At 62.9% G+C, this 115343-nt stretch carries 94 protein-coding genes and 1 tRNA gene (2 of these 95 only partly in view); 46 read left to right on the top strand and 49 right to left on the bottom strand.

Annotation, left to right across the window (positions count from 1 at the left end; translation table 11 throughout):
* From ACVIGB_RS37455 to ACVIGB_RS37445, 3 genes are all read right to left on the bottom strand, one after another.
* On the bottom strand, positions 1-429 hold the start of the coding sequence (locus ACVIGB_RS37455) for an adenylate/guanylate cyclase domain-containing protein (protein WP_456718906.1). The gene continues 1338 nt to the left of window position 1, outside the view; the window shows 429 of its 1767 coding nt (coding positions 1-429); its start codon is at positions 427-429; its stop codon lies off the left edge, out of view.
* A 132-nt stretch (positions 430-561) separates the two neighbouring features.
* Entirely contained in the window at positions 562-834 is a 273-nt protein-coding gene (locus ACVIGB_RS37450) for a DUF2312 domain-containing protein (protein ID WP_029085502.1), read from the bottom strand.
* 174 nt (positions 835-1008) lie between these two features.
* Positions 1009-1311: a DUF1244 domain-containing protein gene (locus ACVIGB_RS37445; protein WP_029085501.1), complete on the bottom strand. Its 303-nt coding sequence runs from the start codon at positions 1309-1311 to the stop codon at positions 1009-1011.
* A gap of 197 nt (positions 1312-1508) precedes the next feature.
* Between ACVIGB_RS37445 and ACVIGB_RS37440 the strand changes: the two genes are divergently transcribed.
* Together ACVIGB_RS37440 and pyk are read left to right on the top strand one after the other, a co-directional pair.
* Positions 1509-2117, top strand: a complete 609-nt coding sequence (locus ACVIGB_RS37440) for a DUF1036 domain-containing protein (RefSeq protein WP_092123478.1) — start codon at positions 1509-1511, stop codon at positions 2115-2117.
* The gene (gene pyk / locus ACVIGB_RS37435) at positions 2114-3550 is read left to right on the top strand and encodes a pyruvate kinase (protein WP_092123476.1); all 1437 of its coding nucleotides are present in this window, start codon (positions 2114-2116) and stop codon (positions 3548-3550) included. The genes ACVIGB_RS37440 and pyk overlap by 4 nt, the downstream gene beginning before the upstream one ends.
* A gap of 108 nt (positions 3551-3658) precedes the next feature.
* Here the strand turns inward: pyk and ACVIGB_RS37430 are convergent, their stop codons facing one another.
* Entirely contained in the window at positions 3659-4096 is a 438-nt protein-coding gene (locus ACVIGB_RS37430) for an OsmC family protein (RefSeq protein WP_456749274.1), read from the bottom strand.
* An 82-nt stretch (positions 4097-4178) separates the two neighbouring features.
* Positions 4179-4853, bottom strand: a complete 675-nt coding sequence (locus ACVIGB_RS37425) for a TetR/AcrR family transcriptional regulator (RefSeq protein WP_092123472.1) — start codon at positions 4851-4853, stop codon at positions 4179-4181.
* 411 nt (positions 4854-5264) lie between these two features.
* On the opposite strand from ACVIGB_RS37425, the gene ACVIGB_RS37420 reads away from it, so the two are divergent.
* Entirely contained in the window at positions 5265-6764 is a 1500-nt protein-coding gene (locus ACVIGB_RS37420) for a hypothetical protein (protein ID WP_456718908.1), read from the top strand.
* A 368-nt stretch (positions 6765-7132) separates the two neighbouring features.
* Here the strand turns inward: ACVIGB_RS37420 and ACVIGB_RS37415 are convergent, their stop codons facing one another.
* The 14 genes from ACVIGB_RS37415 to ACVIGB_RS37350 all read right to left on the bottom strand — a co-directional run bounded on the left by ACVIGB_RS37415 (position 7133) and on the right by ACVIGB_RS37350 (position 23109).
* Positions 7133-7546, bottom strand: a complete 414-nt coding sequence (locus tag ACVIGB_RS37415) for a DUF3052 domain-containing protein (protein ID WP_456718909.1) — start codon at positions 7544-7546, stop codon at positions 7133-7135.
* 12 nt (positions 7547-7558) lie between these two features.
* A complete protein-coding gene (gene ftsH / locus ACVIGB_RS37410) occupies positions 7559-9481 on the bottom strand; it encodes an ATP-dependent zinc metalloprotease FtsH (protein WP_092123466.1) in 1923 nt (640 codons plus the stop codon).
* A 259-nt stretch (positions 9482-9740) separates the two neighbouring features.
* Complete coding sequence (gene tilS / locus ACVIGB_RS37405; RefSeq protein ID WP_456718910.1) at positions 9741-10778, bottom strand: tRNA lysidine(34) synthetase TilS; 1038 nt, start codon at positions 10776-10778, stop codon at positions 9741-9743.
* Between the two features lie 48 nt (positions 10779-10826).
* Positions 10827-11855 (bottom strand): tol-pal system protein YbgF, encoded by a 1029-nt coding sequence (ybgF, locus tag ACVIGB_RS37400; protein WP_456718911.1) that lies wholly within the window; start codon positions 11853-11855, stop codon positions 10827-10829.
* Between the two features lie 248 nt (positions 11856-12103).
* Positions 12104-12598, bottom strand: coding sequence for a peptidoglycan-associated lipoprotein Pal (gene pal, locus ACVIGB_RS37395; RefSeq protein WP_092123460.1), 495 nt, complete (start codon positions 12596-12598; stop codon positions 12104-12106).
* A 270-nt stretch (positions 12599-12868) separates the two neighbouring features.
* Entirely contained in the window at positions 12869-13603 is a 735-nt protein-coding gene (locus tag ACVIGB_RS37390; RefSeq protein ID WP_092123458.1) for an N-acyl amino acid synthase FeeM domain-containing protein, read from the bottom strand.
* Between the two features lie 168 nt (positions 13604-13771).
* A complete protein-coding gene (locus ACVIGB_RS37385; RefSeq protein ID WP_456718912.1) occupies positions 13772-16096 on the bottom strand; it encodes a putative bifunctional diguanylate cyclase/phosphodiesterase in 2325 nt (774 codons plus the stop codon).
* Positions 16097-16280: 184 nt separating this feature from the next.
* Positions 16281-17573, bottom strand: coding sequence for a Tol-Pal system beta propeller repeat protein TolB (gene tolB, locus ACVIGB_RS37380; RefSeq protein ID WP_420831871.1), 1293 nt, complete (start codon positions 17571-17573; stop codon positions 16281-16283).
* A 103-nt stretch (positions 17574-17676) separates the two neighbouring features.
* Positions 17677-18609, bottom strand: coding sequence for a cell envelope integrity protein TolA (locus ACVIGB_RS37375; RefSeq protein WP_092123452.1), 933 nt, complete (start codon positions 18607-18609; stop codon positions 17677-17679).
* 34 nt (positions 18610-18643) lie between these two features.
* Positions 18644-19111 (bottom strand): biopolymer transporter ExbD, encoded by a 468-nt coding sequence (locus tag ACVIGB_RS37370; protein WP_092123450.1) that lies wholly within the window; start codon positions 19109-19111, stop codon positions 18644-18646.
* A gap of 95 nt (positions 19112-19206) precedes the next feature.
* The gene (tolQ, locus tag ACVIGB_RS37365) at positions 19207-19920 is read right to left on the bottom strand and encodes a protein TolQ (RefSeq protein ID WP_016846954.1); all 714 of its coding nucleotides are present in this window, start codon (positions 19918-19920) and stop codon (positions 19207-19209) included.
* A gap of 476 nt (positions 19921-20396) precedes the next feature.
* Positions 20397-21338, bottom strand: coding sequence for an IS481 family transposase (locus tag ACVIGB_RS37360; RefSeq protein WP_456718913.1), 942 nt, complete (start codon positions 21336-21338; stop codon positions 20397-20399).
* 542 nt (positions 21339-21880) lie between these two features.
* Positions 21881-22267, bottom strand: a complete 387-nt coding sequence (crcB, locus tag ACVIGB_RS37355; protein ID WP_456718914.1) for a fluoride efflux transporter CrcB — start codon at positions 22265-22267, stop codon at positions 21881-21883.
* A gap of 242 nt (positions 22268-22509) precedes the next feature.
* The gene (locus ACVIGB_RS37350; protein WP_050404466.1) at positions 22510-23109 is read right to left on the bottom strand and encodes a superoxide dismutase; all 600 of its coding nucleotides are present in this window, start codon (positions 23107-23109) and stop codon (positions 22510-22512) included.
* 141 nt (positions 23110-23250) lie between these two features.
* On the opposite strand from ACVIGB_RS37350, the gene ACVIGB_RS37345 reads away from it, so the two are divergent.
* From ACVIGB_RS37345 to ACVIGB_RS37335, 3 genes are all read left to right on the top strand, one after another.
* On the top strand, positions 23251-23781 hold the full coding sequence (locus tag ACVIGB_RS37345; RefSeq protein WP_456718915.1) for a GNAT family N-acetyltransferase: 531 nt from the start codon (positions 23251-23253) through the stop codon (positions 23779-23781).
* A gap of 136 nt (positions 23782-23917) precedes the next feature.
* Positions 23918-25303, top strand: coding sequence for an MATE family efflux transporter (locus tag ACVIGB_RS37340; RefSeq protein ID WP_456718916.1), 1386 nt, complete (start codon positions 23918-23920; stop codon positions 25301-25303).
* A gap of 195 nt (positions 25304-25498) precedes the next feature.
* The gene (locus ACVIGB_RS37335) at positions 25499-25942 is read left to right on the top strand and encodes a DUF2147 domain-containing protein (RefSeq protein ID WP_212318070.1); all 444 of its coding nucleotides are present in this window, start codon (positions 25499-25501) and stop codon (positions 25940-25942) included.
* Positions 25943-26121: 179 nt separating this feature from the next.
* Here the strand turns inward: ACVIGB_RS37335 and ACVIGB_RS37330 are convergent, their stop codons facing one another.
* From ACVIGB_RS37330 to ACVIGB_RS37310, 5 genes are all read right to left on the bottom strand, one after another.
* Positions 26122-27273 carry a DUF3095 domain-containing protein gene (locus tag ACVIGB_RS37330; RefSeq protein WP_456718917.1) on the bottom strand — a complete coding sequence of 384 codons (1152 nt, stop codon included), beginning with the start codon at positions 27271-27273 and terminating at the stop codon, positions 26122-26124.
* 333 nt (positions 27274-27606) lie between these two features.
* A complete protein-coding gene (gene zigA, locus ACVIGB_RS37325; RefSeq protein WP_456718918.1) occupies positions 27607-28812 on the bottom strand; it encodes a zinc metallochaperone GTPase ZigA in 1206 nt (401 codons plus the stop codon).
* 244 nt (positions 28813-29056) lie between these two features.
* Positions 29057-30919 (bottom strand): molecular chaperone HtpG, encoded by a 1863-nt coding sequence (htpG, locus tag ACVIGB_RS37320; protein WP_456718919.1) that lies wholly within the window; start codon positions 30917-30919, stop codon positions 29057-29059.
* Between the two features lie 86 nt (positions 30920-31005).
* Complete coding sequence (locus ACVIGB_RS37315) at positions 31006-31812, bottom strand: MBL fold metallo-hydrolase (RefSeq protein ID WP_456718920.1); 807 nt, start codon at positions 31810-31812, stop codon at positions 31006-31008.
* 60 nt (positions 31813-31872) lie between these two features.
* On the bottom strand, positions 31873-32853 hold the full coding sequence (locus tag ACVIGB_RS37310; protein WP_456718921.1) for an AraC family transcriptional regulator: 981 nt from the start codon (positions 32851-32853) through the stop codon (positions 31873-31875).
* 69 nt (positions 32854-32922) lie between these two features.
* Here ACVIGB_RS37310 and ACVIGB_RS37305 point away from each other — a divergent pair, with 69 nt between their 5' ends.
* Positions 32923-33600 carry a sigma factor-like helix-turn-helix DNA-binding protein gene (locus ACVIGB_RS37305; RefSeq protein WP_456718922.1) on the top strand — a complete coding sequence of 226 codons (678 nt, stop codon included), beginning with the start codon at positions 32923-32925 and terminating at the stop codon, positions 33598-33600.
* Here the strand turns inward: ACVIGB_RS37305 and ACVIGB_RS37300 are convergent.
* Positions 33579-34679 carry an asparaginase gene (locus tag ACVIGB_RS37300; protein WP_092123431.1) on the bottom strand — a complete coding sequence of 367 codons (1101 nt, stop codon included), beginning with the start codon at positions 34677-34679 and terminating at the stop codon, positions 33579-33581. The genes ACVIGB_RS37305 and ACVIGB_RS37300 overlap by 22 nt on opposite strands.
* A gap of 226 nt (positions 34680-34905) precedes the next feature.
* Between ACVIGB_RS37300 and ACVIGB_RS37295 the strand changes: the two genes are divergently transcribed.
* The 4 genes from ACVIGB_RS37295 (at position 34906) to ACVIGB_RS37280 (ending at position 38921) form a co-directional block, all read left to right on the top strand.
* Positions 34906-36078 (top strand): acyl-CoA dehydrogenase family protein, encoded by a 1173-nt coding sequence (locus tag ACVIGB_RS37295; protein WP_092126657.1) that lies wholly within the window; start codon positions 34906-34908, stop codon positions 36076-36078.
* An 85-nt stretch (positions 36079-36163) separates the two neighbouring features.
* Positions 36164-36778, top strand: coding sequence for a TetR/AcrR family transcriptional regulator (locus ACVIGB_RS37290; protein ID WP_092123429.1), 615 nt, complete (start codon positions 36164-36166; stop codon positions 36776-36778).
* Positions 36779-36966: 188 nt separating this feature from the next.
* A complete protein-coding gene (locus ACVIGB_RS37285; RefSeq protein WP_456718923.1) occupies positions 36967-38136 on the top strand; it encodes an OpgC domain-containing protein in 1170 nt (389 codons plus the stop codon).
* 74 nt (positions 38137-38210) lie between these two features.
* A complete protein-coding gene (locus ACVIGB_RS37280) occupies positions 38211-38921 on the top strand; it encodes an alanyl-tRNA editing protein (protein WP_456718924.1) in 711 nt (236 codons plus the stop codon).
* A 39-nt stretch (positions 38922-38960) separates the two neighbouring features.
* Here ACVIGB_RS37280 and ACVIGB_RS37275 read toward each other — a convergent pair whose 3' ends face one another.
* Together ACVIGB_RS37275 and ACVIGB_RS37270 are read right to left on the bottom strand one after the other, a co-directional pair.
* Positions 38961-39521 carry a hypothetical protein gene (locus ACVIGB_RS37275; RefSeq protein ID WP_456718925.1) on the bottom strand — a complete coding sequence of 187 codons (561 nt, stop codon included), beginning with the start codon at positions 39519-39521 and terminating at the stop codon, positions 38961-38963.
* Positions 39522-39523: 2 nt separating this feature from the next.
* Positions 39524-40741, bottom strand: a complete 1218-nt coding sequence (locus ACVIGB_RS37270) for a hypothetical protein (RefSeq protein WP_456718926.1) — start codon at positions 40739-40741, stop codon at positions 39524-39526.
* 46 nt (positions 40742-40787) lie between these two features.
* Between ACVIGB_RS37270 and ACVIGB_RS37265 the strand changes: the two genes are divergently transcribed.
* Both ACVIGB_RS37265 and ACVIGB_RS37260 read left to right on the top strand, forming a co-directional pair.
* Complete coding sequence (locus tag ACVIGB_RS37265; RefSeq protein ID WP_456718927.1) at positions 40788-40940, top strand: hypothetical protein; 153 nt, start codon at positions 40788-40790, stop codon at positions 40938-40940.
* 445 nt (positions 40941-41385) lie between these two features.
* Complete coding sequence (locus ACVIGB_RS37260) at positions 41386-42903, top strand: helicase HerA domain-containing protein (protein ID WP_456718928.1); 1518 nt, start codon at positions 41386-41388, stop codon at positions 42901-42903.
* Between the two features lie 162 nt (positions 42904-43065).
* Here ACVIGB_RS37260 and ACVIGB_RS37255 read toward each other — a convergent pair whose 3' ends face one another.
* Both ACVIGB_RS37255 and ACVIGB_RS37250 read right to left on the bottom strand, forming a co-directional pair.
* The gene (locus ACVIGB_RS37255) at positions 43066-50070 is read right to left on the bottom strand and encodes a hypothetical protein (RefSeq protein WP_456718929.1); all 7005 of its coding nucleotides are present in this window, start codon (positions 50068-50070) and stop codon (positions 43066-43068) included.
* Between the two features lie 44 nt (positions 50071-50114).
* Entirely contained in the window at positions 50115-51425 is a 1311-nt protein-coding gene (locus ACVIGB_RS37250; RefSeq protein WP_456718930.1) for an autotransporter strand-loop-strand O-heptosyltransferase, read from the bottom strand.
* 148 nt (positions 51426-51573) lie between these two features.
* Between ACVIGB_RS37250 and ACVIGB_RS37245 the strand changes: the two genes are divergently transcribed.
* The gene (locus ACVIGB_RS37245) at positions 51574-52377 is read left to right on the top strand and encodes an FkbM family methyltransferase (protein ID WP_456718931.1); all 804 of its coding nucleotides are present in this window, start codon (positions 51574-51576) and stop codon (positions 52375-52377) included.
* A 21-nt stretch (positions 52378-52398) separates the two neighbouring features.
* Here the strand turns inward: ACVIGB_RS37245 and ACVIGB_RS37240 are convergent, their stop codons facing one another.
* Both ACVIGB_RS37240 and ACVIGB_RS37235 read right to left on the bottom strand, forming a co-directional pair.
* Positions 52399-53793: an HlyD family type I secretion periplasmic adaptor subunit gene (locus tag ACVIGB_RS37240; RefSeq protein ID WP_456718932.1), complete on the bottom strand. Its 1395-nt coding sequence runs from the start codon at positions 53791-53793 to the stop codon at positions 52399-52401.
* Position 53794: 1 nt separating this feature from the next.
* Positions 53795-55936 carry a type I secretion system permease/ATPase gene (locus tag ACVIGB_RS37235; RefSeq protein WP_092123413.1) on the bottom strand — a complete coding sequence of 714 codons (2142 nt, stop codon included), beginning with the start codon at positions 55934-55936 and terminating at the stop codon, positions 53795-53797.
* Between the two features lie 612 nt (positions 55937-56548).
* On the opposite strand from ACVIGB_RS37235, the gene ACVIGB_RS37230 reads away from it, so the two are divergent.
* From ACVIGB_RS37230 to ACVIGB_RS37220, 3 genes are all read left to right on the top strand, one after another.
* A complete protein-coding gene (locus tag ACVIGB_RS37230; protein WP_456718933.1) occupies positions 56549-59527 on the top strand; it encodes a hypothetical protein in 2979 nt (992 codons plus the stop codon).
* Positions 59528-59650: 123 nt separating this feature from the next.
* Entirely contained in the window at positions 59651-60778 is a 1128-nt protein-coding gene (locus tag ACVIGB_RS37225) for a hypothetical protein (RefSeq protein ID WP_456718934.1), read from the top strand.
* Positions 60775-60978 (top strand): transglutaminase-like cysteine peptidase, encoded by a 204-nt coding sequence (locus tag ACVIGB_RS37220; RefSeq protein ID WP_456718935.1) that lies wholly within the window; start codon positions 60775-60777, stop codon positions 60976-60978. Before ACVIGB_RS37225 ends, ACVIGB_RS37220 begins: the two co-directional genes overlap by 4 nt.
* Positions 60979-61002: 24 nt before the next feature.
* Here ACVIGB_RS37220 and ACVIGB_RS37215 read toward each other — a convergent pair whose 3' ends face one another.
* A complete protein-coding gene (locus tag ACVIGB_RS37215; RefSeq protein ID WP_456718936.1) occupies positions 61003-61740 on the bottom strand; it encodes a metallophosphoesterase family protein in 738 nt (245 codons plus the stop codon).
* 706 nt (positions 61741-62446) lie between these two features.
* Here ACVIGB_RS37215 and ACVIGB_RS37210 point away from each other — a divergent pair.
* Entirely contained in the window at positions 62447-63841 is a 1395-nt protein-coding gene (locus tag ACVIGB_RS37210; protein WP_456718937.1) for an exopolysaccharide biosynthesis polyprenyl glycosylphosphotransferase, read from the top strand.
* Between the two features lie 89 nt (positions 63842-63930).
* Here ACVIGB_RS37210 and ACVIGB_RS37205 read toward each other — a convergent pair whose 3' ends face one another.
* Both ACVIGB_RS37205 and ACVIGB_RS37200 read right to left on the bottom strand, forming a co-directional pair.
* On the bottom strand, positions 63931-64197 hold the full coding sequence (locus ACVIGB_RS37205; protein ID WP_456718938.1) for a hypothetical protein: 267 nt from the start codon (positions 64195-64197) through the stop codon (positions 63931-63933).
* Between the two features lie 56 nt (positions 64198-64253).
* Positions 64254-64664: a hypothetical protein gene (locus tag ACVIGB_RS37200; protein WP_143046816.1), complete on the bottom strand. Its 411-nt coding sequence runs from the start codon at positions 64662-64664 to the stop codon at positions 64254-64256.
* 83 nt (positions 64665-64747) lie between these two features.
* Here ACVIGB_RS37200 and ACVIGB_RS37195 point away from each other — a divergent pair, with 83 nt between their 5' ends.
* The 7 genes from ACVIGB_RS37195 (at position 64748) to ACVIGB_RS37165 (ending at position 72923) form a co-directional block, all read left to right on the top strand.
* On the top strand, positions 64748-66817 hold the full coding sequence (locus tag ACVIGB_RS37195) for a right-handed parallel beta-helix repeat-containing protein (protein ID WP_456749273.1): 2070 nt from the start codon (positions 64748-64750) through the stop codon (positions 66815-66817).
* A complete protein-coding gene (locus ACVIGB_RS37190; RefSeq protein ID WP_456718941.1) occupies positions 66814-67950 on the top strand; it encodes a glycosyltransferase family 4 protein in 1137 nt (378 codons plus the stop codon). The genes ACVIGB_RS37195 and ACVIGB_RS37190 overlap by 4 nt, the downstream gene beginning before the upstream one ends.
* Before the next feature lie 39 nt (positions 67951-67989).
* Positions 67990-68727, top strand: a complete 738-nt coding sequence (locus tag ACVIGB_RS37185; RefSeq protein WP_456718942.1) for an FkbM family methyltransferase — start codon at positions 67990-67992, stop codon at positions 68725-68727.
* Positions 68724-70064: an O-antigen ligase family protein gene (locus tag ACVIGB_RS37180; RefSeq protein ID WP_456718943.1), complete on the top strand. Its 1341-nt coding sequence runs from the start codon at positions 68724-68726 to the stop codon at positions 70062-70064. Before ACVIGB_RS37185 ends, ACVIGB_RS37180 begins: the two co-directional genes overlap by 4 nt.
* A 33-nt stretch (positions 70065-70097) precedes the next feature.
* The gene (locus ACVIGB_RS37175) at positions 70098-70850 is read left to right on the top strand and encodes a class I SAM-dependent methyltransferase (RefSeq protein WP_456718944.1); all 753 of its coding nucleotides are present in this window, start codon (positions 70098-70100) and stop codon (positions 70848-70850) included.
* A gap of 72 nt (positions 70851-70922) precedes the next feature.
* Positions 70923-71594: an acyltransferase gene (locus ACVIGB_RS37170; protein WP_456718945.1), complete on the top strand. Its 672-nt coding sequence runs from the start codon at positions 70923-70925 to the stop codon at positions 71592-71594.
* 36 nt (positions 71595-71630) lie between these two features.
* A complete protein-coding gene (locus tag ACVIGB_RS37165; RefSeq protein ID WP_456718946.1) occupies positions 71631-72923 on the top strand; it encodes a lipopolysaccharide biosynthesis protein in 1293 nt (430 codons plus the stop codon).
* Between the two features lie 116 nt (positions 72924-73039).
* On the opposite strand, the gene ACVIGB_RS37160 is transcribed toward ACVIGB_RS37165, so the two are convergent.
* The 7 genes from ACVIGB_RS37160 to ACVIGB_RS37130 form a co-directional block, all read right to left on the bottom strand.
* Positions 73040-73798, bottom strand: coding sequence for a hypothetical protein (locus tag ACVIGB_RS37160; protein WP_456718947.1), 759 nt, complete (start codon positions 73796-73798; stop codon positions 73040-73042).
* A gap of 4 nt (positions 73799-73802) precedes the next feature.
* Positions 73803-75989: a polysaccharide biosynthesis tyrosine autokinase gene (locus tag ACVIGB_RS37155; RefSeq protein ID WP_456749272.1), complete on the bottom strand. Its 2187-nt coding sequence runs from the start codon at positions 75987-75989 to the stop codon at positions 73803-73805.
* 163 nt (positions 75990-76152) lie between these two features.
* The gene (locus ACVIGB_RS37150) at positions 76153-76782 is read right to left on the bottom strand and encodes a hypothetical protein (RefSeq protein WP_092123381.1); all 630 of its coding nucleotides are present in this window, start codon (positions 76780-76782) and stop codon (positions 76153-76155) included.
* A 60-nt stretch (positions 76783-76842) separates the two neighbouring features.
* Positions 76843-78297 carry an O-antigen ligase family protein gene (locus tag ACVIGB_RS37145; RefSeq protein WP_456718949.1) on the bottom strand — a complete coding sequence of 485 codons (1455 nt, stop codon included), beginning with the start codon at positions 78295-78297 and terminating at the stop codon, positions 76843-76845.
* A gap of 35 nt (positions 78298-78332) precedes the next feature.
* Positions 78333-79529: a polysaccharide biosynthesis/export family protein gene (locus ACVIGB_RS37140; protein ID WP_456718950.1), complete on the bottom strand. Its 1197-nt coding sequence runs from the start codon at positions 79527-79529 to the stop codon at positions 78333-78335.
* A 536-nt stretch (positions 79530-80065) separates the two neighbouring features.
* Entirely contained in the window at positions 80066-81802 is a 1737-nt protein-coding gene (locus tag ACVIGB_RS37135) for a hypothetical protein (RefSeq protein ID WP_456749271.1), read from the bottom strand.
* A gap of 207 nt (positions 81803-82009) precedes the next feature.
* Complete coding sequence (locus ACVIGB_RS37130; RefSeq protein ID WP_456718952.1) at positions 82010-84949, bottom strand: Ig-like domain-containing protein; 2940 nt, start codon at positions 84947-84949, stop codon at positions 82010-82012.
* Between the two features lie 976 nt (positions 84950-85925).
* Between ACVIGB_RS37130 and ACVIGB_RS37125 the strand changes: the two genes are divergently transcribed.
* Positions 85926-86900: a GDP-L-fucose synthase family protein gene (locus ACVIGB_RS37125; RefSeq protein ID WP_456718953.1), complete on the top strand. Its 975-nt coding sequence runs from the start codon at positions 85926-85928 to the stop codon at positions 86898-86900.
* Positions 86901-86965: 65 nt separating this feature from the next.
* Positions 86966-88276: a WcaI family glycosyltransferase gene (locus tag ACVIGB_RS37120; protein ID WP_456718954.1), complete on the top strand. Its 1311-nt coding sequence runs from the start codon at positions 86966-86968 to the stop codon at positions 88274-88276.
* An 89-nt stretch (positions 88277-88365) separates the two neighbouring features.
* On the opposite strand, the gene gmd is transcribed toward ACVIGB_RS37120, so the two are convergent.
* Positions 88366-89457, bottom strand: coding sequence for a GDP-mannose 4,6-dehydratase (gmd, locus tag ACVIGB_RS37115; RefSeq protein WP_456718955.1), 1092 nt, complete (start codon positions 89455-89457; stop codon positions 88366-88368).
* 314 nt (positions 89458-89771) lie between these two features.
* Here gmd and ACVIGB_RS37110 point away from each other — a divergent pair, with 314 nt between their 5' ends.
* Complete coding sequence (locus ACVIGB_RS37110; protein ID WP_456718956.1) at positions 89772-90038, top strand: hypothetical protein; 267 nt, start codon at positions 89772-89774, stop codon at positions 90036-90038.
* Between the two features lie 444 nt (positions 90039-90482).
* Here the strand turns inward: ACVIGB_RS37110 and ACVIGB_RS37105 are convergent.
* Positions 90483-90559 (bottom strand) — tRNA-Met (locus tag ACVIGB_RS37105).
* A gap of 315 nt (positions 90560-90874) precedes the next feature.
* Here ACVIGB_RS37105 and ACVIGB_RS37100 point away from each other — a divergent pair.
* Complete coding sequence (locus tag ACVIGB_RS37100) at positions 90875-92308, top strand: coniferyl aldehyde dehydrogenase (protein WP_456718957.1); 1434 nt, start codon at positions 90875-90877, stop codon at positions 92306-92308.
* Positions 92309-92440: 132 nt separating this feature from the next.
* Positions 92441-94048 carry a GMC family oxidoreductase gene (locus ACVIGB_RS37095; RefSeq protein ID WP_456718958.1) on the top strand — a complete coding sequence of 536 codons (1608 nt, stop codon included), beginning with the start codon at positions 92441-92443 and terminating at the stop codon, positions 94046-94048.
* A gap of 490 nt (positions 94049-94538) precedes the next feature.
* Here the strand turns inward: ACVIGB_RS37095 and ACVIGB_RS37090 are convergent, their stop codons facing one another.
* Positions 94539-95513, bottom strand: a complete 975-nt coding sequence (locus ACVIGB_RS37090) for an AraC-like ligand-binding domain-containing protein (RefSeq protein ID WP_456718959.1) — start codon at positions 95511-95513, stop codon at positions 94539-94541.
* A 590-nt stretch (positions 95514-96103) separates the two neighbouring features.
* On the opposite strand from ACVIGB_RS37090, the gene ACVIGB_RS37085 reads away from it, so the two are divergent.
* Entirely contained in the window at positions 96104-96679 is a 576-nt protein-coding gene (locus ACVIGB_RS37085; protein ID WP_456718960.1) for a TetR-like C-terminal domain-containing protein, read from the top strand.
* 34 nt (positions 96680-96713) lie between these two features.
* On the opposite strand, the gene ACVIGB_RS37080 is transcribed toward ACVIGB_RS37085, so the two are convergent.
* On the bottom strand, positions 96714-97475 hold the full coding sequence (locus ACVIGB_RS37080) for an SDR family NAD(P)-dependent oxidoreductase (protein ID WP_456718961.1): 762 nt from the start codon (positions 97473-97475) through the stop codon (positions 96714-96716).
* A gap of 109 nt (positions 97476-97584) precedes the next feature.
* On the opposite strand from ACVIGB_RS37080, the gene ACVIGB_RS37075 reads away from it, so the two are divergent.
* From ACVIGB_RS37075 to ACVIGB_RS37040, 8 genes are all read left to right on the top strand, one after another.
* The gene (locus ACVIGB_RS37075) at positions 97585-98100 is read left to right on the top strand and encodes a CvpA family protein (RefSeq protein WP_456718962.1); all 516 of its coding nucleotides are present in this window, start codon (positions 97585-97587) and stop codon (positions 98098-98100) included.
* Between the two features lie 136 nt (positions 98101-98236).
* Positions 98237-99019 (top strand): SDR family oxidoreductase, encoded by a 783-nt coding sequence (locus ACVIGB_RS37070; protein ID WP_456718963.1) that lies wholly within the window; start codon positions 98237-98239, stop codon positions 99017-99019.
* A 166-nt stretch (positions 99020-99185) separates the two neighbouring features.
* Positions 99186-100175: an NADPH:quinone reductase gene (locus ACVIGB_RS37065; RefSeq protein ID WP_456718964.1), complete on the top strand. Its 990-nt coding sequence runs from the start codon at positions 99186-99188 to the stop codon at positions 100173-100175.
* 127 nt (positions 100176-100302) lie between these two features.
* A complete protein-coding gene (locus tag ACVIGB_RS37060; protein WP_456718965.1) occupies positions 100303-101151 on the top strand; it encodes an MBL fold metallo-hydrolase in 849 nt (282 codons plus the stop codon).
* A 140-nt stretch (positions 101152-101291) separates the two neighbouring features.
* Positions 101292-102134: a fumarylacetoacetate hydrolase family protein gene (locus ACVIGB_RS37055; protein ID WP_229169797.1), complete on the top strand. Its 843-nt coding sequence runs from the start codon at positions 101292-101294 to the stop codon at positions 102132-102134.
* Between the two features lie 146 nt (positions 102135-102280).
* A complete protein-coding gene (locus ACVIGB_RS37050; protein WP_456718966.1) occupies positions 102281-102895 on the top strand; it encodes a glutathione S-transferase family protein in 615 nt (204 codons plus the stop codon).
* A 34-nt stretch (positions 102896-102929) separates the two neighbouring features.
* Positions 102930-103103, top strand: a complete 174-nt coding sequence (locus ACVIGB_RS37045) for a hypothetical protein (RefSeq protein WP_171947533.1) — start codon at positions 102930-102932, stop codon at positions 103101-103103.
* Positions 103104-103122: 19 nt separating this feature from the next.
* On the top strand, positions 103123-103992 hold the full coding sequence (locus ACVIGB_RS37040) for an MBL fold metallo-hydrolase (RefSeq protein ID WP_456718967.1): 870 nt from the start codon (positions 103123-103125) through the stop codon (positions 103990-103992).
* Between the two features lie 171 nt (positions 103993-104163).
* Here the strand turns inward: ACVIGB_RS37040 and ACVIGB_RS37035 are convergent, their stop codons facing one another.
* Positions 104164-104706 carry a methylated-DNA--[protein]-cysteine S-methyltransferase gene (locus tag ACVIGB_RS37035; RefSeq protein WP_223974113.1) on the bottom strand — a complete coding sequence of 181 codons (543 nt, stop codon included), beginning with the start codon at positions 104704-104706 and terminating at the stop codon, positions 104164-104166.
* Positions 104707-104860: 154 nt separating this feature from the next.
* On the opposite strand from ACVIGB_RS37035, the gene ACVIGB_RS37030 reads away from it, so the two are divergent.
* Complete coding sequence (locus ACVIGB_RS37030) at positions 104861-105670, top strand: alpha/beta fold hydrolase (protein ID WP_456718968.1); 810 nt, start codon at positions 104861-104863, stop codon at positions 105668-105670.
* A gap of 188 nt (positions 105671-105858) precedes the next feature.
* Here ACVIGB_RS37030 and ACVIGB_RS37025 read toward each other — a convergent pair whose 3' ends face one another.
* Positions 105859-106314, bottom strand: coding sequence for a carboxymuconolactone decarboxylase family protein (locus ACVIGB_RS37025; protein ID WP_456724983.1), 456 nt, complete (start codon positions 106312-106314; stop codon positions 105859-105861).
* A gap of 110 nt (positions 106315-106424) precedes the next feature.
* Between ACVIGB_RS37025 and ACVIGB_RS37020 the strand changes: the two genes are divergently transcribed.
* From ACVIGB_RS37020 to ACVIGB_RS37000, 5 genes are all read left to right on the top strand, one after another.
* Positions 106425-107291, top strand: a complete 867-nt coding sequence (locus ACVIGB_RS37020; RefSeq protein ID WP_456718969.1) for a sigma-70 family RNA polymerase sigma factor — start codon at positions 106425-106427, stop codon at positions 107289-107291.
* A gap of 64 nt (positions 107292-107355) precedes the next feature.
* Positions 107356-108612: a M20/M25/M40 family metallo-hydrolase gene (locus ACVIGB_RS37015; RefSeq protein WP_456718970.1), complete on the top strand. Its 1257-nt coding sequence runs from the start codon at positions 107356-107358 to the stop codon at positions 108610-108612.
* A 413-nt stretch (positions 108613-109025) separates the two neighbouring features.
* Positions 109026-109700, top strand: coding sequence for a GntR family transcriptional regulator (locus ACVIGB_RS37010; RefSeq protein WP_456718971.1), 675 nt, complete (start codon positions 109026-109028; stop codon positions 109698-109700).
* 55 nt (positions 109701-109755) lie between these two features.
* Positions 109756-110556 carry a phytanoyl-CoA dioxygenase family protein gene (locus ACVIGB_RS37005; protein WP_456718972.1) on the top strand — a complete coding sequence of 267 codons (801 nt, stop codon included), beginning with the start codon at positions 109756-109758 and terminating at the stop codon, positions 110554-110556.
* Positions 110557-110665: 109 nt separating this feature from the next.
* Positions 110666-111973 (top strand): NAD(P)H-dependent oxidoreductase, encoded by a 1308-nt coding sequence (locus ACVIGB_RS37000; RefSeq protein ID WP_456718973.1) that lies wholly within the window; start codon positions 110666-110668, stop codon positions 111971-111973.
* A gap of 211 nt (positions 111974-112184) precedes the next feature.
* Here the strand turns inward: ACVIGB_RS37000 and ACVIGB_RS36995 are convergent, their stop codons facing one another.
* On the bottom strand, positions 112185-113270 hold the full coding sequence (locus ACVIGB_RS36995) for an NAD-dependent epimerase/dehydratase family protein (protein WP_456718974.1): 1086 nt from the start codon (positions 113268-113270) through the stop codon (positions 112185-112187).
* 294 nt (positions 113271-113564) lie between these two features.
* On the opposite strand from ACVIGB_RS36995, the gene ACVIGB_RS36990 reads away from it, so the two are divergent.
* On the top strand, positions 113565-114653 hold the full coding sequence (locus ACVIGB_RS36990; RefSeq protein ID WP_456718975.1) for a TRAP transporter substrate-binding protein: 1089 nt from the start codon (positions 113565-113567) through the stop codon (positions 114651-114653).
* 217 nt (positions 114654-114870) lie between these two features.
* On the opposite strand, the gene ACVIGB_RS36985 is transcribed toward ACVIGB_RS36990, so the two are convergent.
* Positions 114871-115343, bottom strand: the 3' portion of a protein-coding gene (locus tag ACVIGB_RS36985) for a hypothetical protein (protein WP_456718976.1). It continues 154 nt past the right edge of the window; the window shows 473 of its 627 coding nt (coding positions 155-627); the start codon falls outside the window, past its right edge; its stop codon occupies positions 114871-114873.

Genomic DNA, 115343 nt, shown 5'->3' with positions numbered 1-115343 from the left:
ATCGCGGACCGCGCCCGACACGCAGATGCCGCCGGGCTCGGCCAGCACCTCCAGGCGGGACGCGACATTGACGCCGTCGCCGAAGATGTCGGCGCCGTCGACGATCACATCGCCGAGATTGATGCCGATGCGAAACTGCATCCACCGCGCCGGCGCGACGTCGGAGTTGCGTTTGGCCATCCGGCGCTGGACCTCGGCCGCGCACAGCACCGCATCGACGACGCTGTGAAACTCGACCAGCAGGCCGTCGCCGGTGGTCTTGATGATGCGGCCGCGATTCTTGCTGATGGCCGGATCGATCAGCTCGATCCGATGGGTCTTGAGGCGCGCAAGGGTGCCCGTCTCGTCAGCCTCCATCAGGCGGCTAAAGCCGACCATGTCGGCGGCGAGGACCGCAGCGAGCCGACGCTCTGGTCCTGGCACGTCCATCTGAACGCTCTGCCCGGTTACCTCACCGGCAGTGTAGCAAATCCCGGGATTTCACCCAAGCCTCGCCGAGAGGATTGGGCGAGTTACCCCGGGCGGGCGCCTTGGCGACGCCAGACCGGCCCGCCTGCCGCCTCAGAGCATCCCGAGCGCCTGCATATAGGTCTCCAGGATGGTTTCCTGCTCCTGGCGCTCGTTGGCATCCTGCTTGCGCAGGCGCACGATGGTGCGCAGCGCCTTGACGTCGAAGCCGTTGCCCTTGGCCTCGGCATAGACGTCGCGGATATCGTCCGAGATGGTCTTCTTTTCCTCTTCCAGCCGCTCAATGCGCTCGATGATGGATTTGAGCTGGTCCTTGGCAAATCGCGTTGCGGGTTCATCCTGAACGGCGGCAGACGTGGTGGCCATCGCGTACTCCTGAAATGGCAATGAAATGTCGCGCGAATACGCGCCACGCGCACCGCTTGTTGCGGGCGACCCTCGATTTTGGAGCACGTCCCGTCAAGGAAACATCGCGCTCATCCACAGCGCGCCCACAGGAGATGCTGATGGCCACGGAACTGGCGTCACATCAATCGGGAATTAGTGCCCGCTTTGGGCCTTCTTCATCGCCGCGAGCTGCTCCGGCGTCGCGCTGCCCTGATGCTTCGCCTTCCACTCCTCATAGGGCATGCCGTAGACCGCCTCGCGGCTCTCGTCCTTGCTCACCGCAAGGCCCTTGGCGTCGGCCTCTTCCTTCATCCAGTTGGACAGGCAATTGCGGCAGAAGCCGGCAAGGTTCATCAGGTCGATGTTCTGCACATCGGTCCGGTTGCGCAGATGATCGACGAGGCGCCGGAACACCGCGGCCTCAAGTTCTGTTCTGGTTTTGTCGTCAATGCTCATGATCGTGATCCCGGTGTGATGTGCTCACCATATTGATATCAGGTGGGAATTGTCACAGATTTTGCCATATCGACGCGCAATACGGGCCTGTTCGGCCACACTGGTCACGGTCCCGCAGCGTGGGGGACGGGCGCCCGCCCGTTGACAGTGCCTGCCCGGCACGCGAAATCGACAATGATTTGATATAGCTTCGCCGCATGAGCCCAACAGATTCTCTCGCCTCAGCTCCCCGCACCATCCGCCTGATCCTGGCCGGCATCCTGCCGGTGCTGGCGCTGGTCGCGGCATGCCTGTGGACGAGCCCGGCGGCCGCCGATTTCCGGCTGTGCAACAACACCTCGAGCCGGGTCGGGATCGCGCTCGGCTACAAGGACGCCGAGGGCTGGACCACAGAAGGCTGGTGGAATGTGTCGTCGCGGACCTGCGAGACCCTGCTGCGCGGCAATCTTGTGGCGCGCTACTACTACATCTACGCTCTCGACTACGATCGCGGCGGCGAATGGTCCGGCCAGGCCTTCATGTGCTCGCGCGACAAGGAATTCACCATCAAGGGCACCGAGAATTGCCTGGCGCGGGGTTTTGACCGCACCGGCTTCTTCGAGGTCGACACCGGCGAGCAGCGTGCATGGACCGTCCAGTTGACCGAAGCCAACGAACAACAGCCGCAGAAAGTACCGGGAATGCCGGGCGGCGTGGCCCCGGGAAGCCCCGGGGCGATGCCGGGCCTGCCCAACCCGCCGCCGGGCGCAGCGCCTCCGGGCGCGTCGGGTCTGCCGCCAGCCGCACCACCCGGAAACAAACAATGAGACGACTGCGCCGAATCAAGATCCTTGCAACGCTCGGCCCGGCCTCCTCAGACAGCGCGATGATCCGCAAGCTGTTCGAGGCGGGTGCCGACGTGTTCCGCATCAACATGAGCCATACCCCGCATGACAAGATGCGGGAGCTGGTCAAGACCATCCGCAATGTCGAATCGAGCTACGGCCGGCCGATCGGCATCCTGGTCGACCTGCAAGGGCCGAAGCTGCGGGTCGGCGCCTTCGCGGAAGGGTCGACCCAGCTCAAGAACGGCCAGAGCTTCATTCTGGATTCCGACAAGACGCCGGGCGACAACAGCCGCGTCCAGCTTCCGCATCCGGAGATCCTCGCCGCGCTCCGCCCCGGCCACGCGCTGTTGCTCGACGACGGCAAGGTGCGGCTGATCGCCGAGGAAACCTCGCCCGACCGCGCGGTCACGCGCGTCGTGATCGGCGGCAAGATGTCGGACCGCAAGGGCGTCAGCCTGCCCGACACCGACCTGCCGGTCTCCGCGATGACCCCGAAGGACCGCGCCGATCTGGAAGCCGCGCTGCCGGAAGGGATCGACTGGGTTGCGCTGTCCTTCGTGCAGCGTGCCGAGGACGTGATCGAAGCCAAGAAGATGATCCGCGGCCGTGCCGCGGTGATGGCCAAGATCGAGAAACCGCAGGCGATCGACCGCCTCGGCGACATCATCGAGGTGGCGGATGCGCTGATGGTGGCGCGCGGCGATCTCGGCGTCGAGCTGCCGCTGGAGCGGGTGCCTAGCCTGCAGAAGCAGATGATCCGGATGGCGCGGCGCGCCGGCAGGCCGGTGGTGGTCGCAACCCAAATGCTGGAATCGATGATCCAGGCACCGGTGCCGACGCGCGCCGAGGTCTCCGACGTCGCCACCGCCGTCTACGAAGGCGCCGACGCCATCATGCTGTCGGCGGAATCCGCCGCCGGCAAATTCCCGGTCGAAGCGGTCTCGACCATGAACCGCATCGGCGAGGAGGTGGAGCGCGATCCGACCTATCGCAGCATGATCAACGCACAGCGCGTCGATCCCGAGGCGACGGTGGGCGATGCCATTGCCGACGCCGCGCGGCAGATCGCCGAGACGCTCGATCTGTCGGCGATCATCTGCTGGACCTCGTCTGGCTCGACCGCGATCCGCGTGGCGCGCGAGCGGCCCAAGGTGCCGGTGGTCGCGATCACGCCGAACCTCGTCACCGGACGCAAGCTGTCGGTGGTGTGGGGCGTGCATTGCGTGGTCGCCGAGGACGCCCACGATCTCGACGACATGGTTGAACGCGCCGGCTCGATCGCATTCCGGGACGGTTTTGCCAAGGCCGGCCAGCGCGTCATCATCGTCGCCGGCGTGCCGCTCCGCGCGCCCGGCACCACCAACATGCTGCGCATCGCCTCGGTCGGACCGAACGGCGACGCGCAGCTGTAGATTCTCGTTTTGACGAGTTTTCTTCGCGCGAACCGGCGCCCATTTCGCTCGAAAACGCTCTAACCCGCCGCGCCGGGCTACGCATCAGCGTGGCCCCAAGGCTGCGCTTCAGACCGTCAGCCCTGCAAACGCCGCGTCGAGCGTGATCTTGGTGTTGAGCAGCTTCGACACCGGACATCCGGCCTTGGCCTTGCCCGCCAATTCCTGGAACGTTGCGTTATCGGCGCCCGGGATCTTCGCCGATAGCATCAGGTGCACGGCGGTGATGGCAAAGCCGTCGGCGACCTTCTCCAGGGTCACGTCGGCCTTGGTCTCCATGTGCTCGGCCGTGAGCTTGGCCTCGCCCAGGATCAACGACAGCGCCATCGTGAAGCAGGCGGCATGCGCCGCGCCGATCAGTTCTTCGGGGTTCGAGCCGGGCTTGCCCTCGAAGCGGCTGGCGAAGCCATAGGGGTAATCCGAGAGCGCGCCGCTCTTGGTCGAGATCGCGCCTTTGCCGTCCTTGATGCCACCCTGCCATTTGGCCGAACCATGAGTCGTCGTCATGCGTTGCTCCGTGAGATTGGTTGAACCCAGCCTCAACCTACAACGCCAATGCGACGGAAGTGTTCGCCGCGCAGCCGCGATCTCAGGCCCCGACCAGCGCCTTTGCCGGGGTCGTCGCCTGCACCACAAGACCACGGGCGCGCGCGTCCATCACGCCGACCGCGCGGAGCGCGAGCAGCGTCACGGTCTGCACCGCATCGCGCAGCTTGATCGGATCGTCGAGATTGGCCGGCGCCAGCGGGCCGACCAGCGCTTCGTGCAGCGCGCCGAGCAAGGCGGTGGCGGCCAGTCCCGTGTCCTGCGCCGGCAGATGTCCGGCGCGCACGGCGGCATCGATGCGCATGGCAAGCTCGCCGGAAATATCGCGGCGGCTGGCGAGGCGCGAGGCGGTGACGTCAACATCGACCGGCTCGGCCAGGATGCCCCAGGCCAGCTTGCGCTGCGACAGCACGTGGACCGCAATCGTCGTCACCGCGGCGGCCAGCGCCGATGACGGTCCGGGCGCGGCCTCTGCGGCGCGCCGGATCGCGGACAATTCGTCACGCGAGACTTCGGTGATCAATTCCGAGATCAGCTCGGCCTTCGACGGGAAATAGCGGTAGACGGTACCGGCCGCGACATTGGCCCGCACCGCGACGGGTGCGATCTGGACCGCCGCCATGCCGCCCGCCGCCGCCGCGTCGCGCGCAGCCGACAGGATGGCGCTGCGCCGGGCAGCCAGCCGTTTCACGACCTGATGAGTTCGCCGGTAGACCATGGCGTTCCGCCCCCCACCGTGTGCCCTGGCCGGCGCCCACCGGCAGAACACACGCGTCTTCAATGTTTTGAACGATTGATCCCGCAATCGTTTGAAGAAGTGAACAACTATTCAGACTGAATGACAAGCTGGAATTGTAAGGATTTTGCGACGGCCGCACGCCACCTCCGATCGAACTGGTGGCCGCTTCGGCCGACGGAAGCGCCAGGTGCCAACAGCACCCAGGTCCGGATCGGGCTTCCGATGGTAAATCGCGCACCAAGATGATTGCTCGAAATCGAGACATCCGATCTCGCGCGGACCCACCACATAGCGGTCGCATTTACCCGAATTTATCGGAAGCCGTGGTCGAGTGCGCCCAACGCCACGTGTGGCGTTGCCTCGATGTCCCCGGCCGAACCAAGAAAGCGCATGTCACTCTCCATCACCAGCAGCGTGGGCAGCCGTAGCGCGGTGCGAGGACTGCTGCCGCTGTGCGCCGCCGTGGGCGCCTATCTGTTCTATCTCTCTGCCGGTGAGATCCTGCTGCGCGATTCCGACACGGAGTGGCAGATCAAGGTCGGACAGTGGATCCTCGAACACGGCGCGATGCCGACATCAGACGTGTTCTCGTTCACCCGCTTCGGCGAGCCCTGGATCTCGAGCTCGTGGCTGTCGCAGGTGGCGTATGCCCTCGTGTACGGCGGCGATTGGGCCGGGCCGGTTATCCTGACGTCGATCGCAATCGGCGCGTCGGTCGCGATCTTCCTGCATCTGTTGAGCCCGTATTTCGATCCGGCGCGTGCACTCCTGATCGCGGCGCTGGCGCTGCTGCTGTCGACGATCCACTTCTTCGCGCGGCCGCATGTGCTGGCACTGCCGGTGCTGCTGGCGTTCATCGGCGGCCTGATGTCGGCCGCGGATCGCCGCACCCATCCGTCATGGTGGCTGCTGCCGCTGATGGCGTTGTGGGCCAATCTGCATGGCGGCTTCGTGCTCGGCCTGGCGCTGATCGGGCCGATCGGACTGGAGGCGGTGTGGAGCGCGGAGCCGAGCCGCCGCCGTCAACTCATCGTGCGATGGGGACTGTTCGGCGTCGCCGCGCTGGCCGCGAGCTGCGTGACGCCCTATGGCTGGAATAGCCTGCTGGGTGCGACCAAGATCCTCAGCCTCGGCAAGCTGCTGTCGATGATCGGCGAATGGCTGCCCGCGGATTTCAGCAAGCCCAGCTTCTTCGAAGCCACGCTGCTCGGCCTGATCGGCGTCATCTGCTATCGCGGGCTGACCCTGTCGGTGCCGCGGATCCTGTTGCTGCTCGGGCTGATCTGGATGGCGCTGAGCCATATCCGCAACATCGAGGTGTTCGCGTTCATCGCGCCGCTGGTGCTCGCCAAGCCGATATCAGAACAATGGGGAATGGCAGGCGTCCGCGCCGCCCGCTTCGAGGAAGGACGCGCCGTCCCCGTCGTCACGATCCTGGCTACTATCGCGATGGTGATCGGAGCGTGGGTGACGACGACGATGTTCGTCGCGCAGCACGAGTTCAAATTCCTGCCGGTGTTCTCGCCCGTTGCCGCGGTCGACGTCCTCCAGCAACACAAGGCGCAGCGCGTGTTCAGCACCGCGCCGTTCGGCGGCTACATGGTGAGCCGCGACATGAAGGTGTTCATCGACGGCCGCGCCGAGCTTTATGGCGAGCAATTCGTGCTCGACTATTACGCCGCGCTCGATGCCCGCGACGTCGGCCAGCTGCTGGACCTGCTCGACAAATACCGGATCGACGCCACGCTGCTGAGCTCGGACTCTCCGGCCGGAAACGCGCTGGACCACCTCAAGGGCTGGAAGAGGCTCTACAGGGACGACATCGCCGTCATCCATGTGCGGTCGGACGAGAAGGCCGGCGTGCCGGCGGCGGCTGAGGGCGCGAATTAGCCTGTGCCATTGCTTCGTCAAGAATCGCATGCCGCTTATCCCGTCATCCTGAGGTGCGAGCCTTGCGGTGCAATTGCGCCGCTGGGCGAGCCTCGAAGGATGCACGGCCCCGATCTCGCAGCCGGGCCGTTCATCCTTCGAGGCTCGCCGAAGTGGCTCGCACCTCAGGATGACGGGCCTACAGCGGAGCGCCGAGTTCAAGCGTCGTCGATCTCAGCCTTAATTCCCTGTCTGGAGCTCGCCGAAGCGATCCCAAGTCTTGCCGTTGAAGCGCACCAGCTGCATCTGGCCGACCGGCACATGGTCGGCCGGCGATGTGTTGACCTTGATGCGCCCCAACGGAGGCCAAGCCTGTTGCCGGGGCGATCTCAGCGCTTGCCGCGCTCTTTGACCGGAATCACGAATTTCAGACCCGACCACACCGCATCGACGGCGCAGACCTTGATGTCGACTAGGCCGGACGCGAGCCCGATCTCGCGCACCGCCCTGTCGTCAAGATCGGTCGCAACACCCGAGCTCTTCTTCGGCCACGACACCCAGATCATGCCGCGAGGTGCGATCGCCTCGCGGTAACGCTGCAGCTTGGCAGCGAGCCCCTTGGCCTCGGCCGCGAACAGATGCACGGCATCGAGCGGCGCCCGCACGGTCTTCGCGATCCGCAGATCGGCAGGCAGCCCGCCGACGATGTCGCCATAGGGAACGGACAATCCGTCGACAAAAATACAAAAGCCCGGCTTGAGGCCGAGCTTTTGCACAATCGGTTTGCCGGAAGTGCCGGCCATGGCAGGCGAGGCTTACGCCTGCGGCTGCGGCTCCATGCCGGTGTCCGGATCGGGACGCGGGCGGGGCTTGCCGGCCGGCGGCACGGCGGAGGCGCGCGGCGTCGACGGCTCCAGCACCGACTCGCGGTTGGGCTTCTTGCCCTTCAGCAGGTCGATGATCTCGTCGCCGGTCAGCGTCTCGAACTCGAGCAGGCCCTTGGCGAGCGCCTCGAGGTCTTGGCGCTTCTCGGTGAGGATCTTGGTCGCCTCGTTGTAGCCTTCCTCGACCAGACGCCGGATCTCGGAGTCGATCTTCTGGACCGTCGCCTCGGACGCATTCTGGGTGCGCGAGACCGACATGCCCAGGAACACCTCGTCCTGGTTCTCGCCATAGGACACGGTGCCGAGCTCTTCCGAGAGGCCCCAGCGCGTCACCATCATGCGGGCCAGGCGGGTTGCCTGCTCGATGTCGGAGGCGGCGCCCGAGGTCACCTTCTCGCGGCCGAAGATCAGCTCTTCCGCGACACGGCCACCCATCATGATGGCGAGGCGCGAGGTCATCTGCTCCAGCGACATCGACAGCTTGTCGCGCTCCGGCAGCTGCATCACCATGCCCAGCGCACGGCCGCGCGGAATGATGGTCGCCTTGTGGATCGGATCGGTCGCGACGACGTTGAGGCCAACGATGGCGTGGCCGCCCTCGTGATAGGCCGTCAGCAACTTCTCTTCCTCGGTCATGACGAGCGACTTGCGCTCGGCGCCCATCATCACCTTGTCCTTGGCCTCTTCGAACTCGGCCTGCGTCACCATCCGCTTGTTGCGGCGGGCGGCGGTCAGCGCAGCCTCGTTGACGAGGTTCATCAAGTCGGCGCCCGAGAAGCCCGGGGTGCCGCGCGCGATGGTCTTGAGGTTGATATCCGGCGCCAGCGGCACCTTGCGGACGTGAACCTTGAGGATCTGCTCGCGGCCGACGACGTCCGGATTCGGCACCACGACCTGACGGTCGAAGCGGCCCGGACGCAGCAGCGCGGGATCGAGCACGTCGGGACGGTTCGTCGCCGCGATCAGGATCACGCCTTCATTGGCCTCGAAGCCGTCCATCTCGACCAGCAACTGGTTCAGCGTCTGCTCGCGCTCGTCATTGCCGCCGCCGAGGCCGGCGCCGCGGTGACGGCCGACCGCGTCGATTTCGTCGATGAAGATGATGCAGGGCGCGTTCTTCTTGGCCTGCTCGAACATGTCGCGGACACGGCTCGCGCCGACGCCGACGAACATTTCAACGAAGTCAGAACCGGAGATCGTGAAGAACGGCACGTTGGCTTCACCCGCCACCGCGCGCGCGATCAGCGTCTTGCCGGTGCCGGGAGGGCCGACCAGCAGCACGCCGCGCGGAATGCGTCCGCCGAGCCGCTGGAACTTGCCGGGGTCGCGGAGGAATTCGACGATCTCCTGCAGATCCTGCTTGGCCTCGTCGACGCCCGCGACGTCCTCGAAGGTGACGCGGCCGTGCGCCTCGGTCAGCATCTTGGCGCGCGACTTGCCGAAGCCCATCGCCTTGCCGGCGCCGCCCTGCATCTGCCGCGACAGGAAGATCCAGACGCCGATCAGCGCGATGAACGGCAACCATGAGACGAGCAGCGAGACGAACCACGGCACGTTGTCGCCGGGCGCCTTCGCGGTGATCTGCACCTTGGCGTCATAGAGGCGCTTCACGAGCGACGGATCGCTCGGCGCGTAGGTCTGGAAGCTGGTGCCGTTGTTGAAGGTACCGTGAATCTCGGGCCCCTGAATCACGACGTCGCGGACATGGCCCTGATCGACTTCAGTGAGAAGCTGCGAGAACGAGATATCCGAGGACGACGAGCGCTGGCCAGGATTCTGGAAAAGCGTGAACAACGCCAGCAACAGCAGGACAATGATGACCCAGAGGGCGAAATTCCGCAGATTGGCGTTCATGGTCTTCCTTCGTGGTCGCGCGGATCGCGGCCTCTCTCTAATCCTTGGGCAGGCTCTGTGGGAATCCCCAGGGAATCCATCCCGTCGATGCCCTACAATCTAGGTGCCGCTGGGGTTGATGCCAAGGGAACCACGCACGACTATTTACCGCATCCTAGCCCGATTCCCGGTCAAAAAATGACGCGGAATCCGGTGTTTTTCCGGGGTGGTTAAGCCTCCTTGCCGGATTATGACAGCGGTTGAAACAATCGAACCCGGCTCAGCGGGAACGGGCCCGGCGAGGCGGCGCCGGGCTGATCCTGATACGGCCGGCGGCGACGCTGATGACCGCTCCGGCAAGCGTCTGTTTCAGCTTGGATTCGCGTTGTGCCGAGGGCCGACTGACTGCCTCATCGACCGCGGCGAGCAGGGTTTCGACCTTGCCGAGTTCGGCCGGCCCCTCATGTCCGGTGCGATCGATGGCGCGCTTGAGCAAGCGGAGGCGGATTTCGTCCGGCATCACCGCGAACAGTGCCGCGTCGAAGCCCGCATCGAGGTTATCCTCGCTTTTCATCGCAAGATAGCGCTCGGCGCCGTCGACGAGCACCTCCAGCGCGGCGTTGGCGCGCGCGATCCGCGCGGCGAGCCGTGCCAGGTTCCGCGCGTCGCCGCCCTCCTCCGCCAGCAGCGGCATCAGCGCGCGCAGCCGCGGTCGCGTGAAGGACGGATCGCGGTTGGTCGGATCGTCGGCAAACCCGATGCGCGCCTTCTTCAGCGTCGCGATCAACCGCGCCTTCGAGATATCGAGCAACGGTCGCGTCAGCATGATGCCGTCGCGCTCGGTCTCGCGCGCCATCGCCGAGAGACCCGCGACGCCACTGCCGCGCAGCATCCGCATCAACAGCGTCTCGGCCTGGTCGTCACGGGTGTGCGCGGTCACGATATGCGTCGCACCGTGCTTGCGCGCGGCTTGCGCGAGCAGGCCATAGCGCGCCTCACGCGCGGCTGCCGGCACGCCGGTGCTGGGCTTGGGCCCGCTCCAGCGCAAGGTGTGATGCGGCAGGTCGAGGCTTCGCGCCAGCCGCTTAACGTCGCGGGCCTCGCGGGCCGCTTCAGGACGCAGACCGTGATCGACGGTAACCGCCACCAGCCGCGGTCCCTGCGCCAGCGTGCGGCGCCAGCGCGCGGCCAGCCACATCAGCGCGACTGAATCGGGACCGCCCGACACCGCGAGCACGATCGCCGGCGCGCGCGCCAAGCCCGCGAACAGGCGCTTGGCGTCGCTTGCCGGGATGGCGGATTGGTCGTCGGGCATCATAGAACCAGCAGGTCGCGGCAAGGCCGGAGGCGGCCTCCCCCGGCTGGTTTAGCACTTCACGCGCTTCTGCTCGCGGTCAACCGCAGCCTTGACCCCGCCGGACGCGCGCGGGTACTTCCGCGAGATCTCGCCGAACGCGGCGCAGGCGGCTTCCTTTTCCTTCAGCGCCGCCAGCGACTGGCCGAGCCGCAGCAGCGCGTCGGGCGCCTTCGCGGACTTGTCGAATTTGGTGGTCACACCGAGGAAGGTTTCCGCAGCATCGCGATATTGCTGGCGCTGGAAATAGCTTTCGCCGAGCCAGTACTGCGAATCCGCCACCAGGGGATCGCTCGGATACTTGGTGGCGAAGTTCTTCATCGTCTCTTCGGCGAGCGCATAGTCCTTGCGCTGCATGTAGCCGATGCCGAGGTCGAACTCGTCCTTCGGCGTCGCCGACGGCGGCAATGTGGTCAGGGCCGCGCTCGCGCCGGGCGCCCGCTGCGGGCTCGTGTTGCCGAGATCGAGCGGCTCGCCCGCGCCGCGGCCGCCGGGCGCGCCGACCGCCGCGTCGTTCTGCATCGGCATCTGGCCGCCGCCACCGAGCACGCGCGGAGCGCCGGGGGCATTCGGATTCTGGGTCGGATCGAAGGCATCGCCGCGGCCACGGCGGCCGGGAGCCGCCGCCGCCGGCTCCTGCACGATCGGGGCGGGCGCTGCGATCTGCTGCTGGTCATAGCCGCCCTGCGGCTGCCGGCCGTATCCTTGCTGCGGCTGGCCCTGCGGCTGGGCGTAGCCCGGCTGCGCCTGCGGGTACCCCTGCTGCGCCGGCGGCACCGCCGCGACACCGGGCTGGGCCGCCGGAGGCTGTCCATTCGGGACAGGCGGCTGGCCGCCGAGCTGGCGCAGGCGCTCCTCGAGCTGGCGGTTGCGGTACTGCAGCTCCTCGTTCTGCCCGGTCAGTTGCCGCAGCTGGTTCTCCAGCCGCTCGATCCGCATCTCGGCATCGGAATCGTCGGATTGGGCAAACGCTGGTGCGGAAACGGCGAGCAGCGCCGCGATCGCCGCGGCGGAGGAAAGAAAATGAAGCCTGGATGACATTTTGCCCTGACGACGAGATCGACGTGAAAAGCGCGCGACTTTGAGGGACGGAGTACGCCAGAATTGTGACTTGCAGTTCAAATCTGGGACAGCGTCGCGGATACCGGTTTAGTACGGACGATGGAACAAGCAAGCGGCCAATTGCACGCAGCTTCGTTCATCTTGATGAAGCCGGGTCAGGCTTTCACGCGGCCAAAACAAAACCGGCGCCCGAAGGCGCCGGCTTGAAAAACCCATCCAGGATCGCGTCAGGAGCTGGCGTTCAGCACGGTGACGGCGCGGCGGTTCTGCGACCAGCAGGAGATGTCGTTACAGACCGCGACCGGGCGCTCCTTGCCGTAGGAGATGGTACGCATGCGGCTCGGATCGATGCCGCGCGAAGCGAGATAGGCGCGAACCGACTGGGCACGACGCGCACCGAGCGCGATGTTGTATTCGCGCGTGCCGCGCTCGTCGGCATGACCTTCGATGGTGAAGGAATAACGGTTGTAGGTCTGCAGCCACTGCGCCTGCTTGTCGAGGGTCGCTGTCGCCTGCGGGCTGAGATCGGTCTGATCGCTCTCAAAGAACACACGGTCGCCGACATTGACTACGAAATCCTGTTGGCTGCCCGGCGTCGCGGCGCCGCCGATCGCGCCATTGGCGTCCAGCGGGTTCTTGTTGGCACAGGCACCCATCGACAACGCCACCGCCAGAACCGCAGCCAGCTTCATACCCTGGAGGATACGCATCTGATGTTTCATTCCGGAGCCTCCACGCTCACGCTCTTCGTACTGTCCATTGGGTCTACAGGGCGATGGTTAAGCGAACGTTCCGTCAACCTTGACGAGACCTTGCTAGAGCCGATCAAATGCCAGGCAATGGCGAAAAGCGCCCCCGATGGTTAATGGGTGGCAAATGTGGCGCGATGGTGAAGGGAAGGCAAGGTTCGCTGGAACCGGCCGCTTTTGCAGGACAATTTGGCCCGCGCGCAACAGTCGATCGATGTCAGATTGATCAGAACGCCGGTTTGCTCAGGGATTCGGCACGATCGAGGCGCGCTCATACGGCCGGACGATACCGTCGGGCTGCAACTGGCCTTCCCGCTCAAACAACATCCGCCGCTCGAAGGCGCTCGAGCGCAGGAACGGATAGCGGGCGAGCACACGTTCCCGCACGGTCGGCAGATGCGACGCCATTAACCCGACCGGCTTCACTAGCCCCGGGTAGAGCCGCGGTTCCGACCAGGTCTCATGCAGGAACACACGCCGGTAGAACGCCATGTGCTCGGGCCGGACCGGCGCCAGGCCGTAATCGGCGTTGAAATGCACGCCCGCAGTCGAGCCGAGCCGCACCGTGACATAGGGCAGTTCCGGATTGTTCCGCGCCTTGTCGGGGTCCGCGACGAAGCGCGTCGAATCGATGAAGACCAGACCCTGATCGAGCTTCGGCAGCAGCACGTCGCCGAACACGTCGAGCGTCGGCGAGGAGCGCCACTCCGGTGTCGCCACGGTGATGCGGATCGAGCTGCAGAGCTCGCCTTGCAGATAGACGCCGAACACCCAGGCGTTCGGCGCATCGTCGAACTGATCGACGACGCGCTCGTCCGCCGAGGGCCGGATCGCGCCTTCGCGCAGATAGGCCCGGTAGCGAAGCCGGTAGATCTCGTCTTTCTGTTCGGGGGTCTGAGCGAGACGGTAGTCGACTTGATCCAGAGGGTCCGCAAGCCTTCCTGTCGCGGGCTTGATGGCTTCGGCCGCGGACCTCATATGGCACTCCCTGAAACACTCAACAACTTCAACGCGCGAGCCAAAAGATTAACAGCTTCTTAATTTTCGTCAAAGCAATCGCGGCAATACAGTTAACCTCTAACCGCAAGGGTGCATTTCGAGCGGTCGAAGGCTCCCACAACTATCGATTGAGGAAATTGCGCTAGCTCAAGCGATCGAGCGCGAGGGAACCACGTGCAGCTGGTCGTCGGCCCGACGGCCGTGCGAGGCGTTGAGCAGCTGGCGGATGCGCACCGCGGGAACCGGCCGGCTGAACAGGTATCCCTGTGCTTCGGTCACCGCGCCGTCGGCGCTGATCAGTTCGAGCTGCTCATTGGTCTCGATCCCCTCGACCACCACCGACATGCCGAGGTCCGCGGACAGCCGCGCCACGCCGCGCAGCAAGGTCAGCGGCCGATCGCTGTCGATGCCTTCGAGGAAGGAGCGGTCGATTTTGACCTTCTGCAGCGGGAAATTGTGCAAATAGCTGAGCGACGAGTAGCCGGTGCCGAAATCATCCAGCGAGATCCGCACGCCGAGCGAGCGCAGTTGCGACAGCACGTCGTGGGTCAGCTCAGTGTTGTGCAGCAGCGAGGATTCGGTGATCTCGATCTCGAGGCGCTGCGCCGGCAGACCGGAGACCTCGAGCGCGTAGCGGACCTCGCTCAGCACGTCGCGCTGATGGAACTGCTGCGGCGAGAAATTGACCGCGACGCTCACTGCCTCCGGCCACTTCATGCATTCCATGCAGGCCTTGCGCAGGATCCAGCGGCCGAGATCGACGATCAGGCCCATGTCCTCGGCGACCGGAATGATGTCGACTGGTGAGACCGTGCCGCGCGCCGGATGGTTCCAGCGCAGCAGCGCCTCGCAGGTCGAGACCTTGCCAGACTTCAGGTTGATCAGTGGCTGGTAGAACAGCTCGAATTCTTCGTTGGCGAGCGCCTTGCGCAGATCGAGCTCGAGGATGCGGCGGGCCTCGACAGTCTGGGCCATCTCGTCGCGGAAGAAGCAGAAGGTGCCGCGGCCGTCGGCCTTGGCACGGTAGAGCGCCATGTCGGCGTTCTTCAGCAGCGTGTCGGCGCCGACGCCGGGCGCAGTCATCGCGATGCCGACGCTGGCGCCGATCTCGACCAGATGGTTGTCGATCTTGTAGCGCTCGCTGAGGCGGTCGACGATGCGCCGCGCCAGCGCGGCGGCGTCCTCATGCGAATGGATGTTCTGCTGGAACACGACGAACTCGTCGCCGCCGAACCGGGCCACGAAATCCTCCGGACGCAGCATCTCGCGCAGCCGTTCGGCGACCGCGCAGAGCAGCTGGTCGCCGCAGGGATGGCCGAGCGTATCGTTGACCTGCTTGAACTGGTCGAGGTCGACGAACAGCAATGCGGAGCGATGGTCGCCGTGATGCATGGCGAGCAGCCGGCCGATCTCGTCGCGGAAATTGACGCGGTTGGGCAGCGCGGTCAGCTCGTCGTAGCGCGCGAGATGGCTGATCCTGGCCTCGGCGTCCTTGCGCTCGGTGATGTCCTCGACCAGCAAGACCGTGCCGCCGCCTGCCATCGGCTGGAACGTCCAGTCCAGCGAACGGTTCTGGGCCGGATCGGGGTCGCTGGTGACGATGTCGCCGCGCTGGGAGCTCTCGATCTCGTAGAGAATCTGTTGTGCGGCCGCGGCCGAGATCGCGCCGGACAGCACGCAGGCATTGCAGATGTCGGTCGCGCTGGCGCCGCGCTGCACGAAATCGTCGGACAGCTGCATCATCTCGATGAAGCGGTGGTTCATCACCGCAAGGCGTCCGTCGCCGCGAAACATGCACAGGCCGTGCGGCATGTTGTTCAGGGCGGTATCGAACTGGCCCGCCAGCGCCGCCTCGCGCTCCTTGGCGATCCAGGCGTTGACGTAGATGCGCTGCAGGCTGGAGGTGAGATGCCGGATGGCGCTGAAGAACACCAGGCTGAGCAGCGCAAGGGCGATGTGATAGGGACCGCCGACATACATCAGCGCCGCGATCAGGGGACCGATCGACATCAACAGATGCTGGTGGAAGATCTGCGGCCGGCCGAAGGTCCGCCCTACCCCCGCCGAGGTGTAGGCGACCACCGTGGTCACGCAAAGCATGTGCGCGGCGGCATCGCTGGTCGTGAGCAGCACGGCTGCGCCCCATAGGCCGAGCGTGATGCCGTAGGCGAGACTGCCGATCCGGTAGCGCTTTTCCCACGTCACGGACTCTTCGACGGTGAGACCGGAACTGCGCTGCTGATAGCGGTACATCTGCAGCGCGCGCGCCAGACCCACCACGATGAACAGCGGCACGCACAGCCAGGACAGCAGATTGCCGGTGACGAACGCAATCACGGCGCCCGCAATGGCGGGGCCGAAGGCGCCGAAGATCATGGGCGCGGGGTTCATGAACAGGGAATCGACCAGCGCCGCGGAGATCGTCGGCGACATCGACTGGTCCGGTTCTCCCGTCTGACTTGCAAACTGCATTGTGAGAGCGCGCGTCCTTTTCAGCTCGCACTCTTACTGATCGCAGGTGAAGTCTTTCTGAGGGAACATCGTTAGCGAGTCGTTGCCGCGATCTACTAGTAGCCGAAATTCGGCATAAGTTTCAGTGCGCTAGGTAAGAAGTGCCGACCGCCACGGGGTTCCCTGGAGCAACTCTGCGCGAGCCTCACGACAACAGCGGAGACCAGGCGGGGTCGGAGGCAAAACCGGGGGTCGGCACCCGCAGTTCGTTGCGCCCGGAAACGTCGATGGTGAACAGCGACGGACCGCTGTTGCCGCCGGGATCGCGGAAGAACATCACGACGCGTCCGTTCGGCGCAAAGGTCGGGCCTTCATTGTGGAAGCCCGACGTCAGGATGCGCTCGCCGGAGCCGTCCGGTTTCATGATGCCGATCGCGAACTGCCCACCACCCTGCTTGGTGAACGCGATGTAGTCGCCGCGCGGCGACCACACCGGCGTCGAATAGGTGCCGTCGCCGAACGAGATGCGCTGGGCCGCGCCGCCGGTTGCCGGCATCACGTAGATCTGCGGCTTGCCGCCGCGATCGGATTCGAAGCAGAGCCGCGTGCCGTCGGGCGCGTAGGACGGCGAGGTGTCGATCGCCGGCGTGTCGGTCAGCCGCGTCATCGACTTCGAGCGCAGATCCATCACGAACAGGTTGGAGTTGCCGCCCTGCTGCAGGCTCATGATGACGCGCTGGCCATCGGGCGAGAAGCGCGGCGAGAACGACATGCCCGGGAAGTTGCCGACGATCTCGCGCTGGCCGGTCTCGATGTTGAGCAGGTAGACGCGCGGGTCGCCCTGGCCGAACTCCATGTAGGTGATTTCCTGGGTCGACGGCGAGAAGCGCGGCGTCAGCACCAGGTCCGAGCCGCGGGTCAGATAGCGCACATTGGCGCCGTCCTGGTCCATCAGCGCCAGCCGCTTGACGCGGCGATCCGCAGCGCCACTCTCGTCGACGAACACGACGCGGGTATCGAAATAGCCCTTCTCGCCGGTCATGCGCTCGTAGATCTGGTCGGAGATGATGTGCGCGATGCGCCGCCAGTATTCGGCCGAGGTGTCGTACTGCTGGCCCGCGAGCTGCTGGCCGGTGTTGACGTCCCAGAGGCGGAATTCCGCCTTCACGCGCCCGTTGCCCTGGCGTGTCATGCGGCCGGTCACCAGCGCCTGCGCGTTGATGCTCTTCCAGTTGTTGAAGTTCGGCGCCGCGTCGATGTTGATCTGCTTCTCGAGATAGGCGGCCTGATCGATCGGCGCGAACAAGCCGCTCCGCTTCAGGTTGTTGGTGATCACCTGGGTGACGCCGACGCCGACTTCGGCGTCGCCGGGCGTGCCGGCGGCGAAATTCGGGATCGCGATCGGCACCGGCGCAAACTCGCCCTCGGTGATGGTGATCCGCTTCTGAGCGGATGCGGGGCCGGTGAGACCACTCAGCATCACGCCGGCGGACGCCATGCCGGACAGGACCTGCCGGCGGCTCGGACGAAACAGCGCTTCAGGCAATCGGGTCTTGTCAATCATCGCTCGAACTCATGCTCGTAAACAGTGGCGCGCATTCTCAGCTCTGCCTCTCGGTAAAGGCCGGCTCAAAGAACTGCCACTCCTCAAAGAAACCTGGAGGCAATCGATAGGGCTGGCACTCGATGATCGCGCGCAAGCCGCTCTCCTGATACACCCGAAGGTAGGGCGTCTTCGCCGTTCCCACCACGACCGGCATGCCTTCCAGCGTACCATCGCGCTTCAAATGGATTGAGAACACGGCCTCCGCCATCTGCGCCTCTATTCCACCGTAAGGCTTCTTCCAGCAGCGTTCGACCTGCTGCCGGAACATCGCGCCCCAGGTCGCGGAGTTGTCGGCGGCCTTGCCCTTCGCCGTGCCGAGCGCAGCGTTGGCGTTCAGTGCATCGCCGGTCGCCGCGGCGCGCGTCGGGTCCCGCTTGTCGAGCAGCGCTGCGATCTTGCTCTGGTCGAACACGCGATCCTTCGGCTTCTGCTCCGGCGGCGGCTTGGCGGCCTGCGCGACAGGCTTCGGCGGCGGCTTCTTCTCTTCCTTCTTGATTGCTTCGGCGATCGGATCGGGCTTCACCGGATCGGGTTTCTTCTCGACCGGCTTCGGCTCTTCCTTCGGCTTGTTCTCGACCTTCTTCGGCGGATCCGGCTTCTTGTCTTCCGGCTTCTCCACCTTCGGCGCCGGCTGCGGCGCGGTGTCGGTCACGACAGGCGGCTTCTTCTCTTCGACCTTGCCGACGGTGTCGTCGACCGGCTTGGCCTCGGCGACCTTGTCGACCAGCGGCTTGGGATTTTCCTTCTTGCCGTCCTTCTGGCCGGTCATGACATGGGAGAGCTGGTCGGCGGAGATCACGTCGACCGCGACCGACTCCTCTTCGGGCATCACGTACGCCCTGGTCGAAAACGACACGAGGCCCCACCCGATCACGAGGACGTGCAGGACAATCGATGCCGCCAGAGTCTTGTCGACCTTGACCTTCAAATCAGGCTTCCCCGTGCCTTGCCGCACATTGGCCCTATCCACCTTCCGGGATGATGACGATATTCGCCTTGAATCCCGCCGCCCGGACCTCCCCGAGCAATTTCATCATATCCGTGTAACAGACATCCTTGTCGCCACGGAGATAGACCACCTTTTCGGCATCCGACCGGGCGTCTCCGATCGCCTTGATCTTGGCCGGAAAGTCGGCGGCCGTGATCGGCGCGTCGCCGAGATAGAGCTCGACATTCGAGTTGCAGCCGCCGCCGGTGCGCTTCACCGACAACGTCAGCGGCGGCTGGTTCGACGAGATCGACTTGCCGCCGCTCGCGACCGGCAGGTCGATGTCGATGTTCGACGTCATCAGCGGCGCGGCGACCATGAAGATGATCAGCAGCACCAGCATCACGTCGACCATCGGCGTGACGTTGATCTCGGCCATGACCGGCTTGCGCCCGCGGCGGCGTCTGCCACTACCGCCGGACCCTGCCATGCTCATCGCCATGATCGTGCGCTCACAACAGTGACCATCATAAGTTCAGTTCTTTGTTTGAGCATGATCCTTTCGGAAAACCGGCCTCCACTTTTTCGGATCATGCTCTAGCCCCGCTCGTCGATCTGACGCGACAGGATGGCGGAGAACTCGTCGGCGAACCCCTCGAGGCGCGCGGCCTGCCGGTTCACCTCCGAGGTGAACTTATTGTAGAAAATAGTCGCCGGAATTGCGGCAATCAGGCCGATTGCGGTGGCAAACAGCGCTTCCGCGATACCGGGCGCCACCACCGCCAGGGAGGTGTTTTTCGAGGCCGCGATCGACTGGAAGCTCGACATGATGCCCCAGACGGTGCCGAACAGGCCGACAAAGGGGCCGGCCGAGCCGACGGTGGCGAGCACCAGCAGCCGCCGTTCCAGCCGCTCCACTTCCCGGGCGATCGAGACGTTCATGACCTTCTCGATCCGGGCCTGCAGGCCGGCAAAGGACCGGGACTGGCTCTCGAAGGAGCGCTTCCACTCCCGCATCGCCGCCACGAAACAGGCCGCCATCGACTGGGTCGGCTTGGCCGAAAGCGCCCGGTAGAGTTCCTCGATCGACTGGCCGGACCAGAACGCCTGCTCAAACTTGTCCATCGCCCGCTTGGTGCGGGCGTAGAGCAGGATCTTGTCGATCGCGATCGCCCAGACCCACACCGAGCAGGACAAAAGTCCCAACATCACGCATTTGACGACCCAATGAGCCTGCCAGAACAGCGCGATCAGCGACACATCGCTCGATGCCAGTGGCAGAGTTGACTGAGCCACGTCGGCGGGATTCATCGGCAATATCCTCTCAACGCAAGTGTCCCCATCAGGCGGGCCGCCAATCGGCACCGATTCCACGGCCGCATCAGGCGCGGCGAAACTGCGCGAAAGCCTCTTGCATCTATCGCATGGGGGGCCCGTCCAAAGCCGGGCCCTGCTTCCCCTGCCAACATGTCAAAACGAGGGCTTTTCACGCGGCATTCCGACCCTAACCAAACGCTAATCATGGTTAAGGCGAGGTTACCAAAGGGAAATTTGGAGGCGGGAAATGCCGCCGGCCGAGGCGGTTGGCGGGTTCCGCAGATGAATGGATTCGCCGGATGGTGGGGTGATGCCGCACGCCTCCTGCCCCGTCGTCCTGGCGAAGGCCAGGACCCATAACCACCGCAATCGGTGATGAAGCGGATCGTGGCCCCCGCGTCGTGCAACAATTGAGATTGGGGTAATGGGTCCTGGCTTTCGCCAGGACGACACCGAATGTGTGGTACGACCTACGTGTTTGGTCCCGTGTGATTGGCGAGGGCCTGCATTGGGGCCAGGTAGCCGAGGCATTTGAGGCGAGTTCGGTTGTAGTCGTGGACGAACTTGGCGATGAAGGCGTCCCGATCGGCATGGTCGATGAAGGTGCGCCTTGCACTGCCGCGCTTTTGTTCGCGGCCAATGGCTTCGGCGATACGGCGGTTGAAGCGTTCAACGAGACCGTTGGTCTGCGGGTGGTAGGGCTTGGTCAGGCGATGCTGGATGCCGCGCTGCTTGCAGACCTGATCAAAGGGGTGGTCGCCGGACGGTTTCCCGACCGGCTTGTTCTTCTTGTCGACAGCAAAGCGGTCGGTGAACTCGGCGCCGTTGTCGGTCAGGATGGTGTGAACCTCGTGCGAGAAGTCGGCCAGGAAGCGTTTGAGGAAGCCGGTCGCGGTGGCTCCGTCCCGCCTGGAATGGATCTCGACAAAGACGTAGCGGGTGGCGCGGTCGATGGCGACGAAAGCATAGCTGGTGCGGCGTTGCAGAGCCGGCAGATACTTCACGTCGATATGGATAAAGCCGATGCTGGCGGTCTCGAAGATACCGGGCTTGGGCTTGTCAGGCTTGGCAAGCCGGCTGATGCCATTGCGCTGCAGGCAGCGGTGAATGGCGCTGCGGGACAGCTTGGCATTGATGCATCGCTGCATCACCTCGACGATGTCGTCCAGCGGCAACTGCAGCGACGTCCGCAACTCGCAAACCGCTCGCTCTTCGACGGCCGACAGGCTGGTCGTGAGGTTGTTCGGCCGGTGCGAACGGTCTCCAACCGTGGTGCGGCCGCGCCAGCGGTAGATCGTGGTCTCGCTGACCCCCAGTTCAGCCGCCAACTGGGCAACCGACTTCTTGCTGCGCTGGATGTAGGCGCGCGTCTTTGGTGTCGTGGTGGCGTTCGCGTGCAGGTTCAGTTCCATGACACGAGGTGCTCCCTGACAAAGGCCACGCCTCGTTCTACACCGATTCCATCCAACCAATCAGCAGGGACCAAACACGAAAGCAGGGACCCATAACCACAGGGTTGTGTCGTTGAAGAGGGCTGTGGCCCCAGCGTCGCGCAACAATCACCTTCAGTGGTTATGGGGTCCCGGCCTCCGTGCGCAATTGCGCACTAGGCCGGGACGACACTGAGTTTGTTGCACCACTTGTTGAGTCAAACTTCCGCATTCTCGCGACATGATTGTCCGAGCTTTGCTGTTCGTTCCGCCCCTCGATCGGGTGAGACGGGCGAACCATACACTGAGTTTCATTTCTGATAAAGCGAAATATTCTTGCTGCGGGGGCTGCGCCGTCGGGCAACTCAGTGGCATGGGGCCCCTCTCCCCGTCATTCCGGGGCGTGCGAAGCACGAGCCCGGAATCCATCAGGCCGCATCACTGGTGGATGAATGGATTCCGGGTCATCGGGCGCGCGTTCGCGCGACCCGTTGGCGAGCCCCGGAATGACGACTGAGAGAGTCTCAGGTCAAATGCCTGACGATCGCAAGCCCGGCGAACAGACCCGCGATCGACAAGGCCACCGAGCCCGCGACATACAGCGCCGCAAGGCCGAGCTCGCCGCGCTCATAGAGCAGCGCGGTGTCGAGCGAGAAGGCGGAGAAGGTGGTGTAGCCGCCGAGGATGCCGGTCATCAGGAACAGCCGCCAGGGCTGCGAGGCCTCGCCCTTGAAGGCGAGATAGCCGGCGATCAGGCCCATCACGGTCGAGCCCGTGATGTTGATGATGAAGGTGCCGTAGGGAAACGCGGTGCCGATGCAGCGCGCGCAGGTGACATTGATCAGCTGCCGCAGCGTTGCGCCGAGGCCGCCGCCGAAGAAGACGAGGAGATAGCTTGCCGCGTTACCCACCAATGCCCCCGCTGGTGTGTCGAGAAGCTCACAATACGCGCCGCTCAAGAGCTCACCCTCCCCTGGAGGGGGGGTCGGTTCGCATGAAGCGAAGCGGAATGCGAAACGGGGTGGGGTGATCTCTCAACACGGACAGTGTCGCGCGTGGATAGACCGTCACCCACCCCGCCGCTCATTTCATTCGCGTCGACCCTCCCCCTCCAGGGGAGGGTAAGAGGGTCGAGCCGAATTGCGATCTGCGATCAGCCGGCCTTGCCGAACAGCTCGTCGACGTAATCCCAGTTGACGAGGCTGTCGACGAACGCCTTCAGATAGTCCGGACGGCGATTGCGGTAGTCGATGTAGTAGGAGTGCTCCCAGACGTCGACGCCGAGGATCGGCACCGCGCCATGGACCAGCGGGTTCTCGCCGTTCGGGGTCTTGGCGATCTCGAGCTTGCCGCCCTTGACCTGCAGCCAGGCCCAGCCGGAGCCGAACTGGCCAACGCCGGCGGCGGCGAAGTCGGTCTTGAACTTCTCGAAGCCGCCGAGATCCTCGTTGATCTTCTTCTCCAGCCGGCCGGGCAGCTTGCTGCCGCCGCCATTCGGCTTCATCCACTTCCAGAAGTGGATGTGGTTGTAGTGCTGACCGGCATTGTTGAAGACGGCCGCGTTCTTGCCGAACGAGGTCTTCACGATCTCCTCGAGGGACTTGCCTTCGAATTCGGTCCCCTTGATCGCGTTGTTGCCGTTCGTGACGTAGGCCTGGTGATGCTTGTCGTGGTGAAACTCCAGCGTTTCCTTGGACATGTAGGGCGCAAGGGCGTCGTGGGCGTAGGGCAGATCGGGTAGCGTGAAGGTCATGGGGTAATGTCCAACAGAGGGTGGGAGACTACACTTAACGGGTCCCCCTTATAGAAGGTTCCACGGCGGAGAAACACCGCATTTTCAGATCGTGTATGACAGATCGGCGCAGCCGAGGACCAAGACCAGGGACTTGAGACGATGAGCATCGAAATCGACATTCTCAACGGAGATGCGTCGTGGCGGCGCGCCGAGCCGCTGCTCCGGGCGGTTTGGAGCCCGGATATCATGGAGAACAAGCAGTGGGCGGACATCAAATGGGCTCACGCGGATTTGCGCGTGTTTCTCGATGCACCCGACGACAGCGGGCTCGCCTGCCACGTCGGTATCTATTTCCGGACCATCACCTGGAACGGCCACAAGGTGCATGTCGGCGGCATCGGCGGGGTTGCGACCCGCGAGGACTGCCGGCGGCGCGGCTATGCGTCACTCGCGTTAGATGCCGCCGTGCACACCATTCGTGCCAATGACGCGGTGAAATTTGCAATCTTATTCTGCGAGCCGCACAATTTCGCATTCTATCAGGCGCGCGGCTGGCATCCCTTCGCCGGCGAAGTCACTTGCGAACAGCCTTCCGGGCAGATCCGCTTCGAGGCGATGGCGCCGTTCGTCAACGACATCGTCCGCGCGCCGCGCCAGGGCAAGATCGACCTATGCGGCCTGCCGTGGTGACCCCTGCGCGAGCGCGGGTGGCGAGCACCAGCCCGAACACGTAACATGTCGATCATCATTTATTGATTGCGAGCCTGGTTTACTGGCGTCGAGTTGCAGTGCGCCCCTCTCCCGGTTGCGAAGTGAGCCGTGACGCATGACCATCGATGCCTCGATCGACGACATCAACCCGGCCGCGGCCACGCCTGCGGTACCGGTCGATCATTTGTTGACGGCGCCGATCCTGCCGACGCTGCTCAAGCTCGCGGTCCCCAACACCATAGCGATGTTCGGTTCGACGCTGGTCGCGGTCGCCGAGACGTCCTATATCGGCCGGCTCGGCACCGAGCCGCTGGCCGGCATCGCGCTGGTGTTTCCGTTCGCGATGCTGACGCAGATGATGTCGGCCGGCGCGATGGGCGGCGGCGTCTCGTCGGCGATCAGCCGCGCGCTCGGCGCCGGCGACCGCGACCGCGCCGCCGACCTGGCGCTGCATGCGGCGATCATCGGTGGGTGCGCCGGATTGTTCTTCACCGTGATGATGCTGGGCTTCGGTCAAAACTTCTATGCGCTGCTCGGCGGCCGCGGCGGCGTGCTCGAACAATCGATGCACTACTCGCAGGTGCTGTTCTCCGGCGCGATCTCGATCTGGCTGGTCAACACGCTTGCCTCCGTCGTGCGCGGCACCGGCGACATGCGCGTCCCCTCGATGACGCTGATCACCGTCTCGATGATCCAGATCGCGGTCGGCGGCGTGTTCGGCCTCGGGCTGTTCGGCATGCCGAGCCTCGGCATGCGTGGCGTCGCCGCGGGCCAGCTCACGGCGTTCACGTGTGGTGCGATCTTCCTCGCCTGGTATCTCGCCTCTGGCCGCAGCCGGCTCAAGCTCGACTTCGCCGCCTTCGGCTTCCAGCGCGCGATGTTCCTGGACATCCTCAAGGTCGGCGCGATCTCCTGCCTGTCGCCGCTGCAGAGCGTGCTGACGATCCTGATCTTCACCAAGATCCTCGCTAGCTTCGGCACCGAGACGCTGGCCGGATACGGCATGGGCTCGCGGCTGGAATTCCTGCTGATCCCGATCGCATTCGCGGTCGGCGTCGCCTCGGTGCCGATGGTCGGCATGGCTGTTGGTGCGGGACTGGTGACGCGGGCTCGCAAGGTGGCATGGACCGCCGGCACGGTCGCCGGACTTGTCGTCGGAGTGGTCGGCCTCGTGGTCGCACTCAAGCCGACGCTGTGGATTGCGCTGTTCACCACCGATCCCGGCGTGACTGCCGCGGCCTCGTCCTATTTCGCGCTAGCCGGCCCGGGATTCGGCTTCTTCGGCGTCGGCGTCTGCCTGTATTTTTCCTCGCAAGGCGCGGCCAAGGTCGGCGGGCCGGTGCTGGCCGGGACTATCCGCCTGCTGCTGGTCGGCATCGGCGGCTGGTGGCTCGCCACCGCGAGCGCCCCGGCGTGGACGCTGTTTGCGCTGGTCGGAGGTGCGATGGTGGCCTTCGGCCTCGCGACCATCGTGTCGATCAAGCTGACCCGCTGGGGCTAGACCCGGAGGGCCGGGGCTCGCGCTGCGCTTTCGGTCGCGACAAGACACCGCCACCCTTCCGAGCCTTGCCGGAGCATGGCGGCCTCGGAAAAAAGCTACAAAACTTTTCCGGATCGTACCCGCCTGATCGGGCGATTATTACATTGCAGAAATCTTTCGACTTGTTATGCAGGCCGACCTCTTGGGGAACACGTCATGGCCTGCAAATTCGGATTCGTGATCGCAATCATTGCGACGGCACTTGCTGTGCCTGCCGCGCATGCGCAGGGCGCGCCCGAGCCTTTCGGCGTCTGGCAGACCCAGGCCGGCGACGCCCGCGTCAAGGTCAGCAAATGCGGCGGCGGCATCTGCGGCGTGGTGGTGAGCCTGCGCGACCCGATCGATCCGATGACGGGCAAGCCGCAGGTCGACAACAAGAATCCCAATCCGTCGCTGGCCAACCGGCCGATCATCGGGCTGCCGCTGTTCTCCGGCATGCAGCCGGTTGCCGCGGGCAAATGGTCGGGCCAGATCTACAATGCCGACGATGGCGGCACCTATGCGAGCAGCGTCTCGGTCACCGGCGAGAGCACGCTGCGCGTCGAAGGCTGTGTCGGCGCCCTGTGCGGCGGCGAGACCTGGACGCGCGTGGGACGGTAATTCTTAGCCAAGTAGTAACCGCGGAGAAGCTGTGCCCCCTCTCCCGCTTGCGCGGGAGGGTTGGGGTGGGGGTTCTCCCCACGAGTCATATTGTGGAGAGAGCCCCCACCCGTCGCGCTCCGCGCGCCGACCTCCCCCGCAAGCGGGAGAGGTGCATCGCGCGTACGGCTGGAGCTGATTTACACCGCGCGCGTCTTCAGCACGGTGGCGGCCGAGGCGTAGCCGCCGCGGGCGCCGTCGATGAAGTGGACGTGGTCGGCGCGCATCACCGACGGCGTGAAGCAGGTCATCATCGCTGCATCCTGCTCGTGCAGGCCATAGCGCACGATGCCCTGCGCGGCGGCGGAGACCAGGCGCTGCTCGAGCTCGGCGGCAAGCTCCGGCGTGCAATCCAGGATCATGCGCAGGCCGTCGTCGAACTTGCGGAAGTCGGAGTTCTCGACCACCTGCTGCAAATAGAGTTTTGGCGCGAACGTGCCGACCTTGAGGCCGAGCCGAAACACGACAAACGCCCACAACGCAAAACCCAGCACCGCGGCGCGCCGCATCGCAAGCGGTCCGCCGAATCGCCTGGCGCGCGCTTCGTATTCGATGCCCTGCGGCGGAAAGCGCAGCGGCGGGCCGCCCGATGGCACCGGCCGTCCCGCATCGGGGCTTTTCTCGATCCGCACGACGAGGTCTTCGATCACCTTGCGGAAGGCGGCGGGATCGGCGTCGTTCGCCGGCAGCACCAGCACCGAGAGGATGACGCCACGCGCCGACGGCATCACCTCGAAGCGGCAGGACAGGCCGGACAGATCGGGCTGCGTGCCCTCAGGCGCCGGATCGAGCGCGAACTCGCCGCGCTTCATCGCGGCATCGGCAAACGCAAGACCGCCGCCGGAGAACATCGCATAGGACAGATTGGCCGATGGCCCGAAGCGCGCGACGCGCACGTCGACACCCGCGGCGCGGATCGCGGCGATCGGCACCAATGCCACCCGCAGCACCAGATCGAGATCATCGCGCACCCAGCGCGCGGTTGCGGCGAGTGCGTCGCGCGCTCTGTCGAGATCGGCTGGTGCGACCGCGAAGCTTGCGCCATCGCCACCGAACACGAACGGGAATTCGCGGCCATCCAGCGCGTTGGTGACGGCGGCAACCACCGCGGCACCGGCCATGTTGACCGCCTTGTAGCGCTGCGCCGCGATCGCCTTGGTCGACTCCACGATATCGGCGACGCCGACCGTCCAGTCATCGGGCAGCGGCGCATACAGCGCCGGATCCATCAGGCGCGCGAAGCCGCGAAATACCGGAATGCCGCCGTAGAAGATCTCGCTGCCGCCAGCCATCGCAACGCCGTGTTGTTTCCGCCTGTCACGAAACTCTCTAGCAGATACGGCGCGGGTTGGGACGGGGTTTTCCCTCGGAGCCCGCGCCCTCTGTCACCGTCACCCCCGCGCAACGGCTTCGCCGGTGTCGCTGGAGGAGCGCGCCTTGGCGCGCGTCTCGAAGGGTCGACGGCCACCAGCCGGGCCGTACATCCTTCGAGACGCGCTTCGCGCTCCTCAGGATGACGGAGCAGCGCAGCCCGGATGGAGCGCAGCGAAATCCGGGGACCTCGCGCGCGGCGGAAGACCCGGATTGCGCTGCGCTCCATCCGGGCTACGACGTTCCGCCAGTGATTACGCCGCCTCGCCCGTTCTCCTCCACGGCGGAAATGGATCACTCAGCCGTGCCCAGGCCTGCGGGTCCATGCCCGGCTTGCCCGCGACGAGGCAGGCATCAAGCCGGCGGCGGATGTCGTCCTCGTTCATGCCGGAGCCGATGAAGACCAGCTCCTGCCGGCGATCGCCATAGAGATCGTTCCAGCTCCGCTGCATCATCAGCCGCCAGTCCGGATGATCCGGCCAGCGCTCGCGCGGGATCGCGGCCCACCACGAGCCGAGGCCTTCGGTTCGCGCGATCGCGCCGGCCTGGCTCATCTCACCGCACCAGTCCGGCCGCGTCGCGATCCAGAAATGGCCCTTGGCGCGGATCACGCCCTGCCAGCTCTCGCGCAGGAAGCCGTGAAACCGCACCGGATCGAACGGCCGCCGCGCGCGATAGACGAAGCTTGTGATGCCGTATTCCTCGGTCTCCGGCACGTGCTCGGCAAAGCCGTAGAGCTCCTTGTGCCAGAGCGGATGCTGCTGCGCGCGTTCATGGTCGAAGCGGCCGGTGTCGAGCACGCGGTCGAACGGCACATTTGCAAAGTTCGCCTCGATGAGGTCGGCGTCGGGATTGAGCGCGCGCACGATAGTCACCGCGGCCGCGCGCTCGGCCGGCGTCGCGGCGTCGACCTTGTTCAGCACGACGACGTCGGCGAATTCGATCTGCTCGACCAGCAGATCGACCAAGGTGCGTTTGTCGCCGTCGCGCGCCTCGCCGCGCTGGCTGAGGAAATCGGTCGAGGCATAGTCCTTCAAGAGATTGGCGGCGTCGACCACCGTGACCATGGTGTCGAGGCGCGCGACGTCGGAGAGGCTCTGTCCATTTTCGTCGCGAAACTCGAAGGTCGCGGCGACCGGCAGCGGCTCGGAAATGCCGGTCGATTCGATCAGGAGATAATCGAAGCGGCCGCTCTCGGCGAGCGCGCGCACCTCCTTCAGCAGATCGTCGCGCAGGGTGCAGCAGATGCAGCCATTGCTCATCTCGACCAGTTTTTCGTCAGTCCGGGACAGGTTCGCACCGCCATCGCGGACGAGGTCGGCGTCGATGTTCACCTCGCTCATGTCGTTCACAATCACCGCAACTTTCAGGCCGTGGCGGTTGTTCAGCACGTGGTTCAGCAAAGTGGTCTTTCCAGCCCCGAGGAAGCCGGACAAGATGGTGACGGGGAGTTTTTGCATCGAGATCAAACAGTTGCTGGAGGGATGGGCCGCGGCGGGACATGGGCATTCGCTTGATGTTATGTTATAACATAACATCAAGCGACCGCAGGCTGTCAAGCGCCGGGGTGAGGCGCCGAACAGCCTTGCCACTCTCACAAATGCGTAGCCCGGATGGAGCGCAGCGCAATCCGGGGTCGCGCTATCCACCGATGGACCTGTCCCGGATTGCGCTTCGCTCCATCCGGGCTACGACTAGAGCCGCCTACTTCCCCAAGCCCCGCAGCACGAGCTGGTTCAGGCGGCTGGCGAAGGCGGCCGGATCGTCGGGCATCTCGCCGTCGAGGATCTGCGCCTGCTCGAACAGCAGGAGCGACAGGTCCTTCGCCTGCGCGGTGTCGGCCGCGAGTGCGGCGACCAGCGGATGACGCAAATTGATCTCGAGGATCGGCTTGGTGATCTCGCCGCGGTTCTGCTGGGCGAGCAGCCGCTCCAGCGCGCGGTCGCGCGCGTCGCCGCCGGCGACGAGGCACGACGCGCTCGCGGTCAGCCGCTGCGAGGCGCGGACATCGGAGACGCGCGCGCCGAGCGCGTCCTTGATTACGGCGATCGTGGTCGCGGCATCGGCAGCGGGCTCGTCCTTCTTGTCCTGCTTGTCGTCGACCAGCGGGATCAGGCCGAAATCGACGTCGCCCTGGCTCAGCGACTTCAGCGGCTTGCCGCCGAACTCGAGCGGCGCCGAGGTCCAGAACGCATCGACCGGATCGGTCAGCAGCAGCACCTCGATGCCGCGGGCGCGCGCCGATTCCAGCTTCGGGTTCGACTTCAGCCGCTCGACGCTGTCGCCGACCAGATAATAGATCTCGGTCTGGTTCGGCTTGAAGTCGTCGACAATCTGCTTCAGCGAGCGCTTCTCGCCCGACGTCGTGGTGAAGCGCGCCAGCGCCAGGAGCTTCTCGCGGCGCTCGAAGTCCTCCCACAGGCCTTCCTTGATGACCGGGCCGAACGCGTCCCAGATTTTTGTGAAGGTCTCCGGCTCCCTTTCGCCGAGCTGCTCCAGCTCGCCGATCACGCGGCTGGTGACGGCCTTGCGGATCTGCGCGAGCTGCGGATTGTTCTGTAGCATCTCGCGCGAGATGTTGAGTGGCAGATCCTCGCTGTCGATCACGCCGCGGATGAAGCGCAAGTACGCGGGCAGCAGCTCGGCGTCGTCGGCGATGAAGACGCGGCGAACATAGAGCTTGACCTTGCCCTTGCGCTCGACCTGGAACAGGTCGAACGGCTTCTGCGACGGCGCGAACAGCAGCACAGCATAGGACTGCCGGCCCTCGGCGCGGTAATGCAGCGTCATCGCCGGCTCGTCGAACGCGCCCGCGATCTGCTTGTAGGCCTGCGCGTAGTCTTCAGGCGTCAGCTCGGATTTCGAGCGCTGCCACAGCGCGCTCGCCGAGTTGATCTGGCGCGGCTCGCCCTCCTCCGGCACCAAGAGGATCGGAAACTGGATGTTGTCGGAATATTCGCGGACGATGCGCTCGATCTCGTAAGCCTCGAGATATTTGGCGGCGTCCTTCTTCAGATGCAGCACGATCTCGGTGCCGCGCGTGACGCGCTGGGCGGCCTCCTCGCTCGCCGGCGCGATCTCGAAACCGCTGCCGCCTTCAGACGACCACACCCAGACTTCGTCAGAGCCGGCGCGGCGGCTGGTGACGACGATCTTCTCGGCGACCATGAAGGCGGCATAGAAGCCGACGCCGAACTGGCCAATCAGATTGGCGCCGTCCTTGGCCTCGGTCAGCTTCGACAGGAACGATCTGGTGCCGGAGCGCGCGATGGTGCCGAGATTGTCGATCAGCTCCTGACGCTCCATGCCGATGCCGGTATCGACCACGGACAGCGTATCGGCCGCCTTGTTCGGGACGATCCGGATCTCCGGCGGCGTGCCGTCGGTGATCAGGCCGGGATTGGCGATCGCCTCATAGCGCAACTTGTCGCAGGCATCCGACGCGTTCGAGATCAGCTCGCGCAGGAAGATATCGGTCTCGGAATAGACCGAATGCACCATCAGGTGCAGCAATTCGGCAACCTCGGCCTGGAACGGCTGGGATTCGGCGGCGGCGGTTGTGGTCATGCGGAAACTCGGACAAACGGTAAGTGGCGGGAAAGCCCTGATATAGCGCGATCGCGCCGCCTGGCAAGACGAGCGGCCGGAACCCGTCAGTCCGAGATCGCCGCGATATAGCGCTCGACCGAACGGTCGAACGCCGCCTTGGCGCCGGTTGCGATGTTCTTGCCCCACCAGGCGCCGTAGATCCGATCATACGCCAGCGGCTCGACCGTGCGCGCGATGCGGCGGACCGCGGATGCGTTGAGCGGAATGTAGTTCGGGTAGGAATACATGAAGCTGACCGAACGCCGGTCCATCGCGACCATCGCGATATCGCCGGTCAAGAGCGCACCGCGGCCGTCCGCCCCCTTGCGCCAATGCAGCATGGTGGCGCCGGCGAAATGGCCGCCGCCGCGCACCAGGAGAATGTCGTCGGAGATGCGATGGCTGTCGCCTTGCCACGGCACGATCGACCGATAGGGCCGCGTCACCCATTGCGCGTCGTCGCCGTGCAGATAGACCGGTGCGTCGTCAAAGGCCGCGCTCCAGTCGACGACCGCGCCATAATAATGCGGGTGCGAGATCGCGATCGCCTTCAGCCCGCCGAGCGACCTGACATGCGCGATCGCCTCGGGCGTGGCGAGCGGCACGCAGTCCCACATCACGCAGCCGCCGCGGTCGGGCACCAAGAGCGCACGCTGCCCGATCGCAAAGAACGGCTCGAGCGCCAATCCAACCAGCCCGAGATCGTCCCGCCAGACCAGCCGATGCCGTTGCGCAAGCTCTTCGCGCGTCAACCACGCCTGCCCGTTCCAGTTCACATATTGCCGCTCGTCCTCGCAGATCGGGCAGGACGGTGGCGGCGCCGCGGTTTCGGGAAATTGCGCGCCGCATTGTTCGCATGTCCAGAGAGGCATTGAGACCACACGCGTTGGGGTGGAGCTGATCCCCTGATCTACGTCAGCAGCGCAACGCGTTCAATGCTGGCGCCCCAGTTCCATCTGCATCTCCGCTGGCGCTGCGCCGAACTTGCGGCGGAACGCGCGATGGAAATAGGACAGATCGTTGAAGCCGACCGTATAGGCGATGTCGCTGACCTTGCGGTCGGCGCCCTGCGCGTGCAGCAGCAGCCGGCGCGCCAGCAGCAGGCGCTGCTCCAGGACATATTCCGAGAATGTGGTCCCTTCAGCCGCGAACAGGCGTTGCGCCTGGCGCGTGCTCAGCGCATTCGCCCTTGCTATGGCCTCGATCGTGAGCCTGCCATTGTCGAGATTCTTCAGGACATCGGCCTTCATCAGATCGAGCCGCCCCTTCGCCACGCCGTCCCTTGCGGCGAGCTCCTTCTGCTCGGCACTGTTGCCGAGCACGAGGCCAACCAGATCGGCAAGATGGTGCGCCGCCGCCTGCTGGCCCGGCACATCCAGATCACCGGCAAGTTCGGTGCAGAGCGCCGAATAGCGTTCGATCATCGCGCTCAAGGCCGGCTCGCGCCCGAGCGGGCGCGCCAGTCGCGTCTCCACCATGGGGGTGACCTGGAGCAAAAGGCGCCGCGGAAACCGCGTTGTCGTAAAGCTGCCGGACTGGGTGAGATCGGCGGTACCGACGATGTTCATCTCGGTGAGGCACATCTGGCCGCGCTTGAGCTCGATCGTCGTGCTGCCCTGTGTGACTTGCACCGCGCCGCGCGTCGCGAAGATCAGGACGAGATCGTCGCAGCCGTCATCCAGAAGCGCGCGGGTGCGGGCGAAGCGGGCCGAGCCGCCGCGTGGCGTCGCGATCGCGACCGTATGCAGCAGCGTGAACTCGTTATGGCAATCGATGCGGTTGTTGTCGGTCGGTCCGACGTCGAGCCGACAGAAGCCGCGGCAGATGCCCTCGCGCCACGCCTCATAGGCCGGCCCTTTCGCCAGCCCGTGATGGAAGATCGAGAACCGGTTGGGCACCTGTGTCTCGGACATGATCCGTGCTCCGAAAGCGCGATCGATCGAAACGAGGCGACGAACGATCGCGTTCTTCCCGGCGTGCGCATGTCGTTCCTGTCCCTACGCTTGGCGCGACGGTCCACGACTCCGGCGGGGAGCCTGATACCACTCCGCCGATTGACGGTAAAGCTATTCACGAGATGCAACCCTATGATGCAAGGTGCGAAAGCCGGGAATAAAACGGCGCAGCAGTTTCGTGACGCCGCCCTGCCGTGGCTCGACGATGCCTATGCGTTCGCCCAGGTGCTGATGCGAACCGAGGCGGACGCCGAACAGGCGGTGCAGGACTGCTACCTGCGCGCACTGCGCCAGTTCGACGGCTTTCGCGGCACCGCCATCAGGCCTTGGCTGCTCGCGATCCTCAAAACCGTCTGCCAGGAAAAGCTTGGCGAGATGCTAGGCCGTCGCGGCTCGCCGACGGACGATGCCGGCAACAAGGAAACGTCCGGCCGGCGCGCCCCGCCGACGATTCGGCAACTCGTCGACGACCTGCCCGCGCCGCTCGGCGAGGTCATCGCACTGCGCGAAATGATCGATCTCTCCTACAAGGAGATCGCCGAGGTCGCCGGCGTTCCCGTCACCACCGTGATATCGCGCATCGCGGAAGCGCGCGACCTGCTGCTCGCGGCGCGGCGAGCAGCGCAAGCGTCGGCGGAACCGGCGGCGGCGAGACCCGCGGGCGGTGCGTCAAAACTGACGGTCTACCGCCCGAACGCCTGTTGAACCGCCGCGGAATCAGTCACGCCATTCGCGATCAAGAGCTCAAGCAGCACACGCGCCTTCTGCGGATTGAGATCGAGCGAGACCGCGAAGCCGAGCTTGTCGTCCTCGACTTCGACGTTGCGATTGACATAGCCCGAGCCAACCCGAGTGGAACGCACCACGACTACACCCTGCTTCGCCGCGGCCGCCAGCGCATCGATCGCGCCCTTTGATGAATTGCCGTCACCGACGCCGGCCAGCACGATGCCCTTGGCGCCGCGCTTGACCGCATCCTCGACCTCCGCGGCATCCATGTTGGCGTGCGAATAGATGATGTCGACCCGCGGCAAGGGCGGCGCGTCCGGCAGCTTCAGCTTGGCAGTTTTGACCGGTGCGGCCGGTTGCAGGAAGCGCAGCGAGCCCGTGTCGACGTAACCGACCGGACCGGCGTCGGGCGAACGGAACGTCTCGACGCTGGTGGTATTGGTCTTCTGCACCCAGCGTGCCGCATGAATGGTGTCGTTGAGCACCACGAGCACGCCGCGGCCGCGGGATTCCGGCGCCGATGCGACCCGCATCGCCTCGTAGAGATTGGCCGGGCCATCGGCCCCGATCGCGGTCGATGGCCGCATCGATCCGACCAACACGACCGGCATCTCGGTGTCCAGCACGTTTTGCAGGAAGAAGGCCGTCTCCTCCATCGTGTCCGTGCCATGCGTGATGACGACGCCGTCGACTTCCTTGTTGTCGATCGCCGCGCGGATGCGCTTGACGAGGTCGAACCAGACCTTGTCATTCATGTCCTGCGAGCCGATCGACGAGATCTGCTCGGCCGAGATCTGGGCGAGTTTGTCGATCCCTGGAATGGCGGCGATCAGGTTCGCCGCGCTGACCTTGCCCGAATCATAGGCATTGCCGGCGCGTGCATTGGCCTGGCCCGCGATGGTGCCGCCGGTGCCGAGCACAAGCACGCGGGCCAGCGCATCGCCGGCAGGCGATCGTTGTGCAATAGCCGGCGACGCAAGCCCGATCACGAGGGCTGCGGCAAGGCCGATGATGATGCGTACGGAACGAGCCGATCGAAGCGAGTGCAGCGTCATTTCTTCCCCCAGCGACAGATTGCCTACTCACAACTCGTGGTTTTATCGCGCAAGAAATGGACAAACTTGCGGCGGAAAGCATCGGGAACAGAATTCCGACCTTCCCGGCCGCTCTCACCCAGTACCCTGCTAACACCGCCTTGTTCGCCGGCGCTCCTGCAAAATGTTGACACCGCCGGAATGGTGGCGCACATTTTTCGAAGATTATTCGAAATATGGGCCCGCCATGCATTTCGATCTTCCCGACGATCTCCGCGTTCTGCAAGGCCGGGTGCGCGAATTCGTGCGCAGCGAGCTCAAGCCCCACGATGCCGCGATCGAGGTAACCGGCGAGGTGCCGGAGAGCGCCATGGCCGGCCTGCGCCGAATGGGATTGTTCGGCACCAACACGCCGAAACAATTCGGCGGGCTCGGCCTCTCGATGCTGGGCAGCTGCCTCGCGATCGAAGAGATCGCAAAGGCGCACACCGCCTTCTACTATCTGAGCGGGGTGAATGTTCATATCGGATCAAAGGCGATCGAGTTCTTTGCGCAGCCTCGGGTTCGCGACCGGTATCTGCCCGAGCTCGCCAGCGGCCGTATGATCGGCGCCTTCGCGCTGACCGAGCCGAACGCCGGATCGGATGCCGCCCGCATCCAGACCAGGGCGCGGCGGGACGGCGATCATTACGTGCTCGACGGCCGCAAGACCTACATCACCAACGCGCCGGTCGCCGGCATCTTCACGGTGTTCGCCACGCTCGACCCGTCGGCGGGCGCGAAGGGCATTGCGGCGTTTGTCGTGGACGTGAAGACGCCGGGCCTTTCCATCGGCCGTCTGGTCGAGATGGCCGCCGGCCGCGGCTCGGCGCATGCCGAGGTGATCTTCGAGGACTGCCGCGTTCCGCGCGAGAACCTGCTCGGCCAAGAGGGCGACGGATTTGCCATCGCGATGCGGTGCCTGGATGCCGGGCGCACGCATTGGGGCGCTTATTGCGTCGGCGCAGCGAGCCAGCTGCTGGACTACGCGCTCGATCATGTCTCGGAGCGCGAGACGTTCGGCCGCAAGCTGCGCGACCACCAAGGCATCGAATGGCAGATCGCCGACATGGCGAGCGCGCTGCATGCCGCGCGCCTGGTCGCTTATGAGGCGGCCTGGCGTTACGACCAGGGCGACGCCGCCGCCCGCACCGCCGCGGCGGCACTGTCCAAATATACCGGCGCCGACATGGTGCAGCGGGTGGCCGACATGACCATGCAGCTGTTCGGTGGTGCCGGTTATTCCAGGGATCTGCCGATCGAGCGCATCTGGCGGGAAACGCGGGTGGTCCGCATTCTGGATGGCACATCCGAGATCATGCGGCAGATCATCGCCCGCAACGCGTTCCGCAACCATCAACGGCGGAACGCGTCAATCTGACAACGGCCTCTTCCACTTTATGTTGCAATAGTTCTTGGTGATCCACTTCCGCTGTCTTACTGTTTTTGCGGGATGGGAGAAGGAAGTGGCTTCGGGGACGACGCTCAAGCTCAAGCAACAACGCAGCCGCGATCGGCGCGAACAGATCCTCTCGGCAGCGACCAAGCTGTTCGGCCAGCGGGGCATCGACGGCACCTCGCTCACCGAGATCGCTACCGTGGCGAAAGTACCGCTCTCCAGCATCTATGACTATTTCGAGGACAAGCGCGCGCTGGTGCTGGATGTGCCCGAGGGCAATTTCGAAGCGCTGTATCAGAAAACCGAGCCGCTGCTGGTGAAGGGCGGCGACCCCGTCGAGCAGCTTCGCATCATCTTCCTGACCAACTTCCAGTACATCAAGGACAACCCGAGCTGGGGCCGCGTGTTCTTCCTGGAGATATGGCCGAGCGTCCTTGCCGCCGAGCCGCGGGTCAAGAAGGCGGTCGACAAATATGCGCTGCGCTACGTGCAGCTGATCAAGCAGGCGATTCGCGCCGGCACCTATCGCCGCAATCTCGATCCCTACACCGCGATGTCGCTGATGATGGGCGGCATGTGCCACTTGACCGCGGTCTGGCTGCTCTATGGCCGCAAATACGATCTGGTGAAGAAGGGCAAGACGCTGTTCACCACGCTGCACAACGGGTTCGTTCAGCGCTAGCTGTGCCGGCGCGCGGCCTTGGCTTCGGCGGCCCGTACGATTTGATCCAAATTCGGCGTTGTCTGGCCGGTTGTCGAGACGATCCCTTTCCCGGAAAACCAATACACAACCGTCGAAATCCTGTTCTAGTATGATGCCATGGGCGACCCGCGGTTGGACTCGCGGGCACTGGGGATGGGAGCGAACCGATGGACGTCAAGGCTGTTCTGCCGCCGCGTGGCCGCGACTATCGCCTCGATCTGCTGCGCGGCTTCGCCAACTGGGCGATCTATCTCGATCACATCCCGAACAACGCCGCGAACTGGATCACGCAGAAGAATTTCGGCTTCAGCGACGCGGCCGATCTGTTCGTCTTCATCTCCGGCTACACCGCGTCCTTTGTCTATGCGCGCATGATGCTGGAGCGCGGGACCGTGATCGGCGCCACCCGGCTGATCAAGCGGGCCTGGCAGATCTATGTCGCGCATGTCCTGCTGTTCGTGATCTACATCGCCGAGATCGGCTATCTCTCCCAGCGCTATCACGATCCCAACCTGCAGAATGAATTCAACGTCGCGGGCTTCATGCAGAACCCGGCGGAGACGCTCTATCAGGGCCTAATCCTGGCGTTCAAGCCGGTCAACATGGACGTACTGCCGCTCTACATCGCGCTGATGCTGGTCTATCCGCTGGTGCTGTGGGCAATGCTGCGAAAGCTCAATCTGACGCTGGCGGCCTCGTTCCTGCTCTATCTCGCCGCACGGCATTTCGGCTGGAATCTGCCGGCCTATCCAGGCGGCTCATGGTACTTCAACCCGTTCTGCTGGCAGTTCCTGTTCGTGTTCGGCGGCTGGTTCGCGCTCGGCGGCGCCAGCGAATCGATCACGTTCATCCGCTCGCGCGCCTTCCTGTGGCTCGGCGGCGCCTATCTGTTGTTCGCGCTGGTCATGACGCTGGCGGGCCGTTTCCCGGAGCTGGGCCAGGCGATGCCGGCCTGGCTCTATGACGCCTTCAACCCGAACGACAAGACCAACCTCGCGCCCTATCGCGTGCTGCACTTCGTGGTGCTGGCCTTCTTCGTCACACGCTTCCTGCCGCGCGAATGGGCTGGATACGAATGGCCGATATTCCAGCCGATCATCAAATGCGGCCAGCAGTCGCTCGAGGTGTTCTGCTCGGGCGTGTTCCTTGCCGTGGTCGCGCATGTGGTGCTGGTCGAGGTCTCCGGCAGCCTCTGGATGCAGATCCTGGTCAGCGCGATCGGCATCGTGCTGATGACCGTGCTCGCCTATTACCGCTCCTGGTCGAAGAAGGTCGACAAGGCGCCGAAGCCGGCCGTGGCTGCGCAGGCGCTAGCGGCCGCGAAGCCGGCGGAATAGTCGGCCGGTGCGCAAAGTGTCTTCTTCACACGAACCAGTATCCGCTTCGCTCGAAAACGCTTTGGAGTGACCGGATGTCCCGCGCCTTTACTCACGACCATCCCGACATCCTGCAGCTCGAAGCCGACGTGCTCGACGCGCGGCCCGGAGCCATCCTGCTCGAACACTCGCCGTTCTTTCCGGGCGGCGGCGGACAGCTTGCCGACCGCGGGATTCTGAGATGGTCCGGCGGCGTGCTGCCGGTGACCGCCCTCGCGCGTGACGAACGCGGCCTCTGGCACATGGTCCCTGGCGACAGCCTGATCTCCGGCAAGGTCATGCTCGAAGTCGAGCCGGCATTTCGCGCGTTGATGTGCGAACTGCACACGCTCGCCCACGTCGTCAACGCGCTGGTCTATACGCAGTTCGGCGGCGCGCTTCTGACCGGAGCGCAACTGAATACCGACGGCAGCTTCCGGGTCGATTTCGGTCTGCCCGGCGCCGACAATGAACGACTGCGGGCGCTTGAGGCACCGCTGAACGACATCATCCGGCAGGACCTTCCGGTGAGTGCCGCCTTCATGGCGCATACCGAAGCAGAAGCCACACCCGGATTGTTTCGCAGCAAGGCCGTCGCTCCGCCGGTCGGGGCGGATGGCCTTGTCCGGATCGTCGAGATCCTCGGTCTCGACCGGCAGGCCTGCGGCGGCACCCATCTGGCGTCGACCGGGCAGGCCCGCCCTGCGCGCATTGTCAAGATCGACAACAAGGACCGCCAGAATCGCCGGATCAAGGTTGCGGTCTGACCGGCTCTCCCAAGCCGCGTGGCCGGAGCGCAGCGTGTCCTACCTTTGATAGATCTTGAGCGTTGTGATCATTTGCTTGAGTTCGGCGACATATTTGTCGGCATAGTCCTTGTGCACCGACAGAGTGACGAGGATACCGAGCTCTGACGTGTTGGTGGCGAGATAGTAGGTGTCGAAATTGGGTAGTTCCGAGCCGGAATGCAGCGCCTCGACCCATTCGTGCGAACCGATCGTCGTGCGTCCGACAGAGCGGACGTCGGACAGCTTGCCGGTCGCTTCGTCTCCGATCCTTTGCCGCTGCTTCAGGTGGTCCTCGTAGGCCTGCAGATTGTCCTGCGAATTGCGCTCCTTCATCGCGATGATCGCGATGGCCGCGTGGGGAGGCTTGCCGGGCGGCGAGCAGACAAATTCACTGTCGTCCTGTTCGCACCACCAGCCGCGCGCCAGCTCCATGTCAAACGCCGCGGCTCGGAACACATCTCGCGGCGGCGCGACCAGGATACGCGACGCTGAATATCCGGCACCGCCGAGCACAGCCGCGCTCACGACGAACGATGCCAGCGTTGCGGTCACAAGGCGCGCGCGGCCGGAGATGTCCACCCTCAATTCCCCTGCTGTTCGATCCAGCGCTTGAGATCGGCGGCGAGCCGCTTGAGGCCAGCCCCCGCATCGGAAGCTGCGATCGCGTCGACGCTGTTGAGGGCCCCCTGTTTGGCATCCGCGGCAGCGGCGGCATTTCCGCGCTTGCGCTCAATCAGGAGCGTGTGGGCCTGGGCGATAGCCACCTCATACGCGACGGATGCGTCGGCGGGCTTGCCGTCATCGGATGCGCCGGCACCGACAGCAAGCTTGAACTGCTCGGCCGCAGGATCCGGCCGATCAAGCGTGACATATTGCTGGCCCGCCAGCCGGAACAGGCGCACCCGCCATGCGATGACCTGATCATCTTCGGTGCGACCGTCGGACCTGCGGGCGTCGAGCAAGCGCTTCAGCGCGTCGGCCCCAGCGGAATAGCTGTCGGCCGCCTCCTGGTGGCGATTTGCGGCAGCGTGCAGGTCGCCGGTCTGGCCCTGCGCCTCGGCCTCGAACCGGACAATTTGCGCGCGCCCATCATGCTCCTTGCCGAGCCGCCGGGCGTCCTCGAGCAGATCGGCATATGCGTGGCTGGCGCCATCCGTATCTTTCTGCCGCATCAGGTACTCGGCATAGGCTTGTCGTGCCTGCAGGAGAGCCAATGCCGCATCAACGCGCGCACGGCTCTGATGACTCAGCGCCGCGCGTTCGATGGCGTCGCTGAATTCCTTGCGCGCCTCCTTGTCTTCATGCAGTGCCTCGCGGCGGGCTCCGCGCTCGAGCCGGCAGGTTACAACCCCGTTGATCGGGGGATCGTTCGTCGTCCCTTGATCCGCCTTGTCGAGCAGATCGCAACCGCGGCCAATGATGAGCCGGCGTGTCCGCGAAGTCGAAGCATCACCGGCGCTCAGATTGACCGCCTCCTCAACCATGCTGGATGCCGCGAACATGCTGTCGTCGTTGGCACGGATCGCCTTGTGCTGGTTGATCAAGGCGACCACGCTGAGACTGCCCACCGCGAGCAGCGTCCCAAGCGTCGCCCCCGCGACGGCACCCAACTGCGTCTGCTGCCGCTTCTCCTCTTCCTGCCGGAGCCGGGGCATCTCGTCGGGCGGGATGTTGAACAGGGGCGCGACGATCTTCAGCTTTTCCGCGCTCAGGCGGACGACCCGCGAAAAGCTCAGGAACCAGAATCGTCCCGCGCCTCTCAAATCGACGATCTCGATATTCGGGAACGTTTCCTTCAAGCCGCCGGGCAGCGTTCCGTCGAAATCGCCCGCGCCTCTGGCGACGATGACGTTGCCCGCACCGGGGCCGGTGGCGAAATCCCGGATCTCGCGCTCGATCCAGTCCTCGACACCTCCAGGCCGCCGCATCGCGTTCGGCGTCGCGACGACAATGAGGTATCGCGAGGACAGCAGCGCCGGCCTGATGCTCTGCTCGTAGAAGTCGCTGGTGCCCCGTTCATAGGCCGAATCGAGATAGACGCGCAGCTTCCGGCCATAGACGTCGCGCAGCGCGGCGGGAAGACGAAAGCCGACAAGCGCGCGTCTCAGCCACCGCGGCAACGGCAATCCCGTCGGACCGGCGGTAGGAAATGAATGCGTCATAATTGAACTCAGGCATCGAGTTCGACGGGCTGATTGAAACGAGGCGCGGGTCCGAACCGGCCGGATCGCGCATCTGAACCGAAATTGACGCGAAAAGAATCTTCACCGGATCGGCAAGCGAATTAAACACGTTGTAGTGGCTCGATCAACCATCGTCTCGCCAGGCGAGCATCGTCGCTGTCCAGGGTGCCGGTCGCGCCTGGGGATCGTGCCGCGGTTCGCTCGACGGGGCGCGATCGGCTTGTTAAGCCGCGTGCCGCAAGGACAATTTGAGTCGGGACATGACCGTAGCGATCGAGATGGGACAAACGACGGCCGGCGCTTCGGCGGCCATCGACCTCGAGGAGCTATTGGCCACGCGCCTCCTGGTGCAGGGCAATTCGGGTTCCGGCAAATCCCATCTGCTGCGCCGGCTGCTGGAACAGAGCGCGCCATGGGTGCAGCAGACCATCATCGATCCCGAGGGTGACTTCGTCACCCTGGCCGAGCGATTCGGCCACCTCGTCATCGATGCCGAGGACCATACCGAGCGCAGCCTGCAGGTCGCCGGCGAGCGCGTGCGCATCCATCGTGTCTCGACCGTGCTCAATCTCGAGGGGCTCGACGCCGAGAACCAGATGCGGCGCGCCGCGGCCTTCCTCGGCGGCATGTTCGAGGTCGCCCGCGACCACTGGTATCCGATGCTGGTGGTGGTGGACGAGGCGCAGCTGTTCGCGCCGGCGATCGCGGGCGAAGTTTCCGACGAGGCGCGCAAGCTCTCGCTCGGCGCGATGACCAACCTGATGTGCCGCGGCCGCAAGCGCGGGCTTGCCGGGATCATCGCGACCCAGCGGCTGGCCAAGCTCGCCAAGAATGTCGCCGCCGAAGCATCGAACTTCCTGATGGGCCGGACCTTCCTCGACATCGACATGGCGCGCGCCGCCGACCTGCTCGGCATGGAGCGGCGGCAGGCGGAGGCGTTCCGCGACCTGGAGCGCGGACAATTCATGGCGCTGGGACCCGCGCTCTCCCGCCGCCCACTGGGCTTGCGCATCGGTCCGACCGACACGCAACCTCGCAACGCGGCGCCGCGGCTGATGCCGCTGCCTGAAGCAGCGCTCGAAGACGCGCGCGCGATTATCCTGGCCGCGCCGCCACCTGAAACGGCGGCCAGGCCGCCGCGCCGGACACCGCCGCCCGACCTGCTCAGCCAGCTGATGGCCGCCAAGCAGCCGGCACCGGAGGCCGATCCCGAGGCTGCCGAACCGCCACTCAGCGCCGAGCAGTTGGCCGAACGGCGTGAGCGGCTGGATCGCATCCTGCGCGCCATCCTCGCCGAGCCCGACGCCGGCTTCCGCGCCATCGGCGTGCTCTATCAGGAGTTCGTGGTCCGCTGCCGCATCGAGGGTCTCGGTGCCGTCGTGCCGGAGCTGACCGATTTTCGTCGCATGCTGACGCGCGCCCGCGCCGGGCTCGGCACCGAGATGGCGGAGGACGACGCGTGGCAGGATGTCTCGCTGCGTGCCGCCGTCCTGCCCGAGGACATGCAGGGCGTCTTCATGATGATCGCCCGGGCCGCGAAGGAAGGCTGGCCTTGCCCGAGCGATGCAGCGATCGCGCGCGCCTATGGCACGCACTCGCTGCGCCGCGCGCGGCATCTTCTGACCTACATCGAGGAGCAGGGCCTGATCGTCTGCCAGCTTGACGGTGCCGGCCGGCGGATCGTGACACTCGTCGAGCTCGCCTGGGCCACGGCCGCGGCCGACCCGAATGCCGACGAGGCGCCGCCGGAAGCAGCGTGCAACAGCTCGTCGCTGTGATCAGTCGCTGGGCGACGAAGCGTTCGGTATTGCGCGGAATCCGGCAGGCGTCGCATGATACGAAAAGGCCCGCCGAGAGGCGGGCCTTTTTGTTTCTGCTGGTCGAGGGATCTGGTTGCGGTGGGCCCGCGACAGGCCCACACAGCCCCTCATCTTCAGGCCTCACGCATGCTGCGGCTGCGCAAGCTGGCTGACCTGCATCGCCGGCGGATCGACAACCAGGGTACCGCCATGGCCATCACTCGAGGTCGTGAAGGTCGAGGCCATGTAGTTGCCGAGCAGCGCAATACTCGCCGTGACGGTGCCGTCCGTCACCGTGAGCGTTCCGTGCGATGAGTCTCCGCTGAAGGTCGGCGTGTGAACGTTCGCGAAATTGATATTCGCGAAATCAATCGCGTCCGAACCGGTCATCCCGGCGACCGTTCCGCTAAAGCTCGCGGAATTGTCGAGCTTCAGCGTCCCCGTCGAGCCCTGGAACGCCACGGAGGCATTCGACGCCCCCGTCAATTCGAGGGTGCCGCTCGGGACGATGGTAGCGCTGCTCGGGCTCTCTCCCGTCACGTTGAACGACTGCCAGGCTCCCCACGCGGTGCCGTCATTCGCCCGGATCCAGAGTTGATCCGTACCCGAGCCGGCCTGATAGGTCACCTGGGCAAGCTGTGCCGCGGTGACGTCGATCTCGGTATTCGCAGGCTCGTTGACTCCGCCAACGTTCCAGCGGCCGTTGGTGTTGGAATCCCACAGCGCATATTTCGTGATGGCATCGCCGTCGGCGTCCGTCGCAGTGACGAGGTTCGCAGCAGCAAAGGTCTGCCCCGAGACCGTCACGACGTTGGAGACCGCGACCGTCGGCGCCTGGTTGGTTGCGGTGGCCGTGAAGGCCTTCCAGCTGCTCCACTCGCTGCCGTCATTGGCCCGCACGTAGAGCGTATCCGACGGCGAGCCGCCGGGGCCGAACACGTAGCTGACCTGCGACAGGTTCGCTGCCGCAACATCGATCTCGGCGTTGGCCGCCTGGGCGACGCCATTCACCACCCAGTGGCCGTTGCCGCCGGTGTCCCAGAACGCGTACTGCGTGATCGGATCGCTCTCGGCATCCGAGGTCGAGAACAGGGTCGAGGCCGCCACCGAATGGCCGTGAATGCCGCTGACGTTCGATGCCGTCACGACCGGAGCCGTGTCGGGACCCGGCGTTGCCGTGAATGCGGTCCAGGCGCCCCACTCGCTGCCGTCATTGGCCCGCACATAGAGCGTATCGGGCGTCGAGTTGCCGGGGCCGAACACGTAGCTCACCTGCGAGAGGTTCGCCGCGGCAACATCGATCTCGGCGTTGGCCGCCTGGGCGACACCATTCACCACCCAGTGGCCATTGCCGCCGGTGTCCCAGAACGCATACTGGGTGATCGGATCGCTCTCGGCATCCGAGGTCGAGAACAGGCTCGAGGCGAGAGTCGACGTCTCACCGTGGACCGCGGCCACGTTCGCCGCCGTCACAACCGGAGCCGTGTCGGGGCCCGGTGTTGCCGTGAATGCGGTCCAGGTGCTCCACTTCGATCCGTCGTTCGCCCGCACGTAGAGCGTGTCGGGCGTCGAGTTGCCGGGACCGAACACGTAGCTGACCTGCGACAGGTTCGCCGCGGACACATCGATCTCGGTGTTGGCCGCCTGGGCGACGCCATTCACCACCCAGTGACCGTTGCCGCCGGTGTCCCAGAACGCGTACTGCGTGATCGGATCGCTCTCGGCATCCGAGGTCGAGAACAGGCTGGAGGCGAGAATCGACGCCTCGCCGTGAACCGCGGCCACGTTCGCTGCCGTAACGACCGGAGCAGTATCGATCCCCGGTGTTGCCGTGAACGCTGCCCAGTTGCTCCACTTCGATCCGTCATTCGCCCGCACGTAGAGCGTATCGGGCGTCGAGCCGCCCGGTCCGAACACGTAGCTGACCTGCGAAAGATTCGCCGCGGCAACATCGATCTCGACGTTTGCCGCCTGGGCGACGCCATTCACCACCCAGTGGCCATTGCCGCCGGTGTCCCAGAACGCATACTGGGTCATCGGATCGCTCTCGGCATCCGAGGTCGAGAACAGGCTCGAGGCGAGCGCCGACGTCTGCCCATGGGCGGCCGTCACGTTCGCTGCCGTAACGACCGGGGCAGTATCGACCCCCGGCCCTGCCGTGAACGATGTCCAGGTACTCCACAGGCTGCCGTCGTTTGCCCGCACGAAAAGCGTATCAGGCGTCGAGCCGCCGGGACCGAACACGTAACTGACCTGCGACAGGTTCGCCGCGGCAACATCGATCTCGGTGTTGGCCGCCTGGGCGACACCATTCACCACCCAGTGGCCACTTCCGCCGGTGTCCCAGAACGCATACTGGGTCATCGGATCGCTCTCGGCATCCGAGGTCGAGAACAGGCTCGAGGCGAGAGCCGACGTCTGCCCATGGGCGGCCGTCACGTTCGCGGCCGTAACGACCGGAGCGGTATCGACCCCGGGTCCTGCCGTGAACGCTTTCCAGGCTCCCCACAGGCTGCCGTCATTCGCCCGCACGTAGAGCGTATCGGGCATCGAGCCGCCGGGCCCGAACACGTAGCTCACCTGCGACAGGTTCGCCGCGGCAACATCGATCTCGACATTGGCGGCCTGGGCGACACCATTCACCACCCAATGGCCATCTCCACCGGTGTCCCAGAACGCATACTGCGTGATCGGATCGCTCTCGGCATCCGAGGTCGAGAACAGGCTCGACGCAAGCGCCGACGTCTGCCCATGGGCGGCTGTCACGTTCGCGGCAGTAACGACCGGAGCGGTATCGATCCCCGGTGCTGCCGTGAACGACTTCCAGGCTCCCCACAGGCTGCCGTCATTGGCCCGCACGTAGAGCGTATCGGGCATCGAGCCGCCGGGCCCGAATACGTAGCTCACCTGCGACAGGTTCGCCGCCGGAACATCGATCTCGACATTGGCGGCCTGGGCGACACCATTCACCACCCAATGGCCATTGCCACCGGTGTCCCAGAACGCATACTGCGTGATCGGATCGCTCTCGGCATCCGAGGTCGAGAACAGGCTCGACGCAAGCGCCGACGTCTGCCCATGGGCGGCCGTCACGTTCGCGGCCGAAACAACCGGAGCGGTATCGATCCCTGGTGTTGCCGTGAACGACTGCCAAGCTCCCCACAACGTTCCGTCGTTCGCCTTGATGAACAGCGTATCAGGGGCTGATCCTGCCGGCCCGAACACGTAGCTCACCTGCGACAGCTGCGCCGCGGTAATATCGATCTCGGTGTTGGCGGCCTGGGCGACGCCATTCACCACCCAGTGGCCGCTTCCGCCGGTGTCCCAGAACGCGTACTGGGTCATCGTGTCGGGATCCGGATCGCTCACCGTGAACAGGCTGGATGCGGCAATCGACGTCTGGCCGTGCGCCGCAGTCACGTTGGCTGCGTTCACGGTCGGCGCAGTGTCGACAAACGACTTTGCCGTAAATTGGGTCCAGCCGCTCCAAACCGTGCCGTCATTGGCCCGAACGAAGAGGGTATCAGTCGAACCGCTTGGACCGAACACGTAGCTCACCTGCGACAGGTTCGCCGCCGCAACATCGATCTCGGCGTTGGTGGCCTGGACGACGCCGTTGAGGACCCAGTGCCCGTTACCTTGGGTGTCCCAGAACGCGTATTGGGTGATGGGATCGCCATCGGCGTCCGTGACCGAGAACAGGCTGGAAGCGAGCGCAGAGCTCTCGCCAAAGATCGCCGTTACATTGGGCGCTGACGTGACCGGTGCGATATCGGCACGCGTCGTGACCAGCGTGCCGCCGCCGGAATCCGTGCCGACGCTGAACCGCACGCCAGGCGTCTGATCAAGCTGCACATCGAACGAGGAAGCCCCCTCCGTGACATGCAGGACATTGCCCGGGAGCAAGGACGCCGACCCGCCGGATACGAAACTGAGGCCCGCGAGATCGATGCTGTCGCCCAGCACCAGCCCGCTGACGGTGGTGCCGGCCAAAGACGTGCCGTCGATCTTGAGCTGGCCGCCGGAACCGCTGAATGCGATGCCGCTCGCGAGGCTTCCCGCCTGCAATTCGACCACGCCGCCGGAGATCGTCACCGCCCCTGCGGAGCCGCCGGAAGATACAATCTCACTGCCACCAGCGAACACGAAGACGTTGCTCGTCGTCGTGCCTGCAAGATTGAGCGCGCCACCACTCGACACCGCAATGTCGTGCGCCGTGCCTCCGGAAGCAATGTTGAACACACCGCCACTGGAAACGGTCAGGTGATCCAGCGCGCCGCCCGAAAAGACGTTGACCGTGCCGCCGGAGACGGCCGTCCCGGAGCCCACGGCGCCGGTGACAACACCACCTGAGAAGACATTCTCAACACCACCGGCATAAACGCCCACGCGGCTGAGCACGGTGCCCGACACATTGAATATGCCACCGCTGGAGACGCCGACGAAAGCCGCCGAGCCGCCTACCAGAACGTTCAATACGCCGCCTGCGCTGACTCCGGTGCCCGAACTGACGGCGCCGGTGATCAGTCCACCGGACAGCACGTTCTCGACACCGCCGCTGTTGATGCTGACATTGCTCAGCACCGTACCCGCGACATTGAAGATGCCGCCGCTCGACACGCCGACAAAGGCGGCCGTGGCGCCGGCCGACAGGTTCAACGTACCGCCCGAAACTCCCGTCCCGGACCCGCTCGCTCCGGAGATCGATCCTCCGGACAACACGTTCTCGACGCCGCCGTTGTAGATACCCGTGTTGCTCAGCACCTTGCCGGCGACATTGAAGATGCCGCCGCTCGACACACCGACGTGCACAGCCGAACCACCGGCCAGGACGTTCACGATGCCGCCGGCGGAAATGATGGTCGCCGCACTCGATGCGCCGGAGATGAGCCCGCCGGACAGCACGTTCTCGGTACCGCCGCTTGAGACCAGCGTGTTGCTGATGATCGTACCTGCAACATTCAGGGTGCCGCTCGACACCGTAACGTCGTGGGCCGTGCCACCAGCCGAGACATTCAGAGTGCCGCTCGAAACTGTCAGATGATCCAGCGCACCACCCGAAAGGACGTTGACGGTGCCACCGGACACGCCCGTCCCGGAGCCCGGGACACCGGTGACGACACCACCTGCGAGAACATTCTCAACTCCGCCGTCATAGACGCCGACATTGCCGAGCACCGTGCCGGCCACGTTGAACGTCCCGCCACTCGACACACCGACGTGAACGGCCGAACCACCGGCAAGAAGGTTCAATGTGCCGAGCACTCCGGTCCCGGAGCTCGTGGCTCCGGAGATCAGTCCACCCGACAGCACGTTCTCGATACCGCCGCCCGAGACCAGCGTGTTGCTGGTGATCGTGCCTGCAACATTCATGGTGCCACCGCTCGACACCGTAATGTTATGCGCCGTACCGCCGGCGGAGACATTCAGCGTGCCGCTCGACACCGTCAGGTGATCCAGCGCACCGCCGCCAAATACGTTGACCGTACCGCCGGAGATGCCGGTCCCGGAACCTGTCACGCCGGTGACAACGCCACCCGAGAGAACATTCTCAACACCGCCGTCATAGACGCCGACATTGCTGAGCACGGTGCCGGCCACGTTGAACGTGCCGCCACTCGAAACACCGACGAACGCCGCCGAGCCGCCGGCCAAGACGTTCAGTACGCCGCCGGCGGAAACACCGGTACCTGAGCTGACCGCCCCCGAAATGAGACCGCCGGACAACACGTTCTCGACACCGCCGCTGCGGACGCCGCCCATGCTGAGGAACGTGCCGGCCACATTGAGGACGCCGCCGCTAGAAACAGCCACGAATGCAGCCGAGCCGCCGGCCAGAACATTGAGGGTGCCACCGGAAACGCCGGTGCCCGAGCTAATGGCGCCGGTAATCAGTCCGCCCGACAACACGGTCTCGACACCGCCCGCCAGGACGCCTGTATTGCTGGTGAGGGTGCCGCCCACGCTGAGCACGCCGCCGCTCGAAACAGTGATGTGGTCGGCGGTGGCGCCGGCTTCGACGATGACCCGCCCGGAATCGCCGACATTCGTCGCCGAGCCGCCGGCGAGAATGTCGAGCAGACCGCCGCCCGAAACTTGCACGCCCGACGCGAGGCCACCGGACGAAACGGTTTCAACGCCGCCGCTGAGCACGAATTGATTGGTGACGATGCCGCTGTCGTTCAGCGCACCGCCGGCATAGACGAACATCGCGGTCGCCGTGCCGCCCGTCTGCACGTTTACCGTGCCGCCGGAGATCGCGGTGCCAAAGCCTCCGGACACACCCTGGACCACGCCGCCCGACAGCACGTTCTCGACGCCGCCGCTGTACACACCGACAGAGCTCAGCACCGTACCGGCAACGTTGAAGACACCGCCGGCCGAGACGCCGACGTAGGACGCCGAGCCGCCGGCCGAGAGGTTCAACGTACCGCCCGAAACGCCGGTCCCGGCGCCGGACGCTCCGGAGATCGACCCGCCCGACAGGATGTTTTCGATACCGCCAGCGTAGATCGCGGTGTTGCTGAGCACACTACCGGCAACGTTGAACGTGCCGCCGCTCGAAACACCGACGAACGCCGCCGAGCCTCCGGCCGAAACGTTCAGTATGCCGCCGGCGGAAACGCCGGTCCCGGAGTTTGTTGCCCCCGAAATGAAACCGCCCGCCAGTACGTTTTCGACACCGCCGCTACGGACCCCGATCATGCTGAGCGTGGTGCCGGCTACGTTGAAGACGCCGCCGCTCGAAACCGACAGGTATGAAGCAGAGCCGCCGGCCAGAACATTGACGGTGCCGCCGGAAATGCCGGTGCCCGAGCCGACGGCTCCGGAGATGAACCCGCCGGCCTCGATGTTCTCGACGCCCCCGGTGAACACCGCGGTGAAACTGTTGACGGTCCCCGCCACGTTGAGCGTGCCGCCACTCGAGACGGCGAAGCGATCGCCCGCGCCGCCAGCGCCGACGACGGCACTGCCGCCGCTGGAAATCGTGGTCCCAACCGCGTAGCCGCCGGCATCGACCAGGAGCTGGCCGCCGGACAGCGTTGTCACGCTTGCGAAGCCCCCGCTGAGGACCTCGAGCGTATTGCCCCCCGTTTCGATCAGTCCTGAGCTGGTAATACCCGAGCCAACAGACGTCGTGGTCATGGCAGCGCGCCCCCCCCAAAAAAATGGTCAGTTCTTGAAATAGGCTAGAGCTTGAATCCAGGAATCTTCCTGATCACCGACTTCACATGGTCCACGGTGATCAGCCTTGTGCACTCGAACTGACGCGGCGTCCCTTTGTGGCGGGGGCACCAGAAAAAATCCTTGTGGTCGAATCGGACCGCCGGATCGTTCCAGCAGCTGTTGCAGGCGTGATAATTGATGACGCGGTAGGGCGTAGCAAATTCATTTGTCGGATGCGTGAAGCCCGCGATCATCACGACCGGAGTGCCGACCGCCCAGGCCAGCCAGGCAAGTCCGCTGGAAAGGCCGATGAAAAAGTCCGCATGGTTGAGTAGATTCGCCCGCTCCTGAATCGGGCGGTCACCGGTCCAGTCCTCTGCGCCGTTCGGAATGTGATTCCATACCAGCTCGTGGCCGTGCGTCGGCTTCTGATCGATGCAGATCACGCGATAGCCGGCCTGCTTGAGAAAGCTGGTCAGTTCGCGCCAGCCGTTGGGGTTGTTCCAGTACTTGCATTGCGTGGTGCTCTGCACCGCGATGCAAACATAAGGCTCGGGGATGGGCCTTTGATCATCTGCCAGCGAGATGCGCGGCGCCACCTCGGTCGGATCGACGCCGAGGATGTATCCGGCAGTGCGGTGCAGCCCCACAAAACGGAAGTCGCACGGCTGATAGACGAAATTCTTGTCGTCGAAAAACAATCCGACGCTGTACGTGGCGTAATATCGGTCGGTTTGGATTTCCTCATGCGTGACGAAGTTGATCTCCGGATACGCATCGCGAAACAGCGGAATCAGCTTCTCCGCCATTGCGCAGGTCAGCTTGCAATTGTGAGCTTTCCTGAACTTCTCCACATAGGGAAACCAGCCGATCGTGTCGCCCAGGGTGCCGACCGGAAGCTGGATCAGGACATGACGATCCGTCGCGTTGTACTCATGCGAGAAAATGACATCCTCGCCCTGCAAGACCTCGATACGGAAACGAATGTAGTAGCGCTTTGAGCTGTTGACGCGTCCGCCCGCGAACTGCGTCTCGAAGAGGACATTGCCGGTCTCGGCGTCCCAAAGACGCACACGCCAAGGACCTTCGGCTTCGGGACAAACGACCCGGGCGCCGTCGTTGAAGTCGAATCGCAGTCCTTTGGGACCGACTTGCGTGGGCAGTTCGGCGGCCGCCGGATAGGCACGCTTGGGCGTTTCGGCATCCGGCGCAACAGCTTCCGACTTGGCAGGCACGGCGCTGGTCGACCGATCAACGATGACTTTGGGTTGGTCGGCCACTTGGTCAATCGGACGCTTCAGCCCGATCACCGGCGCGACGGCAATCGCATTCACGAATATCCCCTGCCCTGAAAATACAAAGAACGCTAAAAATACGCAGCGAACGTATGCGAGATTGACAACCGCGTCAACGGACGAAAACCTTAGCGAGTACCTCCCCTCGCGGCCGCTCCGGAACCGCCGAAACAAAGAAGCACAAGCGATGAGCCGCAATCCCAGCAAGGTCCCGTTTGTGATCGCAGCGTCGGCGCATGGCCCGCTGATCGTCAACCGGCTGGACTACCACACCGCGGGTGACCATATCTTTGGCGTGGGGATTCAGATTCTCGAGCACGGCGCGTTCGACGTCACCGAAATCGAACTGACAAAGGGTCTTCTTGCACTGCGAAGAACCTACCGAGGGGATGGCGTGGTGGCCATCGACTGCGGGGCGAACATCGGCGTTCACACCATCGAATGGTCCAAGCACATGGACGGCTGGGGTTCGGTCCTTGCCATCGAGGCGCAGGAGCGGGTCTACTACGCCCTTGCCGGCAACATCGCCATCAACAATTGCTTCAACGCGCGGGCGATGCACGCGGTTATTTCGTCGGAAACCGGCAAGACCTGGGTGCCGACCTTAAGCCATCAGGAACCCGCCAGCTTCGGAAGTCTGGAGGTGACGCAACGCCCCGGCACGGAGCAGATCGGCCAGAAGGTCGATTATTCCGAGGCCAAAGGCTCCGAGACGACGATGATCACCCTGGACTCCCTGAATCTGAGCCGCTGCGATCTGATCAAGATCGACGTCGAAGGGATGGAGTTGAAGGTGCTGGAAGGAGCCAGCGCCACGATCCGGCAGCATCACCCCGTCATTCATGCGGAATTCATCAAGACCGACAAGGCCGCACTGGTTCGCAAGCTGAACGATCATGGATACCGGACCTACGACGCGGGGCAAAACTGCCTTGCGATCCATGAATCCGACCCGACCCTGAGCCACGTGGAATCGCGAACCACGTCATGACGGCCTGACCGCCGAATTCTTTCACCGCTCGCGGAGAGCATCCTGCCGGTAGCGCATGATCGGCGACAGCAAATAGCTCATGATGCTGCGGGCGCCCGTCCTGATTTGGACGGTTACGGTCATTCCCGGTGAAAGATTGATCTCCTTGTCATCGACGACCATCTTGGTCCGGTCGATCGAGACATGCGCGATATACACCGGCCCCTGCCCCTTTGGCTCGCTGCTTTCCTCCGGCGCTCCACCATTGGGCTCGCGGGCTGGATCCCGCGCCTTGTCGCGGGAGACGGAATCGGGCGAGACGCTGACGATCTTGCCGTGCAGCAGGCCGTAGCGCGTGAAGTTGAAGGTATCGACCTTGATTTCGGCGTCCTGGCCCGGGTGCACGAAGCCGATATCGCGATTTGAAACCATCGCTTCGATTTCAATCAGATTGTCGCTGGGTACGACGACCGCGAGCGTCTGGGCGGGAGTGACGACACCGCCGACAGTGTGCACCGCCAATTGCTGCACCACGCCATCGATCGGTGCGGCGAGTTTTTGAAGGCTGGTCCGGTGCTCGGCCTTGGACACCTCGTCCTTGAGGCTGCCGGCCTTCTGCGTCGCCTTGGACAGATCATCGTACAGGCGGTGCCGGTATTCCGAGACAAGCTTGGCGCGCGTCTCTGCGAGCGCGGCGACAGCCGCATTGGCCTCCTCGAGCTTGCTCCGTTGCACCAGGATGTCCTGCTGCATCCCGACGAGCTCCTGGAGCTCCTGCAAGTATTGCAGCTTTGAACCGTATTCCCGGTCCGCCAGGTACTTGCGAACCCCGACGCGCTCCTGCAGCACCGGCAGCAGAGCTTCAATCTTGGCGATGCTGGCGTCGATTGTCCTGGCCTCCGCGACCTTCTGCATCCGCTGCCGATCCAGTTCGGACAATCTGGCGCGCTGCTCGGAATCCTGACTGCGCAAGTACTCCAGATGCATTTGAATCAAGGCGGGCGGCGTGTCGTCCGGTAAGCCTTCAAGCGCGTCGGTATTTCCGTCAAGCGCCGAACGGGTGCGTGAGATATCCAGCAGTGCCGAGAGAAGATCGTTCTTCAGGTGCTGAAGCTCCGCCTGATTGCTGGTCGGATCCAGCTCGATCAGAATCTCGCCGGCCTTGACGGTTTGGCCGTCGCGGACGTGAATGGCCCGCACCACTCCGATCTCGAGCGGCTGAACCAGCTTCACACGGTCGCCCGGCACGATCTTTCCGGGTGCGGAAGCAACGATGTCGATCTTGCCGAGGCCCGCCCACGCCACGGCGCAGCAGAACAAGGCAGCAAGCAAGACGGCGGTCAGCCTGGCGGTGGGAGACGGCGGCGTCTCGACAATTTCGAGGGCGGCCGGCAGGAAGGCCAGCTCGTCCCGGGTTTTGCCCCCGACCGCGACCACTTCACGAGCCGACTTCATGGATCCCCGCCTGCAACCGGTACAGCGACGCGTATCTTCCGCCTGTGCTGAGCAACTCCTCGTGGGATCCCTGTTCGACGAGCCGGCCGCGATCAATGGTGATGATCCGATCGGTGCGCCTGACAGCGGACAGACGATGTGCAATGACGAAAACCGTTCGTCCCTTCACGATCCGGTTCATATTGTCCTGAATGACTCTTTCGCTTTCGTAGTCCAGCGAACTCGTCGCTTCGTCGAAGATCAGGATGCGGGGATCGGTGATAAGGGCCCGCGCGATCGCGATGCGTTGCCGCTGCCCTCCCGACAGACTGGAGCCGCGCTCGCCGACGACGGTGTCGTAGCCTTCCGGCAGCTCCAGAATGAATTCGTGAGCTCCCGCAAGCTGAGCCGCGGCGACCACTTTCTCCATCGGAGCGGCCGGGTCGGCGAGCGCGATGTTTTCCCGTACGCTGCGATTGAACAACACGTTTTCCTGCAGGACGACGCCGACCTGGCGCCGCAGCCACGCCGGATCGACCATCGCAAGGTCGACCCCGTCGACAAGGACCCTGCCCTTCTCCGGAACGTAAAGGCGCTGAACGAGCTTCGTGAAGGTGCTCTTGCCCGAACCGGACGGACCGACGATGCCGACGACCTGGCCGGCCGGAATGCTGATGTTGATGTCGTGCAGCACTTCGGGTCCATCCACCCGATAGCGGAAGGACACATGCTCAAGTGTGACCTGACCCTTGATGGGCGGCGGCACGGCGCGACCGGGGCTGAACGTCTGCTCCGCCGGCGTATTCAGGATGTCGCCGAGCCGCGCGACGGAGAGCCTGGCCTGATGGAAGTCCTGCCAGAGCTGCGCCAGCCTCAGAACCGGCGCGCTCACGCGTGACGAGAACATGTTGAAGGCGATCAGCTCGCCCACCGTGAGGCTTCCGTCGATCACCAGCTTGGCGCCGGCGTAAAGGATCACCGCGGTGACGAGCTTGCTCACGAACTGGACCGATTGGCTCGCGACATTCGCCAGGCTGAGCACGCGGAAGCTGGCCGCCACGTATCCGGCAAGCTGCTCCTCCCAGCGGCGCTGCATCTGCGGTTCGAGCGCCATGGCCTTGATGGTCTCGACCCCGGTCACGCTCTCGACGAGAAAGGCCTGGTTTTCGGCCCCGCGCTCGAATTTGGTATCCAGCCGCTGGCGGAACATCGGCGTCGCGCCGGCCGAGATGCCGACATAAAGCGGGAAGGACCCAAGCACGATCCAGGTCAGGATCGGCGAGTAGATAAACATCACCGCGATGAAAACAACGGTGAAGAACAGGTCTATCACGACCGTCAGCGCGGAGCCGGTCAGGAAGTTGCGAATGTTCTCCAGCTCGCGGACCCGCGCAACCGAGTCGCCGACGCGCCGAGCCTGAAAATAGGCAATGGGCAGCCCGATGAGGTGCCGAAACAAGCGGGCTCCCAGTTCGACATCGATCCGGTTGGTCACGTGGGAGAACAGGTAGGTCCTCAGTATCGCGAGGGCCGTCTCAAAACCCGCGATGCCGATCAACCCCACGACGAGCACGTCGAGTGTGCTGAGTGTGTGATTAACCAGGACCTTGTCGATCACCACTTGAAAGAACAGCGGCGACACCAGAGCAAACAGCTGCAAGAAGAACGAGGCGATCAACACCTCCACGAAATGGTACCGATATTTGTGGATTGCCCCCAGAAACCACGACAGGTCAAAGCGGCGCGCAAGATTGACCAGTCCCGCCCGCCGGCTCACCAGGATCAGCTTGCCGGTCCACACCGCTTCCAGTTCGGCCCTCGTGATCAACTCCGGGCGCTCTGACAGAGGCGATTGAACGAGGATCTTGTCTGCGCCCACCTTGGCGAGGATCAGATGGCCGCCGTCGCGCAACAGCGCGATGGCAGGAAGCGGGACCTTCTCGAGCCTTAACCAGTTGGTGCTCAGCTCGCGAGCCTTGACGCCGGTCGAGCGCGCGTACCGCAGCATCTCCGGCGTTCCGAACGGGCCATTGCCGACTTGATGACGAATCTGGTCGACATCGGCCGGGATGCCGTGAAAACGCAGCAGCATCGCGAGCCCAACTATCCCGCTGTCTGCTGTCGTACCGCTCCGCGTTTCAATCATCTCGCGATTTAATCTGCTCAGTAGCTGAAAATAACTGCAGTCGAAGGTGAGCCGAATTGCCGTGAGCGCGCCCCGCCCCTGCTCCTCGGCCTCGCCGCCAGCGCAAACTGACTATTCGTAACGAACCCACAGAGCAGCAAATGAATATGACAGGCAGAGTACTATGGCTCTTCGCCGAGATGCAATTGGCGTTATCAACGGCCAGGCCGAATTCGCGAGCGACATCATGCCGATCCTGGAGTCCATCGTGGAACCGTTCGGAAATCCGAACCAGGCTCCGTAGTCTTACGGATCGCGGCCACACGATATGGCTGTCACCGGGATCACAGGGATGATCGCGTAGGCCTTATCGCGTATAAGAGGGTCATGCCCTTCCGATCTTGCAGCATGCAAAGAATGGCCCGGACTCTGTGTGATGACCCAAGGTAATGACCCGAGCCAATCTCGCCAGAGGCGCTGGACACGAACAGCCTCACGCTCCGCTTTGTCCGGGGCCGGCCATTTGTCGTCTATTAACCACCCAGTGACTGGTCAGCATGAATGTTATCAATTATTGCCACGCTACCATAGATTGAAAGCTCGACCAAGATGACTTGGAATTATTCCGTCACATTGAACGATTCATCGAACGTAGGCGGATCTGCCGACACGTCTCTGGTCTACGACCTCGAGCAGGCCCTCAACATCTGGCAGCGATATATCCTGGGCATTGGCACCATGGTGGTGTCCCTCAACATCCTGCCCACCGCCGTTGGCCGTGCCGACGGCGGGCCTACCTCCAGCTACAACGTCGGCACGAATGGCGGGCTCGCGGTGTATGAGCCGTCAAGCCAGTACGAGCTGACCACCGGACAGCACGTCCCTGGAACGACAAGCGACATCACCATCAACATCGATCCTGGCTACTTCCAGTACATCGACCTCGACTATGGCCTGAGCTGGTCCAGTCAGGTGCCTGGAAACGTGATCAATCCGATCAACGTTTTTCTTCATGAGCTCATGCACGGCTTCGGCATGACGGGCTGGTACGACCAGAGCGGCCAGTTGGCCGGCGCCTACGAATCCACGTTCGACACCCTGATTCAAAAGACCGCAACCGGCGCCAACTTTGTTGGCGCGAATGCCGAGGCCGCTTACGGCGGCCCGGTGCCCCTGACCACAGACAGCACGACCCAGAACTATTACCATTTCGGCAACCAGCAATCCGACCTCTACGCCACCCCGTCGACCGTCAAGGACCCGCTCACGCTGGACTTGATGAACGGAATCGTCTTCTACGCCGATTACCAGTACGCGATCTCCAACCTGGACATCGGAGTTCTGAAGGACCTCGGATACAGCATCCGGACGACACCGGTCGTCACCGCCAGCGATCAGTCCGCCGCCCGAAATCAGGTTTATGCGGCCTCATCGTTGTTCTCGGTGAACATGGCCGCGGGCGATTCCATCACCGAATATTCCTTCTGGGACACCAATGGCAACGGTCACTGGACAGTGGGAGGAATAGTCCAGGGCACCAACACCGAGATCGACATCAGTGCGTCGCAATTGGCCCAAGCGAGTTACCAGGCCGGACCTGGTTCGGACACGCTGTGGGTGAGAGCCTTTGACGGCTATTTCTGGAGCGACTGGAAACCCTTCGTGATTTCTCCGGCTGATCATGCGCCCGTGGTCACGGCAGCAAACGTGATCGGTTCGCGCGGGCAGCTCTCGGTGGCTGAATCCTCACTGTTCTCGGCCAGTGACGCGGATGGCGACACCATCACCCAATATGCATTCTGGGACACCGAGGGCCACGGGCACTGGGCGATCAATGGCGCTACGCAAGCCACCAACGCCGAGATCGACGTCTCGGCCGCCAGCCTCTCGCAAGTGAGCTATGTGTTCGGTACGGCCCCGGACACGCTCTGGGTGCGGGCCTATGACGGATATCTCTGGGGAGCATGGGTCCCGTTCACGGCCACGCCAAGTCTGGATCATGCTCCGGTGGTCAGCGCAACCGACGTGTCGGCGACCCACGGCCAGGATATCGCCGCGTCCAGTCTCTTCAGCGTGACCGACGCAGATGGCGACACGATCACCGCCTATCAGCTTTGGGATTCAACGAGCGATCCCGCCAGTGGCCACTGGGTGGTCGGCGGAGCAGCGCAGGCCACCAACATCGCCATCGATGTTACGCCTGCTCAATTGACAAGCACCTCCTTTCAATCGGGCTCCGGCTCGGATGATCTGTGGGTGCGAGCCAATGACGGTACGACGTGGGGAGCCTGGAAGGAATTCCACGTCAACGCGCCGATCGACCATGCGCCGGTGGTGAGCGCGTCGGACATGACCGCAACGCACGGTCAGGATATCGCCGCGTCAAGCCTGTTCACGGTCAGCGATGCCGACAACGACACGATCACCGCCTATCAGCTTTGGGATTCAACGAGCGATCCCGCCAGCGGCCACTGGGTGGTCGGCGGCGTGGCGCAGGCCACCAACATCGCCATCGATGTTACGCCCGCTCAATTGACGAGCGCCTCGTTTCAGTCGGGCTCCGGCTCGGACGATCTGTGGGTGCGAGCCAATGATGGTATGACATGGGGAGCCTGGAAGGAATTCCACGTCAACGCGCCGATCGACCATGCGCCGGTGGTGAGCGCGTCGGACATGACCGCAACGCACGGTCAGGACATCGCCGCGTCAAGCCTGTTCACGGTCAGCGATGCCGACAACGATACGATCACCCACTATCAGTTCTGGGACTCGACCGCCGATCCTGCCAGCGGGCATTGGGTGGTCGGCGGCGTGGCGCAGGCCGCCAACATCGCCATCGATGTTACGCCCACCCAATTGACGAATGCCTCGTTCCAGAGCGGTTCGGGCTCCGACGACCTCTGGGTGCGCGCCTTCGACGGCATGACATGGGGCAACTGGAAGGAGTTTCACGTCAACGCGCCGGCCGACAACCTTCCGATCGTATCGGCCACCGACTTTTCAGCGGGCCACGGCCAGGATATCGCGGCCTCCACGCTGTTCTCGACCGCCGATGCGGATGGAGACACCATCACGAACTATCAGCTGTGGGATTCGACGTCTGATCCCAGCAGCGGGCACTGGGTGGTCGCCGGAGTAGCTCAGGGCGCCAATGTCGCAATCGATGTGACTGCAGCGCAGCTCTCGAACACAAGCTTTCAGAGCGGCTCCGGTTCAGACGATCTCTGGGCGAGGGCTTACGACGGCATCGCCTGGGGGCCGTGGAAGGAATTTCACGTCACCGCACCGATCGACCATGCTCCGGTCGTCACCGCATCCGACTTCCACGCGACCGCCAACGAGAGCATGGCCGCATCGAGCCTGTTCTCGGTCTCGGATGCCGATGGGGACAGCATGAGCCAGTATCAGGTCTGGGATTCGACGCCGGCGACCAACAGCGGCCACTGGAGCATCGGCGGAAATGCGCAGCCCACCAACACCGCAATCAACGTCAGTGCGGCCCGGCTCGCCAGCACGACCTTCGATGGCGGCCCCGTGTCTGACGACCTCTGGGTTCGCGCCAACGACGGCATGATCTGGAGCGCCTGGCAGGAATTTCATTTCATCGTCTAGGGAGCGGGTTGCAGGAAGGCCACGATCGGCCCCTAGATGTCTGGTCCCGGAGTGTGGGATATGGCGGGAAGATCCACGATCCCGCCAAGGGGCAACACGTCCGAGCAGATAGAAACGGCTCTCATGAATAAGCGCGATCTCGAGCAGGTGCCTGGGCAAGCCGGCGACGCTCCTATGCCGGAAGTTGAGTTTGCGCTGGTCCTGTCCCGGATCATCACGTCGGTCAGTACCGATCAGGATAGTTTGCGTCAGACCGTTTACGACCTGGCGCGGTACAAGCTGAGCGAACAGCTGCTTTCTTCAGGGGTGCCTGCCGGCGAGGAGGCGAAGGCCAGGAAGGCGCTGGAAGCGGCCATCCATGGCGTCGAGGCCTTTTCGAGGAATAATGATCAGCAGCTTCCGGTTCCTCTGGGCGCGGCGCCTGTGCCCTTGGCGATTTCGGACTCCACGATGGAGTACGCGAAGGACGCCACCAAGACGATATGGTCCGCCCCCGAGCCTCACGAACTTGACCGTTCTGCCTCCAAGCGCAGAGCGCGAAGAAGCGGTTCCCTTGCGGTGATCGGTGGGGCACTGGCCATCCTTGTGCTCGCGATCGGCGGCTTGCTTGCGGCCGTCTATCGCGAGGATATCGCGCACATGGGAAGGTCACAGATCAACAAGGCTGCCGTGGCTCCCCCTAAGCCTCCAGACCCTGTCGCCGTAGCCGAGCCGGCGAAGCCCTCGCGGTTGTTGCCCTCGGATTTTGGCGTCTACGCATTGAGCGACAACAAGCTTTTCGAATTGAATCCATTGCCGAACAAGGCCCAGGACGTGCGGGTCGCGATTTCGCCGACAATGGGAATCACCAAGCAGCCCGTTCTTCGCGATGGTAATCCCAAGTTCATCGTCTATCGGCGTGAGGCGGCCTTGAATATTCCGGAGCGCGCCGAAATCCGGATCATTGCGAAAGTTGCCCGCTCCATTTCCTACGACGCGGCCGGCAAACCGATCACGACAGCCGACGATGGGTGGTACATTCGGAACATTTCATTTCCCTATCGCGTCTCGCCGATCAAAGAGAATGCCGAGATGTACGAGATTCAGCCGGAAAATGGCGGGGCTGCTCTGTCTCCAGGCCGTTATGGCTTGGTCCTCAAGGGACAGCTTTATGATTTTGTCGTTGGCGGCGATGTCAGGGATCCGCGCCATTGCCTTGAGCGGCTAACGGCGGCGAACGGGACCTTCGTTTCCGAATGCCATAAGCAGTGACTCGGCTTCACCGCGGTTCACCAACTCATTCCTGCCGCTTTCATCTCGTCGTCGTGGGACGCACGTCCGATGGCGACCTCGTCCTCGACAATCCCACTAAAAAGATCCTGCCTTGGTCAAAGCGGGCATACCGCCGGGTCCGCATTCAGACTCCGGAGAACCCGAACTACTGGGCATCACTCGGCGATCGCAGCGTGTAGTCTGCGCGGAGTGAGACACTCTGCTCAGAGAAAGCCCATTCGGCCGCCTTCGATCCACATGCAGGTCAGCTGCCCGGTGGCGTAGGCGCCGGTGTCGATGTTGATCCGGTTCGGTCGAATTTCGGGTGCGCGGACTGGGGTGTGTCCGTGGATGACGAGCCGCTCGAACAGCCCGTCATACCGCAGAAAATCGTCGCGTATCCAGCACAGATCCGTCAGCGATTGCTCACTCAGCGGCACGCCGGGTCGTACGCCGGCATGCACAAAGAACGCGTCATCGAAGGCGAAGCAGGGTCTCAAGCTGCGAATGAAATTCAGGTGTGAGACGGGCAGCGCTTCCGCGAACTCTGCCGCCAGCCGCGACTGGTCGGCCGGGCTCGGGTTGCGCGGTGGGCGGATGCCATAGGATATCAGGGTCTCCAGGCCGCCGACGGAAAGCCATGTCGGCAGGACCGTCGGAACCTGGATGAAATCCGTCAGGAACGTTTCGTGGTTGCCCAATATGAAGACGGTATCGCAGGTCCCTTCGAGTGCCACCAGGTAGTCCAACACCTCTCGCGAATGCAGACCGCGATCGACATAGTCGCCCAGAAACACCCGAACAGTGCGCCAACAGGGCCTTCTCTTCAGGTCGGTCTCGATCTTCGCATTAACCTCCTCAAGCAGATCCAGCCGTCCGTGGATGTCTCCTACTGCGTAGAAGCGCAGCTGAGGTGAAGTGAGGAAGCCAGACGGCAGCGGTTGATCGGGCTGAGCCTGCATAGTCGCGATGCACCAATGTGACCAGCGGTTGTGGAGATACCGACAGGCATATTCGGGAGGGCTGCCAGCCCGCCACCAGTATCAGAAATATCAGAAATTCGAGCGGGGCGAGCCAAAGGTCGTCGATCTAACGCCAAGGGCATTGTCCCAAGCGAGCCTTGCCAGAACGGCAGCGAAACACCCTGCCTGTAAACTAATGATGGTTAACGCGACCATCTGGAGCGCCGTCCAGACCCAAGGTCCGCCAGAATCGCAAGCGCGGTATCCCTGACCAGGGTGCGCGGGCAGCAAGACTAGCACCTGGCAGCGGGCGTTGCCGATCAGCAAAGGCCGATCACACCAGCGAACAACGTGACGATGGTCATCTTAACATCCGTCCAAGTCTTGGTACATCTTCGTCAAGCAAGCCTTGGTTCATCTTCGTAAAAAAGCCTGAGGCAGCCCTCCATCGGGCGCCGAATGCCCGAGCGCGGCGTATGTCCGGTGTGCGAAAAGTTCAACGCCACAGCGAAAAAATTGGTCAACAGCTGCCCTCGGAATCGTCTTTCCGAGCAGGTAGAGATACAGTAAGGTTACCGAATTCTTACTTGCACTTCATATTTTGTGGTTGTTTTCTGTGACGAACATTGTTGAGAGGGGCGCCCTCCTTCCCCATAGCGGCTCAGAGCCCAAGCAGAACGCCGTCTGGCGCTCCATGCGAGCCTCGTTGCCGGCGCGCGCGGGTCTCGCCTTTGTTTCGATCAGCATTGTCGAGTTCATCTGCGTTGCGATGACGGCTTTCGCATCGGCTTGGGTGTACCACGAACTCGCATCGACTCCCGGCTTGCGCGTGAAGGTCTATCTGCTGGCATCCTGCTTCATCGGGGCGGCGGAGGTCTGCATTGCCGCAATGGCTGGTCAATTCCTGCATCTGGAAAAGCAGCGGGAGATCCGGTTCGCTTCCGCAGGAATCGGAGCCGCGGCCACCACCTTCGTTGTCCTGACCTCACTCCTGTTTATTTTCAAGCTCTCGGACGTTTATTCCCGCGGCACCTTGATCTTGCAGTTCGTGGGTTGCTCGATGACGGTCGGATTGGTCCGGCTGGCCGCCTATCGCGCATTCCAGAACGCCGCTGAGGAAGGACTGCTTCAGAGGCAGCGCGTGGTGCTCGTCGGACGCCACGATGATTGCGAGGCTTGTGCAGGCCAGTTGAGAAAATCGGGCGGAGGTTTCGACGTTGTTGCCTGCCCGCTCGGCTGGGACGCCGCGTCCGGGGAAGCGGCTGATTTCGATCGCGCGACCGGCGCAAAGCTCGTCGAACGGTGCAGGGTTCTGCGACCCGATAGCATCATCCTGCTCGTCGATCGAAAGCAGGAGGACGGAAGCGTCGGGACGCTACTGTCGCTGCTGAGGCAGATCCCCGCCGACGTTTACGCGGTGCCGACGCATCGGGACATCTTCTGGGCGAACGCGCAGACGGCCGACATTGGCGGCATCGCCACCTTTGCCATCTCGCGCCGACCGCTGTCTGTGTTCGACCTCGTCGTCAAGCGGACGTTTGATATCGTGGCAGCAGCCGCGGGGCTGATCGTGTTGTCTCCCCTGCTACTGCTCTCCTCGCTGGCCGTGAAGCTCGATTCCAGGGGACCGGTTCTCTTCGTCCAGATCCGCCACGGCTATAACAACGAAGCAATCCGCGTTCTCAAATTCAGAACGATGTACGTGTCCGACAGCGCCGAATTTCGACAAGCATCGAAGGGTGATTCGCGCGTAACCAGGATCGGTCGCATCTTCCGCAAGACCGGGATCGATGAACTGCCGCAACTCTGGAACATTCTTCGGGGTGACATGTCCGTCGTTGGGCCGCGGCCGCACGCGATCACGCACAATGAGCTCTTCACTCCGCGCATCGACAGCTTCGATCGGCGGCATACGGTCAAGCCGGGACTGACAGGGTGGGCTCAGGTCAACGGATTCAGGGGCGAGACGAATACGCTCGAGAAGATGCAGAACCGGATCGAGCACGATCTCTACTACATCGACAATTGGTCGCTGCTGCTTGATCTCAAGATCATTTTGCTGACCCTGTTTTCAGGCAAGACCTACCGCAACGCGTGGTGAGGTGTCTTCGCTCCGCCAGACCGACGGCGATTGTGCAAAGCCTGACGGGAGGGGGAGCCAGGCTCCCATCCCGGACCAAGCCGAACAGATCAGTATTCGGTATAGACGCTGAGGAAAGCCGTGCCGCCATAGGGCCGGTATGCGTCGTAGAGCCCGGAGCAGGTATAACGATCCGGACAGCGGCAGAGATTGACGACCCGGCAGCCGCGGGGGCCACAGCGCTCGACGTGGCATACATCGGCCACGGCGCGGCGCGGAGCCACGCGCTGCGGTTGCGGAATAATGGAGTAGTCGGCTGCGATGGCCACGCCCGCAGACATCGTCAGCAGGACCCCGGCGACGATCGACTTCAGCATCTGCTATTCCCCTCAATTTTGCTGTCCAGAGTCATCATCCAGAAGCGTTCCGAAATCTAGAAGCGTTCCGAATATTCATACCGAAAATCCTTGGTCGCTGGTAGGGTACCAAGGATGGCTTCTTTCCGCTCGTGGCCGCCAATATCCATGTCGATGCAGTTTCGCGTGCCATAGTAACATACTTGGACCCTAACACGATCGCCGCAGATGTTCTCAGCATAGATCCAATGATTGAACAGGCGGTCATTGTTGGGAAAGGAGCGAGATGCCGCGGCGAGCCTCAGGCAGACGGCTCCGGTCGGGCTGCGGTGCCGACGGGATGAGATATCGTCGGTTGGCGGGGGGGCAACTCCAAGCGTGGCACCGACGCCGGATCGCTGCATCTGCGCCTGTGCATTCGCAATGGCGAGAAACTGCGCGGCCACGCAAAGTGCAAGGCAAATTCGGCCCGGCTTCCTGTGAGACAACTGATCTCCTCCACGGATGAAACTTACTGGATGCCGGCTCTGGTAGGCTCGGCAAGTCTTATACCTCGATTCGAGTATCAGAAATGAATTCTGCCGTAATGCCGTCGGGCCGGTCCCCTCTCGTTGCCGGGCTCGCGTTGCTGCTGGCAGTCCTGACGAGCGGATGCAGGGCGGACGACGTCTCCATCAACGTTGAGGGCACGCGCACGAGCATTCCCGGCGAGGAAGGGACGCTCAAGGCCGCCTCGCTCGCTGAGGCAATCGAATTCGTGCGGAAAGATGGGAAAGAGCGCACCGCGCCGGTGACGTACAGGATCAACCTGCCTGCCGAAGCCCAGATCCTGGGTCAGCCTCTTACCATTTCCGGTCCCGAACCGCCCGCGGGCTCCCGCATCATCATCCGCGGCGCGCCCGGCGGCACCAGGATATCAGGAGCGACCTTCGTACAGAACCATCTCAAGCTGTCGCGCTCCAGAGACGGGCGATACGAGTACGCATTGCCGTTTTCCGAATTGCCCGGCGAAACGGCGCAGAAGCTGCTGAGGAAGCTCTCGACCATATCGCCGCGGCAATTGATGATTCGAGTCAACGGCAAGACGCTCCTGCAATCCACAAGGTGGCCCACCAGCGGCTTCCTGCCGGTGGTCGAAATCGCCGGCGATCCGCGGAGCAGCACGGCGACCATGGCTTTCGCCGATTTGCCGGACGGGGTGCGCCGCTCCCCCGACCTCTGGATCGGCGGATACCTCACCGATTCCTATCTCTTCGTGAACGCACGGGCCCTTGCCGTCGATTCGAAGGGCGTGCTGACGGATCGAAACAGGTTGAGAGCAGACGGCAAGCCTCCCGAGAGGGTGTATTTCTACAATCTGGCAACCTTTGCCCAATGCAACTCGTTTTTCTATGACGCGTCGGCAAGAACGCTGAACTTCTGCTCCGAGGAGCCGATCGAGACTCTCGAGGTGCCGGTGCTCGACACCCTGCTGGCGGTTTCCGGCTTTCATAATTTGACCGTCCGAGACGTCGTCTTCGAACTCGCCATCGAGACCGCCGTGACCGTGCGCGACAGCGTAGCGATCAATTTTTCGAACGTCATCGTCCAGCTGGCGGGCGCCGATGGAATTGCCTACACGAACTCCAGTGACTCCCGGATCGATCATGCGAGCATTCGCGCCGTCGGCAGGCGCGGGGCGTGGCTGTCCGGAGGCGACCGCGCCAGCCTGACACCGGGGCGCATTTCGATCGAGGATAGCAGCATCCAGGACTTCTCCCTGGTTTACCGCACCTTTGCTCCGGCGGTGCAAATGGACGGGGTCGGAATGAGCGTGCGCCGAAGCGTCATGTTCAACGGACCGCAGTTCGGAATCCTCTATTCCGGCAACGATCACGTCATCGAAGATAACCTCCTGGCTCAGCTTCTCACCGAAGCGGGCGATTCAGGATTCATCTACAGCGCGCGCGACTTCGCCAGCCAGGGCACCGTCATTCGCCGAAACGTATTGCTCGGGACGGGCGGACGGTACTTCAACGATGCTCGGGGGATCTATCTTGACGAGTTTTCGAGCGGGAATCTCGTCACCGACAACGTCATCGTGGGCATCCCTTATGGGATACTGATGAACGGCGGTAAGGATAACAAGTTACTATCAAACCTCTTCATTCTAAGTTCGCCGTCGATTTGGGGGGCCGCATTGGGATATGCATCGTGGTGGCAGGTATGGCGAAACGATCATATGCAAGTTCCAGGTGGGCTCAGTGTTCGGAATTTGTACAGCTTGCCCGTCGACAAGGAGCCTTGGACGAGCCGCTATCCCGAAATCGCCGGTTACAAGCATTCGGACCTTCTCCGGCCCGAACGAAATCTGATCGAAGGAAACAGGTTCATGGGCGCCGGGTCCATCACGGCCTTTGACGGCGATATCCCCACGGCCGAGGTCCGAAACAACAGTGCTGTCGTGTACCGGGGCAGCCTCCAGCTTCTCGAGCGCATGCGCAACTGGATTGCGCCGTCGCAGCTCGACGAAACCCTCGCGCTCGTCTCGTCCGAACTCGATCGCCATGGCTTGACCGAGCACATTCCATTGCGTGCGCCGGATCGGGCCGGGGCGCAGCTGCCTGGGGATCGGTTTGCAACGCTGTCCGAGTTCAAATGACCAAGAAGCGTGTCCTGATCGTCTATCGTTCCTTCTTTCCGTCGTTGTCGCATCTCGGACCTGCCACGGCGATCCGCAATCTCATGCACAACATGTCGGAAGATTATGATTTCCATCTGGTGACCCTCAACCACGATTTCACCAGTGGCGCCGCCATGTTCGAAACGCCCGTTCATCGCGAGCGGATGGGGGCTGCCACAGTGGAGTATATTCCAACGGGGCTAACCGGCTTGCGCATTCTCTTCGACCGCGTCAGGGAGGACTTCGACGTCGTCGACATTCAGTGCGCCTTCGATCCGCTGGTCGCCATTCCAACTCTCATCCTGAAGCGCCTGGGATTTCTGAGGGGCAAGCGCGTCTTCCACACGCCGCACGGTATCTTCATGGATGTGATCATGTCCGCGTCCGCCCTGAAGAAGCGCCTGTTTTGCCGCCTGGCCGATTTGACCGGCCTCTATCGCGGGGTCGTTCACCTCGCGGGGTCTCCCGCGGAAGAGCACGATATCCGCCGTAACCACCTGCGCTCCCAGGAGGTGCTGATGGTTTCGCAATTCGTAGAGAGCGGAGCGCCTCGACCGACCAAGCGAGAAAAGCCGCCGGGACAGCTCAGAATGGCGATGGTTGGCCGCGTGACGGTCCAAAAGAACGTCACCTTTGCGCTCGACGTGGTACGCCGCCTCACCGTCGCGTCCTCGCTCGATATCTTCGGCGAGGTTGATGACAGTTCTTATGCGCAACAATGCGTTGAGATGGCGCGAGCCGGGACCGGACAGTGCGACGTGACGTTCAAGGGAAACCTGCCCAAGGACGAACTGTTCGCGCAGCTGGCGGATTATGACGTCCTCCTGCATCCAACGCTGGGGGAGAATTTCGGTCATTCGATCGTGGAGGCATTGACACTCGGGCTGCCGGTGCTGATCAGCGACAGGAGCCCCTGGACAGACGTCGCGGCGAGCAACGCGGGCTGGGCACTGTCGCTTTCAGAACCGGAATCCTTCGTCGAGAAACTCGAGGCGATTCACGCGATGGGACCGAAGGAGTGGTCCGCGCTGAGCGAGGGGGCCCTTCGCTACAGCCGGGCAACCTTCGACGGCCAGGCAACGTCCGAGCGATATCGACAGGCGTACGGTTGAGTTCCGGGTCGTGTGCTTGAGGAAGAGGAATTCCGAAAAATGCAATTGATCACCATCCAGAAGGGCGTGTTTTGCGCGCTTCGTCCGTCGCTGTGGCGGCTATTGAGCATGCGGATAGCTCCCGCCATCGAGCACAGGGAGGCTCTGTCGCGCCTTTCCTTTCAGACGGTCGTGGATGTCGGCGCGAACAGGGGGCAATTCGCGGTGATGGCGCGGCGGCTGTTTCCGCAGGCGCAGATCTACTCCTTCGAGCCGCTGTCGGAGCCGGCCGCCCGCTTCACCGAGGCTCTCGGCAAGGATGACAGGGTCCGGCTCTTCCCCTGCGCCATCGGGCCGACCTCCGGATCGGCCAAGATCTACGTCACGAGCAAGGACGATTCTTCTTCGCTCCTGAAACCGGGATCCGCCCAACGCGAAATATTCGGGGAACAGACCGCGCGAATGGATGAGGTAGCCGTTCGCCGGCTGTCGGACTGTCTGGAAGCGGGAGCCATCCGGGGGCCGGCGCTCCTGAAGGTGGACGTTCAGGGCGGTGAATTGGACGTCCTGGAGGGATCTGCCGATCTCATTAACCAATTCGAAGCCCTGTACATCGAGTGCTCGTTTATCCATCTCTATGAGGGCCAACCGCTGTTCGGCGATATCTCGCGCTGGACGGAGGCACATGGATTTCGGCTGGGAGGGGTATATAATCAGTATGTTGATCCGCAGCATGGCCCGGTGCAGGCGGATTTTCTTTTCCTCAAGACTGCCCCCGCTGGGGCCGGCCCGCGATGAGACTACCGGTCTTCGTCACAGAGAATCTCGCGATACTGCGCAACCTCGCAAAGGGGGGCGTATTCAACGCGGCAGGGCTCGGCTTCAGCTTCTATGTGCTCGCGATCTGCTATCCCGGCATCAAGGCGACGCCGGCCCAGCTGATGGATTTGCGCAACGGCCTTACCACTCAGGCTGATGTTGGAGGGTTCAGCCTATTCATCGCGGTACCCGCGCTCTTGCTGGGCTTGTTGGTATTCGCCCGTCACGGTGCGTACGCGGCGATCCGCCGATCGCAGCCGATTCTGATCTTCCTCCTGATCTACTCCGGCCTGATCGTTCTCGCGTCGGTCGCTGCAGCCGAATTCATCGAGTCGTCAGGGCAAATTGTCCAGTACGTCGTCACGCTGGGAGCATTCCTGCTTTGTCTCTGCTTTTGGCAGGCGCCTGCGCAGAGCGTGGACGACGCGCTCGCGATGGGATTTCTGGCGCTGGCCGCATCCCTCAGCGCCGCCGCGATTGTTCAGGGCTTTCACGAGTATCGATGGGTCGGTCTGATCCACCCTAATCACTATGCCAGATACGCCTATATTGCGTTGGTGCTCCACTCTTTGGTGGTCAAGCGTGTGAGCTTACCTGTATTTGTGATTTGCTTCGGCGCAACTTACGTAGTCAGTGCGCGAACCATTATGATAGGCACGCTCTTATTTTACCTTGGGTATCTCGCCTTTGCGAACTACCGAGCGCTCTTCAGTCGCGCGCAGCAAATCATGAACGTTCGCATGTTCGCAGCCTTCATGATGACGCTCCCAGTCGCGCTTGTGATCTTGTCCTTCTTTACCGACACCGACCGGCTGATTGACAAGGTCACGAACGATCTGGCGCTGTTCGATCCCAATCGAGGAATTCTTTCGGGATTCACCGGTCGTACCGAATCGTGGAACACGTTCTTCGAGACGATCGACCAGTATGTGTTCTTCGGATACGGCTTCCGTTCCAGCCGATACAATCTGCACGCGGTCCATAGCGGCATCTTGTCTTACTTCATGGACTTCGGCCTACTGCTCGGTGGCCTCTTACTGCTCGTTGTCGCCGGCCGCGGGCTCTATCTGGTCTGGATCGGCACGAAGCACAGTGATCGCAGGACGTTGCTCTGCGGGCTGGCGGTCCTGTCCACGCTGCTGATCCAGTGGTTTGAGCCGGACAATTTCAATATCGGTTTTATAGGTTCTTTCTTCTTCATGCTCTTTCTGGCGTACACGCCTTCGGCAAGACGGCGGTACGCGTCGACTCCACTGCGTCATGCGAGGTTGCCGCAAGGGCAGCCATCACTACAGCCTGCGGCCGATGTCTCTTGATCATCAGCGCAGTTCAATGTCGGATCCCTTCATATGCCGCTAGATCATTTGCAGTCCTGCAAGGAAATTGTTCGCCACGTATTGTTCCGCCTTGGTGCGGACGAAATCATCAATATTGCGAGGCGCGTGCGTGGTCGTGATACGAGCCACATGCGCAAGGCTCAGCTGGATGAGGTATTTTCAGATATCTACGTAAACGGAGCCTGGATCGAAAATGCGGAGCAGGTGAGTCTCTCGGGCCTCGGTTCTTCGCCGATGGCTACCGACACATTGACCCGTCAGCTCTCACAGTTCTTGCGAGATGTCGAATGCACTGGGCTCGTCGATATAGGCTGTGGCGACTTTAACTGGATGTCTCGAGTTGCCGGCGAGTTCGATTACCTCGGTATCGACATTGTCCCGTCGTTGATCGCTTCTCACAACGAGGTCCACGCGAATTCCAGGAGGCGCTTTGCCTGCATGGATGCAACGAAGCAACCCCTCGAACGCTGGGGCGACGTAGTGATATGCCGTGAAGTACTTTTCCACCTCTCGTTCAAAAATGCTCTTGCGCTCCTTAACAACATAAAGTCCGCCGGCTTCAAGTACGTCTTGCTGACGAGCGATAGTTCCGTGTGGTTCAATTCCAATATTCGGGACGGAGACTTCCGGAGAATCAACCTGATGCGGTCTCCATTCGGACTTCCTGCTCCGAAGTTCGAGCTGAGGGACGATGGGGTTTCGGGCGGGCGAATACTCGCCGTATGGGATGCCGGTGCCCTGAATTCGATTTCCGGTACTGAGTGATGTCCGTTCGTCAAAATTTAATATCGCCGTCACCGGCCGCGACCGTTTCCATAGTTTTAGGAGCGCATTGAAATGTTGAAGGCGGGCATTCAAGTTTTGTTATTCTTCGTACCTTGGTCACTTCGGCGCTGGGCCTTGAATAATCTCTTCGGTTTTTCGATTGATGCGAACTCTCGCATTGGCCTTTCGATTGTCCTTGCTGATGAGGCTTCTTTAGCGAAGGGAGCCTCCGTCGGTCATTTTAACTACGTCGGACGTCTTGACAGCCTCGAAATGCATGAGGGAGCGATGATTGGAAATTTCAACTGGATCACCGGGCTTTCCCGAAAGTTGAACTCTCCATTCTTCAAGAAGAACCCAGGGCGGCGATCGGAGTTGCTGATGAAGCGTGCGAGCCTGATTGCACACCAGCACTATATCGATTGCTCCGATCGAATCGAATTCGGCATGTACAGCGGACTTGCAGGAGTTCGCTCGCAATTGGTCACGCACGGCATCGAGCCGCTGTCGTGTAGGCAGACTTGCTCACCAATTATCGTCGGCGACTATACGATGGTTGGATCAGGTTGTCTTATCACGAAGGGCGTCAAGATTCCCAACTGTTGTTTGGTCAGCGCCGGTTCGGTTGTGAGTCATCTAAAGCCGGAATCTTACTCGCTCATTGCGGGAAATCCAGCGGTTCATGTTCGCAAGGTACCAGAGACAGCAAAGTTTTTCTCGCGCACAGACGCAATCATCTATTGATTGCGAACTTGGGCTGCAACGCATGCGCTGGTCGATATGAAGCCGATATTGTTATCGACGCTTGCGGGATGGCTCGCGAGGCTGCTCGCAATTCTGTTGAATCTGGTGGGCACTCCGATGGTTCTCGACAGGCTGGGACCATCGCGGTTCGGTCTGCTCCTTGTTATTTTAAGTATCAGTTCGTGGATCGGGTTTGCCAATGTCGGCATGGGACGAGTGATCGCAAATGTCGTCGCTCGGACTCGCCGGAGTGCGAGTGCCTTCAAGACTGAGACCGTGTCGCTTGCTGCGGTGCTCGCAGCAGGTCTCAATCTCATGTTATTTGGAATTGCAGCAGTTGCCCTGATGATTTTCATGTGGCTGGTGCCGCTGAATGAGGTGATTCTCGCAAACTACGGCGAGTTTATTGCAACGATTCTGGTCGTGTTTTTCGGCTTGGCCCTGTGGTTCTTCCTCTCGATCTTTGAGGGAATAGATGCAGGGCACCATCAGCTGCATCGACTGTATCTGTTCCAGCTGGCGAGTTATGTACTGTCGTTCGTGTTGCTGCTGTTTGTATTTCCGGCCCATCCGTCGATCGTCTTCGCCGCCGTCCTTCTCAGTCTCGGTTTTCTACCGGGTTCGGTCTTCCATGCGCTGGACGTCGTTCGCCGGAACCGGAATCTGTTTTCAAGCGACTGGAGGTGGAAGCCCCGGATCGCCCGGCGCCTACTGCTGAGCTCGCTCGACTTCACCATCATTAGCCTCGGGATAGGAATTTTATATCAACTTGCTACCGGGCTCTTCGGTTTCATGGCGGGCCCAGACGCTGTCATCGAACTCGGAATATTTATGCGGTTGATGCAGTCCTATGGAGGGCTCGTCATCGCCTTTACGTATCCCTTGTCAAATATCGTCGCGACAAAGCTCAAGATGCGGGACGATTTGTCGGCCACGCGGATCGTGCGCCTCAGTGGGATCATGCTGCTGGCAGGATCTTGCCTGGCAGGAACGGGCTTCTGGCTGTTCGGTAATTTTGCGCTGTCAATCTGGCTGCGTACGACGATCGAACTTGATCATCTGTTTTTGACGGGAGCATCGCTGCTCATCGTTCTGAGCGCCTTGCAGTTCTTCTTCTCCGCCTTGCTTATCGGTACGTCCAATATCAAGGAAGCAGCGAGACTGCAGGTATGGCAGTCGTTGATCTATGTGCCGATTGCTTGCGTTTTCTTCAAGATCTGGGGCCAGGAGGGCGTTCTGCTCGCCATGGATGCTGTGATGTGTGTGGGCGTTGCTATCATGATCAGATTTGTTCGGGGCCACTCCGTGCTCAGGGCAGCGTTCGCGTGATTGCAACTGGCGAGGCAGGAAGCGTCCACTACGATTTTTGATGATCGCCATCATGCAAGTAGCTCTCCCGGGATGTGCTGATCGGACGGGGCGAACGTCACGTCGCTTTGCGCGTTTCAGCGAACGACCACAGACGTCCCCGGAATATGAGCGTCGATACCCTTGCGCGCGAGTTGAACTGCAAACAGCTGTCGGTTCCTGATTGGGACCGCGCCCATCCGGCTCACCAGTTCGGCTTGGTGAGGTCGAGCCGCGCCAAGGAATATCTCGATCGCCTCCGCATACAACTCGCTTCGCAGAAGCAAGCAGAACTCGTCTATCACCTTGGATTGAAGTGCCTCTGAAAGGGCAGGAAAGATGGCGAAGGCTGCGCGGTTTCTGGGAATCGCGAGCCAGCCCTCGTTAGGACCGACCTGGTACGACATGTCGAGGTAGCGAAGGTATTCCTGTCGGAGTCCCACGCGAAGGCTTTCGATCTGAAACAGCGAGAACCATAGATACGGATCTGAGGGCAAGCATGACAGCGCTTCCACGACGATGTTTCTGCTGCGCTCGAGGCGGGCGTCCGTTTCCGATGATGCGTCGAACTGCCCCCGGACAATCGCCAGATCTACGACAGCCGTATCGTGGGCCGCGGTGGCATTGCAGCGGACCGGGCTACCAGCCTCGCGATAAAGCCGGAGCTTCTCTTCCAGCCGGTCGACCGGGAAGGTCTCCCCGCGAGTGATGCGGTTCGCGAATTGCTCCAGTGGCAATTGTCGCCAAAAGGTCGGCAACGTGATGGCGGACCAAACGAGCCCACCCAGTCCCAAGACGGCCGCAAGCAGACAAGTGATGCCAGTCGCGGCTGCACCGGTGAGATCGCCACTCCTCAACGATCTAGCTCGGCTGTGAGTACTTGGGATCGTAGTAGTAGCTCGTCCCGTATCCCTCGTATCGCTTCAAAAGATTCGTGTCGGCCTTGTTCATGACCACGCCAAGCAGATTTTCACGAACCGACCGAGCGTTCGCCAATGCCCGCTCAAGGACATCGATATTGGTCTTGCCCCATTCGAGCACCAGGAGATAGGTGGGAATGAAATGTCCGGTGGCGCGGACATCGATCACCGGCGCCAGCGGCGAGAGGTCGATGATGATGTAGTCATACATGCTGCTGAAGCGCTCGATGAGCGCTCGCATGCCTTCGGACGCGAGGATCTCGCTGGTGTGTGCGATCGGGGTATGGATCACCGCGGGCAGGAAATCCAGGCCGGTTGTACCCTCCCGAAGAACGACGTCTTCGAACTTGCGTTGCCCCAGGACAACCTCGACGAGGCCGGCGGCGGCGTTTGGCGCCATCAGCTTCGTGAGCGACGGATTCCGAAGATCCGCGTCGATCAGGATGACCTTGTGCCCGGACTGCGCGCTGAGCAGCGCAAGGCCCGCGGCAGTGGTTGATTTGCCCTCGCCGGGGAGCGCCGAGGAGAGGCCCACGACGCGGCCGCTGCGTAGTCGGCTATTGAGGTCTATCGCGGACTTTATCGATCGGATGCCTTCGGCGTATCTGGAGAACGGCGAGCTTACCACGGCCCAGAAAGCTCCAGCGTCGGCTTGCATCTCATGCGGTAACGGAGGGGTGTCGTTGGGCTGGAGAGCGGGCGCCGGAAGAACCGGAAGGGTTGCGAGGCAATCAGCTCCCAGCAACCGCTCGACCTGATCGCTGGTGCGTACCACGCGATCGGACAGGTCCCTCATAAGGCCGATGCCGAAGCCCAGCATCAGGCCGCCGGCGCACGCCATAGAGAGAACGAGAATGGTCTTGGGACTGCTGCGCTTGGACGGCCGGCCCGCGCTCGATATGATGCGGGCCTCCGTGATCGGGAACGATTGCTGCTGAATCGATTCCGTATAGCGCTGCAGGAAGGTCTCGTACATCGAGCGGTAGGTCTGGGAGTTGCTCTCAAGCTCCTTCAGCTGGACCTGGGCCTGGCCACCGATTTGAGAGCGGGCGACTGCGGCCTCCAGCGCGCGTTGCGCCTCATCCTCGCGTTGCTTGGCGATCTCGTAGTCGCTCTTGTAGGTTTCCGCGAGGCGGCCGAGTTCGGCGGTAATCGACTTGGCGATCTCGCGCATCTGGTTGCGCAGATTGACCGCGGCCAGATGGTTCACCCCATAGCGGGCTGACAGGTCGGCTTCCCGGTTGGCGATATCGAGGTATTGCGTCCTCAGTTTGCTCACGACGTCGCTTCGCAGAGTGTCCGTTACCGTTGCGTCGCGAACGTCCGATTTCATGACCTGCTCGATGCGATCGAGGCGTGCACGCGCGTCCGCGGTGACCGTCCGTGCTGCGAGTAGCTGGCTGTTGATCTCTGCGACCTGCTGTTCAGAAATCGACCGTCCGCCGGCATCGACGATGTTGTTCTTGCTTTTGAAGTCGACGATCGAGCGATCGGCGGAGATCGCCTGCTGCTTCAGCTCCTGGATACGGCTGGAAAGCCAGTCGCCCGCACGGCGGGCCGACTGATACTTGGCATCGAGCTGATCGTTGATGTAAGCCTCGGCGACGGCATTGGCCACCTGGGCAGCCCGCCCCGGCAGGGCAGAGCGATACGCTATCTCGATCACGTAGGTAACGCCTACGCGCTTCGCTGAGAGATTGTTCGAGAACTCGCGCAGGGCGCGTCGCTCGATCTCGTCCTGGGACTCATCGCCGGGTTCGAAGAGCTGGTAGAAATAGTAGAGGAGATTGCCGACGAAGCCTCCGCCATAACGGGAGAATTCGGGCTCTTGCGCCAGATGCAGGTCGCGGATCACCGATCGCGCAATGTTGTCGGACTTGATCAGCTCGAGCTGACTGTCCACGGCAGGCGAGTCCACGGGGACTTCGGTAAAGAGGGAGTTCTGGGACGTGTACGGCTGAAGCTTTCGCGTGTCGATGATAATCGTCGCCTGCGCGGTATAGGTCGATCGGACCACCACGAGATAGGCGGCCCCTAAAGCGAGGGTGATCAGCATCGTGACCAGAAAGATCGGATACTGGCGGCGAGCGAAACCGAGGGCAGCCGCGAACATCTGATCGGGCGACACGTAGTCCGCGCGTTCGATCTCGCGTTCCTCGGGCTTCAGAAGCTGGAGCATTTTGGGATCATTGTGATGCGGCAAGCCAAGACGGCCGCCTGTTTCGCAAGCAGTCGCTCATTCCGGCCTGAGCCGGCAACGTAGCCAATGCCGGATTTCCCCGGCATTGCTCTCACGGACTTACTGAACTCGAAACGGTGCCGGAGTTCGCGAACGTATTGCCCAAGCCGCTAACGCTCGACGTGTAACTGAACAGCGGAGTGTTGGTGCCGCTTCCGCCGATCGGCTGCGCACCGCCGCCGCCGCCCGCGCCGAACTGGAGCGGATTGGTCTGACCTCCGCCAGCACCACCGCCACCACCGCCGCCGCCTGCGGCTCCGATCGGTCGGTCGCCCGCGCCGGCTGCGAAGGCCAGAACGACGTCCTGATCCTTGGTGTTGAGAATCGCCTGTTGGATTTCTGTGGCAAGACCGGGGTTGGTTCGGACGATGACCTTGGCAGCCTGCGCCAGGCCGGCGCCGATTGCCGCCTTCTGGTCCTTATTGGCATTCGCGATCAAATTGATGATCGGCTGAAGTGTGGCTGCGTCACCCGAGACCAGTTCGCGAATGGCGCTGACGAGCTCGGCGCCGCCGGTGGGATTCTTGGCGAGAAGCTCCGCCGGATTGCTCAGGAATTGAGTAGTGGCTTGCGACGAACGCTGGGCCGACGCTGGTGTCGGGACCTGAGCGGTTACACACATTGCGAGAATTGCCAATGCTGCAACGCCAGTGATTTGTTGCTTAAAAGCGATTTGGAACATACCATGAACCTTTCCGAAAATATAACGATATCTTAACCGCATAGCGCCGCGACATCAACGTCAGTCGAGGCTTTCCGGAGTTTGGTTCACTTCAAAGTTAACCGCCTCAGCCTCTGCCACTGCCACTGCCACTGCCACTGGCCTCTGCGTTTGCGCGAGAGCAGCACCGAGCAGAACAATCACGGTACCGGCGTAAGCAGGGATCTGCAGGGAAAAATCAATCAGGGAGTGTAACACGGCGACCGTTGAGACAGCCAGGGCGGCGCGCGGCAGGGTACGGGAGCGTTTAGGGTCCAGGCAGGCGCGCAGCAGGATCGCCATTGCGCCGATCCAAGCCAGCACGACGATGCCCGCCAGGACCAGGCCGCCTTCTGCCGCAATCTCAAGGGGGACGTTATGGGCCCGATCCCACACGCCCCAGCCTGAAATCTGGCTACTCCGATAGGCGGCGAAGCTCCAGCGGAACGATCCCAAACCGCTCCCGAGCCACGGAAAATCCGAAATCATGCGCAGGACCGAGGCCACGACGCTGGCGCGTCCACCGCCGGTTGTGCCTTCCGTTTCCAGTCGTTCGCCCAACCCGCTGTCGAAGATCTGGTAGATCGCCAGGATGACGACGACGGCACCGCCAAAGGCCAGCCACTTGCGAAGCCTGGGCGACATTTCCGATCTGAAATTCAGCCCAAAGGCCACGAGCAGGCCGGCAAAGCTGCACGCCACACCCGCACGAGAGCCAGTCAGGACCAGTGCCAGCAAGCAAATGCAAAAAAAGCTGCTCGGCAACGCAAGGACACGCCAATTGACGAGGGTCGTCGATGGGCGGCGGCGTTTGCCGGAACGGCGTTTCCTGCGCAGATTGAGGCGCCGGAACGTGAGCAACAACCAGACAATGGCGATCGACCCGAAATAGACCGCCGCCGCATTGCGGTTCGTGAACGTCCCGGTGAGATTGCCCGCATAGGCGATCTTCTCCTGCCACAGCACCAGGTTGGGTTCGAGCGCGTAGGAGCAAATCGCGTAAACGGCATAGAGGCCGCCCGCCCAAGCGATCGTGCGGAACAGGCGGCGCGAGAGTGTCTCGTCGGCGCCGCACATGTAGCCCGCCGTGAACAGCAGCAGGTTCAGAAGCGGCGTGCCGATCGCGAGATAAGGCTGCCCCCTGGCGATAGACGCGCTCGCCTCCAGGGGCATTCCCAGAATCTCGCTGGCCAGAGCCCAGATCGGATGGACCAGGGGATCGGACGGCGCTCGAGCCACGACCTGAAGATAGAGGATGGTCGCATAACTCGCGACGCCGACGGCAATGATGGCTGCAAGAAAAAGCGGTGAAGCGATGGCCGGCGGTCGCAAGGCAAGCCCGACCACCGCTATGCCCACCAAGCCGCACCAAAGCGAAATGGCGACGGAGGACACTGATGCAAACGGGAAAGGCAAAATGGCCACGGCCGCGAACAGCAGCGCAGCAAACACATCCGAGGTCTGCCGCGGTTTGAGGGCGACCACCGCCGTCTTCAAGACGACGATGTATCGCCGGTCGTGCCGCATGCGGATCAGGGACCAGTTACAACCAGGTTCCGAAGGGCCGCACCATTATAGGCTGCAACTATCGGATCGTTGACCGTTGCGGTGACCAGCCTGATGTACGTCATCAGCTTCGCCGATTCCACCGCTGGAGCGTTCGACGTGTACAGAACGTCCTTGTTCCGGATCAGCACCTTGGTCGCCAGGAAGTACGTCGATGGGTCGCGCATATTGAAATTGTACACGATCGGGACGATCGGCGTCGTGAACCGGCTCACGTCGACACCCAGCATCGCGGCAACTTCGCGCCGCTCACCGCGATAGAGGAAGATCGCTCCGGGATCAGCCAGCGTATCGTTCAGGCCGCCCGCCTTGCCCACGGCCTCGGCCACCGAAATTCGCCAGGCGTCGAAATTGAACTGACCCTGCTGGCCGGTTGCGCCAAAGGCCACAAATGTCTGCGGCTCACGATAGACGTAAACCGTATCGTTCGGATGAACCCAGATATTGTTCGACGGCTCATACACCAGCGCCCCAAATGGCACGGTAGCCTGCTTGCCGTTGCGCTCGAGCATGACCCAGGTGTCGAAGCCTTGTCCCTTGGGGCCGCCGGCACGCGTGATCGCATCAAGCAGGTGCTCGCCGGCAGCGTTTGCGGGATAGCGAACCGGATTGTTCACTTCGCCGAGAACACTGATGAGCGACGTCCGCTGATCAATGAGGGCGACGACAGCCTGGGGCTCGATCGCGCGATTCTTCAGCGAATCCGCGATCGCCTGCTGGACTTCGGAAGGCGTCCGCCCCTGCGCGCGGACAGCGCCGGCATAAGGAACCGAAATATTGCCGTTGTGGTCTACCGTCTGATTAGGCAGGGCGATGAAGTTGCCGGGCCGAACACCGGCTTCAACCGGGATAAACAGGCCGCCTGCGGCGGCCTCGAAGATGGTCACGCTGACGACGTCGCCCACACCAAATCTGATTTCGCGGGGGGGCTGACGATCAGGATAGGTAACAGTCAGCCTGCCAGTATTGCGCGCCAGCACGGACACCACGTCTGAATTGACGCGGACCAGCGCGTACGGAAGGCTGTTTTCATCGACCGGCGTCTCGTTTTTTACAGCTTGGCCGGACGGCCCCGACGTCGGCAAATAGCTGCACCCGGCCAAAGCAATCGTGGCGCAGAGAGCAATTCCAGCAAAAAATTTGAGTTTAAAATTAGTCCCCATGCTGTCGGAACTATCATGGGCTCGGCGCAATCTCTAAGTGAATCTACGTTGGAGCAGATTTTTGGATCACGGTAGTTGCTGATTTGCAACGATCACGCGAAGGCTTAACCAGCAGCTAACTAAGCTTGTCGCGCCGGCGTGGATTTAGATCGCTGGACGCGGAGGCATCGCTACGTCGCGAGGGCGGACAGGTGGCAGATTTTGCGAACCTCACCTTGGTAAGGAATCACCGGCTAGAGCCGGAACCGGCGTAGCCGCCCTTTGATTGGGAGCTATTGGAGCTTCCGAATGGACTTGTGAACGGGCTGCTAAATCCGGTGCTGACGCCTTGGTTGGTTCTCACTGCCGAATTCGGTCCCCCCGAGACCGCCGATCCGCTCTGGCGTTGCTGCGTAACGGTCTGAGTCGGGGTTTGCGATACGCCCTGCGCCATTGCTCCCTCTCCGGATAGCAACAACAGGGTTAGCACGGCTGTTCCGTATCTCATGAAACGCTCCTTCCAATTTTCCGGATCATCGCAATGACCGGGAACGGTCTCACGCCGCCGCGACGGCGAGAAATTCCGGGCGGCATTGCGTTAGCTGCCAAAAGTGTTCGAAAATAGCAAACGGACCGGCTCTTTCAGTATAGGTGTGATGGACGTGACGCGCCAGATCCCCTTGGGGACCGACGTAGACAACCGCCTTTTCCGCGAAGTTGGTCAGGCAGGCGACTCCATATGGTGTTCTGCCGTCGCGCTCCATCGGAACTGGATAGACGAACTCGGCCAGAGCCGTTTCGACCTTCGTCGCGATCATGGTCTGGAAGATCTCCTTTTGATCCGTGACGACGGCATGGAGCGCATCAATGGATCTCCCGGGATCGTCGTCGGTCGCGGCGAGCATCGCTGCTGCTCCACCCGGTGATCCCGCCGTCCAATCGAGAACTGCCCCCAGATACCGTGGCGGACGGTCCAACCGGACGATCCCATACGCAGCATGCGCCAGTCCCACTCCCCCGTCCGTCACAACCCATTTCCCCTTCGAAATCATACTGCCAACCGTGCCAATCCTGCGGATGACCTGTCCTGTCGGCGAGGCGCCGAGATTCGGGGAGTCCGGACGATCGAAGTCGTCGAAGAAGGCTTTGGGTGGGCGGCTCAACGAGGCACCGTTTGAAACCTTCGCGGCGAACAGGGTCAGTCTCGCGATTGTCGAATTCCAGCTGCCGCTTGGGCCGCTGCCCAGTCGGGCGAGTTTCAATCTCGCGGGCATTTCGCAATCGATCGTCTTGAGAGTCTTTCCATTGAGCGATGTCGCGAGTCCGCCGGTGCCTTGAACCAAGCAAACGGTAAACCGCATCAACGGCGGCACGACACCGAGCCGAACCTCGCTCGAGGTCCCCTTGCTCACGACAGTCACATAGAGAACCCTCTCGCGTTGCCGGATCTCGACATAGTTGTCGGGATCGGCGTACTCGCACCATAGCGAGCCCGACGCCGCAAATCTCGGCGCGTCGGCCGTAATGAGGACCGACCGTTCGGCGTGCGAGAGATAGCCCTCAGCGTCGGTCAGCATGACGTCGTCGGCCTTGCGCGATGTGGCGCAAAACGTCGACCGCCAGGCACGCTGCTCCAGCTGAGGCGAATGGAGCTCGAATGTGGCGTCGAACCGCGCCTGCGTCGTCACTCTCAGGGCGAGGCTCGCAAAACCGTCCTCGGGGGCCACCGACCGAATCTGCTCCCACCACGGCTTGTCGGTCTGCATCAGTTGAATGGGGACGGCGACCGGAAGGATGGCCGATCCGTCCGACTTCAGCTGCAGGATGCAGAGCTCTACCTTGGTCAGCCCGCCCGCGTCGCGATTTGCCAACCGCAAGGCAAGGGATCCGGTCAGCAGTTCTCCGCGCTTGACCGCGAAGTGCCGGTTGGTAGCCATGACAACGTAGAACTGGCCGGCGGCGTCTCCTCGCAGTTGCAGGCGGCCGGACGTCGCGTTGACCTTGCTGAAGGTGACGACCTTGCCGGTCATCGGCGTAACCTGCCATCCCGACGGAAGCACGGCTTCTGCCGCAAAGCCGGCATCCTCAACGCCGTTCAGAGCCGCTTCCTCGATCATGATACCGGCTGGATCGCCGAACACCTCGTGGTCCACGTAGCGCAGATTGCCACGAAGGACCTGCGCGTGCTGGTCCGACGCCGTTCGATCGAGAAAGTTGAGATCTGCAAGCGGCGTCGGGGTCTGCTCGGCGGCTCGGGCCTGGCTGTAAAGCAACGCAGATAAAGCAGAGCCCAAAATCTCCCTGCGTGTAGGCATCTCTCAGGCTCCAGGTGGTCGCACGCGATACTGGCAGACCCGTTACCTCTCGGCAAGATTTGCGCGGCACCGCGCGGTCGGATGCGTTCGCGCTTTCCAGATCAGTCGCGAATTCCGTCACGACGGGGTCCGCAGGCTTCACTGCCTCCGCCCCCTCCCCCTCAGGAAGACGCGCGTCTGCTCCCTCTACACGTGCAGCATGAAGCTGTCGTGGGTGTGGGTGTAGCCCATAGCATCCGCGAGGGCGTGAATGTCGAGATGCACATCCTGCGCAATCGAATTCGTGTACCAATCAAGCTGCGCCTCGTTGAACGGCAGCGGGGCGTGGCCATCATACGTGCTTGCGCCGGCGGCGGCCGCGGACGGATGGAAAACAAATCCGTCGCCGACCTGGCTCACCGTGGCGGCTTGATTCGGCATCGACAGTGTCAGCGGAGCGACGTTCGTCGCGGGAGGATCGATGACGAATGTGCCGCCGTGTCCGTCACTGGACAAGGTGAATGTCATTCGCGTGTAGTCACCCGTCAGATTCAGATGTGCAGTGTGGTTTTGCGCGTCGGTGACCGTCAGCACGCCGCCCGACGTATTTCCGGAGTACGAAACCCGGGTGCCGGTCCCGTACGCGATATCCCTCAGGTCGAGGATATCCGAGGCGGTCGGATCGCCATTGCCCGAAAGACCCACGATATTGCCGGTGAACTTGCTGGACTGATCCAGGATCAGCATGCCCGTGTTTTTGCCGAATGTGATCGCGCCCGACGCGGCGCCGGCGAGCTCGAGGCTGCCTCCAGCATCGATCGTAAGCTGCAGGCTGACGCTGGTCGCGACGGTGCCGGCCTTCGTGCCGATCGTACCGTCACCGTTGAGATCCTGATGCATCGTCGATTCCAGCGAGAGCAGCGACGTGCTCGAGCCGGAGACCGAGCCGGCGATGGTCGACAGGAAGTTGCCGCTCGCATCGGTGGACGCGACCGTATACAAGCCGGTGCCGGTATCCTTCCAGGCGACGTCGTAGCCGGTCGCCGTCTTCTCGGCACCGATGAAATTGTAGCTGGGGAATTGATCCGTGCTGACCGCAGCACCCGCCAGTTTGAACACGACATCGGTGCTGCCTGTGTCAAAGTGGAGGCTGTTTCCGACCTGCTCGAGGATCGTGCTGCCCGCTGTCTCGATGATCTTGACGGGCAGGCCGATCGTGCCGTCGCCGTTCAGATCCTGATGCATCGTCGATTCCAGCGATCTAAGCGCATCGCTTGGGCCGGAGACCGAGCCGGCGATGGTCGACAGGAAGTTGCCGTTCGCATCGGTGGCCACGACCGTATAAAGGCCGGTGCCGGTATCCTTCCAGGCGACGTCGTAGCCGGTCGCCGTCTTCTCGGCGCCGATGAAATTGTAGCTGGGAAACTGATCCGTGCTAACCGCGGCACCCGCCAGTTTGAATACGACGTCGGTGCTGCCCGTGACAAAGTGGAGGCTGGTTCCGACCTGCTCCAGAATCGTGCTTCCCGCGCTTTCGATGATCTTGGTCTGGAGAATATTGGATTGCACACTCGTATTGCCGGCCGCGTCGGTCGCAGTCACCGAGAACGAGTGGGAGCCTGAGGAAAGCGATCCGACGTTGATGCTCCAGGTGCCGTCGCTCTTGGCCTTTCCCGAGCCGATCAGGGTGGCGCCGTCGTAGAGTGCGATGGTCGCACCGGCTTCGGCAGTACCGGCAATGGCGGATTGAGCCAGCGTAAACGACGCAACGACAGGCTGGCCGGGAGCCGTCGTGTCGATCGTCACGGTAAGCGACGTAGAGGCAGAGCTGACGTTGCCGGCAACGTCCATCGCCTTGGCCGTGAACGCGTGGTTGCCGTCGCTCAATGTTGCCGTCGCGAAAGACCAGCTGCCGGTCTTGTCAGCAACCACCGTGCCGATCTGCGTCGTTCCGTCGAAGATCTGGACTGAGCTGCCGGCCTCTGCGGCGCCGTTCAGCGTGACGTGGTTCTGGTTGGTGATGCCGTCGCCGATCGTCCCACTGTCTGGCGTGAATGAAGCAATGCTCGGGGCCGCTGGCGCGGTCGTGTCGACCGTCACCGTGAGTGCGGTCGACGACGTGACGTTGCCGCTCTGATCCGCCGTTTTCGCTGTGAACGAATGAACCCCGTCGGTCAGATTTGCCGTGACGAACGACCATTTTCCGGTGCTGTCTGTCACCGCCGTGCCAAGCTTGGTCGAGCCGTCGAATATCTGGACTGTCGTACCGACGGCGGCCGAGCCGGTCAGCGTAATCTGCTTCGCGTTGGTGATGCCGTCGCCGGTGACGTTGCTGTCGGGCGAGAACGAGTTGATCTGAACGACGGGCGGCTTGGCGGAGTAGGCGCGGATGTAGTCGATGAGCATGTCGCCGCCCACCGGGGAACTGGGGTCGGTGATGGCCGGCCCGTACAGCGCCAGATCGGCGATCATATACATCGGCGTGTGCATGTCGTCTGGAGTGGCAATCTGGAAGGTCTTCACTCCATCGACGTACCAGGTAATCGTATCGGCCTCCCAATCCATGCCGTAGGTATGGAATCCAGACGTCATCGTCGGGAGGTAGACTCCGCTCTGCTGGAGCTGCATGCTGCCGGTCGCAGAACTGTGCGACGTCATGTAGTCGATGGTCGGGTTGTTGCCGAGCGACTCCATGATGTCCAGCTCTTGAGCGGGCACGGTCCCGAACAGCGCATTATCCGTGGGCAGCAGCCAGAATGCGGGCCAGAGCCCCTGGCCGGCAGGCAGCTCGGCCCTCATCTCGAAGTAGCCGTAGAGCTGCGAGAAGGAGTGATAGCTTGTGATCATGCCCGACGTGTACTGGGCATTGTTGATGTAGGGCTGGATCGCGGCAGCTGCGGGGCCCGCATGAAGATCGAGGATGCCGTTGCTCACGGTCCACGGCGTCACCGAACTCGTGGGCGCATAATTGCTGTTGATGTACCAGTTGACCTCCTGGTTGCCACTAATGTTGATTCCGTTGGCGGCCGCCCACCAATAGGTCGAATCCCAGGTGCCGCTCGTGCCATTCCACAGGCTGAGCGAGTTGAAATCGTCTGAAAACGTGAGTGTGGCCGTTCCAGCGAGATTTTTCGGATCGATCGACATAGCGCTCTCCTCAGCTGGGAAATTGCTATGGCATCGCCGGTTCTCCTGACTTTAATGGCCGGATACGAGTTGTTCTGGTCATTAAGGTGCGCCTGCGGGTACCGCTAAAATTATACGGATTGGCACCGATGGTTCTTGACCGACGCCGGCAGGTGCAATTCAGGAAGGTTAATTCGTCGCGAACATCACGAGCAGGGCAGTTGCCTCTCCACGTTCGACGGCGGCATTTGGGGTCCGCGGTTGCAGACATCTCAATTGCAGATCGAGCGGCTCATCCACGAATCGACGCAAACGCTGGATGTCGACGGATTCTCATCTCTCGGGTTGAGATGATCCAGTGGTCACGCGAGTCCGGACCTGTCCTGACTTACTCTCTCGCCGCATGCGTGTCGTACCACCCCGTCAGGGGAAACTCAGGAATGTGATAGTCGGTGCGCCCCGTGGCTCGAACGAGAATTTCCTGCACTTTGCCGAGCACGCGGAAGAGACTTTTCCGACCCCGTAAGATTCCGTGGTCGCCCGACAGCGCGTAGCCTCGTGGCTCTGCCCGTAAATTTTCGGGTGCTGGAACGGCACTTCCCTTGAAGAGGGAGACGTAATGGACCTTAACTTGGGCGGAGAATTATTGCATATTTGGTCGGACCGGCATCCCCGGCATTGCGGCCTTTGGCCGGCTGAATTTGAGCTGTTGGTATTCTCGAACTTTCATCCACCATCTTTGAGATAGGTTGTGCTGCTCTTACTGTCGCGTATTTGGCCGCATTTGGGAGAACAGGCCGTCATTGCGTTGTCCCCCCTGAGGATCTCTTCGCATCTTCATCATTAATATACTCGTTCGGTTACAACCGGCCGTCGTATTGGTACGGAGTATTGGAACGGCTGCCCGGCTCGGTTTCGAACGCCGGGGACCACAAGCATTGAAAGGCCCTGGCGGCGGCCGTGACGCATTCGGATTTCAGTAGGCAAGGGTTAATTTATGTCAGGGGGGTTCTCCTACGATCTGACTGGAAGGCGGGTCTTCGTGGCCGGCCATCGCGGAATGGTAGGTTCGGCCATCATGCGCCGCCTCGCGTCGGAGAGCTGCACCCTCCTTTATGCCGATCGCGGAGAGCTCGACCTTGCGAAGGAGCAACCGACATTGCGGTGGCTCGAGGCAAACCGTCCGGACGTCGTGATCCATGCCGCCGCCAAGGTCGGCGGTATTGCCGCCAACAGTAATTTCCCCGTCGATTTTCTCTGCGACAATCTCGCGGTCGAGCTCAACGTGATCCGCGCAAGTCATGCAATCGGCGTTGGGCGCCTGCTGTTTCTCGGCTCGTCCTGCATATACCCCAAGCACGCCAGGCAGCCGATCGCCGAAAGTGAATTGCTGACGGGGCCGCTCGAGCCGACCAACGAATGGTACGCAATCGCCAAGATTGCCGGCCTCAAGATCTGTCAGGCACACCGGCGGCAACATGGTGACGATTTCATATCGGTGATGCCGACCAACCTCTATGGCCGCGGTGACAATTATCATCCAGCGCACAGTCACGTGCCGGCGGCGCTGATACGCCGCTTCCACGAGGCCAAGCTGGCAGGGACCCCGACCGTATCCGTCTGGGGCACGGGCAATCCGCTTCGTGAGTTTCTCAACGTCGACGACTTCGCCGATGCGTGCGTCTTCCTCTTGAAGAACTACTCGAACGATCTGCCCATCAACGTCGGCAGTGGTGACGAAGTCTCTATCGCCGATTTTGCCCACATGGTAGCGAAGGTCGTGGGCTATGCGGGCAAGTTGGTTTTTGATACGTCCAAGCCGGACGGCACGCCCCGCAAGCTCCTCGACAGTTCGCGGATTCGCCAACTGGGCTGGCGTTCGACTACCCCGCTACCGACCGGACTGGCGGGGGCATATGAGGATTTTCTAAAAGGCTACGGTCGTCATTTGGAAGGCAATTCCGGCGACTGACGAGATCAACCCTTTTTTCGAGACGCGATTTTTCGATTCCAGTTTTAGAAGTTGGATTGTACTTGATGCGTATTCTGTTGGTCGGAATCAACTATGCGCCCGATCTGATCGGCGTCGCGAAATACAACACGGAGCTCTGTGAGAGCCTTGTGGCCGAAGGACACGAGGTCAGAGTGATCACTGCACCGCCCTATTATCCCGCCTGGCGAATCCCGGCCGGCTTCGACAGCCACTATTTCAGGGCTCGGAACGTCAATGGTGTCGAGATCACGCGCGCCCCGATATACGTGCCGCGGAAGCCGACGGGTGCGAAGAGGCTGCTGCACCATGCCTCGTTTGCGTTGACGACCGCGCTGCCGATGCTGACGAAGGCGCTCGAATGGCGGCCCGACGTCATGCTGTCCACCGCTCCCTCCTTGATGTCGTCCGCGCTCGTCTCATTCGTCGCGCGGCGGATCGGTGTGAAGTCCTGGCTCCATGTGCAGGACTTCGAGGTTGATGCCGCCTTTGATCTCGGACTGCTTCGAAACGGCGTGCTTCGCAAGATAATGCTCGGGGCCGAATCTCGCATTCTTCAGTCGTTCGACCGGGTATCGTCGATTTCACCGCAGATGGTCGACCGGCTGCTGGCCAAGGGCGTTCCTGCGGAGCGGACCCTCGAGATCCGAAACTGGATCGACACGAGCGCGATCTTTCCTCGGTCGAGGCAGACCAGGTATCGGCGTGAATTCGGCATTGGCGAAAGCGATATCGTCGGACTCTATTCGGGCACGATGTCGAACAAGCAGGGGCTCGATCTCGTGATCGACGCCGCCTCCATGCTGCAACACAGTCATCCCGAAATTCATTTCATCCTCGCGGGAGAGGGGCCTGACAAGGCGAGGTTGCTCAAAATGGCGGCCGGCCGCTCCAATGTTCATTTTCTCGGACTGCAACCCAACGAGAGCTTCAACGAGTTGATGGCGACGGCGGACGTGCATCTCATTCCGCAGAAGGCAGAGGCGGCTGATCTGGTCTTGCCATCCAAGCTTGGGGCCGTGTTCGGCTCCGCCCGTCCGGTGATCGCGATGGCGACCGAAGGAACGGGGTTGGCCGACGAGGTCAAGGGTGCCGGGATGGTCGTTTCGCCCGGCGACACGCGGGCTCTCGCCGATGCGATCTGCGCGCTTGCCCAGAATCCGGCGCTCTGCGCGGCGTTCGGAGCCGAAGGACGGAAGCGTTCACTCGAGCGTTGGGATCGTCGGGCCATCGTCGGTCGCTGGGCGCTCGAGATGAGCGCGATGCGAAACGCACCGGCCCCGTCCGAAACGCATGCGGCGATGACCGCTGGCCCGCCCGACGCTATCTCGGTGAAGGACGCCATCCGTCTGCCTTGACGGCATCGGGACGCCCCGCTGCGTGTGGTCGACGGAAAGCGTTCGGGGCCCCCGCCTCTACAAGTGCCAGACGGCGTTCTGGGCTGCCGTCACTCGTGACGCGGATAATATCTGAAGCCGTGTTGCTTGATCAGTTCATCTCGCTTCGCTGACGCGAGATCTTCCTGCATCATCTCACGCACCAGGCTTTCGAACGAGGTCTTGGGCCACCAGCCAAGCTTCTCCTTCGCCTTGGAGGGATCGCCCAAGAGGGTCGCGACCTCCGACGGACGGAAATAGCGTGGGTCGACGGACACGATGCACTTGCCTGTGGCGGCATCATAGCCCTTTTCATCGACGCCCGTTCCTTCCCAGCGGATCCGCATCCCCACTTCGCCCGCGGCAACCTCGACGAAGTGGCGAACCGAGTGCTGCACACCGGTCGCGATGACGAAGTCCTCCGGCGTATTCTGCTGCAGCATCAGCCATTGCATTTCGACGTAGTCACGCGCATGCCCCCAGTCGCGGAGCGCGTCAAGATTGCCCAGATAAAGGCGTTCCTGAAGGCCGAGGTGGATGCGGGCCAAGGCTCGTGTGATCTTTCGGGTGACAAAGGTCTCGCCCCGCACGGGAGACTCATGATTGAACAGGATTCCGTTGCAGGCATACATTCCGTACGCCTCACGATAGTTCACCGTGATCCAGTAGGCGTAGAGCTTGGCAACGGCGTAAGGCGACCGCGGATAGAACGGAGTGGTCTCCTTCTGCGGGACTTCCTGCACCAGGCCGTACAGTTCTGACGTCGAGGCCTGGTAGAATTTGGACTTCTTCTCGAGCCCCACGATCCGAATCGCCTCGAGGATTCGCAGCGTGCCAAGAGCGTCCGAATTCGCGGTATATTCCGGCTCCTCGAACGAAACGGCCACGTGACTTTGGGCGGCGAGATTGTAGATCTCGTCCGGCTGTACTTGGCCGACGATCCTGATCAGACTGGAAGAGTCGGTCAAATCACCATAGTGCAGTCGGAACGGTGGATCCGGCTCGTGTGGATCGAGGTAGAGATGATCAATGCGGTCGGTATTGAAAAGCGAGGTCCGTCGCTTGATGCCATGAACCTCATAGCCCTTCGCGAGCAGCAATTCGGCCAGATACGCACCATCTTGACCAGTTACGCCGGTTATTAATGCTCTTTTTTTCGTCATATAGCCTACTCAAAATATGATCCGCATATGTAGCCAAAATCAGCTTGCAGGCGCAGTGCGAAGGTCGATCAGGACAGCAATTATTGCAGCGTAAGATTAATCCTCCGGCGGAGGATCGTACGTGCCGCATCAGACGACGCCCCTAACCCGCTCAGGCCTTGCGGTCATTTTGGTCCAGGGCTCGCATTGATCCAGGGCTCGCAAGGCGCTGATTTGCGGACCCCGGCGTGAACGGGTTGCGCGATCGACCATTGCCTGTTTTGCACCTCGCGATAGGATCACGCCGCGTCAACAGCACACAAGGGAGGGTAACCATGCGCGCCGAACAGAAGTTCAAGCGAGCCGCTCTTGCATTCTCGCTGGTAGCTCCCCTGCTTTTGCCAACCGAGACATCAGCCGTCACCGTTGAGGTCGCGAGGAAATGCAATGCGCTCGTTGCGAAGAACTTTCCACCACGTCAGCCCGGCAATCCGGCGGCGGGCAGCGCCAAAGGCAACGGACAGGCCGAACGCGACTATTTCAAGAAATGCGTCGACAATGGAGGCAATGTGGACGACACCGCCGACAAGGAAAAAAAATGATCGGGCTTGTGTCGACAACGCATCGAGGCAAGCGCGGTTGAAATCCGGATGCGCATCGCCTGCACGCTTGGTGGTTCACCGAAGCACCTCGTCAATGGCGCACCATACCGAACGCCCCCCGCCGCAGCGACCTCCCCTCGTTCGGCTCACACGACTGTCAGGGCCATCCACCCGCCGACATCGTCGAGACGATCCCGCGAGTTGACGGCGTCGATCATCCGATTGATCGGCGAGATCGATGGTATCCCCCAATCAAGCCACACGAGATGGCCAAGGCAAGTTGGCCTCCGCTGTTCGCGCCCGGTGTCGTGATGCCGACCGCAGGAGGTTGCAGGTGTTTCGAACCCACGAAAACCCGAGTCGTTGATTGCGTTGCGGCGACGTTCGACCCGAAAAACAAAAACCCAGCAATCGATTCAGATTGCTGGGTTTCCGTGTCGAACTTGGTTGCGGGGATAGGATTTGAACCTATGACCTTCAGGTTATGAGCCTGACGAGCTACCGGGCTGCTCCACCCCGCGTTAAACCGTTGCGTGCCTTGCAGAAAGAGTGCCCGAGCCGGTCGGCCAACGCATCAGATGGCGCCGATCGATCCGTCCGGAGGGCTTCCTGAGAAGGCGACCCGGGCCGAAGCCATCGGGTGCGAGGGGTATGTATCAACGTGAGTACGGTTTGGAAAGCCCCGGATGCGGGTTTTTGAGGATTTTGTGACGCCGAAATCGGTGGTTTTCCTGGCAAATTTACCGCCGGGAACCGGCTCTTGCCAGATCGCGCGCAAAAGCGGAGCTTGGCGCCAACAAAATCCGTCAAGGACACGTCATTCGAGGGGAATCGCCATGGACCGGCCATTGAAGAGCCCGGGGCTGCATGCGCTTGAGGACACCTTTCACCACCAGTTCGAGCTGTCGCGCAGTGAGCCGGCGGCGACATTGCAGGCGCGGCTCGACCGGCTGCGCCGCCTGCGCGCCGCGCTGACCGAGAACGAGGCGCGATTCGAGGCGGCGATCTCGGCCGATTTCGGCCACCGCTCCACCGTCGAGACCGCGATCGCCGAAACCATGCTGGTGCTCGGCGAGATCAAGCATGCGGCCAAGCACCTCAAGGGCTGGATGGCGCCCGAGAGGATTCCGACCACGGTGCAGTTCGCGCCGGCCAGGAACCGGCTGATCCCGCAGCCGCTCGGGGTGGTCGGGATCATCGCGCCCTGGAATTATCCGCTGCAGCTGACCTTGGCGCCCGCGGTCGCGGCGATCGCCGCCGGCAACCGCGCCATCATCAAGCCGAGCGAGCTGGTGCCGCGTTTCGCCGAGCTGCTGGCCGAGGTGATCGAGAAGAAATTCGACAGCACCGAGCTCGCGGTCACCGATATCGACGACGACATCGCCAGGGCCTTCGCCGCCCTGCCGTTCGATCATTTGATCTTTACCGGCTCGACCCGCGTTGGCCGGCTGGTCGCGGAAGCTGCCGGCCGCAACCTGACACCGGTGACGCTCGAGCTCGGCGGCAAATCGCCCGCGATCGTCGACGGCTCCGCCGACCTCGACGAAGCCGCGCAGCGCATCGCCTACGGCAAGCTGCTCAATGCCGGCCAGACCTGCATCGCGCCCGATTACGTGCTGGTGCCGCAAGCCTCGGTGCAGCCGTTTGCAATGCGGCTGCAGGGCCACATGCAGCACATGTTCGGCACCGATCCGAAAAATCCCGACTACACCTCGATCGTCTCGGACCGGCACTATGCCCGGCTCGAGGGCCTCGTCGCCGACGCCGCCGCGAAGGGGGCGACCATCATGCAGCCGGCCGCGCCGAACGATCCCGAGTGGAAGGCGAGGCGCAAATTCCCGCCGACCGTGATCGTCGATGCGACGCCCGAGATGACCGTGATGCAGGAGGAGATTTTCGGACCGCTGCTGCCGGTCATGGGCACTCGCGACGCCACCGAGGCGATCGGCTTCATCAACCGGCGCGACCGCCCGCTGGCGCTGTACTGGTTCGGCACCGACAACGCCGCCCGCGATCAGGTGCTGGCGCGCACGGTATCGGGCGGCGTCACCGTCAATGACTGCCTGTTCCATTTCGCGCAGGCCTATCAGCCGATGGGCGGCGTCGGCGCGTCCGGCACCGGCGCCTATCACGGCGAATGGGGATTCAAGACGCTGACCAAGCTGAAGCCGGTGTTCTACCGCTCGCGCTTCAACCGGCTCGCCGATCTCTATCCGCCCTATGGCGCGAAGGTCGCGCGGCTGGAGAAGCTGATGCGGTTGTTGTCGTAATCGTCATTCCGGGGCGATGCGAAGCATCGAGCCCGGAATCCATCGCGCCGCAGTGACGCGGATAAATGGATTCCGGGCTCGCGCTGCGCGCGCCGCGGAATGACAAAGAAGAATAACCAGGGGGAAACATACGTGACTGACACATTCGATTTCGTGGTGGTGGGCGCCGGCTCCGGCGGCTGCGCGGTGGCGGGGCGGCTGTCGGAGGATCCGGCGACCTCGGTGGCGGTGCTCGATGCCGGTGGCAAGAACGACAATTGGGTGGTGACCACGCCCGGCGCCATCATTCTCATGCTCTCGAGCAAGCTCAACAACTGGGCGTTCGACACGGTGCCGCAGAAGGGCCTGAACGGCCGCATCGGCTATCAGCCGCGCGGCAAGGGGCTCGGCGGCTCGAGCGCCATCAATGCCATGGTCTATATCCGCGGTCATCGCGCCGACTACGATCACTGGGCTTCGCTCGGCAACACGGACTGGAGCTACGCCGACGTCCTGCCCTACTTCAAGCGTTCGGAGAACAACACCGAGCTCGACGGCGAATATCACGGCAAGGGCGGGCCGCTCAACGTCACGGGCCTGCAGTCCGACAATCCGGTCAAGGAGACGTTCTTGCAGGGCGCGCGCGAGGCGCAGTTCCGGATCCGCGACGATTTCAACGGCGCCGAACAGGAAGGTTTAGGCATCTACCAGGTGACCCAGAGGAATGGGGAGCGCTGGAGCGCAGCGCGCGGCTACATCCATCCCCACATGGGCCGCCGGCCAAATCTGCGGATCGAGACGCAGGCGCAGGCGACCCGCATCATCTTCGAGGGCAAGCGTGCCGTCGGCGTCGAATACATGCAGGGCAAGGAGAAGAAGGTGCTGCGCGCGCGGCGCGAGGTCATCCTCTCGGCCGGCGCGTTCCAGTCGCCGCAATTGTTGATGCTGTCGGGCGTCGGAGACGCCGCGGCGCTCGGCAAGCATGGGATCGCCAGCGTGCATGATCTGCCGGGTGTCGGACAAAACCTGCAGGATCACCCCGATTTCGTGTTCGGCTTCGCCTCCGACGCACCTTATTTCTCGGGACTGTCGTGGAGCGGCATCGGGCGGATCCTCAAGGGCATCGGGCAATACCGGCGCGAGCGGCGCGGCCCGATGACCTCGAACGTCGCCGAATGCGGCGGTTTCCTGAAGACGCGACCTGAGCTCGACGTCCCCGACATCCAGCTGCATTTCTGCATGGCCATGGTGGAAGATCACGGCCGCAAGCCGCGCTGGGGCACCGGCTTCTCCTGCCATGTCTGCCTGCTGCGCCCGGCAAGCCGCGGCAGCGTGTGGCTGAACAGCGCCGACCCCCTCGCAGCCCCCGCGATCGATCCGAATTTCTTCGGCGAGGACAGCGACGTCGAGACCATGGTCGCAGGCTTCAAGATGACGAAGCGGCTGCTCGACACGCCGGCGCTGCGCGCGCTGCAGCAGAAGGACATGTTCACATCAGATGTCCGCACCGACGACGACATCCGCAACATCCTGCGGGCGCGCTCCGACACCGTCTATCACCCGGTCGGCACCTGCAGGATGGGCACCGGCGATCCGCTTGCGGTGGTCGATCCGAAGCTGCGCGTACACGGGCTCGAGGCCTTGCGCGTGGTCGATGCCTCGATCATGCCGACACTGATCGGCGGCAACACCAATGCGCCGACCATCATGATCGGCGAGAAGGCCGCCGACATGATCAAGGCCGAGATGCGGGCGGGGTGAGCAAATGCGTCGGGGCGGGCAAAGCAAAGCGCGCCCGCCTCTTCGTGTGCGGCTCTTGATGGTGGGCACGGCGCGAGAGCGGCTTTGCCCACCCTACGAGACTGCCAAAATATCGAAAACAACCCCATGCAAAGTAGCCCGCGGATACGGCAACTTGACTTGTCGGGCAAATCAGCGGTATTCTTCGATTATCCAGAAATCGTGCAGACGCCCCTCGCCCCGGCTATCGCATATGGCATTTGCGGACTTGTGCAATTGACGTTTCCACGCCGTCATGGCCGCGCTTTGGGACGTGGCCGATAGCCGGGACCTTCACGCATGCTCCCCGGATTTCGCTGCGCTTCATCCGGGCTACAAAGCTAAAGCATGATCCGGAAAAGTACGAAGCGGTTTTCCGAAAAGACCATGCTCAAACAAAGAGCTAAAGCGCGATGACGATTCAACCTGATCTCATCGCGCTTTAGGATGTGGACTCATTGGCGCCGTAGGGTCAGAGACGACCACCTTGCCGGGACTGCGCCGCCGCTTTCTGATACTCGCGGGGTGAAACTCCATAAGCCGCTTTAAAGCAGCGGCCAAAATGCGTCATGTCCGAAAACCCCCATCCCTGTGCAATTTCAGCTATGGTTCGACGGACCTGGCTAGGCTCTTCAAGAGCAAACCGGCAACGCACGAGCCGTCGGGACAGAATGAGACGGTGAAGCGAGGAATCCTGTTCGGCAAGAAGCGCATTGGCGTATCGGACGCTTATTCCAACGATATCGGCAATCTTCTGTCCGTCGAGTTCGGGATCGGTGAGCCTCGCTTCCACCACTGAACGAATCCGTCCCAGCAATATCGCTTTTGGATTCGAGACGCGAACGGTAGCGCTCCCAATTGTTCTCGCAATGGATAATCCGATTAAGTCGAGCACGTGATTGCCGACCATTTCTTCCGTTATGGAAGCTGTCCTCCCAGCGAGCGATGGCAGTTTTGCGGCGATCGAAAGCGCCAGATCATCGTCCGCCCGCTCGGCAGTCACCCGTCGCGCGATCAAATCGCGATTTCTACCGATCCGTGCCCGTAGCTCACGACGCGGAACCTTGATGAGGAGGGTCTTCGAGTTTGGCGAAAACCTCGCATGATAAGGCAAGCGCGGCTCAAGCAGCATTAGCGAACCGGCGTCCAGGTTAACCTCGCGTGCGTTCTGGACGACAAGGATGCTGCCCGACAACTGGTAACACAGGAACACCGTGTCGGGTCTGGTGCGCTCGACATGAGCCAAGGTGTGAGAGACCTGCATCGGCGAGTTGCTGAATTCAACGAGGTCCAGGTTGCCGAACTTCGCGGCCTTGATCTCAGCTTGAAACGTCGGCCGATTTTCCGGCACAGAGTCATGACCTACGATCTCCTTGCAGGCGAGGCTGTGCCAATAATCAAATCGGTCGCGAGGGTGAACCGAGGAGGTCGAGAAGATCGTTTTCACGTGTTTGCCGTTCCTTAACCGTAGGTCAGCCGACGAATTGAGCCATGGCGGCCGATAAACAGCACAGACCACCAGCTAGAGATAGGCGCAACTCGAAACTGCGTTGACGTACCCTCCAAGGGAACTTGGTGGCTTTTTCGCCGGAATCCGCAAAATACGGAGCTGGAGATGCAACCCAAGATGCATCACAGTCGAGGGAATCGACCCAAAACGATGCAGGCAGAGCCAAACGATTCGTTCCCGCGCGCCGTTGGTCTGCACAAGAAGGATCGGAACAGGCAAACATTGGGGTTTCCACCTCTTAATCTGGCCGAGCCGAAGCGCATAATGTTCTCCACCCCACTTTGCGCAAAATGCGTTTCGGTCGATGGATCGTGGTCGACAAAGTGCCTGGTCCTGTGCGTCTGGGAGACCGGCGCCCAGCTTCAGGCAAGTCTTCCGGGTGATCTCACCCAATTCCGTCTTTTATTCACGTCCTCTCAACGGCCGGTCTCCAGACAATGCAGAAGAGTCAGCACACGCGGCAACGTGGTCGAAGTCGCGTATCTGCGGACGCAACCGGCCTTTGTGCTGAAGGCGGAGCTGGATCAATGACCCACGAACGTAACTTCAACCTCGATGACATGCTGTCGGCATCCTGGGATCAGCTGCTTGCAAGAGATCTGGCCTCAGAGGTAGAAGGCTTCTCTGCCGACAAGCGTTGTTTGATTCCGGAATTGCGAAGATTTTTCGCGATCAAGGGCTATCACGACCTGCTCGTCAGGTTGAAGACAGCATGCGAGGGCAAGACGTCTTTTGACGCCCTGAAGTCAGTTGCCCTTGAGATGCGACAATATGCGTTGGAACGTCCCGCCTTGTGGGCTGCCGCGTCGAGGACGCCCACAATTGATTGCGCCGAGTGGCGGGCGGCCCACGAAGAAACTTGCGGCCTCATCAAATCCGTTCTCGCCGAATGTGGGGTGCATGGGCAACACGCAGAAGACGCCTTGTACATGCTTCGGAGCCTGGTGCGCGGCTTTGCCGTGCATCAGATCCTGGACTCATTCCTGCACGTCTATTCTTATGACGAGAGCTTCGAAAGGGTGGTCGATATATACGTGGCTGGCTTGCGCTCGGTCGGGGCTGCTGCTGCTAAGGCTGCCCTGAGTGTGACCACACTGGAGTAAGCTGCAGGACCAAATACGGCTCTTGCCGCTGGATCTAGTTCAACAGGAATCCGCCATCGACCGTCACCACCGTGCCGGTCATGTAGCGCGAGGCGTTGGAGGCGAGCAGCATGATCGCGCCGTCGAGATCGGATTCGGCGCCGACGCGGCGCTGCGGAATCCGTTTTGCGAGCCGCTCGCCTGCCGGCGTTGACCAGAAATCATGGTTCATCTCGGTGTCGATATATCCCGGCGCCAGCGCGTTGACGCGGATGTTGTTGCCGGCGAGTTCCAGCGCCATCGCTTTGGTGCCCTGGATCAGGCCGGCCTTGGAGATCGCATAGGGCGAGACGGCCTTGAGCACGCCCTGCCCGAGCACGGACGCGACATTGATGATGTTGCCCGGCTGCTTGCGCAGGATCATGCGCCGCGAAAGCTCGGTCGCGAGGAAATAGGCGCCCTTCAGATTGGCGTTGATCACGGCGTCCCAATCCGCCTCGGTCTGCTCGGTCGCGAGCTTCTCGATCGCGATGCCGGCATTGTTGATCAACACCGAGACCGGACCGAGTGCGGATTCCGCGGCGTCGAGCGCTTTCGCAATGCCGGAAACATCTGCAACGTCCATCTGCACCGCGGCAGCGCGGCCACCTTTGGCCTTGATCTCGTCCGCGAGGCTCTTCAGCTTCGCGGTCTGGCGCGCCGCCAGCACCACCGTAGCGCCATGCGCCGCCAGCACGCGGGCGAATTGCCGCCCCAGCCCCTGCGAGGCGCCGGTGATGAGGATGATTTCTTTACTGACATCGAATAGGTCGGACATCGGCAGGTTCCCGGATTGAAGCGGACGAGTGATAGCGACAATTGTCCCTGATGTAAGCAGGTTTGATCAACCAGGGGACCGCAGGAGATTGGGGCAGGAATCCTTATCCATGAACCTCTTCGACATCGTCGTGACGCTCGGGTTGTTGTTCGCGGTCGTCACCGGCTTCACGACCGGCCTGCTGCGCAGCGCGGTCACTATCCTTGCCTATCTCGTCGCGATGCCGCTCGCAGTCGCCGCGCTGGCGATGATCGGGCCCCACATCGCGACGCTCCCGTCCTCGCCGTTCCCGCCCAACGGGGTGCTGCTGTTCGGCCTCTTCCTTCTGATCGGTGTCATCCTCGGAAAGATGGCGCGGACGATGCTCGACGACACCATCGGCTCGGAGATCGGGATCGGCGACCGCCTCGGCGGCGCGCTGCTCGGCGCGATCAGGGTCGGCCTTGTCGTGACCACGCTGGTGCTGGTGTTCGATCAGCTGGTGCCGCTGGCGAGGCAGCCGCAATTCCTCAACGGATCGCAATTGCGGCCGCTGTTCTCCGCGGCCGGACAGGCCGGATTCCGGGCGCTGCCGCCCGAAGCCACCATGGCGATCGAGCGACTGCGGCGCGAGCAGCGCATCTAGCCCGCCGCGCTCACCCGTCTGTTCCGACCCGGCATGCACTTATGCATTGCACGTCCCTTACCGGCGCCGCCGGGCTTGGCTAGACTGGCGCCATCGAAGCTTTACAAACCAACCCGACATCACAGGGAGTGAACTCGTGGATCTTGGAATCAAAGGCCGCCGCGCCATCGTCTGCGCATCGAGCAAGGGACTGGGCCGCGCCTGCGCGATCGCGCTCGCCAATGAGGGGGTGCATGTCACGCTGACTGCGCGCGGCGCCGAGGCGCTGAAGCAGACCGCCGACGAGATCCGTAAGGGCCACCCCGGCGTCACCGTGACCGAAATCGTCGGCGATATCACGACGGCGGCGGGACGCGAAGCCGTGCTCACGGCCTGCCCCGATCCGGACATCCTCATCAACAATGCCGGCGGCCCGCCGCCCGGCGATTTCCGCAACTGGACACGCGACGACTGGATCAAGGCGATCGATGCCAACATGCTGACGCCGATCGAACTGATCAAAGCGACCGTCGACGGCATGATGGCGCGCAAGTTCGGCCGCATCGTCAACATCACCTCGGCGGCGGTGAAGGCGCCGATCGAGATTCTCGGCCTGTCCAACGGCGCCCGCGCCGGCCTCACCGGCTTCGTCGCCGGCCTGTCGCGCAAGACCGTGATCAACAACGTCACCATCAACGGCCTGCTGCCGGGCCCATTCGAGACCGACCGTCTGCGCGGCACGGCAAAGCCCGAGGCTGAGAAGCGCGGCATCTCGGCCGAGCAGGTGCTGGCCGAGCGCGCCAAGCTGAACCCCGCCGGCCGCTTCGGCCATCCCGACGAATTCGGCTACGCCTGCGCCTTCCTGTGCGGCGCCAAGGCCGGCTTCATCACCGGACAGAACCTGCTGCTCGACGGGGGCGCCTTCCCGGGTACGCTCTAGTGCCGCCGATTTGAAGCGCCTGCACTATATGCGGCGAGGCCGATTGGGAGCTTCAAATCGGTCAAGCGGCACTAGAGATTCACGAGTCTTCTAGCGCCCTCTTGCTTTCCGAAGTTCGCGCAAGAGGTCGCTGGACGAGTTCACGAACTTCGGAAAGGGGCGCTAGATGAAGGCGGTCTGGTACGAGCGAACAGGCGCGGCGCCGACGGTGCTCACCGTCGGCGAAATGCCGACGCCTGACGCCGGCCCTGGCGAAGTCCGGGTTCGGCTCGAGGCCTCCGGCGTCAATCCGGCCGATGTCGGCCGCCGCAGCGGCAACTATCGCGCGATGGAATTTCCGCGCGTGATCCCGAACAGCGACGGCGCGGGAATCATCGACCAGATCGGTGAAGGCGTGACGCGCTTTGCCGTTGGCGACCGCGTCTGGCTGTTCAACGGCCAGCGCAACGGCCGCGCCTTCGGCACCGCGGCCGAGTACATTACGCTTGCTGATTACCTGGTGACGCCGCTGCCGCAGGACGTGTCGTTCGCGGCCGGCGCGACGCTCGGCATCCCCTGCATGACCGCGTGGTGCGCGCTGTTTGCCGACGGTCCGATCTCCGGGCAAACGGTGCTGGTCACCGGCGGCGCCGGTGCTGTCGGTCACTACGCCGTGCAACTCGCCAAGTGGGGCGGCGCGCGCGTGATCGCGACGGTGAGCTCGCAGGTCAAGGACGTCGAGGCGCGGCTTGCCGGCGCCGACACGGTCGTCAACTACCGGACCGAGGACGTCGTCTCCAAGGTGATGGCCTTCACCGAGAACCGCGGCGTCGACCGCGTGATCGACGTCGATTTCGGCGGCAACCTCGCGACCACGCTGAAGATCATGGCGCTGAACTCGACGATCGCGGTCTACGCCACCAACGGCAACCGCACGCCTGTGCTGCCGGTGCGCGAATTGATGGAAAAATGCATCACGGTGCGCTCGCTGGTGTTGTTTGCGCTGCCGCCGCCGCTGCTTGCCGCAGCGCAGGCCGACATCACCAAATGGCTGCAGTCGGGCACCCGCGTGCACAACATCGCCGGCCAATTCGCGCTGGCGGAGACCGCCGAGGCCCATCTCGCCGTCGAAAAGGGCGACAAGATCGGCACCGTGATCGTCGACTGCGCGCGATGATAGGCACGCGCGCTCTCCCTCTCCCCGCAGGTGGGGCGAGGTGAAGTGGGCGCTTGCTTGATCCATTGCGCCGGCGTGCGGAAACCCGCATGGTCCGGCGAGAAACAAGAAACCGAGGACACGCCGCATGCAATGGACGATCGGCAAGGTCAAAATCACAAAAGTCGTCGAGCTCGAGACCGTCGGCAGCACACGCTTCATCCTGCCGCTGGCCGGCCGGGAAGAGATCCAGAGCCTGCCCTGGCTGATCCCGCATTTCGCCAATGAGGATGGCCGGCTGAAAATGTCGATCCACTCGCTGCTGGTCGAGACGCCGGAGCACCGCATCATCGTCGACACCGGTCTCGGCAACGACAAGCAGGGCCGCAACGTGCCGACCTGGAACAACCGCAACGATCCGTTCCTGGAGAAGCTGACCGCGGCCGGATTTGCACCTGACAGCATCGACACCGTGCTGTGCACGCATCTGCATGTCGACCACGTCGGCTGGAACACGAAACTCTCCGGCGGCAAATGGGTGCCGACCTTCGCCAATGCGCGTTACGTGTTCGGCAGGACCGAATTCGAGCACTGGCGCGACCACAGCGACGATGCCGCGCATGCTGCCGTGTTCACCGACTCGGTGAAGCCGATCGCGGATGCCGGCAAGGCCGAGCTGGTACCGAGCGATCATCGCTTGACCGAGGAGATCACGCTGATCCCGACGCCGGGACACAGCCCCGGCCATATGAGCATCCATATCAAGTCCGGCGGCGCGGAAGGACTGCTGACCGGCGACGTCGCCCATCATCCCTGCCAGATGTATCACCTCGACTGGTCGTCGACCGCGGACTCCGACCAGAAGCAATCGGCCGCGACGCGGCGCGAATTGTTCTCGCGCTTTGCCGACACGCCGACGCTGGTGATCGGCGGACATTTCAATGCCGGCCACATCAAGCGCGACGGCGACGCGTTCAGGTTCGCAGCGCTGGGCTAACCGGCCCGAAATGGCCTTGACATAAGGCTTGGCAGCAATGCAGCGCGCTCATGGCGGTTGAATTTCCCGGCGCGCTGTTCCATGAAGCGTGTCGAGGTATACCAGTAACAATCCTCAAGACACCGTAGGGAGTGATCAACATGAAGCTTGTTCGTTATGGCGAAAAGGGTGCGGAAAAGCCCGGCCTGATCGATAAATCCGGCCAGCTCCGCGATCTCTCGGCCCATCTGAAGGACCTGACCGGCGAAGCCTACACGCCGGAATCGCTGAAGAAGCTTTCCGCCCTCGATCCCGCCTCCCTGCCCGCCGTCTCCGGCAAGCCGCGCTTCGGCGCCCCGGTCACCGGCATCTCGAAGTTCGTCGCGATCGGCCTCAACTATTCCGACCACGCCAAGGAAACCGGCGCTCAGATCCCGACCGAACCGATCATCTTCATGAAGGCGAATACCTCGCTGTCCGGCCCGAACGATGCCGTCGAGAAGCCGCGGGGCTCGACCAAGCTGGACTGGGAAGTCGAGATCGCCGCGATCATCGGCACCCGCGCCAAATACGTCTCGGAAGCCGACGCGCTCAACCACGTTGCCGGCTATTGCGTCTGCAACGACGTCTCCGAGCGCAACTTCCAGACCGAGCGGCTCGGACAGTGGACCAAGGGCAAGTCGCACGACACCTTCGGTCCGGTCGGCCCCTGGCTCGCCACCAAGGACGAAATCGCCGATGTGCAGAACCTGTCGATGTGGCTCGACGTCAACGGTCAGCGCCGCCAGACCGGCTCGACCAAGACCATGATCTTCACGATGGCGAAATGCATCTCCTACGTCTCGCAGTTCATGACGCTGCTGCCCGGCGATATCATCACGACGGGCACTCCGCCCGGCGTCGGCCTCGGTATGAAGCCGCCGACCTTCCTCAATGTCGGCGACGTCGTGACGCTGGGCATCGAAGGCCTCGGCGAGCAGCGCCAGGAAATCGTCGCGGCGTGAGGTCCGGCTAGCGTCACCACCGTCATTGGGAGGAGCGATAGCGACGAAGCAATCCATCTTTCCGCGTGTTCGGAAGCAATGGATTGCTTCGCTTCGCTCGCAATGACGGGAGAGAGATACCCAGCGTATATTTCCAGGGGCCTCCCATGAAACTCACCTTCTCTCCCGCCTCCCCGTTCGCCCGCAAGGTGCGCATCGCAGCGATCGAGCTTGGCCTGATCGACAAGATCGAGCTGGTGCCGGCCAGCGTCGCGCCGGGCACGGCCAACGACGAATATTCCAAGATCTCGCCGCTGAAGAAGCTGCCGGTGCTGATCCTCGACCATGGCGACGTCATTCTGGATTCCTACGTCATCGTCGAATATCTCAACGAGATCGGCGGCGGCCGACTGATCCCGGGCTACGGTCCGCGGCGCTGGCAGCTGAAGACCGACCATTCGCTGCTCAACGGCATGCTCGATTCCATGCTGCTGTGCCGCTACGAGAAGATGGTGCGGCCGCAGGGCTCGTTGTGGCAGGCCTGGTATGACGATCACTGGAACAGGGCCTGGGCCGGCATGGCGCGGTTCGAGAATCGGCCGGATGTTCTCGATGGCTCGTCGTTCGACATCGCGCAGATCGGGCTCGTCTGCGTGCTCGGCTACGCCGATTTCCGCTTTGCCGATTGCGGCTGGCGCAAGGCCTATCCCAAGCTCGACGCCTTCTACCAGAGAATGCTGGAGCGGCCGTCGGTGAAGATCTCGGCACCGCCTGCGGCGTAGCAAGGCCCCGCGTGGGGAAAACGACGATGCGCGAATGCGTCCCCGCCTCTCGATTTTCAGCGCGAGCCTGGCGCTCGCGCTGACCGTCTCCGATCTCGACTTTGTGATGATGATGACGGCAGCCCGGTACAGCCCGCCGGAGCAAGACCTTGCGGCGATGGATATCCTCGCCAACATCAACATTCCCGCCGTGCGCGACGCGCACTGACCTCATCCAAGGAATCACCATGAGCCTGAAATTTGCCGCCGGCGATCTCACCATTCATCGCATTGTCGAGGAGGAAGGGCTGTTCCTGCCCGCGCATGACATGCTGCCCGGACTGACACCGGAGCTGCTCGCGGAGAACCGCGCCTGGATGAAAGCGGCCGGCGCGCTCGATGACAGCGACACGCTGATCCTGGCGTTCCAGTCCTACATCGTGAAGACGCCGCACCACACCATCCTGATCGACAGCTGCATCGGCAACGACAAGCCGCGGCCGGGGCGGCCGAGCTGGAACATGAAGACCGACGACAACTATCTGCGCGGCCTCGCGGCGGCGGGCTTTTCGGTTGGCGACATCGACTATGTGATGTGCACGCATCTGCATGTCGACCATGTCGGCTGGAACACGCGGCTCGAGAACGGCCGCTGGGTGCCGACCTTCCCGAACGCGCGCTATGTATTCGACAAGAGCGAGTTCGACTACTGGACCGAGACCAACGCCAAGGCAGAGGTCCCGCCCTTCGTCGACAGCGTGCTGCCGGTGGTCGAAGCCAGGCGGGCCGAACTGGTCGGCAATGATTTTGCGATCGGCGATCATATGCGCGTGCTGCCGACGCCCGGCCACACGCCGGGTCATGTCGCCTTCACCTTCGGCCGTAGCAAGGATGATGCGGTGTTTGCCGGCGATTTGATGCACTCGCCGATCCAGACGCTCTATCCGGAGTTGTCGCCGAAATTCGACGTCGACCCGGCACTGGCCGCGAAGACGCGGCGCAGCTTCCTCGAGCGCTATTGCGACACCGATACGCTGTGCTGCCCCGCGCACTTCCCCTCGCCGACGGTCGGCAAGATCAGGCGGAAGGGCAACGGGTTCGTGTGTGAGACGGTGTAGCTCTTTTTCTTCACCTCGCCCCGCTTGCGGGGAGAGGTCGGATTGCATCGCAAGATGCAATCCGGGTGAGGGGGTACAGGTCTATCGGCTATCACCGCCTAGCGGTTAGAGCCCCTCACCCCACCCCTCTCCCGTAAAGGACGGGGAGAGGGAGCAGGAAAGACCTGCGCCTCAATCAAACAGGCTCGGCGTGTGGTTCACCACCGCGCCTTCGATCTGCAGCATCTTCAGCTTGGTCACCACGCCGCCATTGGCCGAGAAGCCGCCCGGCTTGTTGCCGGCCGCCAGCACCCGGTGGCAGGGTACCACGATCGGGCACGGGTTGCGGCCCAATGCCTGGCCGACGTCGCGCGACAACTCGACGCCGCCGAGCTGCTTGGCGATATCGCCATAGGTCACGGTCTTGCCCGGCGGAATCTTCCGCGCGATGTCGTAGACGCCGCGGTTGAACTCGGGCACGCCGTCGAGATCGAGCACGATGTCGGCGAGGTCGTTCGGCTTGCCGGCGAGCAGCTCGATCATGCCGTCGATCGCGTGCTGCACCTCGGCCGGCGGCGCCGCCTCGGTGACGTCGCCGTTGCGCTGGAAGATGCGCTTGCGGGTCTTTTCCTCGGTGCCCATCGGCAGCTGCACGGCGGTGACGCCGTGCTCGCCCCAGACGATGCCGCAGGCGCCGATCATGGTTTCGAAGATTGCAAAATGCTGGCCGGTCATGGCTCGCTCCAGATGTTCCTTCATATCGTTTGGGCTCACACATGCGAGCCTGTTGCTGATCTGAAATCTAGGCTTGGAGAATGTTGCTATCCACCCGAATTCCGTGGGAACTTGGGCTAAATCAACAACATCTCCTCCCCTCCGCGAGCCCCAAATGCACAGCCTCCACGTCAACGGTTTCGACATGCCCTATCTCGATATCGGAGAGGGCCCGCCGCTGGTCTGCGTGCACGGCTCGCTGTGCGATTTCCGGATCTGGTCGGCGGTGCTCGGCCCGCTGACACGGCGGCATCGCGTGATCGCGGTCAGCCTGCGGCATTTCTTCCCGGCGCATTGGGACGGCGTTGGCGACACCTATTCGATCGCGCAGCATGTCGACGACGTGATCGCCTTCATCGAGACGTTCGATACCAAACCGGTCGACCTGATGGGGCATTCCCGCGGCGGCCATATCTGCTTCCGCGTCGCGCAGCGGCGGCCCGACCTGCTGCGCAAGCTGATCCTGGCCGAGCCCGGCGGCGAGCTCGACGAGAGCCTTGATCCTGACTTCAAGCCGGGCCCCTCGCCGCTGGCAGCGCGCTTCGCGGCGTGTGCCGCTGAGATCGCCAAGGGCGACATCGACGGCGGCTTGCAGATCTTCATGGACGCGCTCGAAGGGCCCGGCGCCTGGAAGCGAATTCCGGCGACTTCCAAGCAGCTGTTGCGCGACAACGCGACCACCCTGCTCGGCCAGACCCGCGACCAGCGGCCGCCATTCTCGAAAGCCGACGCGGAGGCGATCAAAACGCCGACGCTGTTCATCGGCGGCGCCAACACCAAGGGCGTGCTGCCGAAGGTGCTGCACGCGCTCGCCGCCAATGTGCAGGGCGCGCGCACCGAGATGATCCCGGGCACCACGCATCCGATGTTCGAGCAGGCCCCGCAACGCTATTGCGAGATCGTGCTGGATTTTTTGGCGGGCTAGAGGACCCACGCCTGCTTACCTCGCCCCGCTTGCGGGGAGAGGTCGGATCGCATCGCAAGATGCGATCCGGGTGAGGGGGTACAGATTCATCCACTCGCATCGCTCGCGGAGAGTAGCCCCTCACCCCAACCCTCTAAGAGCGAGCTTCGCTCGTCTCGCCCCCGTAAAGAACGGGGAGAGGGAGAAGATCACACCTTCCAAACACCAACCGGCTGCCGCACGGCGACGTTCAGCCGGTTCCAGACATTGATCGCGGCAATCCCCAGCACCAGGGACGCGAGCTGCTGCTCGTCGAAATGCTTCGCCGCCTCGTCCCACACCGCGTCCGTCACCGGATCCTCGCGGTCGCTGAGCCGGGTCACGGCTTCCGTCAGCGCCAACGCTGCGCGCTCGGCTTCGGTGAAATACGGCGTGTCGCGCCAGGCGCCGACCGCGAACAGCCGCTCATCGGTCTCGCCGACGCGCCTCGCAAGCTTCGGGTGCATGTCGACACAGACGCTGCAGCCATTGATCTGGCTGGCGCGCAGATGGACCAGCTCGAGCAGCTTTTCCGGCAGCGCCGGTTTGGTGCTCTCGCTGAGCGCCTGCAGCGCCTTCATGGCATCGGGAACAACCATCACCGGGTGGTTCATGCGGGCTTTCATCATCTCACTCTCCTGATTTGCCTTTTGACGCCGCCATGCCGATCTGCTGTCACATCGGCCTGGTTTCGTTCGTCATGGCCATGACGGAGCGGACAAAGAGAATGTGACCGATGGACGAGAAAAATTCTCTCACCGAACAGTTCGAGGCCAACCGGCCGCGCTTGCGGGCGGTGGCCTACCGCATGCTGGGCTCGACCGCCGAGGTCGACGACGCCGTGCAGGAGGCCTGGCTGCGGCTCGGCCGCACCGACACTGCTGCCGTCGACAATCTCGGGGGTTGGCTGACCACGGTGATCGCGCGGATCTGCCTCGACATGCTGCGCTCGCGCAAATCGCGCCGCGAAGAGCCGATCGGCCCGCACGTGCCGGAGCCGATCGCGGACAATCCATCCGAGCACGAGACCGAGATGGCTGACTCGGTCGGCGCGGCGCTGCTCGTGGTGCTGGAGACGCTGGCGCCGGCCGAGCGGCTGGCTTTCGTGCTGCACGACATGTTCGCGGTGCCGTTCGAGGAGATCGCGCCGATCGTCGGACGCACGCCGGCCGCCGCGCGGCAGCTGGCGAGCCGCGCCAGACGCCGCGTGCAGGGCGCGCCGCCCGCGCCAGATGCCGATCTCAGCCGGCAGCGCGGCATCGTCGAAGCTTTCCTCGCCGCGTCCCGCAACGGAGATTTCGAGGCGCTGCTTGCCGTGCTCGCGCCCGACGTCGTGGTGCGCGCCGATCAGGCGGCGCAGCGGCTCGGCTCGCTGCCGGTCATCCGCGGCGCCGCGGCTGTCGCCGAAAGCTTCAAGGGACGCGCGCAGGCCGCGAAAGCCGCGCTGGTCGACGGCGAGATCGGCGTCGCCGTCGTTTTTGGTGGCGCGCTGCGTGTCGTGCTGCGAGTCACGATATCTGGCGACAGGATCGCGGCGATCGATGCCACCGCTGAGCCCGCGCAGATCGAAACCTTCGATGTCGAAGTCCTCGATCCGAGTTGATCGCAGCTAGAGGCGGACAGGCTGCGATGCTAGTGTCACCCTGCGCTGTTCAGGGAGGACAATCATGAAACTATCCGTCAAATTGCTTGCGTCGGCCGGCGTGCTTTCGCTCGCCCTCGCCTCCTCCTCCGCCTTTGCTGCCGCGGATGAAAAGCTGCGCGCGGCCGCCGAGCAGGCCCAGCCGGCCGTGATCGAGAGCCTGCACGACATGGTGCTGATCGAGTCGGGCTCCAGCGACGTCGAAGGCCTGAAGAAGATGGCCGACTACACCGAAGCGCGGCTGAAGGCGCTCGGCGCCAAGACCGAGCGGCGCAAGACGACGAAGGGCGCGGGCGCCGACATGGTGATCGGCACCTTTGAGGGCACCGGCAGCAAGAAGCTGATGCTGATCGCGCATATGGATACGGTCTATGAGCACGGCATCCTCGACACCCAACCCTACAAGGTCGACGGCAACAGGATCTACGGGCCCGGCATTGCCGACGACAAGGGCGGCATCGCCGTCATCCTGCATTCGCTCAAGATCCTGAATGATGCGGGCTGGCGCGACTACGCAAAACTCACGGTGTCGTTCAATCCGGATGAAGAGGTCGGATCGATCGGCTCGGGCGAGATCATCGCCGAGCTCGCCGACCAGCACGACGTGGTGCTGTCCTGCGAGCCGACGGTTGCGCCGCCGGTGGCCAAGAACGAGAGCCTGCTGCTCGGCGCCAGCGGCACCGCGACCGGCACGATGGATGTGAAGGGCAAGGCCTCGCATGCCGGCGCCGCGCCGCAGCTCGGCCGCAACGCGCTGCTCGAGCTCGCGCATCAGTTGCTGCAAACTCAGGACGTCGCGAAATCCATCCCGGGCACCCAGCTGAACTGGACCACCGCGAAGGCCGGCACCGTGCGCAACCAGATCCCGGATCACGCCAGCGCCGGCGCCGACATTCGCCTCACCATTCCGGACGGCGTGCAAAAGCTGCAGGCCGCGCTCGACGAAAAGGTGAAGGACAAGCTGATCCCCGACACTGAGGTAACCGTGAAGGTCGCCGCGGGCCGCCCACCGTTCGTGGCAAACGATCGCGGCCGCGCGCTCGCCAAGCAGGGACAGGCGATCTACGCCGAACTCGACCGCACGCTGGATATCGCGGAGATGACCGGCGGCGCGACCGATGCCGGCTACGCTGCGCGCAGCGGCAAGGCCATCGTGGTCGAAAGCTTCGGCCTCGCCGGCTGGGGCTATCACGCCCGCGACGAATACATCGACACCAACTCGATCGTGCCGCGGCTCTATCTGATGACGCGGATCCTGATGGAGTTGGGCAAGGCGAAGTAGCTGGGGGCGCGCAGCGGCATCCGTTGAAACAGCCACGCCAATCTTTAGCGCCGGCACCCGGGGCCACCCCTGTCCCCAACGCTCCCCCACAAGGGGGGAGGCAGCCTGACCCGTGTGCTCACCTCACTTGATTAAACCTCCGCCCGGGTTCACTGGGCGGAGGTGCCACCTCTCCGACGCGACGCGGCTCTCTCCGTTCCCTCCCCCCTTGTGGGGGAGGGTCAGGGAGGGGGGTGCCGCTTGCTCCGCGCTTGATCAGAGCACGATCGTCGGCTGGTATTTGCCTTCTCAGAAATCCTCTTTATTTCAATCACTTAGAATTTCCGCGCATTCCCGCCTTGACCACTTCTGCAACCCGCAGTAGCCTGCATTTCGAACACGGAATTCCGTATTCCAATTTGGATGGTCGGCATATGATCCCGTTGGACCCGCTTCCGAACCTGATCGACCAGGTCTACGGGCGATTGCTCGAAGCGATCATCGACCGCACGCTGGTGCCCGGCCAGCGCATCACCCAGAACGAACTTGCCGATCGGCTCGGCGTCTCGCGCCAACCGATCTCGCACGCGCTGCACCTGTTGCATCGCCAGGGCCTCGTCGCCGAGAGCGGCAAACGCGGCTTCGAGGTGACGCAGCTCGATCCGCAGCGCATCCGCGAGCTCTATGAAGTGCGCGGCGCCATCGATGCGCTGGCGGCGCGGCTTGCCGCGACGCGTGTGAAGGAGGATTCCGCGGCACGTGCGCAGCTCGAAGGCGCGCTGGAAGCCGGGCGCGCGATCGACGACACCGCGCCGCTGGCGCGCCTGATCGCGCTCGACGTCGACTTCCACAGCGCGATCTATCGGCTGGCCGGCAATACCGCGATCGAGGAAATGATCGCGCCGCAATGGCCGCATATGCGCCGCTCGATGGCGACCGTGCTCGCCGAGCTCGATTACCGCGGCAGCGCCTGGACCGAGCACGAGACCATCGCCGCACACATTTTCTCCGGCAACGCCGCCGCCGCTGAGGCCGCCGCGTTGGCCCATGCGCAGACGGCGGGGCAGATGACCGAAGAGAAGCTGAGGGCGATCGACGTGGCGGCGTGAGCAGGACCGTCAAGGCGCCAAGAGCGAAAACCAATAATCAAAGGAGGAAAGCACCATGAAACTGACCCCGGAGCAGATCGAGTTTTTCTACCGCGAAGGCTGGCTGTTCCTGCCCGAGCTGTTCAGCCAGGAAGAGGTCGATTTCCTCGCACGCGAGGCGGTCTCGATCTATGACGCCAACCGCCCCGAGGTGTGGCGCGAGAAGAGCGGTGCGCCGCGCACGGCCTTCGCCGCGCATCTCTACAACGAGGCGTTCGGCCTCCTCGGCGCGCATCCGCGCATGATCGACCCCATCGAGCAGCTGTTCGGTGAGAAGGTCTACATGCATCAGTTCAAGATCAACGCGAAGGCGGCCTTCACCGGCGACGTCTGGCAGTGGCACCAGGATTACGGCACCTGGAAGCGTGACGACGGCATGCCGGAGCCGCGCGCGATGAACATCGCGATCTTCCTCGACGAGGTGATGCCGATCAACGGACCGCTGATGCTGGTGCCGCAGAGCCAGACCGCCGGCGACCTGAAAGCGTCGCACGATCTGGAGACCACGTCCTACCCGCTGTGGACGCTGGACGAAGAGACGGTGACGCGGCTCGTGAAGCAGGGCGGCATCGTCGCGCCGACCGGGAAGCCCGGCGGCATGCTGATGTTCCACGGCAATCTGGTGCACGGCTCGAGCGGCAACATCACGCCCTACCCGCGCAAGATCGTCTATTTGACGCTGAATGCGGTCTCGAACTACATCCGTACCCCGACGCGGCCGGACTACATCGCGCACCGCGACTTCACGCCGATCCAGACGGTGGCCGACGACGCGCTGCTGCGGCTCGCCCGTGCACCGCGGCAGGCGGCGGAGTAATATCCCTGATGTCGTTCCGGGGCGCGCGAAGCGCGAACCCGGAACCTCGAGATTCCGGGTTCGACGCTAGCGCGTCGCCCCGGAATGCCCCTTTTGTTTGGAAAGCAAAATGAACCTGCATCACCTCCTCAAAACCCGCGCCGCTGCCGGCAAGCCGGTTCGCGTCGTCCTGATCGGCGCCGGAAAATTCGGCTCGATGTTCCTGTCGCAGGTGCCGCACACGCCGGGGCTCGAGGTGCCGGTGATCGTCGATCTCGACCGCGACCGTGCGCGCGAGGCCTGCCGCACGGTCGGCTGGGACGACGCGCGGATCGGCGCGACGACCTTTACCGACGACGGCGCGCGCGCGATCGCGGGCGGCGCGTTCGACGTGGTAGTGGAAGCCACCGGCAATCCCGCGGTCGGCATCCGCCATGCCCGCGCGGCGATCGCCGCCGGCAAGCATGTCGTGATGGTCAATGTCGAGGCCGATGTGGTGGCCGGCCCGCTGCTCGCCGAAGAGGCGCGCAAGGCCGGCGTGGTCTATTCGCTCGCCTATGGTGACCAGCCGGCGCTGACGGCAGAGATGGTCGATTGGGCACGCGCGACGGGATTCCGCGTCGTCGCCGCCGGCAAGGGCACGAAATACCTGCCCGCCTATCACGACGTGACGCCGGAAGGTGTGTGGCAGCATTACGGGCTCACATCAGGCGAGGCGCAATCCGCCGGCATGAACCCGCAGATGTTCAATTCCTTCCTCGACGGCACCAAATCCGCGATCGAGATGGCGGCGATCGCCAATGCCTGCACCCTCGACGTGCCGTCGGAGGGCTTGCTGTTTCCGCCCTGCGGCGTCGACGACCTGCCGCATGTGATGCGGCCGCGCGACAAAGGCGGCGTGCTGGAAAAATCCGGCATCGTCGAGGTGGTGTCGTCGCTGGAACGCGACGGCCGTCCGGTGTTTCGTGATCTGCGCTGGGGCGTCTATGTGGTGCTGGAGGCGCCGAACGATTATGCCGCCGATTGCTTCAAGCAGTACGGCCTCAAGACCGACGCGTCCGGCCGCTATGCGGCGATGTACAAGCCATATCATCTGATCGGGCTCGAGCTGAATATTTCCGTGCTGTCGGCGGCGCTGCGCAACGAGCCGACCGGGCAGCCGCGCGGCTTCCGCGGCGACGTCGCAGCGGTGGCGAAGCGCAATTTGCGCGCCGGCGAGATGCTCGACGGCGAAGGCGGCTACACGGTATGGGGCAAGCTGATGCCCGCCGCCGCCAGCCTCGCCGCCGGCGCATTGCCGATCGGGCTCGCGCATCGCGTCAAGCTGAAGAACGATATCGCCCATGGCGCGGTCGTGCGCTGGAGCGACGTCGAGGTCGATGAGAGCAACGACACCATCAAGACGCGTAAAGCGATGGAGAAGGCGTTTTCGCGGTAGCGCTTGCTGTTAGTCCAACGGAGCGACATCCTTCACCTCTCCCCGCCCTTTTGCGGGGAGAGGTCGGATCGCATCGCAGATGCGATCCGGGTGAGGGGCGAGGCACGGTGCTCGACAAGCAGCGAAGTGCTCGCCGGATAGAGGCCCCTCACCCCAACCCTCTCCGTAAGAACGGGGAGAGGGAGAAGAAGAAGAGCGCCCGCTCCAATAACTACGGCAGCAGCCGGTTCGCCTTCGCCAGCTTGAACCATTTGCGGAACATCGCTTCCGTATCCATCATCTCGGTGAAGCCGGCCTGGTTGATCTTCACCGTCGACACGATCGAGGGCGGACCGGATTCAGTCTGTCCGTAGCGCATGCTGTAGTCGGCATATTGAAACGACAGGCCGACGAACTCTTCCAGGCTAGGTGCGATCAGATCGTGCTTGCTGCGCAGCTCGTCCCACAGCGGGATCCATTTCGGATACTCCTTCGCCAGCGACAGCGGCACATTCCGGCCCGGCGCCATCTCGAGCGCATCTGATACCGCGGGCCAGATATTTTCCCAGGTGAAGACGTCGCCGTTGGTGACGTTGAAGGCTTCATTGCGTGCGGTCTCCGCATCGCCCGACCAGGCGATCGCGCGCGCCAAGAGATCGACATCGACCGCCTGCGCGACGCGCGGCGCACCGCCGGGATAATCCAGCGGCCTGCCCTGCGCGCGCAGCACCGCCGCATAGACGCCGAGCGGCGGGATCAGATCCATCGCACCGCCCATGGCTTCGCCGATGATCAGCACCGGGCGCAGGATGCTCCAGTGCCAGCTCTTGCCGCGTTGCAGCTCACGCAGGAAATTCTCCTGCGCCCAATAGAAATTCGGCTGCTCGTACATTTCCGAGCGGCCCTCGCGCGCCGGCACCGTGAGCGGCCGGACGTGCACGCCATAGGCCTTGGTGCCCTGCAAGAGCGCGACATGTTTGAGATCAGGCGCGACGGGCTCGAGCACGCCCATCAGGTTGCGCAGCATGCGGTCATTGGTTTCGATCTGCCCGGCATCGCGCCAGCCATCGACCAGGCTCGGCGCTTCATAGAGCGCGGCATAGATCAGGTGCGTTGCGCCGGCGAGCTCGGCCGCGGCGCGGCGGCAATCCTCGGCGCTGGTGAGGTCGATTCGCACATGCTGCGCGCCGTAGAGATCGCGCGGCTTGCGGCGCGACAGCGCGATGCGCTCGCACTCGCCAGATGCGCCGAAGTGTCGCAAGGCGGCGTTGCCCACGAGGCCGGTCGCGCCGGCGACCACGACTTTCTTGTTGGCCATGTCCTTGAACTCCCATCAACTCACCTGCCGTCGTAGCAGATCACGGCGAGACCGACAGGTATCAGACGAGACCAACAGAGCCGATTTTCCTTCGCAACTGCAACGAAGGCGGGCGCTTGATTTCCTCCGGCAAACGATCATCCTGACCAGTGGAACCGAAAGCTCGGATTTCCACACACAAGAGCCCGTCGAGGGCCACCGGACACATTCACAGCAACGTCGATCGATCGGCGAAGAAAGACGGCACCAAGATCGTTCCCCTTGTCGAGGCATCGGCACACAGGAGGGATACGCATGAAGCGTCGTGATTTCTTGAGGGCAGGCGGCGTCGGGCTGGCTGCGACGGCGGTCGCTGCGCCCGCGGTCGCGCAATCGATGCCGGAGGTCAGGTGGCGGCTCGCGGCAAGCTGGCCGAAGGCGCTCGATACGCTCTATGGCGGCTGTGAATTCTTCTGCAAACGCGTCGCCGAAATCACCGACAACCGTTTCCAGATCCAGTCCTTCGCCGCCGGCGAGATCGTGCCAGGCCTGCAGGTGCTGGACGCCGTCTCCAACGGCACGGTCGAGATGGGCAACACCGCGCTGTATTATTACTGGGGCAAGAATCCCGCCTTCACCTTCGGCACCTCGCTGCCATTCGGCCTCAACACGCGCCAGCATATTTCCTGGCTGCAATGGGGCGGCGGCAGCGAACTGATCAACAACCTGCTTGCGGAATACAACTGCGTCGGCATTCCGACCGGCTCGACCGGCGCCCAGATGGGCGGCTGGTTCCGGAAGGAGATCAAGTCGATGGCGGATTTGCAGGGGCTGAAATTCCGCGTCGGCGGCTTCGCCGGCAACATCATCGCCAAGGTCGGCGGCGTGCCGCAGCAGATCGCCGGCGGCGATATCTATCCGGCGCTGGAGAAAGGCACCATCGACGCCGCCGAGTGGGTCGGGCCGTATGACGACGAGAAGCTCGGCTTCGTCAAGGTCGCGAAATTCTACTACTACCCCGGCTGGTGGGAAGGCACCGGCCAGGGCCACAACGTGCTGAACAAGGACAAGTGGAACGCGCTGCCGAAGCATTATCAGGCCGCGATCCAGGCGGCGTCCGAAGACACCTTCACCTGGGTCACCGGAAAATATGATGCGGTCAATCCGCCGGCGCTGAAGCGCCTGATCGTGGCCGGCGCACAGCTGCGGCCGTTCCCGCAGGAAGTGCTGGAAGCCTGCTACAGCGCGGCCAACGAGATCTATGCCGATCTCGCCAAGTCCAATCCGCATTTCGGCAAGATGTATGCGAGCCTCGCCGCCTATCGCAACGAATCGCTGGCCTGGATGCAGGTGGCCGAACTATCGTTCGACAGCTTCATGATGCGGATGCGCACGCGGACATAACTCCACCACTTCTCCCCGCCTGCGGGGAGAAGTCGGATTGCATCGGAGATGCAATCCGGATGAGGAGGTCTCCGCAGATGACCTCTCACCGGCTTCGGAGCAGCAGCCCCTCACCCCAACCCTCTCCCCGCAAGAGCGGGGAGAGGGAGAAAAGAAAAAAGCCCCGGAGAAATTGTCCGGGGCTTTGTTCTTGATTCGGCTCTGATTCGACTTGCGCTCAGTTGTCGTCGCTGCCGCCGAATTCTTCCATCAGCTTGTCGTAGCTCTTGGTCACGAGATCGATGTTGCCCTTGTTCTCGACCGCGGGCGGCGGCGACTTCAGGGCTTCGTTGAGATCGGCAAGCGCTTCCTTCTTGTCCTTGGCCGACATCTTCTTGTCGGCCTGGACCTGGGCGATCTGCGCCTTCACCACCGCCTCGGGACCGACATACTTCTTGGTCTGCGGATCGAAGCCGCCGAGCACCAGCGAAATATTGTCGACGACGCTGTTGTAGTCGTCATAGCTGGCGAAGCCGTTCTTCTTGGCGATGGCCTCGAGCTGGGCAACGATCTTCGGATCCGGCTTGGCATCCTGGGACAGTTTTGCGGTGATCGGGTCCATTTCCTTGGAGGCCGCGATCGCGCCGTCGATCTGCTTGTCGGTGAGTGCGATCTGCTTGATCGGGGGCGCCTGGTCCTGTGCCGGAGCTG

This window comes from Bradyrhizobium sp. USDA 4341 (genome assembly GCF_054063755.1).
Note: the sequence above shows the minus strand (reverse complement) of the source record. Positions and strands in the feature narration are given on the sequence as shown.

Excerpts from the sequence above, each read along its gene's own strand:
- ACVIGB_RS37260 (WP_456718928.1), top strand. The coding sequence starts at position 41,386 with ATGACCGTAGCGATCGAGATGGGACAAACGACGGCCGGCGCTTCGGCG.
- ACVIGB_RS37440 (WP_092123478.1), top strand. The coding sequence starts at position 1,509 with ATGAGCCCAACAGATTCTCTCGCCTCAGCTCCCCGCACCATCCGCCTG.
- ACVIGB_RS37025 (WP_456724983.1), bottom strand. The coding sequence starts at position 106,314 with ATGAAAGCCCGCATGAACCACCCGGTGATGGTTGTTCCCGATGCCATG.
- ACVIGB_RS37130 (WP_456718952.1), bottom strand. The coding sequence starts at position 84,949 with ATGTCGATCGATCCGAAAAATCTCGCTGGAACGGCCACACTCACGTTT.
- ACVIGB_RS37345 (WP_456718915.1), top strand. The coding sequence starts at position 23,251 with ATGAGCATCGAAATCGACATTCTCAACGGAGATGCGTCGTGGCGGCGC.
- ACVIGB_RS37170 (WP_456718945.1), top strand. The coding sequence starts at position 70,923 with ATGTTGAAGGCGGGCATTCAAGTTTTGTTATTCTTCGTACCTTGGTCA.
- ACVIGB_RS37335 (WP_212318070.1), top strand. The coding sequence starts at position 25,499 with ATGGCCTGCAAATTCGGATTCGTGATCGCAATCATTGCGACGGCACTT.
- ACVIGB_RS37065 (WP_456718964.1), top strand. The coding sequence starts at position 99,186 with ATGAAGGCGGTCTGGTACGAGCGAACAGGCGCGGCGCCGACGGTGCTC.
- ACVIGB_RS37235 (WP_092123413.1), bottom strand. The coding sequence starts at position 55,936 with ATGATTGAAACGCGGAGCGGTACGACAGCAGACAGCGGGATAGTTGGG.
- ACVIGB_RS37140 (WP_456718950.1), bottom strand. The coding sequence starts at position 79,529 with ATGGGGACTAATTTTAAACTCAAATTTTTTGCTGGAATTGCTCTCTGC.
- pal (WP_092123460.1), bottom strand. The coding sequence starts at position 12,598 with ATGAAACATCAGATGCGTATCCTCCAGGGTATGAAGCTGGCTGCGGTT.
- ACVIGB_RS37185 (WP_456718942.1), top strand. The coding sequence starts at position 67,990 with ATGCAATTGATCACCATCCAGAAGGGCGTGTTTTGCGCGCTTCGTCCG.
- htpG (WP_456718919.1), bottom strand. The coding sequence starts at position 30,919 with ATGACCACAACCGCCGCCGCCGAATCCCAGCCGTTCCAGGCCGAGGTT.
- ACVIGB_RS37295 (WP_092126657.1), top strand. The coding sequence starts at position 34,906 with ATGCATTTCGATCTTCCCGACGATCTCCGCGTTCTGCAAGGCCGGGTG.
- ACVIGB_RS37265 (WP_456718927.1), top strand. The coding sequence starts at position 40,788 with ATGACGTTGCCCGCACCGGGGCCGGTGGCGAAATCCCGGATCTCGCGC.
- ACVIGB_RS37125 (WP_456718953.1), top strand. The coding sequence starts at position 85,926 with ATGTCAGGGGGGTTCTCCTACGATCTGACTGGAAGGCGGGTCTTCGTG.
- ACVIGB_RS37445 (WP_029085501.1), bottom strand. The coding sequence starts at position 1,311 with ATGAGCATTGACGACAAAACCAGAACAGAACTTGAGGCCGCGGTGTTC.
- ACVIGB_RS37080 (WP_456718961.1), bottom strand. The coding sequence starts at position 97,475 with ATGTCCGACCTATTCGATGTCAGTAAAGAAATCATCCTCATCACCGGC.
- ACVIGB_RS37350 (WP_050404466.1), bottom strand. The coding sequence starts at position 23,109 with ATGACCTTCACGCTACCCGATCTGCCCTACGCCCACGACGCCCTTGCG.
- ACVIGB_RS37040 (WP_456718967.1), top strand. The coding sequence starts at position 103,123 with ATGAGCCTGAAATTTGCCGCCGGCGATCTCACCATTCATCGCATTGTC.
- ACVIGB_RS37425 (WP_092123472.1), bottom strand. The coding sequence starts at position 4,853 with ATGGTCTACCGGCGAACTCATCAGGTCGTGAAACGGCTGGCTGCCCGG.
- ACVIGB_RS37330 (WP_456718917.1), bottom strand. The coding sequence starts at position 27,273 with ATGGCTGGCGGCAGCGAGATCTTCTACGGCGGCATTCCGGTATTTCGC.
- ACVIGB_RS37430 (WP_456749274.1), bottom strand. The coding sequence starts at position 4,096 with ATGACGACGACTCATGGTTCGGCCAAATGGCAGGGTGGCATCAAGGAC.
- ACVIGB_RS37360 (WP_456718913.1), bottom strand. The coding sequence starts at position 21,338 with ATGGAACTGAACCTGCACGCGAACGCCACCACGACACCAAAGACGCGC.
- ACVIGB_RS37045 (WP_171947533.1), top strand. The coding sequence starts at position 102,930 with ATGCGTCCCCGCCTCTCGATTTTCAGCGCGAGCCTGGCGCTCGCGCTG.
- ACVIGB_RS37030 (WP_456718968.1), top strand. The coding sequence starts at position 104,861 with ATGCACAGCCTCCACGTCAACGGTTTCGACATGCCCTATCTCGATATC.
- ACVIGB_RS37255 (WP_456718929.1), bottom strand. The coding sequence starts at position 50,070 with ATGACCACGACGTCTGTTGGCTCGGGTATTACCAGCTCAGGACTGATC.
- gmd (WP_456718955.1), bottom strand. The coding sequence starts at position 89,457 with ATGACGAAAAAAAGAGCATTAATAACCGGCGTAACTGGTCAAGATGGT.
- ACVIGB_RS37035 (WP_223974113.1), bottom strand. The coding sequence starts at position 104,706 with ATGACCGGCCAGCATTTTGCAATCTTCGAAACCATGATCGGCGCCTGC.
- ACVIGB_RS37305 (WP_456718922.1), top strand. The coding sequence starts at position 32,923 with ATGTCGTTCCTGTCCCTACGCTTGGCGCGACGGTCCACGACTCCGGCG.
- ACVIGB_RS37415 (WP_456718909.1), bottom strand. The coding sequence starts at position 7,546 with ATGGCCGGCACTTCCGGCAAACCGATTGTGCAAAAGCTCGGCCTCAAG.
- ACVIGB_RS37175 (WP_456718944.1), top strand. The coding sequence starts at position 70,098 with ATGCCGCTAGATCATTTGCAGTCCTGCAAGGAAATTGTTCGCCACGTA.
- ACVIGB_RS37450 (WP_029085502.1), bottom strand. The coding sequence starts at position 834 with ATGGCCACCACGTCTGCCGCCGTTCAGGATGAACCCGCAACGCGATTT.
- ACVIGB_RS37245 (WP_456718931.1), top strand. The coding sequence starts at position 51,574 with ATGAGCCGCAATCCCAGCAAGGTCCCGTTTGTGATCGCAGCGTCGGCG.
- ACVIGB_RS37300 (WP_092123431.1), bottom strand. The coding sequence starts at position 34,679 with ATGACGCTGCACTCGCTTCGATCGGCTCGTTCCGTACGCATCATCATC.
- ACVIGB_RS37385 (WP_456718912.1), bottom strand. The coding sequence starts at position 16,096 with ATGCAGTTTGCAAGTCAGACGGGAGAACCGGACCAGTCGATGTCGCCG.
- ACVIGB_RS37120 (WP_456718954.1), top strand. The coding sequence starts at position 86,966 with ATGCGTATTCTGTTGGTCGGAATCAACTATGCGCCCGATCTGATCGGC.
- ACVIGB_RS37205 (WP_456718938.1), bottom strand. The coding sequence starts at position 64,197 with ATGCTGAAGTCGATCGTCGCCGGGGTCCTGCTGACGATGTCTGCGGGC.
- ACVIGB_RS37075 (WP_456718962.1), top strand. The coding sequence starts at position 97,585 with ATGAACCTCTTCGACATCGTCGTGACGCTCGGGTTGTTGTTCGCGGTC.
- ACVIGB_RS37060 (WP_456718965.1), top strand. The coding sequence starts at position 100,303 with ATGCAATGGACGATCGGCAAGGTCAAAATCACAAAAGTCGTCGAGCTC.
- ACVIGB_RS37050 (WP_456718966.1), top strand. The coding sequence starts at position 102,281 with ATGAAACTCACCTTCTCTCCCGCCTCCCCGTTCGCCCGCAAGGTGCGC.
- ACVIGB_RS37180 (WP_456718943.1), top strand. The coding sequence starts at position 68,724 with ATGAGACTACCGGTCTTCGTCACAGAGAATCTCGCGATACTGCGCAAC.
- ACVIGB_RS37020 (WP_456718969.1), top strand. The coding sequence starts at position 106,425 with ATGGACGAGAAAAATTCTCTCACCGAACAGTTCGAGGCCAACCGGCCG.
- ACVIGB_RS37055 (WP_229169797.1), top strand. The coding sequence starts at position 101,292 with ATGAAGCTTGTTCGTTATGGCGAAAAGGGTGCGGAAAAGCCCGGCCTG.
- ACVIGB_RS37190 (WP_456718941.1), top strand. The coding sequence starts at position 66,814 with ATGACCAAGAAGCGTGTCCTGATCGTCTATCGTTCCTTCTTTCCGTCG.
- ACVIGB_RS37015 (WP_456718970.1), top strand. The coding sequence starts at position 107,356 with ATGAAACTATCCGTCAAATTGCTTGCGTCGGCCGGCGTGCTTTCGCTC.
- ACVIGB_RS37225 (WP_456718934.1), top strand. The coding sequence starts at position 59,651 with ATGAATAAGCGCGATCTCGAGCAGGTGCCTGGGCAAGCCGGCGACGCT.
- ACVIGB_RS37315 (WP_456718920.1), bottom strand. The coding sequence starts at position 31,812 with ATGCCTCTCTGGACATGCGAACAATGCGGCGCGCAATTTCCCGAAACC.
- ACVIGB_RS37420 (WP_456718908.1), top strand. The coding sequence starts at position 5,265 with ATGTCACTCTCCATCACCAGCAGCGTGGGCAGCCGTAGCGCGGTGCGA.
- ACVIGB_RS37285 (WP_456718923.1), top strand. The coding sequence starts at position 36,967 with ATGGACGTCAAGGCTGTTCTGCCGCCGCGTGGCCGCGACTATCGCCTC.
- ybgF (WP_456718911.1), bottom strand. The coding sequence starts at position 11,855 with ATGTCATCCAGGCTTCATTTTCTTTCCTCCGCCGCGGCGATCGCGGCG.
- tilS (WP_456718910.1), bottom strand. The coding sequence starts at position 10,778 with ATGATGCCCGACGACCAATCCGCCATCCCGGCAAGCGACGCCAAGCGC.
- ACVIGB_RS37215 (WP_456718936.1), bottom strand. The coding sequence starts at position 61,740 with ATGCAGGCTCAGCCCGATCAACCGCTGCCGTCTGGCTTCCTCACTTCA.
- ftsH (WP_092123466.1), bottom strand. The coding sequence starts at position 9,481 with ATGAACGCCAATCTGCGGAATTTCGCCCTCTGGGTCATCATTGTCCTG.
- pyk (WP_092123476.1), top strand. The coding sequence starts at position 2,114 with ATGAGACGACTGCGCCGAATCAAGATCCTTGCAACGCTCGGCCCGGCC.
- ACVIGB_RS37165 (WP_456718946.1), top strand. The coding sequence starts at position 71,631 with ATGAAGCCGATATTGTTATCGACGCTTGCGGGATGGCTCGCGAGGCTG.
- ACVIGB_RS37110 (WP_456718956.1), top strand. The coding sequence starts at position 89,772 with ATGCGCGCCGAACAGAAGTTCAAGCGAGCCGCTCTTGCATTCTCGCTG.
- ACVIGB_RS36995 (WP_456718974.1), bottom strand. The coding sequence starts at position 113,270 with ATGGCCAACAAGAAAGTCGTGGTCGCCGGCGCGACCGGCCTCGTGGGC.
- ACVIGB_RS37005 (WP_456718972.1), top strand. The coding sequence starts at position 109,756 with ATGAAACTGACCCCGGAGCAGATCGAGTTTTTCTACCGCGAAGGCTGG.
- ACVIGB_RS37085 (WP_456718960.1), top strand. The coding sequence starts at position 96,104 with ATGACCCACGAACGTAACTTCAACCTCGATGACATGCTGTCGGCATCC.
- ACVIGB_RS37340 (WP_456718916.1), top strand. The coding sequence starts at position 23,918 with ATGACCATCGATGCCTCGATCGACGACATCAACCCGGCCGCGGCCACG.
- ACVIGB_RS37150 (WP_092123381.1), bottom strand. The coding sequence starts at position 76,782 with ATGTTCCAAATCGCTTTTAAGCAACAAATCACTGGCGTTGCAGCATTG.
- ACVIGB_RS37100 (WP_456718957.1), top strand. The coding sequence starts at position 90,875 with ATGGACCGGCCATTGAAGAGCCCGGGGCTGCATGCGCTTGAGGACACC.
- ACVIGB_RS37280 (WP_456718924.1), top strand. The coding sequence starts at position 38,211 with ATGTCCCGCGCCTTTACTCACGACCATCCCGACATCCTGCAGCTCGAA.
- tolB (WP_420831871.1), bottom strand. The coding sequence starts at position 17,573 with ATGGCGTCCGCCGGCGTGATGCTGAGTGGTCTCACCGGCCCCGCATCC.
- ACVIGB_RS37310 (WP_456718921.1), bottom strand. The coding sequence starts at position 32,853 with ATGTCCGAGACACAGGTGCCCAACCGGTTCTCGATCTTCCATCACGGG.
- ACVIGB_RS37000 (WP_456718973.1), top strand. The coding sequence starts at position 110,666 with ATGAACCTGCATCACCTCCTCAAAACCCGCGCCGCTGCCGGCAAGCCG.
- ACVIGB_RS37010 (WP_456718971.1), top strand. The coding sequence starts at position 109,026 with ATGATCCCGTTGGACCCGCTTCCGAACCTGATCGACCAGGTCTACGGG.
- ACVIGB_RS36990 (WP_456718975.1), top strand. The coding sequence starts at position 113,565 with ATGAAGCGTCGTGATTTCTTGAGGGCAGGCGGCGTCGGGCTGGCTGCG.
- tolQ (WP_016846954.1), bottom strand. The coding sequence starts at position 19,920 with ATGAATCCCGCCGACGTGGCTCAGTCAACTCTGCCACTGGCATCGAGC.
- zigA (WP_456718918.1), bottom strand. The coding sequence starts at position 28,812 with ATGCAAAAACTCCCCGTCACCATCTTGTCCGGCTTCCTCGGGGCTGGA.
- ACVIGB_RS37195 (WP_456749273.1), top strand. The coding sequence starts at position 64,748 with ATGAATTCTGCCGTAATGCCGTCGGGCCGGTCCCCTCTCGTTGCCGGG.
- ACVIGB_RS37370 (WP_092123450.1), bottom strand. The coding sequence starts at position 19,111 with ATGGCGATGAGCATGGCAGGGTCCGGCGGTAGTGGCAGACGCCGCCGC.
- ACVIGB_RS37390 (WP_092123458.1), bottom strand. The coding sequence starts at position 13,603 with ATGAGGTCCGCGGCCGAAGCCATCAAGCCCGCGACAGGAAGGCTTGCG.